106 protein-coding genes, 1 tRNA gene and 2 pseudogenes (1 of these 109 cut by a window edge) are annotated in these 114,739 nt (G+C 72.4%); 60 read left to right on the top strand and 49 right to left on the bottom strand.

The genetic code is table 11. The features are described from left to right. Nucleotides 1-220 precede the first annotated feature (220 nt). Nucleotides 221-1,075: a DUF4253 domain-containing protein gene (locus ACY34I_RS21090; protein ID WP_462756707.1), complete on the top strand. Its 855-nt coding sequence runs from the start codon at nt 221-223 to the stop codon at nt 1,073-1,075. Between the two features lie 89 nt (nt 1,076-1,164). Here the strand turns inward: ACY34I_RS21090 and ACY34I_RS21095 are convergent, their stop codons facing one another. The 7 genes and pseudogenes from ACY34I_RS21095 to ACY34I_RS21125 form a co-directional block, all read right to left on the bottom strand. Continuing rightward, on the bottom strand, nt 1,165-2,169 hold the full coding sequence (locus tag ACY34I_RS21095; protein ID WP_462756708.1) for a hypothetical protein: 1,005 nt from the start codon (nt 2,167-2,169) through the stop codon (nt 1,165-1,167). 192 nt (nt 2,170-2,361) lie between these two features. Further along, nucleotides 2,362-3,042 carry a hypothetical protein gene (locus tag ACY34I_RS21100; RefSeq protein WP_462756709.1) on the bottom strand — a complete coding sequence of 227 codons (681 nt, stop codon included), beginning with the start codon at nt 3,040-3,042 and terminating at the stop codon, nt 2,362-2,364. A gap of 105 nt (nt 3,043-3,147) precedes the next feature. After that, entirely contained in the window at nt 3,148-4,326 is a 1,179-nt protein-coding gene (locus ACY34I_RS21105) for an SMI1/KNR4 family protein (RefSeq protein ID WP_462756710.1), read from the bottom strand. A gap of 39 nt (nt 4,327-4,365) precedes the next feature. Further along, a complete protein-coding gene (locus tag ACY34I_RS21110; RefSeq protein WP_462756711.1) occupies nt 4,366-6,453 on the bottom strand; it encodes an AfsR/SARP family transcriptional regulator in 2,088 nt (695 codons plus the stop codon). Nucleotide 6,454: 1 nt separating this feature from the next. After that, nucleotides 6,455-8,266, bottom strand: a complete 1,812-nt coding sequence (locus tag ACY34I_RS21115; RefSeq protein ID WP_462756712.1) for an Hsp70 family protein — start codon at nt 8,264-8,266, stop codon at nt 6,455-6,457. A 376-nt stretch (nt 8,267-8,642) separates the two neighbouring features. Continuing rightward, nucleotides 8,643-8,987 (bottom strand): hypothetical protein, encoded by a 345-nt coding sequence (locus ACY34I_RS21120; RefSeq protein ID WP_462756714.1) that lies wholly within the window; start codon nt 8,985-8,987, stop codon nt 8,643-8,645. Nucleotides 8,988-9,141: 154 nt separating this feature from the next. Continuing rightward, nucleotides 9,142-9,777, bottom strand: a pseudogene (locus ACY34I_RS21125) (hypothetical protein); the annotation flags it as partial. Nucleotides 9,778-10,621: 844 nt separating this feature from the next. Here ACY34I_RS21125 and ACY34I_RS21130 point away from each other — a divergent pair. From ACY34I_RS21130 to ACY34I_RS21140, 3 genes are all read left to right on the top strand, one after another. Next, the gene (locus ACY34I_RS21130; RefSeq protein WP_462756715.1) at nt 10,622-13,423 is read left to right on the top strand and encodes a LamG domain-containing protein; all 2,802 of its coding nucleotides are present in this window, start codon (nt 10,622-10,624) and stop codon (nt 13,421-13,423) included. A 148-nt stretch (nt 13,424-13,571) separates the two neighbouring features. Continuing rightward, nucleotides 13,572-19,949 carry an RHS repeat domain-containing protein gene (locus ACY34I_RS21135; RefSeq protein ID WP_462756716.1) on the top strand — a complete coding sequence of 2,126 codons (6,378 nt, stop codon included), beginning with the start codon at nt 13,572-13,574 and terminating at the stop codon, nt 19,947-19,949. 1,057 nt (nt 19,950-21,006) lie between these two features. Continuing rightward, nucleotides 21,007-22,299, top strand: a complete 1,293-nt coding sequence (locus tag ACY34I_RS21140; RefSeq protein ID WP_462756717.1) for a low temperature requirement protein A — start codon at nt 21,007-21,009, stop codon at nt 22,297-22,299. A gap of 186 nt (nt 22,300-22,485) precedes the next feature. Here ACY34I_RS21140 and ACY34I_RS21145 read toward each other — a convergent pair whose 3' ends face one another. Further along, the gene (locus tag ACY34I_RS21145) at nt 22,486-22,935 is read right to left on the bottom strand and encodes a nuclear transport factor 2 family protein (RefSeq protein WP_462756718.1); all 450 of its coding nucleotides are present in this window, start codon (nt 22,933-22,935) and stop codon (nt 22,486-22,488) included. 238 nt (nt 22,936-23,173) lie between these two features. On the opposite strand from ACY34I_RS21145, the gene ACY34I_RS21150 reads away from it, so the two are divergent. The 3 genes from ACY34I_RS21150 (at nt 23,174) to ACY34I_RS21160 (ending at nt 25,928) form a co-directional block, all read left to right on the top strand. After that, entirely contained in the window at nt 23,174-23,380 is a 207-nt protein-coding gene (locus ACY34I_RS21150) for a hypothetical protein (RefSeq protein WP_462756719.1), read from the top strand. A 589-nt stretch (nt 23,381-23,969) separates the two neighbouring features. Then, nucleotides 23,970-24,593: a hypothetical protein gene (locus ACY34I_RS21155; RefSeq protein WP_462756720.1), complete on the top strand. Its 624-nt coding sequence runs from the start codon at nt 23,970-23,972 to the stop codon at nt 24,591-24,593. A gap of 342 nt (nt 24,594-24,935) precedes the next feature. Further along, the gene (locus tag ACY34I_RS21160) at nt 24,936-25,928 is read left to right on the top strand and encodes a PIN domain-containing protein (RefSeq protein ID WP_462756721.1); all 993 of its coding nucleotides are present in this window, start codon (nt 24,936-24,938) and stop codon (nt 25,926-25,928) included. A 128-nt stretch (nt 25,929-26,056) separates the two neighbouring features. Here the strand turns inward: ACY34I_RS21160 and ACY34I_RS21165 are convergent, their stop codons facing one another. Beyond that, nucleotides 26,057-26,512, bottom strand: coding sequence for a VOC family protein (locus ACY34I_RS21165; RefSeq protein ID WP_148796865.1), 456 nt, complete (start codon nt 26,510-26,512; stop codon nt 26,057-26,059). Between the two features lie 281 nt (nt 26,513-26,793). On the opposite strand from ACY34I_RS21165, the gene ACY34I_RS21170 reads away from it, so the two are divergent. Continuing rightward, a complete protein-coding gene (locus ACY34I_RS21170) occupies nt 26,794-27,570 on the top strand; it encodes an HAD-IIB family hydrolase (RefSeq protein WP_148796863.1) in 777 nt (258 codons plus the stop codon). A 56-nt stretch (nt 27,571-27,626) separates the two neighbouring features. On the opposite strand, the gene ACY34I_RS21175 is transcribed toward ACY34I_RS21170, so the two are convergent. Then, a complete protein-coding gene (locus ACY34I_RS21175) occupies nt 27,627-28,472 on the bottom strand; it encodes an SDR family oxidoreductase (protein WP_462756722.1) in 846 nt (281 codons plus the stop codon). A 121-nt stretch (nt 28,473-28,593) separates the two neighbouring features. On the opposite strand from ACY34I_RS21175, the gene ACY34I_RS21180 reads away from it, so the two are divergent. Both ACY34I_RS21180 and ACY34I_RS21185 read left to right on the top strand, forming a co-directional pair. Further along, nucleotides 28,594-28,947 (top strand): winged helix-turn-helix transcriptional regulator, encoded by a 354-nt coding sequence (locus tag ACY34I_RS21180; protein ID WP_148796860.1) that lies wholly within the window; start codon nt 28,594-28,596, stop codon nt 28,945-28,947. Between the two features lie 126 nt (nt 28,948-29,073). After that, complete coding sequence (locus ACY34I_RS21185; protein WP_462756723.1) at nt 29,074-30,864, top strand: adenylyl cyclase; 1,791 nt, start codon at nt 29,074-29,076, stop codon at nt 30,862-30,864. Between the two features lie 214 nt (nt 30,865-31,078). On the opposite strand, the gene ACY34I_RS21190 is transcribed toward ACY34I_RS21185, so the two are convergent. Together ACY34I_RS21190 and ACY34I_RS21195 are read right to left on the bottom strand one after the other, a co-directional pair. Continuing rightward, a complete protein-coding gene (locus tag ACY34I_RS21190) occupies nt 31,079-31,672 on the bottom strand; it encodes an ATP-dependent Clp protease proteolytic subunit (RefSeq protein WP_462756724.1) in 594 nt (197 codons plus the stop codon). 137 nt (nt 31,673-31,809) lie between these two features. Further along, a complete protein-coding gene (locus ACY34I_RS21195; RefSeq protein ID WP_462756725.1) occupies nt 31,810-32,391 on the bottom strand; it encodes a helix-turn-helix domain-containing protein in 582 nt (193 codons plus the stop codon). 159 nt (nt 32,392-32,550) lie between these two features. On the opposite strand from ACY34I_RS21195, the gene ACY34I_RS21200 reads away from it, so the two are divergent. Together ACY34I_RS21200 and ACY34I_RS21205 are read left to right on the top strand one after the other, a co-directional pair. Further along, on the top strand, nt 32,551-33,567 hold the full coding sequence (locus tag ACY34I_RS21200; protein WP_462756727.1) for a potassium channel family protein: 1,017 nt from the start codon (nt 32,551-32,553) through the stop codon (nt 33,565-33,567). A gap of 260 nt (nt 33,568-33,827) precedes the next feature. Next, complete coding sequence (locus tag ACY34I_RS21205) at nt 33,828-35,645, top strand: trypsin-like serine protease (RefSeq protein ID WP_462756728.1); 1,818 nt, start codon at nt 33,828-33,830, stop codon at nt 35,643-35,645. An 81-nt stretch (nt 35,646-35,726) separates the two neighbouring features. Here the strand turns inward: ACY34I_RS21205 and ACY34I_RS21210 are convergent, their stop codons facing one another. From ACY34I_RS21210 to ACY34I_RS21220, 3 genes are all read right to left on the bottom strand, one after another. Further along, complete coding sequence (locus ACY34I_RS21210) at nt 35,727-36,761, bottom strand: 2-oxoacid:ferredoxin oxidoreductase subunit beta (RefSeq protein WP_462756729.1); 1,035 nt, start codon at nt 36,759-36,761, stop codon at nt 35,727-35,729. Continuing rightward, nucleotides 36,754-38,601 carry a 2-oxoacid:acceptor oxidoreductase subunit alpha gene (locus ACY34I_RS21215; RefSeq protein ID WP_148796850.1) on the bottom strand — a complete coding sequence of 616 codons (1,848 nt, stop codon included), beginning with the start codon at nt 38,599-38,601 and terminating at the stop codon, nt 36,754-36,756. The genes ACY34I_RS21210 and ACY34I_RS21215 overlap by 8 nt, the downstream gene beginning before the upstream one ends. 286 nt (nt 38,602-38,887) lie before the next feature. Next, a complete protein-coding gene (locus tag ACY34I_RS21220) occupies nt 38,888-40,279 on the bottom strand; it encodes a hypothetical protein (protein WP_462756730.1) in 1,392 nt (463 codons plus the stop codon). A 122-nt stretch (nt 40,280-40,401) separates the two neighbouring features. Here ACY34I_RS21220 and ndhC point away from each other — a divergent pair, with 122 nt between their 5' ends. Continuing rightward, nucleotides 40,402-40,779 (top strand): NADH-quinone oxidoreductase subunit A, encoded by a 378-nt coding sequence (gene ndhC / locus ACY34I_RS21225; RefSeq protein WP_357437244.1) that lies wholly within the window; start codon nt 40,402-40,404, stop codon nt 40,777-40,779. Nucleotides 40,780-40,837: 58 nt separating this feature from the next. Here the strand turns inward: ndhC and folP are convergent, their stop codons facing one another. After that, nucleotides 40,838-41,707 carry a dihydropteroate synthase gene (gene folP / locus ACY34I_RS21230; RefSeq protein WP_462756731.1) on the bottom strand — a complete coding sequence of 290 codons (870 nt, stop codon included), beginning with the start codon at nt 41,705-41,707 and terminating at the stop codon, nt 40,838-40,840. 161 nt (nt 41,708-41,868) lie between these two features. On the opposite strand from folP, the gene ACY34I_RS21235 reads away from it, so the two are divergent. The 4 genes from ACY34I_RS21235 to ACY34I_RS21250 all read left to right on the top strand — a co-directional run bounded on the left by ACY34I_RS21235 (nt 41,869) and on the right by ACY34I_RS21250 (nt 44,420). Next, complete coding sequence (locus ACY34I_RS21235; RefSeq protein WP_462756732.1) at nt 41,869-42,612, top strand: DivIVA domain-containing protein; 744 nt, start codon at nt 41,869-41,871, stop codon at nt 42,610-42,612. Beyond that, nucleotides 42,609-43,103, top strand: a complete 495-nt coding sequence (locus ACY34I_RS21240) for an SRPBCC family protein (protein WP_462756733.1) — start codon at nt 42,609-42,611, stop codon at nt 43,101-43,103. Before ACY34I_RS21235 ends, ACY34I_RS21240 begins: the two co-directional genes overlap by 4 nt. Before the next feature lie 46 nt (nt 43,104-43,149). Then, a complete protein-coding gene (locus ACY34I_RS21245; protein WP_462756734.1) occupies nt 43,150-43,734 on the top strand; it encodes a DNA-3-methyladenine glycosylase I in 585 nt (194 codons plus the stop codon). A 62-nt stretch (nt 43,735-43,796) separates the two neighbouring features. Continuing rightward, nucleotides 43,797-44,420 carry a hypothetical protein gene (locus ACY34I_RS21250; RefSeq protein ID WP_462756735.1) on the top strand — a complete coding sequence of 208 codons (624 nt, stop codon included), beginning with the start codon at nt 43,797-43,799 and terminating at the stop codon, nt 44,418-44,420. Between the two features lie 34 nt (nt 44,421-44,454). Here the strand turns inward: ACY34I_RS21250 and ACY34I_RS21255 are convergent, their stop codons facing one another. After that, nucleotides 44,455-45,246 carry an enoyl-CoA hydratase-related protein gene (locus ACY34I_RS21255; RefSeq protein ID WP_462756736.1) on the bottom strand — a complete coding sequence of 264 codons (792 nt, stop codon included), beginning with the start codon at nt 45,244-45,246 and terminating at the stop codon, nt 44,455-44,457. 3 nt (nt 45,247-45,249) lie between these two features. Beyond that, nucleotides 45,250-46,068 carry a PaaX family transcriptional regulator gene (locus tag ACY34I_RS21260; RefSeq protein ID WP_462756737.1) on the bottom strand — a complete coding sequence of 273 codons (819 nt, stop codon included), beginning with the start codon at nt 46,066-46,068 and terminating at the stop codon, nt 45,250-45,252. Between the two features lie 190 nt (nt 46,069-46,258). Between ACY34I_RS21260 and ACY34I_RS21265 the strand changes: the two genes are divergently transcribed. After that, complete coding sequence (locus ACY34I_RS21265) at nt 46,259-46,426, top strand: DUF3117 domain-containing protein (RefSeq protein WP_013283866.1); 168 nt, start codon at nt 46,259-46,261, stop codon at nt 46,424-46,426. A 145-nt stretch (nt 46,427-46,571) separates the two neighbouring features. Continuing rightward, nucleotides 46,572-48,032 (top strand): leucyl aminopeptidase family protein, encoded by a 1,461-nt coding sequence (locus ACY34I_RS21270; protein ID WP_462756738.1) that lies wholly within the window; start codon nt 46,572-46,574, stop codon nt 48,030-48,032. A 58-nt stretch (nt 48,033-48,090) separates the two neighbouring features. On the opposite strand, the gene ACY34I_RS21275 is transcribed toward ACY34I_RS21270, so the two are convergent. Then, nucleotides 48,091-48,663 carry an O-methyltransferase gene (locus ACY34I_RS21275; RefSeq protein ID WP_148796828.1) on the bottom strand — a complete coding sequence of 191 codons (573 nt, stop codon included), beginning with the start codon at nt 48,661-48,663 and terminating at the stop codon, nt 48,091-48,093. A 582-nt stretch (nt 48,664-49,245) separates the two neighbouring features. On the opposite strand from ACY34I_RS21275, the gene ACY34I_RS21280 reads away from it, so the two are divergent. Continuing rightward, nucleotides 49,246-50,496, top strand: coding sequence for a S1C family serine protease (locus ACY34I_RS21280; RefSeq protein ID WP_462756739.1), 1,251 nt, complete (start codon nt 49,246-49,248; stop codon nt 50,494-50,496). A gap of 73 nt (nt 50,497-50,569) precedes the next feature. Beyond that, entirely contained in the window at nt 50,570-50,995 is a 426-nt protein-coding gene (locus ACY34I_RS21285; protein ID WP_462756851.1) for a Sec-independent protein translocase family protein, read from the top strand. Between the two features lie 144 nt (nt 50,996-51,139). Here the strand turns inward: ACY34I_RS21285 and ACY34I_RS21290 are convergent, their stop codons facing one another. From ACY34I_RS21290 to ACY34I_RS21300, 3 genes are all read right to left on the bottom strand, one after another. Then, complete coding sequence (locus ACY34I_RS21290) at nt 51,140-52,285, bottom strand: Mrp/NBP35 family ATP-binding protein (protein ID WP_462756740.1); 1,146 nt, start codon at nt 52,283-52,285, stop codon at nt 51,140-51,142. A gap of 176 nt (nt 52,286-52,461) precedes the next feature. Continuing rightward, complete coding sequence (locus ACY34I_RS21295; protein WP_462756741.1) at nt 52,462-53,073, bottom strand: DUF1003 domain-containing protein; 612 nt, start codon at nt 53,071-53,073, stop codon at nt 52,462-52,464. Next, complete coding sequence (locus ACY34I_RS21300; protein ID WP_462756742.1) at nt 53,066-54,349, bottom strand: magnesium transporter MgtE N-terminal domain-containing protein; 1,284 nt, start codon at nt 54,347-54,349, stop codon at nt 53,066-53,068. Before ACY34I_RS21300 ends, ACY34I_RS21295 begins: the two co-directional genes overlap by 8 nt. A gap of 33 nt (nt 54,350-54,382) precedes the next feature. Between ACY34I_RS21300 and ACY34I_RS21305 the strand changes: the two genes are divergently transcribed. After that, the gene (locus ACY34I_RS21305) at nt 54,383-55,252 is read left to right on the top strand and encodes a PhzF family phenazine biosynthesis protein (RefSeq protein ID WP_462756744.1); all 870 of its coding nucleotides are present in this window, start codon (nt 54,383-54,385) and stop codon (nt 55,250-55,252) included. A gap of 34 nt (nt 55,253-55,286) precedes the next feature. Next, nucleotides 55,287-55,802 (top strand): hypothetical protein, encoded by a 516-nt coding sequence (locus ACY34I_RS21310; RefSeq protein WP_462756746.1) that lies wholly within the window; start codon nt 55,287-55,289, stop codon nt 55,800-55,802. A gap of 3 nt (nt 55,803-55,805) precedes the next feature. Here ACY34I_RS21310 and ACY34I_RS21315 read toward each other — a convergent pair whose 3' ends face one another. After that, nucleotides 55,806-56,510 (bottom strand): HAD family hydrolase, encoded by a 705-nt coding sequence (locus ACY34I_RS21315; protein ID WP_462756748.1) that lies wholly within the window; start codon nt 56,508-56,510, stop codon nt 55,806-55,808. Between the two features lie 97 nt (nt 56,511-56,607). Here ACY34I_RS21315 and ACY34I_RS21320 point away from each other — a divergent pair, with 97 nt between their 5' ends. Further along, complete coding sequence (locus tag ACY34I_RS21320) at nt 56,608-57,573, top strand: DMT family transporter (RefSeq protein ID WP_462756750.1); 966 nt, start codon at nt 56,608-56,610, stop codon at nt 57,571-57,573. A 91-nt stretch (nt 57,574-57,664) separates the two neighbouring features. Then, nucleotides 57,665-59,845: an APC family permease gene (locus ACY34I_RS21325; protein ID WP_462756751.1), complete on the top strand. Its 2,181-nt coding sequence runs from the start codon at nt 57,665-57,667 to the stop codon at nt 59,843-59,845. 3 nt (nt 59,846-59,848) lie between these two features. Here ACY34I_RS21325 and ACY34I_RS21330 read toward each other — a convergent pair whose 3' ends face one another. Together ACY34I_RS21330 and ACY34I_RS21335 are read right to left on the bottom strand one after the other, a co-directional pair. Beyond that, complete coding sequence (locus ACY34I_RS21330) at nt 59,849-60,598, bottom strand: GNAT family N-acetyltransferase (RefSeq protein WP_462756753.1); 750 nt, start codon at nt 60,596-60,598, stop codon at nt 59,849-59,851. Between the two features lie 92 nt (nt 60,599-60,690). Beyond that, a complete protein-coding gene (locus ACY34I_RS21335; protein ID WP_462756755.1) occupies nt 60,691-61,515 on the bottom strand; it encodes an SDR family NAD(P)-dependent oxidoreductase in 825 nt (274 codons plus the stop codon). 127 nt (nt 61,516-61,642) lie between these two features. Here ACY34I_RS21335 and ACY34I_RS21340 point away from each other — a divergent pair, with 127 nt between their 5' ends. Continuing rightward, nucleotides 61,643-62,599 carry an HpcH/HpaI aldolase/citrate lyase family protein gene (locus ACY34I_RS21340; protein WP_462756757.1) on the top strand — a complete coding sequence of 319 codons (957 nt, stop codon included), beginning with the start codon at nt 61,643-61,645 and terminating at the stop codon, nt 62,597-62,599. Between the two features lie 43 nt (nt 62,600-62,642). On the opposite strand, the gene ACY34I_RS21345 is transcribed toward ACY34I_RS21340, so the two are convergent. Continuing rightward, a complete protein-coding gene (locus tag ACY34I_RS21345; RefSeq protein WP_462756759.1) occupies nt 62,643-63,218 on the bottom strand; it encodes a DUF4190 domain-containing protein in 576 nt (191 codons plus the stop codon). Nucleotides 63,219-63,333: 115 nt separating this feature from the next. Here ACY34I_RS21345 and ACY34I_RS21350 point away from each other — a divergent pair, with 115 nt between their 5' ends. Continuing rightward, complete coding sequence (locus ACY34I_RS21350) at nt 63,334-64,224, top strand: SDR family NAD(P)-dependent oxidoreductase (protein WP_462756761.1); 891 nt, start codon at nt 63,334-63,336, stop codon at nt 64,222-64,224. A 3-nt stretch (nt 64,225-64,227) separates the two neighbouring features. Here ACY34I_RS21350 and ACY34I_RS21355 read toward each other — a convergent pair whose 3' ends face one another. Further along, complete coding sequence (locus ACY34I_RS21355) at nt 64,228-64,644, bottom strand: DUF4190 domain-containing protein (protein ID WP_462756763.1); 417 nt, start codon at nt 64,642-64,644, stop codon at nt 64,228-64,230. A gap of 181 nt (nt 64,645-64,825) precedes the next feature. Between ACY34I_RS21355 and ACY34I_RS21360 the strand changes: the two genes are divergently transcribed. Then, entirely contained in the window at nt 64,826-66,022 is a 1,197-nt protein-coding gene (locus ACY34I_RS21360) for an acyl-CoA dehydrogenase family protein (protein ID WP_148796797.1), read from the top strand. Between the two features lie 12 nt (nt 66,023-66,034). Here ACY34I_RS21360 and ACY34I_RS21365 read toward each other — a convergent pair whose 3' ends face one another. Next, nucleotides 66,035-66,775 (bottom strand): hypothetical protein, encoded by a 741-nt coding sequence (locus ACY34I_RS21365; protein ID WP_462756765.1) that lies wholly within the window; start codon nt 66,773-66,775, stop codon nt 66,035-66,037. 97 nt (nt 66,776-66,872) lie between these two features. Here ACY34I_RS21365 and ACY34I_RS21370 point away from each other — a divergent pair, with 97 nt between their 5' ends. Both ACY34I_RS21370 and ACY34I_RS21375 read left to right on the top strand, forming a co-directional pair. After that, complete coding sequence (locus ACY34I_RS21370) at nt 66,873-68,069, top strand: hypothetical protein (protein WP_462756767.1); 1,197 nt, start codon at nt 66,873-66,875, stop codon at nt 68,067-68,069. Between the two features lie 96 nt (nt 68,070-68,165). After that, nucleotides 68,166-68,726 (top strand): hypothetical protein, encoded by a 561-nt coding sequence (locus ACY34I_RS21375; RefSeq protein WP_462756768.1) that lies wholly within the window; start codon nt 68,166-68,168, stop codon nt 68,724-68,726. A gap of 18 nt (nt 68,727-68,744) precedes the next feature. Here ACY34I_RS21375 and ACY34I_RS21380 read toward each other — a convergent pair whose 3' ends face one another. Beyond that, the gene (locus ACY34I_RS21380; RefSeq protein WP_462756769.1) at nt 68,745-69,422 is read right to left on the bottom strand and encodes a PH domain-containing protein; all 678 of its coding nucleotides are present in this window, start codon (nt 69,420-69,422) and stop codon (nt 68,745-68,747) included. Nucleotides 69,423-69,515: 93 nt separating this feature from the next. Here ACY34I_RS21380 and ACY34I_RS21385 point away from each other — a divergent pair, with 93 nt between their 5' ends. Beyond that, entirely contained in the window at nt 69,516-70,169 is a 654-nt protein-coding gene (locus ACY34I_RS21385; protein WP_462756771.1) for a TetR/AcrR family transcriptional regulator, read from the top strand. A 9-nt stretch (nt 70,170-70,178) separates the two neighbouring features. Here the strand turns inward: ACY34I_RS21385 and ACY34I_RS21390 are convergent, their stop codons facing one another. Continuing rightward, a complete protein-coding gene (locus ACY34I_RS21390; protein WP_462756773.1) occupies nt 70,179-70,586 on the bottom strand; it encodes a CoA-binding protein in 408 nt (135 codons plus the stop codon). Nucleotides 70,587-70,622: 36 nt separating this feature from the next. Beyond that, nucleotides 70,623-72,692, bottom strand: coding sequence for an intein-containing Rv2578c family radical SAM protein (locus ACY34I_RS21395; RefSeq protein ID WP_462756775.1), 2,070 nt, complete (start codon nt 72,690-72,692; stop codon nt 70,623-70,625). 86 nt (nt 72,693-72,778) lie between these two features. On the opposite strand from ACY34I_RS21395, the gene ACY34I_RS21400 reads away from it, so the two are divergent. Further along, nucleotides 72,779-73,159: a thiol-disulfide oxidoreductase DCC family protein gene (locus ACY34I_RS21400; RefSeq protein WP_462756777.1), complete on the top strand. Its 381-nt coding sequence runs from the start codon at nt 72,779-72,781 to the stop codon at nt 73,157-73,159. Nucleotides 73,160-73,246: 87 nt separating this feature from the next. Here ACY34I_RS21400 and ACY34I_RS21405 read toward each other — a convergent pair whose 3' ends face one another. The 6 genes from ACY34I_RS21405 to ACY34I_RS21430 all read right to left on the bottom strand — a co-directional run bounded on the left by ACY34I_RS21405 (nt 73,247) and on the right by ACY34I_RS21430 (nt 80,710). Beyond that, a complete protein-coding gene (locus ACY34I_RS21405) occupies nt 73,247-73,987 on the bottom strand; it encodes a cellulose binding domain-containing protein (protein WP_462756779.1) in 741 nt (246 codons plus the stop codon). A gap of 62 nt (nt 73,988-74,049) precedes the next feature. Beyond that, the gene (locus tag ACY34I_RS21410; protein ID WP_462756781.1) at nt 74,050-74,430 is read right to left on the bottom strand and encodes a DUF742 domain-containing protein; all 381 of its coding nucleotides are present in this window, start codon (nt 74,428-74,430) and stop codon (nt 74,050-74,052) included. After that, nucleotides 74,408-74,851, bottom strand: a complete 444-nt coding sequence (locus tag ACY34I_RS21415) for a roadblock/LC7 domain-containing protein (protein ID WP_462756783.1) — start codon at nt 74,849-74,851, stop codon at nt 74,408-74,410. The genes ACY34I_RS21410 and ACY34I_RS21415 overlap by 23 nt, the downstream gene beginning before the upstream one ends. Next, complete coding sequence (locus ACY34I_RS21420) at nt 74,848-76,869, bottom strand: sensor histidine kinase (RefSeq protein ID WP_462756785.1); 2,022 nt, start codon at nt 76,867-76,869, stop codon at nt 74,848-74,850. Before ACY34I_RS21420 ends, ACY34I_RS21415 begins: the two co-directional genes overlap by 4 nt. Continuing rightward, a complete protein-coding gene (locus ACY34I_RS21425) occupies nt 76,866-79,442 on the bottom strand; it encodes a helix-turn-helix transcriptional regulator (protein ID WP_462756787.1) in 2,577 nt (858 codons plus the stop codon). The genes ACY34I_RS21420 and ACY34I_RS21425 overlap by 4 nt, the downstream gene beginning before the upstream one ends. A 5-nt stretch (nt 79,443-79,447) precedes the next feature. After that, nucleotides 79,448-80,710, bottom strand: a complete 1,263-nt coding sequence (locus ACY34I_RS21430) for an Hsp70 family protein (protein WP_462756789.1) — start codon at nt 80,708-80,710, stop codon at nt 79,448-79,450. 289 nt (nt 80,711-80,999) lie between these two features. Between ACY34I_RS21430 and ACY34I_RS21435 the strand changes: the two genes are divergently transcribed. The 3 genes from ACY34I_RS21435 to ACY34I_RS21445 all read left to right on the top strand — a co-directional run bounded on the left by ACY34I_RS21435 (nt 81,000) and on the right by ACY34I_RS21445 (nt 85,394). Then, nucleotides 81,000-81,968, top strand: coding sequence for an IniB N-terminal domain-containing protein (locus ACY34I_RS21435; protein ID WP_462756791.1), 969 nt, complete (start codon nt 81,000-81,002; stop codon nt 81,966-81,968). Nucleotides 81,969-82,071: 103 nt separating this feature from the next. Next, nucleotides 82,072-83,931: a dynamin family protein gene (locus tag ACY34I_RS21440; RefSeq protein ID WP_462756792.1), complete on the top strand. Its 1,860-nt coding sequence runs from the start codon at nt 82,072-82,074 to the stop codon at nt 83,929-83,931. After that, on the top strand, nt 83,928-85,394 hold the full coding sequence (locus ACY34I_RS21445) for a dynamin family protein (protein ID WP_462756794.1): 1,467 nt from the start codon (nt 83,928-83,930) through the stop codon (nt 85,392-85,394). Before ACY34I_RS21440 ends, ACY34I_RS21445 begins: the two co-directional genes overlap by 4 nt. Here the strand turns inward: ACY34I_RS21445 and ACY34I_RS21450 are convergent. The 3 genes from ACY34I_RS21450 to trxA form a co-directional block, all read right to left on the bottom strand. After that, complete coding sequence (locus tag ACY34I_RS21450) at nt 85,308-86,210, bottom strand: MFS transporter permease (RefSeq protein WP_462756796.1); 903 nt, start codon at nt 86,208-86,210, stop codon at nt 85,308-85,310. The two genes, ACY34I_RS21445 and ACY34I_RS21450, sit on opposite strands and share 87 nt — an antisense overlap. Continuing rightward, on the bottom strand, nt 86,207-86,647 hold the full coding sequence (locus tag ACY34I_RS21455) for a hypothetical protein (protein ID WP_148796772.1): 441 nt from the start codon (nt 86,645-86,647) through the stop codon (nt 86,207-86,209). The genes ACY34I_RS21450 and ACY34I_RS21455 overlap by 4 nt, the downstream gene beginning before the upstream one ends. Nucleotides 86,648-86,868: 221 nt before the next feature. Continuing rightward, nucleotides 86,869-87,231, bottom strand: a complete 363-nt coding sequence (gene trxA / locus ACY34I_RS21460) for a thioredoxin (RefSeq protein WP_148796770.1) — start codon at nt 87,229-87,231, stop codon at nt 86,869-86,871. Between the two features lie 546 nt (nt 87,232-87,777). Here trxA and ACY34I_RS21465 point away from each other — a divergent pair. Both ACY34I_RS21465 and ACY34I_RS21470 read left to right on the top strand, forming a co-directional pair. Next, entirely contained in the window at nt 87,778-88,293 is a 516-nt protein-coding gene (locus ACY34I_RS21465) for a MaoC family dehydratase (protein WP_462756799.1), read from the top strand. 175 nt (nt 88,294-88,468) lie between these two features. Further along, the gene (locus tag ACY34I_RS21470) at nt 88,469-88,960 is read left to right on the top strand and encodes a hypothetical protein (RefSeq protein ID WP_462756801.1); all 492 of its coding nucleotides are present in this window, start codon (nt 88,469-88,471) and stop codon (nt 88,958-88,960) included. 37 nt (nt 88,961-88,997) lie between these two features. Here ACY34I_RS21470 and ACY34I_RS21475 read toward each other — a convergent pair whose 3' ends face one another. Beyond that, on the bottom strand, nt 88,998-89,657 hold the full coding sequence (locus ACY34I_RS21475; protein ID WP_462756803.1) for a hypothetical protein: 660 nt from the start codon (nt 89,655-89,657) through the stop codon (nt 88,998-89,000). Between the two features lie 137 nt (nt 89,658-89,794). Here ACY34I_RS21475 and ACY34I_RS21480 point away from each other — a divergent pair, with 137 nt between their 5' ends. The 9 genes from ACY34I_RS21480 (at nt 89,795) to ACY34I_RS21520 (ending at nt 97,049) form a co-directional block, all read left to right on the top strand. Next, nucleotides 89,795-90,418 (top strand): TrmH family RNA methyltransferase, encoded by a 624-nt coding sequence (locus tag ACY34I_RS21480; RefSeq protein ID WP_462756805.1) that lies wholly within the window; start codon nt 89,795-89,797, stop codon nt 90,416-90,418. A gap of 62 nt (nt 90,419-90,480) precedes the next feature. Further along, on the top strand, nt 90,481-91,179 hold the full coding sequence (locus ACY34I_RS21485; protein ID WP_462756807.1) for a DUF6758 family protein: 699 nt from the start codon (nt 90,481-90,483) through the stop codon (nt 91,177-91,179). A gap of 114 nt (nt 91,180-91,293) precedes the next feature. Then, complete coding sequence (locus ACY34I_RS21490) at nt 91,294-91,452, top strand: hypothetical protein (RefSeq protein WP_007455302.1); 159 nt, start codon at nt 91,294-91,296, stop codon at nt 91,450-91,452. Between the two features lie 6 nt (nt 91,453-91,458). Further along, a complete protein-coding gene (locus tag ACY34I_RS21495; protein ID WP_462756809.1) occupies nt 91,459-92,334 on the top strand; it encodes a PH domain-containing protein in 876 nt (291 codons plus the stop codon). 103 nt (nt 92,335-92,437) lie between these two features. Next, nucleotides 92,438-93,121, top strand: a complete 684-nt coding sequence (locus ACY34I_RS21500) for a SigE family RNA polymerase sigma factor (protein ID WP_462756811.1) — start codon at nt 92,438-92,440, stop codon at nt 93,119-93,121. A gap of 137 nt (nt 93,122-93,258) precedes the next feature. Further along, nucleotides 93,259-94,467, top strand: coding sequence for a hypothetical protein (locus ACY34I_RS21505; RefSeq protein ID WP_462756813.1), 1,209 nt, complete (start codon nt 93,259-93,261; stop codon nt 94,465-94,467). 54 nt (nt 94,468-94,521) lie between these two features. Beyond that, entirely contained in the window at nt 94,522-95,388 is an 867-nt protein-coding gene (locus tag ACY34I_RS21510; RefSeq protein ID WP_462756815.1) for a PHP domain-containing protein, read from the top strand. Between the two features lie 31 nt (nt 95,389-95,419). After that, nucleotides 95,420-96,034, top strand: coding sequence for a MarC family protein (locus ACY34I_RS21515; RefSeq protein WP_148796757.1), 615 nt, complete (start codon nt 95,420-95,422; stop codon nt 96,032-96,034). Nucleotides 96,035-96,203: 169 nt separating this feature from the next. Continuing rightward, nucleotides 96,204-97,049 carry a RecB family exonuclease gene (locus ACY34I_RS21520; protein ID WP_462756853.1) on the top strand — a complete coding sequence of 282 codons (846 nt, stop codon included), beginning with the start codon at nt 96,204-96,206 and terminating at the stop codon, nt 97,047-97,049. Nucleotides 97,050-97,229: 180 nt separating this feature from the next. Here the strand turns inward: ACY34I_RS21520 and ACY34I_RS21525 are convergent, their stop codons facing one another. After that, on the bottom strand, nt 97,230-98,084 hold the full coding sequence (locus ACY34I_RS21525) for an oxygenase MpaB family protein (protein ID WP_462756817.1): 855 nt from the start codon (nt 98,082-98,084) through the stop codon (nt 97,230-97,232). Nucleotides 98,085-98,209: 125 nt separating this feature from the next. Next, nucleotides 98,210-98,638 carry a Fur family transcriptional regulator gene (locus tag ACY34I_RS21530; protein WP_148796754.1) on the bottom strand — a complete coding sequence of 143 codons (429 nt, stop codon included), beginning with the start codon at nt 98,636-98,638 and terminating at the stop codon, nt 98,210-98,212. A gap of 204 nt (nt 98,639-98,842) precedes the next feature. Between ACY34I_RS21530 and ACY34I_RS21535 the strand changes: the two genes are divergently transcribed. Next, the gene (locus ACY34I_RS21535) at nt 98,843-99,325 is read left to right on the top strand and encodes a DUF2231 domain-containing protein (protein ID WP_462756819.1); all 483 of its coding nucleotides are present in this window, start codon (nt 98,843-98,845) and stop codon (nt 99,323-99,325) included. A 15-nt stretch (nt 99,326-99,340) separates the two neighbouring features. On the opposite strand, the gene ACY34I_RS21540 is transcribed toward ACY34I_RS21535, so the two are convergent. Then, nucleotides 99,341-99,970 (bottom strand): hypothetical protein, encoded by a 630-nt coding sequence (locus ACY34I_RS21540; RefSeq protein WP_462756821.1) that lies wholly within the window; start codon nt 99,968-99,970, stop codon nt 99,341-99,343. Nucleotides 99,971-100,088: 118 nt separating this feature from the next. On the opposite strand from ACY34I_RS21540, the gene ACY34I_RS21545 reads away from it, so the two are divergent. Further along, nucleotides 100,089-100,268 carry a hypothetical protein gene (locus ACY34I_RS21545; RefSeq protein ID WP_462756859.1) on the top strand — a complete coding sequence of 60 codons (180 nt, stop codon included), beginning with the start codon at nt 100,089-100,091 and terminating at the stop codon, nt 100,266-100,268. Between the two features lie 39 nt (nt 100,269-100,307). Here ACY34I_RS21545 and ACY34I_RS21550 read toward each other — a convergent pair whose 3' ends face one another. Beyond that, a complete protein-coding gene (locus tag ACY34I_RS21550) occupies nt 100,308-100,802 on the bottom strand; it encodes a flagellar biosynthesis protein FlgA (protein WP_462756823.1) in 495 nt (164 codons plus the stop codon). A gap of 491 nt (nt 100,803-101,293) precedes the next feature. Here ACY34I_RS21550 and ACY34I_RS21555 point away from each other — a divergent pair, with 491 nt between their 5' ends. From ACY34I_RS21555 to ACY34I_RS21565, 3 genes are all read left to right on the top strand, one after another. Next, nucleotides 101,294-102,046, top strand: coding sequence for a hypothetical protein (locus ACY34I_RS21555; RefSeq protein WP_462756825.1), 753 nt, complete (start codon nt 101,294-101,296; stop codon nt 102,044-102,046). Then, nucleotides 102,043-103,266: a S8 family serine peptidase gene (locus tag ACY34I_RS21560; protein ID WP_462756827.1), complete on the top strand. Its 1,224-nt coding sequence runs from the start codon at nt 102,043-102,045 to the stop codon at nt 103,264-103,266. Before ACY34I_RS21555 ends, ACY34I_RS21560 begins: the two co-directional genes overlap by 4 nt. Before the next feature lie 77 nt (nt 103,267-103,343). After that, nucleotides 103,344-103,511, top strand: a complete 168-nt coding sequence (locus ACY34I_RS21565; RefSeq protein ID WP_462756861.1) for a hypothetical protein — start codon at nt 103,344-103,346, stop codon at nt 103,509-103,511. 14 nt (nt 103,512-103,525) lie between these two features. On the opposite strand, the pseudogene ACY34I_RS21570 reads toward ACY34I_RS21565, so the two are convergent. Both ACY34I_RS21570 and ACY34I_RS21575 read right to left on the bottom strand, forming a co-directional pair. Then, nucleotides 103,526-103,732: pseudogene (locus ACY34I_RS21570) on the bottom strand (FmdB family zinc ribbon protein); the annotation flags it as partial. A gap of 31 nt (nt 103,733-103,763) precedes the next feature. Further along, nucleotides 103,764-104,393 (bottom strand): 5-formyltetrahydrofolate cyclo-ligase, encoded by a 630-nt coding sequence (locus ACY34I_RS21575; protein ID WP_462756829.1) that lies wholly within the window; start codon nt 104,391-104,393, stop codon nt 103,764-103,766. A gap of 83 nt (nt 104,394-104,476) precedes the next feature. Between ACY34I_RS21575 and ACY34I_RS21580 the strand changes: the two genes are divergently transcribed. From ACY34I_RS21580 to ACY34I_RS21615, 8 genes are all read left to right on the top strand, one after another. Further along, a complete protein-coding gene (locus tag ACY34I_RS21580) occupies nt 104,477-106,681 on the top strand; it encodes a GGDEF domain-containing protein (RefSeq protein ID WP_462756831.1) in 2,205 nt (734 codons plus the stop codon). A 9-nt stretch (nt 106,682-106,690) separates the two neighbouring features. Continuing rightward, nucleotides 106,691-107,686, top strand: coding sequence for a UTP--glucose-1-phosphate uridylyltransferase (locus ACY34I_RS21585; RefSeq protein WP_148796744.1), 996 nt, complete (start codon nt 106,691-106,693; stop codon nt 107,684-107,686). Continuing rightward, nucleotides 107,683-108,996 carry a molybdopterin molybdotransferase MoeA gene (locus tag ACY34I_RS21590; RefSeq protein WP_462756833.1) on the top strand — a complete coding sequence of 438 codons (1,314 nt, stop codon included), beginning with the start codon at nt 107,683-107,685 and terminating at the stop codon, nt 108,994-108,996. The genes ACY34I_RS21585 and ACY34I_RS21590 overlap by 4 nt, the downstream gene beginning before the upstream one ends. A gap of 139 nt (nt 108,997-109,135) precedes the next feature. Continuing rightward, the gene (locus ACY34I_RS21595; protein WP_462756855.1) at nt 109,136-109,744 is read left to right on the top strand and encodes a GNAT family N-acetyltransferase; all 609 of its coding nucleotides are present in this window, start codon (nt 109,136-109,138) and stop codon (nt 109,742-109,744) included. A gap of 180 nt (nt 109,745-109,924) precedes the next feature. Further along, entirely contained in the window at nt 109,925-110,719 is a 795-nt protein-coding gene (gene sepX, locus ACY34I_RS21600) for a divisome protein SepX/GlpR (RefSeq protein ID WP_462756857.1), read from the top strand. 239 nt (nt 110,720-110,958) lie between these two features. Then, nucleotides 110,959-111,516 carry a dihydrofolate reductase family protein gene (locus ACY34I_RS21605; RefSeq protein ID WP_462756835.1) on the top strand — a complete coding sequence of 186 codons (558 nt, stop codon included), beginning with the start codon at nt 110,959-110,961 and terminating at the stop codon, nt 111,514-111,516. Between the two features lie 187 nt (nt 111,517-111,703). Beyond that, nucleotides 111,704-111,777, top strand: a tRNA-Ala gene (locus tag ACY34I_RS21610). 442 nt (nt 111,778-112,219) lie between these two features. Continuing rightward, entirely contained in the window at nt 112,220-112,762 is a 543-nt protein-coding gene (locus tag ACY34I_RS21615; RefSeq protein ID WP_462756837.1) for a DUF4396 domain-containing protein, read from the top strand. Between the two features lie 60 nt (nt 112,763-112,822). Here ACY34I_RS21615 and ACY34I_RS21620 read toward each other — a convergent pair whose 3' ends face one another. Then, on the bottom strand, nt 112,823-113,458 hold the full coding sequence (locus tag ACY34I_RS21620) for a TMEM175 family protein (RefSeq protein ID WP_462756839.1): 636 nt from the start codon (nt 113,456-113,458) through the stop codon (nt 112,823-112,825). 135 nt (nt 113,459-113,593) lie between these two features. Beyond that, the gene (locus ACY34I_RS21625; protein WP_462756841.1) at nt 113,594-114,580 is read right to left on the bottom strand and encodes a phosphotransferase family protein; all 987 of its coding nucleotides are present in this window, start codon (nt 114,578-114,580) and stop codon (nt 113,594-113,596) included. Nucleotide 114,581: 1 nt separating this feature from the next. On the opposite strand from ACY34I_RS21625, the gene ACY34I_RS21630 reads away from it, so the two are divergent. Further along, on the top strand, nt 114,582-114,739 hold the 5' portion of the coding sequence (locus ACY34I_RS21630) for a hypothetical protein (RefSeq protein WP_462756843.1). Its footprint extends 49 nt past the window's final position; 158 of the gene's 207 nt are visible here — the first part of the coding sequence; the start codon lies at nt 114,582-114,584; its stop codon lies off the right edge, out of view.

Here is a 114,739-nt window from a genome sequence, read left to right on the forward strand (position 1 = left end):
GGCTCCGCGCCTTATGAAACACGCGCTAGATGTGCACGCTGCAGTCAGTCGTCCGTCGGCTGGTTGGTGTGTCGTAGGATCATCGAGCTTCACGGGTCACGGATCCGGTCAAGGTGGGAGCGATCCGGTCACGGCGAGCAATCTCTCGATCGGACCTGGGCGGCGCTGCATGCACCCATCTCTACGCGGCGTCGGGTCGATGATCGGAGACACTTTCACCGTGCGAAACGACCTCGACCAGATCGAAGCGGCTTTCGTCGGCACGCCACTGGCCGGCCTGCCGATCGGGCACGGCCCGTCAGGCACCGTCCTCGTCACCGACGTCGACCCCAATCGCCTGCAGGAGACCTGGCAAGCTGCCGACGCACTGGTGCCGGTCATCGGACGTCGGCCCGTCATGGTCACCGACGACTTCGACGACACGCTGAGGATCCGGCCCGAGCCCGAGCCGGGTCCGTCGGAGTCGGAGCTGCGCGCGTTCGCCGAGGCCGCGGAGTCTTCCGAACCCTGGCTGGCCTACCGCCACTACAGCGAGGACGACGAGGTCGACGAGGGTGAGGTCGAGTACTATGCCCGTGGCATCGCCGGCGTCGACCTGACGGCCCTGGTGTCGGATGTGGCGCTGCCGACTCCGCGCCCGGCGCTGGAGCGGGCGCTGTACGACCGGCTGCTCGCCGACGCCGACCTGCACGCCCGGGTGCTTAGCAGCGTGCGTTTCATGACGCAGACCGACTACTGGTACACGCCTAACAGCGTCCTGCTCATGCTGCTGCCCACCAGTGACGTCCGCAGCTCGGGGTACTGGGTGGACTTCTACGGTGCGCTCACACGGGAGTACCAGCAGACGCTCGCCGAGGTGCTGGCGCAGTGGCGTCACCGATGGGACGCCCGCCTGGTCGCGTCGTGGGGCACCATGCTGCAGTTCCAGGTGGGTCGTCGCCCGGAGCCGGGTGACGAGGCGTGGACCGCGGCCGGCCAGCTCAAGGCGCTCGCCCCGAACCTCGACCTGAGCCGGTGGGAGGTCGCCGTCGCCTTGCCCGCCGGTGACGCGTGGTTCGTGCACAACCGACCCTGACAACTCGCGCGCGGAGCCTCCGTCAAGGTCTATCACGTTGGCTAGCGCTCGGTCGGCGGCAGATCAGGATGCCTGATCTTGAGCGGCCGTCACGCGGCGAGCCGGCGGCAGGCACGTTGGCTGCGTGGTAGTCCGGCTTTTGTGAACACGTATCCGCAGCTGCCGTTCTTCGGATCCCAGAGCTGGTCGTTGGCGACCAGAGCCCGAAGCAGCGCACGCTGAGCGTCGGTCAAGGGCCGGCCTTCGCAATACGGCTCGGCGAAAGCGAAGCCCACCAAGGCGCCCCAGCCGGTGTCGAAGCCGGTCCAACTGTCCCGCCTGGCCACCTGGCAAGCGGCCGTGGCGATCACGTCGAAGTGCGGGGCTGCGCGGATCGCCGCTGCGACGATTTCCGACTGATGCAGGCCGGCGGGCGTCGGCTCCGCCAAAGCAGCCAGGATCAGTTCCTGGCTGCGCGGATCATCCTCATGGGCCAGCGCGGCACGGAGGCGGACGGCCGGGTCCGGGTCGAAAAGCAGGCTGCGGAGGTTCACGCCGAGAAGGCCGAGGCAGTACACCCACGGGGCCTTTGGCCCGGGATCCCGATCCGCCAGCGCCTGGACGAGGACCGCGACTTCCTCCCGCCTATCCGCCAGGATCGTCTGCTGGGTGAGCGCCACGAGTTGCTGCGCGTGGAACAGGACTCGGTCTGGCGGACAAGACTCCAGCAGCCCACGCACCACCGGGAATGCCGCCGCCGTGGCGTCGGCGAGGTCAGGCAGTTCCTCGGCGAAGTCCCCATCGCCGGCCAACGCTGTCACACTTACGGCTGCGTCACCCAGAAACTCCAGCAGCGGTTCAACCGTGTCAGGGTGCGCCCGTCCCGCGGCGAGCAGCGCCGTCACGGCCCGAACCGCCGGCGCGGTCGCTGTGTCGGGAAAACCTTGGTGCAGCACGGCGATGTTGAGGTGGTCCACCGCCGCCTCGCGAGCCTCGGCATCCCCGAACTCCAAGTCGTGCAGATGCACCGGCGTGTCGGTCGCCCGGCCGTAGGCGTGCCTCAGCTGCCACCACCCAACCGCCATCATGATTCTCCGCTTCAGCCAGGCAGACACCGATGATCGCAGAGCCCGACTCAACCACCTTCGGGCGGCCGACACGCGCTCATCGGCAGATCCGGAAGCCGTGACGCGCGGGCATCCGTCGAACAGCCCGTACAGACCGCGGCGCCCACAGGCGGCCCGCACGGTCGGCAGCCAGATCCGGATCTTTGGCGGGCCGCCGTAGCTGTGGGCATCGTGGTCTGTTCATCGGGGTTGGGTGTCGTCATGCAAACTGGCCGCTCGCCGCCAGCGGGTGACTTCGGCTTCGTGTGAACCGGTAGCGGTCGCGGCCGCGACGGCCGCCGGATCCGCTCGGCCGGTCAGTAGGGTTAGGGGCCAGGTCGGCACGCCCTCCTCGCGGTCGTAAGCGGTCCAGGTCCATGGGCCGTCGAAGTGCCATGCACGACCGTCGGCGTCGGCAACGTCGTCGCCGGCCTCGAGGAAGGCGTACGGCCTGAAGACCAGTTCGAGCGTGAACGGAACTCCGCCGCCGGGCTCGATGCTTGTGCCTTGGAATTCCGATGCCGCGTCTGGAGCCTCACCGGCGTGCAAGACAACCAGGCTCAGGCTTGGGCGGGGCAGCCAGCCCGTCTCTTGCGGCGGGTCGTACTCGTGGACCTCGATGATGTGGACGATCCGCGCCGGGATACCGACCTGGCAGGTATCGCCGGGTGCGAGGTGGGGTGCGGGCGGGCCGGTTGCGTACAACTCGTCCGGATCGGCGCGGGCCAGGGCCACCTCGCCGTTCCAGCGCACGCCCTCGGCGTCCGGGTCGATCTCCCACCAGGGCCAGCGGACGCTGACGTACGCCTCGTTGACTCTGGTGACGACCGTTGGCGTGAATGGACAGGAGATACGCAGCACGTCCCCGACGCGGTAGACCATGCGCGGCAGGTTAGCGCGCGGCACGACGGGCAGGGCCGGTCGTGGAGGGCGCCAGTGATCGGTAGCCGGCGGGGATCCGATCTGGGCAGACGTGACAGTGGACGTTCACCGGTACGCCGTGTCGGTCCAGGGTTGGAAGTCGGCGAACTCCAGCGGATCGTCGAGCGGATCGAGACGGGGGAACTCGCGGGCGGCTGGTTGGCCGCGCAGCCAGCTGAGCAGGAGGTCGGTGAGCGTACACGGCAGCGGCGGGCCTTGCTCGTGATGGCGGGGATCGACGATGAGTGGCCAACGGTCGGGGTCGCCGTCGGTCAGCCAGCCGAGGCTGTCGCCGTCGATGGAGTCCGCGAACGGCAGGAACCCGCCGGGTTCCGGCCAGATCGGCAGCGGATGGAATTCGGGGAACTCGTCTCGCAGGTCCCGATACCACCCGAGCCGCTCCCGCGCATAGTCGGCGAGGGTTGCGCCTGAGCGCAGCGGTGTGGGGAACCGCAGCCAGTTCGACCAGATGCCGGCACCGTAGAGGCCCATGAGGGCGACGTACTCGGTCGGCAGGCGGGTGCCGAGCTCGGCGAACAGGCCGTCCCATCTGCCGTCGCCGAGGCAGGGCGCCTCGGGTGGGGGCACGAGGAGGCGCAGTGTGTCCAGTCCGCTGCCTGCGGTGAGTGCCTTGCGTTGCACCTGCTCAGGCACCAGGCGCGGTTTGGGTACCGGTGGAGCCCAGGCGTGGGCGTCGGGTAGGAAGGCGGTCCGGCGTGCGCTCGCCGGCAGTGGGCCCAGGCGGCCACCGCCGGGCAGGTCCAGGCCGGTGTGTACCAGCGTGGTCAGCGTGTCCAGCAGCGGCACCCCAAAGTTCCGCCATGGATTGACGCCAGCATGCACCGCGTCGGCGTGGAATATCACCACGGGCCACTCGTCTGGGTTGTCGGAGGCGGAGGTGTCCCACAGAAGCAGGTCTGATCGTCGGGTCGTGCCCCAGGCGAGGAGGCCGCCGGCGGCCGGGTGGAACGCGGGCGGCTCGTGCGGCGGGACCAGCCGGGAAGAGATCCGGGCCCATCGGTGGTTTTTGCGGAGCCAGGTGCCGTAGTCGAACCGATCCGCTTGGACGCAGGGGACGTGGAGCCAGACGTACTCGCCGATGTCCAGCGGCCCGTAGGCCGACGCGATTGCCTTGTAGTCGGCGGGCAGCCGCAGGCCGAGCCACGACTCCACCACCGTCCAGTCGATGGGGATCGGCGGGCGCTGCGGCGGGCCGAACTGGTCAGCGAAGGGTGAGCTGTCCACAGCCAGGGATCATGCCAGGCCCCGCCGACGCAGCGTGGGTCAGCGGTGCGGCACCGCGGCGCTGCTGAGCCGTGCGGCCGTGTCGCCGATTTCGTCGCTGGGGTCGATGCCGGCTTCGGTGAGGCGGCGGAGGTAGGCGTGGTGTATTTCGGCGACGGCGTCGTGGTCGCCGAGGGCGGCGAGGATGTTCATCGCCCGTACGTGTAGGTCGGCGTTGTAGGGGTCGACGCGGATGCCGTGCTGCAGCACGGCCAGGGCGTGGTGCGGGTCGTGTGCGGTGGCGGCGAGGGCGACGTGGGCGTCGATGACATGCCGGCGGGTGGCTTCGCGGATCGGGTCCGCCCAGGGCCACGCGCGGCCGGCGGCGAGGTCGCCGTGGTAGGCGTCGATGACCGCCTGCCAGGCGATCGTGGTGTTGGTGACGGCGGTGGCGGCGTGCTGGACCGCAACGTGGAAGCGCCACAGGTCCACGTCCAGGTGGTCGGGGTTGAGGCGGTAGCGGTCATCGGTGTGGTCGACGATGCTCAGCCCGGACGCGGCTCTGACGGTTCCGCGTAGGTCGCTGAGCGTCGTGTAGAGCCGGCCGGTGAGCGAGTGCCGGGGCAGGCCCGGCCAGAGGGCGTCGACCAGTTGCCGGCTGTCCGCCCCGTCAGGGTGAGCGGCGAGGAACACCAGGGCCTGCATGGCCGCGGTACGGCGGATGGCCAACGGCTCACCATCGACGGCCAGGATCGGCTCTCCCAGGATCCGCAGCTCCAGTCGATGCCCCAGGGTGTCGACCTGCGGGCGCGGGTAGTGTCGGGCCGTCTGGCGTGGCACCCGCCGCCCGGACACCCGCACGGCGTGCGGGGAGGTAATCGGCGGATCGGGGTCGGTGTGGGCGATCACGGTGAGCAGGTCGGTTGCCGCCATCGCGTCGAGGACGCACAACCGCGGCCCGGCCCACCCGGGTCGGCGGCGGTCGTGGGTGTGACCCGCGGCGTCAACCTGCCAGGTCACGCCGGCCGGCCATCCGCTCAACGCCACGACGGTCGCGCCGGCGGCTGACACGGCGGCCAACCGCTCGACGACGGCGCCTGATGGTGGTTCGTCGATGATCACAACGACGGCAGCGGCCGGCGGATCCTCGGGCCACTGCGGCTCGTCCCCACGGCAGTCATGGCCGATTGTCCGAGACTCCGCAGCCCGCATCGCCTCGTCGACGCCGTCCGCGACCGCTAGCCGTGGCAGGCGTTGCCGCAGCTCGTCGGCGGCGGTGCCGAGCAGCCTGGCCAGGGCGGCGCGGGTGACGACAAGCGACACCGCGGGATGCCGGCGCCCGGCCAGCAGGGCGGTGACCAGCAGGCCCCTCGCTGCAGCCATAGCGCCCGGGCCGGTGAGCCCCACCCCTGCGGTGGGAAGACCGGAGACGAGGGCCGGCATCGCACCGGACGATCCGTCGCCGGCAGGGGCCAGGTCGGCTGGCTGCGGTGTCGGGGGGTGGTCGGCGAGGGCGGCTTGCACGACAGTGGCAGTCGCGGGCAGCGGGCCCAGGTCCGCGTCCTCGCGCCCGGGGCCGCCGGGTCGGCGGGGCCGGTAGGCGAGGCGGCGGCGTAGCCAGACAAGGGCTCCGGCCGCGGCGATCTGGTCAGCGACCTCGCGGGGCAGCCATCCGCCGGACACCACCACCCCGTCATCACGCACGGCGCCGTCGTATGCCTCCGGGTGGGGGGTGTCGCCTGGGTGGTCGAGCGTGCCGGCGGCGACCGGGAGAGCAGGTGCCAGCGGGGTGGTGGTCGCCGTGTTGGCGGTGACGGTGAACACCGCCGCTCCGGCCATTCCGCTTGCCGTTGCCTGCAGCGGTGTGGGCAGCGGCATACGGCGAAGCCACGCGGCGCCGGTCCGGAGGCGGGTCAGGGCCCTGACGGTGACCGTGTAGGCCAGCACCAGCCACACGAGCCACGCCCCGACGGTCAACGCCGCCACCAAGGTCTGCTCAGTCAGGGGCTGCTCCACCCATGCCCGCACCTGCTGCCCGTCCGGCCACCCGTCCACGGGCGGGCCGACAACGAAGAGCAACACCATCGGCGGGCCGATCAGGAGCAGGAGGACGAACAGCAGCGACACAATCTGCCGCGGCCACCGCACCTCACCCACCCCCACCCGGCGGCACAGCACCACCCCGCATCACCGCTGCGGGCTGGCCGGCGGGCGTGGGCGGGGCGGGGCGGACGACGCGGGTCCACAACCGGGACGCCCACCACACCGCCACCGCGATGGCGTAGAAGACACCGAGAACGCCGGAGGCCCGCCAACTGACGATCGCCGCGGCGATCACCGCCAGCGGCGCGGCGAGGATCAGCCGGAACACCAACGGTGCCACCAGCGCCATGACCACGCCCACGCCGAGCAGCAGGCCACCGACGCGGCCGGCGATGTCGATCCACAGCACCATGTGCGGCCACCGGTCGGCGGTCAGCGAGTACTGGATCAGCAACATCCCAGTCGCGGCGGTGATCACCGAACCGGCCGGCACCGCCAGCAGCGCCGACCAGCCACCGTGCGGCACCCGCCACTGCCGGGCGGCGACCACTGCCATGGCCACCGCCATCACCACGATCGGCGTGATCGGCCACAACGCCCAGCGCAGGAACCCACTCACCGGCAGCCCGAAGTACTGGCTGGCGACCACCGCGTACAGGCCGGCGATCGCGACCCCGAGGGACACCGCGGCGAGGATCCCGACACTGACCTTCCCACCCTCGGACCTGATATCCGCGGTGGGGCTGCGGGCGGCGATCAGGGAACCGAGGACGGTGCCCGCCGCCAGGCACGCCAGGAGGGCGAACACGGCCGCCATGGCCAGCTCACCCCAGTTCAAGATCACCCAGTAGTGCAGGCCCGGCAGCGTTCGGCTGCCATTGTGGTAGTCCGCGGTGAGGAAGTACTGCCAGATCAGGGCAAGGGACGCCAGTCCCGGCACCGCGATAGCCACCGCCCGCCGTACCGGCGGCACCGGCACCTCCACATGGCTGCCGGTGCCGGGACTCGCGGCGCCGGCGTCCGCCGCGCCCAACGCGGCGGCGAGCGCCCGTTCCGTCACCACCGTCGCGGCGACACCCGTCCGCTCGGCGATCAGCTTGTCCAGTTGTGGCAACTGTGCGCTGCCGCCAACGCAGAAGATCCCGGCCAGATCAGCGGGGCTGATCTCAGCGGCGGCGATTGCCTCGCCGGTCAGCTGCGCGACGCGCTCCACGACAGGGCGGGCGGCCTCCTCCAGCATGCCGCTGTTGACGATCACCGGCGGCCGGTCGGGAAGCGGCATCGTCACCGCCGGGTGCTGCGACAGAGCCTCCTTCGCGGTCTGGACACTGGCCGTCACCGCCCACCAGCCCCCACCATCTGTCGACGTGTGGTCGCCTGTGAGGGAGGCGGCGAGAGCGCGGTCAACTGTGCCGCCGCCGGCGGCCGGATCCGCGAGGGTCGCGAGAACCTCGAAACCGGCAGGCCCGCGGCGCAGAACGGTGACCTCGGCACCCGCACCCACATCGCATACGACGATGAATGACCCCACCGGGGGTTGTAGACCGGTGGCGATGAGATGTTCGGCCACCGCCACCGGGGCCTCCACCAGACGAGGTTGCGCAAGACCAGCCCGGTGAGCGACCTGCCGCATCCACGTCCGCCGCCGCGGCCCCCAGCCCGCCGGCACCACCAGGCGCACATCCCGAACCGGGCCGCCAGCCATCCGCTCCGCCTCACCGGCGACCCGGCGCAGCGTCGCGGCCATCGCCTCCACCGCATCGACCTGGGCGCCGTCGACGGTGAGCTGGTCATCGGCCGGGCGACGCGGATTCGGAATGAACCGGCCCGGCTGGTCCGCGGCCGCCTGCCACGCCCGCCGCCCCGTCCACACCTCCCCGTCCGCAGACAGGTAGACACCGGTGGGCAGGTGCGGCATCCCGTCGAAGGACAGCGGAGACCACCTGCCATCAGGCCAGGCCAGAACGGCACCAGTGCTAGCCGTGCCGCAGTCGATCGCCAGCCGTGCCTCCCCCGCCCGCATGCATATAGTCAAACATGAGGATCACATTCACGTCACCCTTGAATTACCCACAGCAAGCATGACCGGTGGCGGAACCCACCCGTCCCGTCGCCAGTGGCAGCAGATCAAATCGCCGCATCGATGGGACCGACGCTGCTTCGCGCAGTGAGCGACAACCCGCCAACACGACCCGCACGAGCGTGTGCGGCCCGTTAGCTGACGTCGATCACGGCGCACCCGCGCGCGACCCGCCTACGGTCTGGTGCAGACCGTCGGTGCTGCGCTCGGCGGCTCACCTACCGAACCGCCATTGGGTGTCTTCGAGGTAGCCGGCATGCTGGGCCTCCTCCCACTCCCGCATGCTCGGATACCGGTCACCGCAGTACCGCCGCCGCACATGCTCGACAAACTGGGCCCGTTCGGCATCGCCCGCCAGCCACAGCCCACGATCACCGGTCCCCGCCCGCAACACCACACCACCGTCGGGCTCGATTGTCATGACGATCTCATCATTGCGCGGCTCACCCGCGAGTGCGGCCAGGTACGCGAAGTAGATGTAGCGGTAGTCGAACTCGTCGTGGCGATCGTGCACCCAGTCAAGCCACTGGTCCACCTGCCCTAAGGTCCACCGATCCATGCGTTCCTCCCCAGGTCGTCACTTAGATCAACGATCGCTCCCGCACGCCACAGACCCCAAGACCCATGGCGGGGACGACAGAAACCTTCGCGTGCCGGCGCTTGCGTTGGAACTCCAGGGCGTCCTCGAGCCCAAGGCACCAGGGGCTCCAGCAAGAGCTCACGCGGTTCAGCATGCTCTGCAGGGCGGACTTCTCTGACGGCTGCAGGCTCAGCCCCCAGCTGTATTTCACGGTGATTCACATCTTGCTGTAGGTGCACCGGTAGGACGACAGCGGCGGCTGCCAGGTCGACGGGTCCTGGTCGCCCTTGGCCTGGTTGACGTTGTCGGTGACGGCGATCGGCTGCGGGTGGCTGAGGTCGTTGGCGCCGGACCGCCATGCCTCGGCGAGGGGCACGACGTGGTCGATGTCGACGTCGGAGGCGGCGTACCAGGTCGCATCGTCGTACGGGCTGTACCAGCGGCCCGACACTGCGGCGCAGCTGCTGTCGGTCACGACGGACGTGCCGTCCCGCTTGAGGACCGTCTCCCGGGTGTTGCAGGTCCCGCTGATTGGGATCCAGTGCGGGGACAAGTCGCGGGAGTACCCGCTGATCGAGCCTTCGGTCTTGACGGTCAGGGCGTTGAGTTGCGACTGCGCGGTCGCCTTGGACGGAATTCCCGGGGGCGTGGCCAGGGCCGTCTGGGCGTTCACCGCAACCGGACCGATACTGGCCGTGACGAGCGCAGCTGCTACGGCTACCTGTCGCCGCCAAGTTGAAGTTCGGGTGGGGAGTCGGCTTGCTCGCATCAGGGCCTCCGAAGGTCGTGTGGACAGCGGCCATTTCCAACGGGCATCTCCATCGACAGCCGTGTTTGTGAAGAGGTGGAGAACCATCGCAAAGATTTGCCTCCATGCGCCGCAACCGGACTTACCGCCGACGAGGGTCCCTTCCTTGAGGGCGGGCTGCCGCGTCAAGAATCCGGCACCTTCGCGGACGTCCTGAGCTCCTCGAAACCGCCGAGGCGGCAGCAGCATGCCGCCCGCAGCCACTCCAAACCTCCCCATGGCTCGCGGTTGGAGACCAATCGATCGCCGAGTTCTCGCGCTCATCGCAAGCCAACTCGGCCTCAGTAGCCGCGCTTGGACGTTTAAGCCCTCGGCCGTCTGTGCGACGCACCGCCGTCGTCTCATCGACCACCACATGCCAGCCGGTTGATCAAGTCTGGCAGCTCAGCGCAAGGCGGATGCGGGCCACGGGTTGGAGCGACTGCCCCGGGATGGCCTGGTGCGCGAGGCTTGAACGTGACCGCCGCTTCGCTGCTGCGGCTTGACCTCCGACATGTGCGTCAACCACCTCTCACGCCGAAGCTGTCACACATGTCTATGACCCACATCACATCACGTGATGCTCGAAGGATGTGCGGTGCGTTGCGGCGCGGTGACCAGGAGTTCGGTCCTGCTCGGATGTCCACTGTCGACTGTGTCGGGGCCCTCGGCCGGTCGTCGCGTCCTGGGTGAGGCCTTCACGGCCGATCTTGGGTCTACCGCACCTGCGTTGATTGATCTACGTTCTCGCTACCTATCGATCTACGGGGGCGTCAAGGTGATGAGAAGGTCCGCACGGCAGGGAATGTGGGGCCGCCCTGCGGGCGTGCATGCACTCGTCGTAACGCTGGTGGCGACCGCCGCCTCAGCGGTGGCGGCGCCGCCGTCCGCGGCCGCCGCGGAGGATTGTTCAGTTTCGGTGGTGGCTGACGCGCAGGCCGCTAAGCGGGTCGCGGCTAGCTGCGGCAAGACCGTGGAGGTGCTGAGCGAGCGGTCGGAGACGACGCAGGTGTTCGTCGACGCCTCCGGCGTGGGCAGGTTGGAGTCGTCGGTGGTGCCGCAGCGGGTGCACCGCCAGAATGGCAGCTGGGCCGACATCGACACCACCCTGCAACCTGTGGGCAGTGGCTTCGCGCCGATCGCTTCCACGGCTGACATCATCTTCTCCGCTGGCGGCACCGGGCCATTGGTGACGTGGCGTGAAGCCGGATCAACCTTCGAGTTGAGCTGGCCGGGTGTGCTGCCGGCACCGCGTGTCGAGGGTGACACCGCGATCTACGACAGTGTCCTGCCGGATGTGAACCTGCACGTCATCGCGGGCAGGGCGGGCTTCCGTCACGTGCTGGAGGTGCTCACGCCCGAGGCTGCCGCGAATCCGGCGTTGCACGAAATTCGCTACGGACTCGGCGGAGACATGCGGGTGACGCGTACCGCAGAGGGTGGGCTGGACCTCGCCAGCGCGGACGCTGAGCCGCTACTGCAGGCGTCGCCAGCCGTCATGTGGGACTCGTCGATCTCTGCCGACGCGATTCAGCCCGCCGCGGCCACTGAACCAGCGGCACGCACTGCGGATAGTGCCGATGCCAGCGGCTCCCCAGATTCCGCGGATCTGATCTCTACAGCGAAGGGGCCGAGTGAGCTGGCCTCCTCCGCTGCAGTTGCGGTGGCGGTCTCCGCGGGCGATCTGGTGTTGACGCCGGACTCGGACATGCTCACCTCGCCAGCGTCGGCGTTTCCGTTGTTCATCGACCCGGCCTTCAGCAGGCAGAGTTCGAAGTGGGCCTACGCGACGAGCAACGGGGAGAACAACGACACCACGGCGGCCCGTGTTGGCCTGAACCCAGAGACGGGTGCGTTGTACCGGTCGTACTTCAGCTTCGATACGTCGGCGATGAGCAATACCACGGTGCTGACGGCGGAGATTCAGATGAAGCTGGATCACTCGTACTCGTGTGACTCGACGTATGTGTATTTGTATCGAACGGCCAGTTGGTCGACGGCCAGTGGCGACCGGATGGGTTGGACCGCACGCCCGTTGGGATCAGCAGCTGTCTACCTGGATGCGTGGGCGGGACACGCTAACGAGGCAGGCGGGTGCGGGTCGATCCAGCCGGACGCGGACGCGGTGTTCGAGGGCGCGACGCTGCTCAGTGACCTGCAGGCGCAGGTGAATAACACGAGCTCATACTGGGTGGGCTTGTGTGCCTGTTACACCGGTGATCAGTACGAGTCGGACCAGCAGCGGTGGAAGAGGTTTTACACCGACAAGACCTACCTGGTGGCGACCTTCGACGTGAAGCCGGTGCCGCCGGTGGGTCTGTCGTTCACGACCACCTTGGACTGCTACAAGCAGTGCTCGTCCCCGGCGGTGGTCCGCAATTTGACACCAACCCTGCGGGCGCAGGTACAGGACCCCTACGGCGGCGCACTGCAGACAGCATTCGAGATTCGGACGGCGGCGGACCTGTCAGCGCCGATCGTGGTGAGCAGCACGGCAATGCCTCGGTCGTTCGTCACGACGGTCGGCAACGCGACCGGCATCGCCACATCACAGGTGCCGGCGGGAAAGTTGACGGCGAACACCACCTACTACTGGCACGCCACCACTGCGGACGAGGCCGGCCTGTGGAGCGGCTGGGGTCCTTGGTACAGCTTTACCATCGACACCACCCCACCCACTCTCTATAGCGTGTCCTCGACGCAGTATCCGTCGAAGGCATGGGGTGCCACGGTGGGCACGGCGGGCCGCTTTACGTTGGTTGCCTCCGGCGCGAGCGAGTACACGTGGGACGTCGATGGCGGTAGCGCGACCACGACAGCCGCAGCGGACCCGCCAATGATGACGTACGCCAATTACACGCCTGCCACCGACATGGTCCACACCATGCACGTGAAGGCCAAGGACACGGCCGGAAACACGAGCAACACCTACGACTACCAGTTCTGGGTCTCGCCCGTTCCGAACGCCTACTCGCTGTGGACCTTCGACGAGTCCGACCCGGTGAAGACTGCGGCAGATAGGGGCAGCGGATTCAGTACCTCGAATCCGGGCACTCTCGGCGGCACCGCGCATTTCGTGGCCGGCAAGCTGAACAACGCCGTGCACCTGTCCGGTGCGACCGGGGACGGGGTAACGACAAGCGGGCCTGTGCTGGACACCACGAAAAGCTTCACGGTAATGGCGTGGGCACGGCCGTCCGATCTCGCAGGCGGGTCTATCCAGACATTCCTTCACCAGGACGGCGTCTCGATGTCGAATTTCCAGTTGCAGTATCGCCAAGACGCCAACGGCGCGCGGGGTGGCTGGTGCTTCACCATGGCCAGCGAAGACACCCCTGGCGCGACGAAGGTAATCGCCTGCGCCGGGCAGAACGTGGGCAAGCCGACCAACAACGAGTGGGTGCACGTGGCCGGCCGCTACGACCAGGCCACCGGCAAGATGCGCGTCTACGTGATGGGTGACCCGCAGTCCTGCGCAGGCGAAGTCGCCGAAGCCACGGCACCCACGAAGTGGTCGGCCACCAGGCCATTCGTTATCGGGCACACCTGGCGCGGCGACATCGACGACGCACGCGCCTACCAGCGAGTCTTGTCGGACTCCGAAATCTGCCAGCAGGCATCGCAATGACACAACAGCCGCCGCAGCCGGGGACAGCGCCCCGGCTGCGGCGGCAACGCCGGCCTGACGACCGGCGGTGCACGAGACGGGTGATGCCCACCCGGTACCTGGACTTCGCAACACACCGGCAACGCCGGCCAAGTCTTCGTCTGTACGCATGGGGAGCGTCGTGGTGAGTGGAACAGCTTCCGGCCGCAGCCGGGTCAGTGTCTTTCATCATCGAGTATGGCGGTCAGCGCTGCTGGCCGGCGGTCTGTCGGTCGTGCTGACAGCGACCGCGCTGGGCCAGCAGGTGCAGCGAGCGGAAGCGGCACCGAACTGGACGCCGCCCAAGCCAAAAGAGGCCGCCGGGGTGCTGGTGCGTGACGCCAAGCCCGGCACCAGCCGCTCCTACCACGCCTCCTCCAGCGTGATGACCGGCACCAAGAAGATCGCGTGGCCTGCGGGCACCAGCACTGCCGATCTCGCCCAGGTGATCGCTGCCGGCGCCACCGCCCAAAGCACGCGGGCGGGCCTGACCGGGCCCGTACGGGCACGTGCCGGAACGCTTCCCGTCACCATCTCGGCGCCGTCCGGTGGCAGTGCCAGGTCTGCCGCCGATGCGATCGACTCCGTGAAGGTGACGGTGCACGACCGGGCCGCGACGGCGAAGGCCGGGGTGCGGGGCCTGCTCATGTCGGTCAGCCGCGCCGACGGCAAGGCCAGCGCCGCGCGAACCGGACTGCAGGTGGACTATGCCGGGTTCGCGGACGCCTTCGGTGGTGACTGGGGCTCCCGGCTGCGACTGGTGGCTCTCCCGGCCTGTGCGCTGACCACCCCGCAGGTGCCGTCCTGCCAGAAGCGCACCCCCTTGGCAACGGTCAACGACACCCCCGACAGCCTCCTGTCCACGGACATCTCCCTCGCTGGCAGCACCCCCATGCTGCTGGCGGCCGAGGCCGCGGCGTCCGGGGACAGCGGTGACTACACTGCGACCAGCCTGTCGCCGGCCGGGCAGTGGCAGGTGTCGACCCAGACCGGTGACTTCTCCTGGTCCTACCCGCTGCGTGTGCCGCCCTCGCTCGGCGGTCCCGCCCCCGACATCAGCTTCGCCTACTCCTCGGGCAGCATCGACGGGAAGACCGCCCTGACCAACAACCAGGGCTCCTGGATCGGTGACGGCTGGGACTCCTGGCCCGGCTTTATCGAACGCAAGTACCAGTCCTGCGCCGATGACAACCCGGATCACAAGACCGGTGACCAGTGCTGGTTCAGCGACAACGCCACCCTCTCGCTCAACGGTCACGCCGGGGAGCTGATCAAGGACGGGTCGGTGTGGCGGCTGCGCAACGACGACGGCACCAAGATCGAGAAGCTGACCAGCTCGGTGCGGGACAACGGCGACAACGACAACGAGTACTGGAAGGTCACCACCACCGACGGAGTCCAGTACTACTTCGGCTACCACAAGCTGCCCGGCTGGACTAGCGGCAACCCGGTCACCGACTCGGTGTGGACCGTGCCGGTCTTCGGCAACAACTCCGGCGAGCCCTGCTACGACTCGACGTTCTCCAACGCCTACTGCACTCAGGCGTGGCGGTGGAACCTCGACTACGTCGTGGACCCGAACTCCAACAGCATGGCCTACTTCTACGGCAAGGAAACCGGCGCCTACGCCCGCGACAACGACCCCGCCAAGCGCACCACCTACGACCGCGGCGGCTACCTGCAGCGCATCGAGTACGGCATGCGCCAGGACGCCGAATACACCCAGGCCGCACCGCTGCGGCTCGTCTTCACCACCGCCGAACGATGCCTGGCCAGCTGCTGGACCGGCGCGGCGTGGACCTCAGATCCGGTGACTGCGAACTGGTTCGACACCCCGTGGGACCAGTTCTGCAAGGCCGGCGATCAGTGCACCGAACAGGGCTCTCCGACCTTCTGGACGGCCCGCCGGTTGACGAAGGTCACCGCGCAGACCCGCAACGGCACCTCCACCTACGCTGATGTGGAGTCGTGGTCGCTGCGGCAGGAGTTCATCAACGCCGGCACCGGCGAGTCCACCCCGATGTGGCTGCGCGGCATCACCCGCACCGGCCACGTCACCACCGCCGGCGGCACGGCCGTCTCCGACCCGGAAATCACTTTCGACACCGGCTCTCAGCCGCTGCCCAACCGCGTCGACGGCCCCGCCGACTCGCGATCGTCCCTAAACCGTTGGCGGATCAAGGCCGTGCACACCGAATCCGGCGGAGACATCATCATCAGCTACTCCGGGCCGGACTGCACCAGCTCCACCTTGCCCTCGCCGGCGAGCAACACGAAGCGGTGCATGCCCTCCTTCTACGCTCCCGGGGGCCAAGAGCTGAGCGAGGATTGGTTCCACAAGTATGTCGTCACCCGCATTGACCTCGACGACACCGTCACCGACCAGCCCACCGAGGTCACGCAGTACGACTACGACACCCCGGCCTGGGCGTACAACACGGACGAGCTGACCAAGGACAAGTACCGCACCTGGAGCGCTTGGCGCGGCTACGGCAAGGTCACCGTCCGCCACGGCGACCCCGCCGGGCAGCAAACCGCCGTCGAGCACCGATACCTGCGTGGCCTCGACGGCGACAAGGCCGCCAGCGGCGTCAAGGACGTCTGGGTCGCCGACTCCTGGGGCGGCACCATCGAAGACCACGAAGCCCTGCAGGGTTTCGAGCTGCAAACCATCACCTACAACGGGTCCGGCGGCGCCGAGGTGTCCTCCACCCGCAACGACCCGTGGATCAACGGGCCGACCGCCACCCGCAGCCGTAACGGCATCACCGCCCGGGCCTGGATGACCAACACCGACATCGCTCGCACCCGCACCGCCCTCGCCGCAGGTGGCTACCGCTACACCAAGACCATCACCAACTTTGATCCCGACGGTGGCCTGCCCATCACCGTCGAAGACCAGGGCGATGAATCCATCACCACCGACGACACCTGCACCCGCACCACCTACGCCCGCAACGACAGCATCTGGATGATCGACAGGGCCTCCCAAACCGAAACCCTGTCAGTGCGGTGCGCTGGCGCCCCAACCCCGGCCGATCCGGCCACGGTGCTGAACCGGTCCCGGGCGTTCTACGACACCTACGTCGACGACACGTCCTTCGGGAAGGCACCCACCGACGGCAACGTCGTCCGCACAGAGGAACTCGAAAAGTTCAACGGCAGCACCCCCGTCTACACCCGCACCGCCACCACTACTTACGACGCGTACGGCCGGGTCAAGTCGGTTACTGATCCGCGGGGCTACACGACCACCACGGACTACACGACCGCCAACGGCGGCCTGATCACCCAGACTGCGGTGACCAATGCGAAGGGCCACACGGTCAAAACGCTGATCGAGCCAGCGTGGGGGTCCCCGACGAAGGCCACCGACGCCAACAACGCCGTCACCGACCTCACCTACGACGGGCTCGGCCGGCTCACCAACACCTGGATCCCCGGCCGCGACAGGGCCACCCAGACACCGAGCATGAAGTTCACCTACCAGGTGCGCAAGAGCGGCGGACCGTCCGCGGTCACCACAGAAACCCTGCTGCCGACCGGGACGGCATACCGGAAATCGGTGAACCTCTACGACGGGTTCCTGCGCCTGCGGCAGAACCAACTCCAAGCCACCGGCGGCGGACGAACCATCACCGAATCCCTGACCAACAGCCTCGGCGCCACCGCCTGGACCTCCGCCCCCTACTACGACGAGACCAACGCCGCCGCTGACGACAAGGCCCTGGCACAACCGCAGGGTCAAATCCCCTCCATCACCCAATACGCCTACGACGGCGCAGGACGACAGACCGCGCAGATCCTGCTCGCCAACGGTGCGGAAAAGTGGCGCACCACCACCACCTACGGCGGCGACCGCGTCCACACCACCCCACCGCTCGGCGGCACCGCCACCACCACCATCACCGACGCCCAAGGCCGCACCGTCACTCTGCGGCAGTACAAGAACCGCGCCGACGTCGGCAGTGACGACACCACCAAGTTCGACAAGACCACCTACACGCACACCCTGCTCGGACAGCTCAAGACCGTCACCGACGTCACCGGCGCAAACGTCTGGTCCTACAGCTACGACCTACGCGGCCGCCAAACCCAATCTGTCGACCCGGACAAGGGCACCACCGATACCACCTACGACGCCGCCGGCAACGTCGAAACCACCACCAGCCCCCTCGGCAGCGGCACCGCCACCGTCGGCTACATCTACGACGAGCTCGGCCGCAAGACCGCCATGCGCGACAACAGCACCACCGGTCCTCTCCGCGCCCAGTGGGTGTACGACACGTTGCCCAACGGGAAGGGCAAGCTCACCTCCACCGTCCGCTGGGTCAGCGGCAACCTATACATCTCCCGGGTCGACGCCTACGACACGTACGGCCGGCCCACCTCCAACTCCATCGTGCTGCCGACCACCGAGTCGAACCTGTGCGCGGCCGCCAGCCCCAACACGTGCACCTACACCACCACGACCAGCTACCGGGCCAACGGCCAGCCCTACCAGGTCACCATGCCCGCGGCCGCCGACCTCCCCTCCGAGAAGCTCACCATCGGCTACACCGACGTCGGTGACCCGGGCAGCTTGCTGTCGGCATCCCAGATCTACGTCGACACCGCCACCTACGACAAGCTCGGCCAGCTCACCCAACGCCTCCTCGGCCAATACGGCTCACGGGTCGCCATCACCTCGAACATTGACGAACCCACCCGCAGACTTACCAGCACCAATATCGTCCCCGAACTCAAAGCCGAAGCAGCCAACTACAACTACGCCTACGACCCTGCCGGCAACATCACCGAAATCCACGACACCCCCAAGAGCGGCGTCGCCGACCACCAGTGCTACACCGTGGACTACCTGCGCCGCATGACCGAAGCCTGGACCCCGGAAACCGGCAGCTGCACCACGAAGCCGGCCGCCTGGACCCAGATTGACGGCTCCGCGTACCCGTACTGGCACACCTGGACCCTCAACCCGGACGGCAACCGCAAAACCGAACTCCGCCACGGTGCCACGAACACCACCTACACCTACACCTACCCTGCGGCGGGCGCAGCCAGGCCGCATGCCGCCACGAACGTGACCGCCAGCGGTGGTGCCACCTGGTCCCGCAACTACACCTACGACAACGCTGGCAACACCAAAACCCGACCCACCAACACCGGCGCCACCCAAACCCTCACCTGGGACCGCGAAGGAAAGGTTCTCAGCTCCACCGACTCCGCCACCACCAGCTACATCTACGACGCCGACGGCAACCGACTCATCCGCACCGATCCCACCGGCAAAACCCTCTACCTCCCCGGCGGCACCGAAGTCCGCTACACCACCAGCACCACCGCCAAGACCGCCACCCGCTACTACACCCACGCCGGCCAACCCATCGCCATTCGGACCGCAGCTAGCCTCAGCTGGATCACCAGCGACCACCACGGCACCGCCGAACTCACCATCAACGCCACCACCCTCGCCATCGCCAAACGCCGTATGCTCCCCTACGGTGAACAACGCGGCACCACCACGGGCACCTGGGCCACCGGTATGGACAAGGGCTTCGTCGGCGGAACCCAAGACCCCACTGGCCTCACGCACCTCGGCGCCCGCGAGTACGATCCCTTCATCGGACGATTCCTCAGCATCGACCCTGTCATGGATATGGCTGACCCCCAACAATGGAACGGTTACACGTATTCGAACAGCAACACGGCCACATTCAGTGATCCCAGTGGCCTCATCGACACCGACTGCCTAACCGTCGCGAGCTGCCCGGACTATCAGGTCGGAAACGAGGAGGGCAACCGCGAGAACAAGGCCCAAAACCCGACGTGCTGGCCCCGGTGCTCTGGCTCTAGGGATCTGACCAAGCCGCGCCACCTGACGCGCCCAGCGCCGAACAAACTGCATTGCTATAACTGCAATACGACCCTCTGGGAGCCAAATCCTATTCTGTTTCCCGTGCCGGCTGATCCTCGGCAGTGTCTGGGTCCCACGGTCGCTTTGGGTTGCCCCGTCAGTGGTGGATACCGAAACGACTGCGGCCAACTGCTGCCTGACTTCAACTCTGCCACGGCGCCGTGTCACAACTCGGCTCCAGAACCTGAGTCGATAGACGAACCTTTTGGAACGATCAATATCTGCCTCGGTGTCGGGGCCATCATGGGGGGCGCCGCCTCGTTGGAGGGATGCCTGGAATTCGACGACGTTGGCTGGGGACTCGGTGGCGGGTACAAGCTCGGTGCGGGGCCGAGTGCCGGCGCTGATGTCACGCTCGGAGTCAACTACTCGAATCAGCGAATTGGGCAGAAGGGTGGCTGCAATCCGTATGCCCAAGTCGCGGCCGGTGAGGGCCTCGTGGGTTCCATAAGCGGGGAGAGTGACTTCAAGGGGAACTACCAGGGCGGAGCCGCATTAGGCGTCGGTGCGGAGTTCACGCCTGTGCCACCCTTCGCTTACGCGGTTAGTGGCGGTATGTCATGCTCGGACGCATTCTACCTTTACCACTACTAATAAGGGGTGACCTGCAGTGAATCATCGAGCGGCACAATCAGAGATCCGACAGAGCGGGAGGTGGCGGGCCGCTGTTCTCGGACTCCGAATCGGATTGCTGACCCTTCCGCTCCTGGTCGCGTTGATGCTGCTCGTGCGACTGGGAGGGGAAGAGGTGATCGAACCGCTCGTCCTCGTGCTCCTTCCGCTCGCTGTCATGTCAATCCTTGTGGGATGGGTGGGTACCCTGCTCCTCGTTCGCAGCACCAGCCGTTATACAGGGGCGAGTACGGGACGTGTCGATCCTGCTCGTGCCTGGGAGCTAGTGCAGGCGGTGATGTCCGACCTCTTCAACCTCCGCAAGTGGTAGGGGATTAGGGGCTCGCCTTCAAGGCGATGACATCGCCGTGTATCTCCCTACGACGTGCACTTTCCATGGAATTTCTAGGCGAGGACCTCTTGGGCATGTGGCGCTGCCGAATTCTCCACCGTGCCCCGGAGGTCCTCGGGCACAGACTCTCGCCTCCTGCAGATCCGGTAGGCCGTGTCACCTACCTGATGGCCGATCAGAAGATTGCGAGACACCGTCACACCCCCAGGCCACCCGCCGTGACGGTCGAAGCGGGCTTTATGCCCAACGTGCTGATCTACGGCTGACGAGCACAGCGTTTGTCGGTTCCGACCGGCGCACCCCAGGCAGGCTCCAGGGGAGATGCAGGTCGTCAGCCTGCGAACGCGGATCGAGCAGCGTCTTAGGAAACCGTTGCTCTATCCCCTGAGCTACGAGGGCGCGAGCGCTCAGTCTAGCGACCTGCCCGTCGAGCCGGGATGTCAGGGAGTGGCCCGCGTTGACCTGCGTCGTCCCGCTCGGCCGGGCCTGGGCAATGACCACAGCTGGCCCACCCGAGGCGCCTACGGCCCGGCTGTCAGGTCCGGATGGTCACCTCACCCGACCACTCCCACCAGCGCAGGCCCGGTCAACAAGCCAGCCGAAGCTTGAGTCGCATTGGGGGACAAATCTCGATATTTTTCGCGGCTCGCTTGCCAGACTGGCCGTGTGCCGAGGCAGGTAGATCCGATGCGACCGGACCGGATGCCGCGAGGGGTGTGGCGGGTACGGGAAGGCACCCGCGTCTCCACCACCGAACTCATCTTCGACCTCGTCTTCGTCTTCGCGTTCATTCAGGTCACGACGCTGATGGCCAACAACTTCACCGGCCGAGGTGTGGTCCGCGGGGTGCTCGTGCTGGCCGTGCTGTGGTCTGCCTGGTCGGTGTCTGCCTGGCTCACCACCCGGGTGCGAGCCGACTTCGGCGTGGTGCGGGTCGGCTTTCTCACGGTGATGGCGGTGTTGTTCCTGCTCGCGGTGACTGCCGCCGAGGCGTTCACCGACCTTCCCGGCGGCCTGAACGGGCCGCCGGTGTTCGCCGTGTGCTATCTCATCGTGCGCTCGCTGCTGCTGGCGTTGCGCTGGTACTGCCTGCCAACGACGCGCGGCCTGCAGATGGCGGTGCTCGGGGCGTCGATGCTGGCCGGGCCTGGTCTCATTCTGGCCGCCGCGTTCGTACCGCAGTGGATCTTCGACCGCGCCGAGCAGATCAACCTGGCCCAGATCGGGCTGTGGGTGCTCGCCGTCGTGATCGACTACCTGATCGGAATCGGTCTGCCACTACCGCAACGCCGAATCTTCTCCGCCTCCCATTGGGCCGAGCGGCACTCACTGATCATCATCATCGCCCTCGGCGAGTCGGTCATCTCGGTCGGTCTGGCCGGCTCCCGCCTGCCCGCGTCCTGGCCGCTGTTGTTGTCCTCCCTGCTCGGCGTCGCTCTCGCCGCGGCCCTTGCCTGGATCTACTTCGACGTCGTGGCTCTCGCCGGTGAGCAGTCCCTGCAACACTGCCCGCCCGAGCAGCGGCCCAAGCTCGCCCGCGACGCCTACACCTACCTGCACCTGCCGATGATCGTCGGCATCATCATCCTCGCCCTTGGGCTGAAGAAGGAGCTGGGCTACGGGTCACCCGAGAGCTACCGCCCGGAAACGGCGCTGCCCGGCGTCGCCCTCTACGCCCTCTACGGTGGCGTTGTGCTCTTCCTGCTCGCCCAGGTCGGCTTCCAATTGCGAGTGGCGCGCCTGGTGACCACGATCATCTGGCCTCGCGTCTCCGCCGCGGCGTTGCTCGTCGGGCTGACCCTGATCGTCAGACGGATGCCGGCGCTGGACGTACTGGCCATCCTCGCCGCGATCTGCCTCACGGTGATCATCGTCGAGGTCGCGGTTGCGGGTGGGCAGCGCCGCCGGCTACGCGAGGTCGCCCTCCTGGAGGTGCCGGAGGCCACCCGACAGCAGCTTGCCGGGCCGAGCACGTCCTGACAGCGCCAGCATCTGCTCGATCGCCCCAGCCGGGTGGGCGCGCCCCGATCAAGCAACGGCGACAGCACTGGGCCAGGGCGGGAGGCGCCCGCGATGAACGGGCTGTGCCACGATCGGCCTTCGTGCCCGCACGGTCGCGCCTCCCGTCTTCACCGCCCCTTGGTGCGTGCCAGCACGGCACGACGGTCAGCGGTCGGCCTGGCTGGGCGGCGAGCCCGCCAGCGGTGTGCTGTCCTCGTACCGGACCTCGTAGACGCGCTCGGCGAACTTCCAGCCGTCGCCGGTGCGCTGGTAGCGGTCGTGGTAGATGGCGTAGTTCAGCCCTTGGCGGCCGTCGCGGGTGCGCCCGAGCTCCGACATGTACGCGCGGCCGGATGCGGTGTCGCCGTCAAGAGCGATCGTGCCCGGGTGTGTGTTCTGCACCAGGAAGTCAACGAAATCCGGTACCCGCTCGCCCCAGGCGCGGATCTCCGCCTGGCCGATGAGCTCGGCCGGGATGTTGGGCATCCGCAGCGCGCCGTCCGGGGTGAACAGCGACGCGAGGCGGTCGTAGTCGCGCATCATCACCGCGTCGGTGAACTCTCCGCGCAGCGCCTCGATCTCGACGCGATCCGCGATGGTCTGAAAGTCACTCATTGGTTTCTCCTTTGTCACATCGAACAGGTCACGGCTGCACGGACCGGCTTGTTGGTCGAGCCATGCCAGCAGCGGCGGTCAGACGGCGCGCCGGGTCAGCCGGTGAAGGACTCGGGGCCGAAACGGCCCCATGCGAGGAAGGCGGCCAGGGCGAGATAGACCAGGTCGGGCACTCTCGCCACGGCGGAGGCGCACGGCCGCCGCGCCGACGAACAGCAACGCCACACAGGTAGCGGTCATGGGCACCAGGACCGGCGCGATGTCGAGTACGGAACTGCTCGGCGGTCGCGCGGCCGATCCCCTTGTTCGCTCCCGTGATCAGCGCGATCTTCCGGTGTGTGGTGTGCGCATCCATACCAGCCTCCCGCTCGTGGAGTTTCGCCGCGTGCATCGTTCGCGCGGCCTCCTGTCGAACATGGAGATGCCGGCGACCCGATCCGTGTGACAGCGCGGTCATGTGGCGCGCGCCACCGATCGCGGGGCGTCAGCTCGTCGTGTTGACCGACAGGGCGGCCCGGCCTCGTGCCAGCCGCTTTCCTTCTCGCGCTTCGTTGAGTATCGATTCGTCGGTGTGTCGGCGGGTGTCCGTGCGGCCACAAAGGCAGAATTGAGGCCTTGGCGTAAGGATGAGGTGTTCCGCTCGGAGGTGTCCGTTGTCGTGGTGTCGAGGCCGACTGGCTCGGTGGACGCTGCACGGGGCATTCCTGGTTGGCGGCGCGTTTGTCATGTGGGGCGTGCACGAAGCGGTGGTGGAGGACGCGGCTCATGCTGTCGAGCCGGCCCAGCCTTGCTCGCTCGGTCAGCTGCTCGACGCCGGCGGATCGATTCTCGGCGGTCCCGTGATCACGACGCCTTCCGCCGCACCCGCTGGTTCGCCCACCGACGGTCAACCAGCCCTCGCCGGCGCTGAGGTGACGGTTGCGAACCTGGGCCAGGCGCTGACAGCCGTGGCGACACCGGCACGAACACCTACCGGCAAGCCGTTGGCGGGGGCGGAGGCACACCAAGCGGAGGATGCCGCGGCAGCTTCGGGCGTGGCGAGGGACGCCGAGGCGCTCATCCCGGTGACGCGTCCGGTCGTGGACCTGACGTCGCCGCTGGTGGAAAAGATCGCCGAGACGCGGCTGTTGGAGCCGGTCGGGGAGGTCGTCTGGCCGGTGGCGGAGCCGATCGTTGACGTGCTGCCTCCCGCCTTGGCCCCGGTGCTCGAACTGACCCAGCCGATCATCGGCGCACCCGCTGCGACTCCGGCTTCTCCCGGCGCTCCGGTCGACGGCGCGCCGACTCCGGTCCGGGACGCGTCGACGGCCGCCACCCCTGCCGCGATCGCCCGCCCTACGCTGCCGGTCGTCGTTGTCGACCCGCAAGCCCCGTCACCGGAAGTTCCGTCCAAGCTGGCAGGCCGCGATGAGGTGCCAGCGGGCATCGGCGAGGTGGTGCAGGCGCCCTGGCCGGGCGAGCCGAGGGGAACCGCCGGTGAGACGCCTGCCGCCCCGGCCAGCACCGCCGGAACCGGCTCCGCCGTCGCCGGGACGGGCATCCCCGCGGACGCGTCACCTCGTTCCTGGTCTCCAGACCTGCACCTCGTCGGCTCCCGCCTCGGCCAGTGCGACAAGCTGGCGCACCGGTCGAGCCAACCGGACACCAGACCCGCCTGAGAATCCCGGCCGCCCGGGCGAACGGCGGAACGGCACGGCTGGTGTGCACGGCGCGGCCTGCCCGGGCAGGTCCGGTGCCGGTTTCCCACCCGCCGGATGAGCACAGCCGCGATGCCCGGTGATGCCGCTGGCAGGAGGCGCAATCGTCGCTGCCGTCTGCGGCCCGGTACCCGCCCGCATGGCCACGCCTGACCCTGGCTGGCGCCGTCCCTGGCCACCCGTCCGCGGTTGCCAGCGGGGCCGGCCGAAGAGCAAGGACGTACCCGCCCGAGCCAGAGCGCGCATGAAACCCGCAACGACCGCCGTCCGGTGACCGGTCACGCCCACTATCAGGAGAGGTCCGTGAGCAACACGCCGCCCGTTTGCCGTGCCCGATGGGGAGACATCCCCGAGATCGTCGATCTTGTCGTCGGCCCCTTCGCCGAGAGCGCCGTCGGCGCGTGGCTCGTACCCGAGGGACGACGCCGACGTGACGTGCTCGCCGCGGTCATCCGCGTCTGGACCGAGCACGCTCTGCTCTTCGGCGAGGCCTACCTCCTGCAGGATCATTCCGCCGCCGCCGTGTGGCTGCACCGGTACGGTCCCGTCCCACCGCCGAAGGGCTATGGGGAGCGGCTCGCCGTCGCCTGCGGCGACTACCTGGACCGATTCCTTCACCTCGACGACGTCCTGCGCGCCCACCGGCCCGCCGATCCCCACAACCACCTGGCGTTCTTCAGCGTGGCATCCGTTCCCCACCGGACCAGGCGCGCCGCCACCCTGCTCGCCACCAGCAACGTCCGCATGGGCCACGCTCTGCTCCCCACCTACGCCGAGGCGACAACCACTGCCGAGCTGGACCTGTACACCCGGCACGGCTACGTCCCCCACGAACCATTCAGCCTCCCCGGCGGCACCACCACCTACCCCATGTGGCGCTTCCCGGGACAGCGGAAACCCGGGCGCCGTTCATCCGCCAGAGCCAGGCATCCGGACCAGCCCGTCCGCACCCGCCCGCTGAATGAGCGCTCCATCCGGGTCATCCTCGACACATCCGCGATGCTCGCGTTCGCCAACGGCTCGATCGCCGTGGGCGAAGCGATCGCGGCGGTTGCCGACGAGGGCTGCCTCTTCGGGCTACCCGTGATGTGCCTGGCTGAGGCATCCAGGTCCGGGGCTGACCTCACCCGGCTGGACCTCCTGGTCAACCATCCGGCTGCGGCGGTGCTGACCGTTGATCCGTTCAACTGGAGGGCGCTCGCCGTCAGCTGCCGCGAGACCGGCCAGCTCGACACAGCGGCCGCGCTGCTCGCCGCCGCCGACCACGACTGCGCCATCCTGAGCGCACACACCTGATCCCGAGCACAGCAACTGGCCATGGCGACCGGCGAGCGCCGAGGATTCCGGTCCCGTGTCCACCGCTGCTCGCCGGCGGGCCGAAGCACGGCGGACGCCGATCGGCTTCCGCGCGGGTGGGAACGGGTTCAGCTCGAACTGGCGGGCTGGTCGGCGTAGACGCCCTGCAGCATTCCGGTGGCCTGCCCGATCTCGATGAGATAGCCGTCGGGGTCGCGCAGGTAGCAGCGGAGCTCGGCCTTGCGGTCGAGCGGTTCGGTCAGGAACTGCGCGCCCCTGGCTCGGGCGTCGGCGTAGAAGGCGCCGATGTCGGCCACCCGGACGTTGAGGAACGCGGACACCGGGTCGCCCGGCTCGGGTGGGGTCAGCGTGATGTCGGGCTTGTCCGGGGTGGGTCCACCGCCGGGGTTCATGATGAGCCAGCTGTTGGCGATCTTGACGATTGTCGGGTTCTCGGCCAGGACCACCTGCCCACCGAAGATGTCGGCGTAGAACTTCCGCGAGACCGCGATGTCCCGGACGGTCAGGAAGTGCGTGACAACCAGCCCTTGCCGTGGCGCGGGAAGGTCGTCGCGATCCACCATCGGTGTCTCCTCACGGTTGCCGGCCTGCCGGCCCGGTGCTCTCCGCCAGCCTTCCAGCTTCGCCGCGGCCACGTGGGCGCTCTCCGGAACTTCGACCAGATTCGACCGCGTGACGCCGATCGGCTGCTGACCCGTCGTCCGGGCCCCCGGCCACTCGATCGCTGTTACGCTCCGCGAGGGAGGACTGCGTAGCGTCACGTTCCGGACTCGCGGCTCGCGGAGGGTGTCACCGTCGGTACCCTGCTAGTCCTGGCCTGCCCGCGACGACATGGTGGTTGTTGATGAACGATCTTCGAGTGGTGGCGTTCGATCTGGACGACACGCTGGCGGTATCCAAGTCGCAGATCGATCGTCGGATGGCGGAACTCCTCGGCCACCTGCTCACCGAGGTGGACGTCCTGATCATCTCCGGTGGCCGGTTCGAGCAGTTCGAGGCGCAGGTGCTGGCCCACCTCGAGCTGACCGAGGAGCAGTTGGTCCGGTTGCACCTGATGCCGACCTGCGGCACCCGTTACTACCGGTGGCAGGACGGTGACTGGCGGCTGGTCTACGCCGAGGACCTCAGCGAGGCGGACAAGGCCCGGATCGTCGCGGCGCTCACCGAGTCGGCGCAGGCGCTCGGCCTCTGGGAGGACCGGACCTGGGGCGACATCATCGAGGACCGGGGCAGCCAGATCACGTTCTCCGCGCTCGGCCAGTCCGCCCCGCCGGCCGAGAAGTACGGCTGGGACCCGGACGGCAGCAAGAAGAAGCGGCTCCGGGACGCGGTCGCCGAGCAGCTGCCCGACCTGGAGGTACGCGGCGGCGGCTCCACCTCGATCGACGTCACCCGCAAGGGCGTGGACAAGGCGTACGGCATGCGCAAGCTGCTGGAGTGCCTGGACCTGAAGCACGACAACGTGCTCTTCGTCGGTGACCGGCTGGACCACGGCGGCAACGACTACCCGGTCAAGGCGATGGGCATCCAGTGCCACGCCGTCACCTGCTGGCAGGAGACGGCCGACTACGTGCAGGTGCTCGTCGACGACCTGGTCCGGCGGCACGCCCAGCGGGCGTAACCGCCGAGCCCGGAAGCGGGGCCCAGCGTGTGCTGAGACCCCGCTTCCCGGGCACCTCAGAGCGCGGCGCGGATCGCCTCGGCGAGGGTGGTCGGGGTGCGGCCGAGCAGCTTCGCCAGGTCGTCACCGACCTGCAGGTCGCCCTGGCCGAGACCGCGGTCGCCGTCGGCGAGCACGGCCGCGTACCCCTCGGGCATGCCGGCCGCGACCAGCAGTTCGGTCAGCTTGTCGACCGGCAGGTCGAGGTACGACACGGTGTTGCCGCTCTGCCGGGAGACCTCGGCGGCCAGCTCGGTCATGGTGAACGGCGCGCCGCCCAGTTCGTACACCCGGTTGGTGTGTCCCTCGGTGGTGAGGACGATCGCGGCGGCCTCGGCGTAGTCGGCGCGGGTGGCGGCGCTGACCCGGCCGTCGCCCGCCGCGCCCGCGACCCCGTGCTGGAGGTACGTGGGGAGCTGGCCGGTGTAGTTCTCCAGGTACCAGCTGTTGCGCAGGAAGACGTGGGGCAGGCCGGAGTCCAGGATCAGCTGCTCGGTCGCCTTGTGCTCGGCGGCGAGCACCAGGCTGGAGGTGTCCGCCTTGGCGATGCTGGTGTAGACGACCAGCCCGACACCGGCCGCCTTGGCGGCGGTGATGACGTTGCCGTGTTGCAGCACCCGGCGGCCGACCTCGCTGCCGGAGACGAACATCAGCTTCTCCGCGCCGGCGAAGGCGGCCTGCATCGACTCGGCGTCGTCGTAGTCGGCGCGCTGGGTGACCACGCCGCGCTCGGCGAGGCCGGCCAGCCGGTCGACGTCGCGGCCGAGGGCCACGATCTGGTCGGCCGGTACGCCCCGGTCGAGCAGCGACTGGACGATCAGGCGGCCGAGGTGGCCGGTGGCGCCGGTGACGACGATGGACATGGGAACCCCCTGTGTGTGCTGAGAACACTGTCTTCGCACAGCAACGGGAACATCGCAGCCTTACTTCCCGTTGGAGAGTAGGCACCTTGAAGTTCGGTACGCACTGAGAGAGAGTGAAGCCGTGCAGGCGGACCCGTTCAACCGGAACTGCGGCAGTCGGAAGGTCCTCGACCGGATCGGCGATCGCTGGAGCGTGCTGATCGTGCTCACCCTCGCCGGCGGGGAGCGGCGCTACGGCGAGCTGGCCGAGCGGATCGACGGGATCAGCCAGAAGATGCTCACCCAGACCCTGCGCGGGCTGGAGCGCGACGGCATCGTCACCCGTACCGTGCAGGCCAGCGTGCCGCCTCGGGTCGACTACGCGCTCACCGACCTCGGTCGCAGCCTGCTCGACCTGGTTGCCGGCCTGGAGGCGTGGGCCACCACCCACCTCGACGAGGTGGAGGCCGCCCGGGCCCGCTACGACGCCCGCTGAGAGTTCCGGAACCGGCGCACCCTGGCGCGATCGACGTCGATGGGATAGGAACAGGACCGTCCGACGGGAGAGCGCTCTCACGGCTCTCCCGGTCGATCCCCACCCCACCACCGACAGGGCAGGCAGATGAGACCACTCGATCCCTCCCGCCGCCGCTTCCTCACCCTCACCGCCGCGTCGGCCGCGTCGCTCACCGCCCTCGGGCTCCCGGCGCTGCCGGCCGCCGCGGCGCCCGACCATCCCGACCACGCCGAGCCCGATTTCGGACCGAACGTCTTCGTGTACGACCCGACCACCCCGACCGCCGAGATCCAGTCCACCCTGGACCGCCTCTTCGCCGTGCAGGAACGCAACGAGATGGGCGCCGACCGGTACGCCGTGCTGTTCAAGCCCGGCCGGTACGAGGTGACCGCGACGCTCGGCTACTACACGACCGTCGCCGGCCTCGGTGCCCACCCCGACGACGTGGAGGTCCACGGCGCGGTACGCGTGATCGGCCAGCCCGACCCGAACTCGCCGGCCGGGATCTCCGCCCTCACCAACTTCTGGCGCTCGGTGGAGAACCTCGCCGTCACCCCGACCGACTGGTCGAACCAATGGGCGGTCTCCCAGGCGTCCCCGATGCGCCGCGTGCACATCAAGGGCATCCTCTGGCTGGAGCCGGGCAACGGCGGCTACTCCAGCGGCGGGTACATCGCCGACTCCAAGATCGACGGCATCACCATCAACGGCTCCCAGCAGCAGTGGCTGACCCGGGACAGCGAACTCGGCGGCGACTGGACCAACGGGGTCTGGAACCAGGTCTTCTCCGGCGTGCTCGGCGCGCCCGCGCAGGGCTTCCCGAACCCGCCGTACACCACCCTGCCCACCAGCCCGGTGACCCGGGAGAAGCCGTACCTCTTCGTCGACCGCGCGGGCCGCTGGCGGATGGCCGTACCCGGGCTCCGGCACGACACCGCCGGCACCACCTGGGGCGCGGGCGCCGGGCCGGTGCCGTCGCTGCCGCTGTCCGCCTTCTTCATCGCCAAGCCCACCGACTCCGCGCGGCGGATCAACCAGGAGCTGTCCCGGGGCCGCCACCTGCTGCTCACCCCGGGCGTCTACCAACTCGACCGGGCGCTGCGGGTCACGCACCCGGACACCGTCGTGCTCGGCCTCGGCATGCCCAGCCTCGCCCCGACCACCGGCGACGCGGCCCTGCGCATCGAGGACGTGGACGGCGTACGCGTCGCCGGGGTGCTGGTCGACGCCGGGCCGGTCGAGTCGGCGGTGCTGGTCGAGGTGGGCAGGCGGAACAGCGACCGGTCGCACGCCACCAACCCGATCTCACTCCAGGACGTCTTCTTCCGGATCGGCGGTCCCTCGGCCGGCAAGGCGGCCACCAGCCTGGTGGTGAACAGCCGGCACACCCTGATCGACAACATCTGGGCCTGGCGCGGCGACCACGGGAAGGCGGGCACCATCGGCTGGAGCGTCAACACCGCCGGCACCGGCGTGGTGGTCAACGGCGACGACGTGACCGCGTACGGGCTCTTCGTGGAGCACTACCAGCGGTGGCAGACCGTCTGGAACGGCGAGCGCGGCCGAACCGTGTTCTACCAGAGCGAACTGCCGTACGACCCGCCGAGCCAGGCCGCCTGGCACAGCCCGACCGGCAACGGCTGGGCGTCGTATCACGTCGCCGACCACGTCCGCGCGCACGAGGCCTGGGGGCTGGGCGTCTACTCCTACTTCAACCAGGACGTGGACATCCGCTGCGACAGGGCGATCGAGGCGCCGCGCCGGGCCGGCGTGCGGTTCCACGACGCGATCACCGTCTTCCTCGACGGCAGCGGCGGCATCGAGCGCACCGTCAACGAGGCCGGCACCCCGGTCGTCGGCTCGTACGGCACCAGCCCGGTGGTCAGTTACCCGTGAGCCGGGCGCGGGCGCGGCGCACCCGGTGATGTAACAAAATTTCGCCGGAAGGCGCGGCGCCCGCTCCACCGTGCGTGGACGCCGTACCGCCCATAGGCTCCGATGAGTATCGAGGACTGGCACGTCGCGGCCACCCACGACGGGTGTCGGACGCGATCGAGGGGGCGTGTCCGACGCCGGCCGTGGCCGGTCGTCCAGTGCCGGCCGGCGGGCGTCAAGCGGTGAGCTGCTCGGCGCTGCTGACGACCTGGTCGATCAGGCCATACTCGCGGGCCTCCTCGGCGGTGAACCAGCGGTCCCGGTCCCAGTCGCGCTGGATCTCCGTCAACGTGCGCCCGCTGTGCCGGCCGATCAACTCCTGCATGGTCCGCTTCACGTGCAGCATGTTCTCCGCCTGGATGGTGATGTCGGCGACCGTGCCGCCGAACCCGCCGGACGGCTGGTGCATCATGATCCGCGAGTGGGGCAGGGCGAACCGCTTCCCGGCCGCGCCGGCGCAGAGCAGGAACTGCCCCATCGAGCCGGCCATCCCGAGCGCCAGCGTCGCCACGTCGTTCTTGACGTACTGCATCGTGTCGTAGACGGCCATCCCGGCGCTGACCGAGCCGCCCGGCGAGTTGATGTAGAGGAAGATGTCCCGTTCCGGGTCCTCGGCGGCGAGCAGCAGGATCTGCGCCGAGATCTGGTTGGCCGAGGCGTCGGTGACCTCGGTGCCGAGGAAGATGATGCGCTCCTTGAGCAGCCGCTCGAAGACCCGGTCGCCGAAGGACGGTTGTCCCTCGTCAAGCATCCAGATGCCGTACCCCATGACCTGACCACCCTCCGTGCCACCGGCGGGCGACGAACCGCCCCGGGAACCGGCGGCCTCCAGCGTCCAGCGGACGGTGGCCGGAGGCCCAGGGTTTCTGCCCCCGGCAGATCCGCCGTGGGCAGAACCGGCCGAAGCTAGGCGGCGGTCAGCCGCCGCCGGCCGGACCGGACCCGCCGCCTGGCCAGCGTCGCCGAGGTACGCGGACGACGGCGGGCCTCGGCCGGGGTGGGGATCAGCCAGATCCGGGTGCCGGACCCGACGGTCATCGGCGCCGGGTGGCCGAGGCCCGCGCCGTTGAGCGGGAGCGCGGTCTCGGGCAGCCCCAGCGACCCGCCGAGGAGCGGCGCCGCCAGGGCGGGACGCCGGGCGTGCAGCCGGGGCCCACCCCCCACGCGCAGGTGGGGGCCGGTGCGGGGGCCGTGCGCGGCCGGCACCCGGTCCAGCCGGGCCAGCGCCACACCCGAGGTCACCGGCGTCCGCCGCTCGACCCGCCGCAGCTCGTCGCGGGCCTCCTCGAGCAGGTCGGAGAGGTGGATCCCGAGGGCCCGGCAGATGGCCGCCAGCACCTCCGAGGAGGCCTCCTTGCGGCCGCGCTCCACCTCCGAGAGGTACGGCAGCGACACCCCGGCCGCCTGGGCGACCTCGCGCAGCGTGCGGCCCTGCCGCAGCCGTACCCGGCGGAGCACCCCGCCGATCACCCGTCGCAGCAACGACATGCGGGCCTCCTCGCGGTCGTCGTACCGGGACGTCCCCATCATGCCCCGTCCGGCGGCCCGCCAGCGCACGTGGGCGTCCACGGCGACCCGAGAGGCCGGGACGCGCCGCAACCGATATCTTGTGCTCGTGCAGGCGACGGTGGCGGGGCGGGACCGACGGTGATCCATTTTCCCGCGCAACGGCGGGGGCCGCTGAGCGCGCTCAGTCTGCGCCTGCTCGCCGCCCTAGGCCTGGTCTTCGCCGTGGTGGCCGCGGTCTGGCTGGACCGCGACGGCTACCGCGACGTCAACGAGGACGGGCTCAGCCTCCTCGACTGCTTCTACTACGCGGTGGTCTCGCTCTCCACCACCGGCTACGGCGACATCACCCCGGGCACCCCCTCGGCGCGCCTGGTCAACGTCCTGTTCGTCACCCCCGCCCGGGTGCTCTTCCTGATCATCCTGGTCGGCACCACCCTGGAAGTCCTGACCGAGCAGTACCGGACCGGCCGTCGCCTGTCGCGGTGGAGGAGGACCGTGAAGGACCACGTGATCATCTGCGGCTACGGCACCAAGGGCCGGAGCGCCGTGTCCGCGCTGCTGGAGAACGGCACGGACAGGTCCCGGATCGTGGTGGTGGAGCGGAACGCCGCCGCGCTGCGGCAGGCCACCTCGGCGGGCCTGGTCGCCATCGAGGGTTCGGCGACCCGTTCGTCCGTGCTGGAGGAGGCGCACATCCGGACGGCCCGAGCGGTGATCATCGCGACCGACAGCGACGACGCCTCGGTGCTGGTGGCCCTGACCGTCCGGCAGCTCACCGCCGGCCAGGTCCGGATCATCGCGGCGGTGCGCGAGGCGGAGAACGCGCCGCTGCTCAAGCAGAGCGGCGCGCACCACGTGATCGTCTCCTCGGCGACCGCCGGCCGGCTGCTCGGCCTCTCCACCTCCGCCCCGCCGCTGATCGACGTGGTGGAGGACCTGCTCACCCCGGGGCAGGGCATGGCGCTGGCCATGCGCTCGGCGGAGCGCGACGAGGTGGGCAGGTCGCCGCGCGAGCTGGACTCGCTGGTGATCGCGCTGGTCCGGCGGGGCCGGGTGGTAACGCTCACCGATCGGGCCGGCGCGGAGATCGAGACCGGCGACATGGTCGTGTACGTCCGCGACGACCGCCCGCAGGCGACGGCCGCCACCCACTGATCAGGTGAACGGTCGGACATCCACGAACAACCACTTGGATCTTTATCTTTCCGTGGTTGCTTGCTAGCGTTTGGCCGCTTGGAACTGCCAACGGAGGCGCGGCAACCAATCGGGTCGCCGGCGCCACTTCCTTGGCCCGGGCACGGGGGATTCACTGTCACGCGAGCTCATTGACCTCGTGTGTCTCGTTCGCGACCTCCCAGGTGCCGTGCCAGGACGGCAGTTTCGAGTGCCTCGGTAACCAAACGACGGGATAACTAGTGGCTCAAGAGGCAGAAACTGCAGGAACCCGACGGCGGCGAGCGGCCGGAATCCTGGCCGGCATCGCACTCGGCGGCGCGGCGGTCGTCGCGCCGGGCACCGCCGTCCAGGCGGCCCCGGCCGGCGGAGCGTCCGACGCGCGCACCGTCCAAGCCGAACGGCCGACGAAGCTGCCGCACTTCCGGGAGGGGAAGTTCACCCCGCCCGCCCCGGGCGCGTACGGCCCCCGGTTCCAGTCGAAGGGCACGGGCGCGACTCCGCGGATCGTCGGTGGCACCACCGTCAGCGCGGCGGACCACCCCTACATCGTCGGTGTCGTCACCTACCTCGACACCGGCATCGGCTGGTGCACCGGCACCGTCGTCGCCCCCAACAAGGTGCTGACGGCGGCGCACTGCACCGCTGACGGAGCGGGCACGACCCGGGTCATCGCCGGGCACGACCAGCTTCTCGACGCCAACGGCAACATCATCACCACCGCCGGCTACGTCGCGGAGGTCGGTTCCACCTGGACCCACCAGGGCTGGAACATCGCCGCGCAGTACGACCAGACAGCTGACACGATCCTCGACGACGTCTCGGTCCTCACCCTCAAGAAGGACCTGCCGGTCGAGTACACGCCGATCACCTTCAGCGCGCAGGGCGAGACGGCGTACACGGCCGGCGACATGGCGGACATCGTCGGGTACGGCGTCACCAGCTCGGACGAGAACGTCGACCCGGGCGACACCCGGCTGCGCAGGGCGTCGGTGCCGATCCAGACCGACACCTACTGTGCCGCCGACGCCAACCAGGCCGGCATCGGGTACGACGCCAACCGGATGCTCTGCGCCGGGAACGGCACGCCCACCACGCCGTCCGCCGACACCTGCGGCGGCGACTCCGGCGGCCCGCTGCTGGTGAACGGCAAGCAGGTCGGCCTCACTGACTGGGGCTACGGCAACTGCGGTGAGCACCCGGGCTTCTACGAGGAGCTGGGCTACTACTCCGACTCGATCAAGGCGGACTTCACCCGGCCGCCGCTGGTCAACGCCGACTGGACCGGCGACGGCCACACCGACCTGATCGCCCGGGACTCGGCCGGCAAGCTGCGGCTCTTCGTGGGCAGCGGGTTCGGCAACGACGGGTACGGCGGCTTCTGGTCGAACGACCGGATCCTCGGCACCGGTTGGGGCAGCTTCAAGCGGGTCTTCCGGGTCTACAACTGGAACGGCGACAACAAGCCGTCGATCATGGTGGTGAACACGGCCAACGAGCTGTGGATCTACAACACCGACGGCGCCGGCAACTTCGCCGGTTCCCCGAAGCTGATCGGCACCGGCTGGGGCAGCTTCACCGCCCTGATGGTGACGAACAACTGGCTGGGCAACAACCGCCCGAGCCTGATGGTCCGCCGGGACAACGGTGACCTCGTCCGCTACACCAGCAACGGCGCGGGCGGCTGGGACAACCCGAAGGGCACCCTGATCGGCACCGGGTACAACTCGTTCAACCTGTTCCTCACCCCCGGCGCCTGGAAGGGTGACGGCCTTGAGGTGCTGATCTGCCGCACCACCACCGGCGACCTGAAGCTTTACCAGTCGGACGGCCAGGGCGGTTGGACCAACCCGAAGGGCACGGTCATCGGCACCGGCTGGGGCGGGTTCAAGAACATCCTCACCCCGGGCGACTGGAACGGCGACAACATGGTGGACATGCTGGGCGTCAACAGCGTCGACGACATGCGCATGTACACCACCGACGGGTACGGCAACTGGATCGACGCCCGCGGCAAGACGATCATGGGCGGCTGGGGCGCCTACAACCTGGTCTTCTGATCGGGATCGCGCCACTGCGTGAACGAAAGGGCCCGCGACCTGTGGTCGCGGGCCCTTTCCGTGGTCGCCGAAGCGTCGACGTCAGCCGATCGTCCAGGTGTCACCGCTGGCCAGGAGTCCGGCGAGCTGCTGCTCCGGGGTCTCGTCGACGCTGGCCTTCGCCGTGGTGACCTGCTCCTGCACCACGCTGTCGTACGACGGGCGGGTCACCGAGCGGAACACGCCGATCGGGGTGTTGCGCAGGTCCGCACCCGGCAGCCGGGACAGCGCGAAGGCGTACGCGGGGTCGGTGACGCCGGCGTCGTGCACCACGATCTCCTCGGCCGGGGTGGCCGCGGTGTCCCGGACCTCCAGCCCGAAGCCGCCCGGCGGGTGGACGACGCAGAACTGCCCGTCCTTGCCGAACGTGATCGGCTGCCCGTGCTCCAGCCGGATCAGGTAGTCGTCCCGGGTGGCCGGCTCCTTGAGCTGGTCGAACGCGCCGTCGTTGAAGATGTTGCAGTTCTGGTAGATCTCCACGAACGCGGAGCCCTGGTGCTCGGCGGCGGCCCGCAGCACCGACTGGAGGTGCTTCCGGTCGGAGTCGATGGTCCGGGCGACGAAGGTGGCCTCCGCGCCGAGCGCCAGCGACAGCGGGTTGAACGGGGCGTCCGCGGAACCGACCGGGGTCGACTTGGTGATCTTGCCGACCTCCGAGGTCGGCGAGTACTGCCCCTTGGTCAGGCCGTAGATCCGGTTGTTGAAGAGCAGGATCTTGAGGTTGACGTTGCGGCGCAGCGCGTGGATCAGGTGGTTGCCGCCGATGGAGAGCGCGTCGCCGTCACCGGTGACCACCCAGACCGACAGGTCCGGTCGGGTCACCGACAGGCCGGTGGCGATCGCCGGGGCGCGGCCGTGGATCGAGTGCATCCCGTAGGTGTTCATGTAGTACGGGAAGCGGGACGAGCAGCCGATGCCCGAGATGAAGACGATGTTCTCCCGGGGGATGTTCAGCTCCGGCATGAAGCCCTGCACGGCCGCCAGGATGGCGTAGTCGCCGCAGCCGGGGCACCAGCGTACCTCCTGGTCGGACTTGAAGTCCTTGGCGGTGAGCTTGAGGGCGATGGGCTCAGACATTCTTCAGGACCTCTTCCAGCATCGTCTCCAGCTCGGCGGCCGTGAACGGCAGGCCGCGGACCTGGTTGTAGCCGATCGCGTCGACCAGGTACTTCGCCCGGATCACGTGGGCGAGCTGGCCGAGGTTCATCTCGGGGATGACCACCCGGTCGTACGCGCGCAGCACCTCGCCGAGGTTGGCCGGCATCGGGGCCAGGTGGCGCAGGTGCGCCTGGGCGATGGAGAGCCCGCGCTGCCGCAGGCCCCGGCAGGCCGCCCCGATCGGGCCGTACGTCGAGCCCCAGCCGAGCACCAGCACCCGGGCGTCGCCGTCCGGGTCCTCCACCTCGACGTCCGGCACCGGGATGGTCTCGATCCGGGCCGCCCGGGTCCGCACCATGAAGTCGTGGTTCGCCGGGTCGTACGAGATGTCGCCGGTCTTGTCGGCCTTCTCCAGGCCGCCGATCCGGTGCTCCAGCCCCGGGGTGCCCGGGATGGCCCACGGCCGGGCCAGGGTCTCCGGGTCCCGCAGGTACGGCAGGAAGGTGGTGCCGTCCTCGCCGTTGGGCCGGGAGGCGAAGTCGACCCGCAGGTCGGGCAGGCTCGCCACGTCCGGCAGCAGCCACGGCTCGGAGCCGTTGGCCACGTAGTTGTCGGACAGCAGGATCACCGGGGTGCGGTAGGTCAGCGCGATCCGGGCCGCCTCCAGGGCGGCGTGGAAGCAGTCCGCCGGGGACTTGGGCGCGATCACCGCGACCGGGGCCTCGCCGTGCCGGCCGTACAGCGCCAGGTTGAGGTCGGCCTGCTCGGTCTTGGTCGGCATGCCGGTGGACGGCCCGGCGCGCTGCACGTCGACGATGACCAGCGGCAGCTCCAGCGCCACGGCCAGGGAGATGGTCTCGCTCTTCAGCGCCACGCCGGGGCCGCTGGTGGTGGTGACCCCGAGCGAGCCGCCGTACGACGCGCCCAGCGCCGCGCCGACCGCGGCGATCTCGTCCTCGGCCTGCATGGTGACCACGCCGAACCGCTTGTGCTTGCTCAGCTCGTGCAGGATGTCCGAGGCCGGGGTGATCGGGTACGCCCCGAGGAAGACCGGCAGCCCGGAGCGGACGCCGGCGGCCACCAGGCCCAGCGACAGCGCCGCGTTGCCGGTGATGTTCCGGTAGGTGCCCGGCACCATGCTGGCCGGCTTGACCTCGTAGCGGACGGAGAAGTCCTCGGTGGTCTCGCCGAAGTTCCACCCGGCCCGGAAGGCGGCCACGTTCGCCGCGACCAGCTCCGGACGGGCCGCGAACTTGCGCTCCAGGAACCGCAGCGTCGACTCGTACGGGCGCGAGTACATCCAGCTCAGCAGGCCGAGCGCGAACATGTTCTTGGCCCGCTCGGCGTCCTTCTTGGACACGTCGTGCGCGGCCAGCGCGCCGATCGTCATCGAGGTCAGCGCGACCGGGTGCACCACGTACCCGGTGAGCGAGCCGTCCTCCAGCGGGCTGGTCGTGTAGCCGACCTTGGCCAGGTTGCGCTTGGTGAACTCGTCGGTGTTGACGATGATGTCCGCGCCGCGCGGAAGCTCGGCCAGGTTGGCCTTGAGCGCCGCCGGGTTCATCGCCACCAGCACGTTGGGCGCGTCGCCGGGGGTCAGGATGTCGTAGTCGGCGAAGTGCACCTGGAAGCTCGACACACCCGGCAGGGTGCCTGCGGGGGCCCGGATCTCGGCCGGGAAGTTGGGCAACGTGGAGATGTCGTTGCCCAGCTGAGCCGTCTCCGAGGTGAACCGGTCACCGGTGAGCTGCATGCCGTCGCCGGAGTCGCCGGCGAACCGGATGACCACCCGGTCCAGTTGACGGATCTGCTTGGTCACGCCCGCACCTCGCTTCGCTCAGCGCCGTCACACGGGCGGCTGAACATGATGGTGACCCCGCCTTGCCCGGCCACGTGCCCTCCTTGACGCGCTGCTGCCGGGAGCCGTCCGTAGCCCGGCCCGGCCCGCTCCATTTCTCACGTCAGAGCCTACGTCGGGCCCTTAGGGCCACCTTGGTGGAGGTCCGACGTATGGGACCCGATCCGCCCGCCGTATGCCCGGTTTTGCGGCGTTTAGTACCGTCACCGTAACTCAGATCACCGCAGGCTCGAAGGGGTCCGGCGGATCACTCCCGGGTGGGGCCGGCGGCCGGACCGACGCCCGTCCGGCGGCGCAGCGAGGTGGTCGCCAGGACCAGCGCGAGCACCACCACGAGGCCGGAGGCGGCGATCAGCACGACGGCGGTCCGAACCGGGCCGAAGCCGTCCTCGTCGGCGGCCCGCCCCGCGTGGGCCAGCACGCCCTCGGAGTCGGCCGCCACGGGCAGGGCCAGCGCGGCGGCGGAGGTGATCCGGAAGCTCATCTGCACCTGCCGGTCCCGCCCGCTGCGCGGCTCCAGCCGGCCGGCGACCGCGCCGGACAGCGGGGCCCGGCGCTGGGCCTCCGGCGTGGCGGCCACCGGCAGCCGCAGGGTGGCGCTGCGCCCCGCCGGCACCGTGCCCAGGTCGCACCGGGTACGGGTCGGGGCGACGGCGGTGCAGCCGGCCGGCGGGTCGGTGGGGGTCACCCCGGCGGGGAGGACCACCTCGACCCGCCCGGCGGCGTCGACCTTGCCGGTGTTGCCCAGGCGTACGGCCAGGGTGGTCGGGTCACCGCCGACGCCGAACAGCACCTCCTCGGCGCGGAGCGCGATCCCGGGCGCCGGCGGTCCGGGCGGGAAGAGGACGGCGAAGCCCTCGTCGTCGGTGGCCGCCCCGCTGACCCCGGGTGCGGTGGCGGTGACCCGGACCGAGCCGCTCAGCGGCATGGACCGCCAGGCGGTGCCCGCGACCCGGATCCGGATCGAGCTGCGGAACCGGGTGCCCGGCGCGGTGGTCCACCCGCCGCATCGGTAGGTGCCGCCACCGGCGGGCGCGCAGCCGGCGGTCCCCGCGTCGGTCAGGCCGGCCGGCAGCGTGTAACCGAGCCGAACCCGCGCCGTGGTGCCGCCGGTGTTGGTCACGGTCACCCGCAGCGTGGTCACCGTGCGGTCCGCGTTCCAGTAGGCCGGGGTGAGCGTGACGTCCTCGGTGGTGACCCGCACGCCGAGCCGGCCGCCGGCTGACTGGCCGGGCGCCGCGGGCGGGGCGGCCGGCGGGGGAGCCGGGGCGGTGGTGGTCGGCGCGGTCGTGGTGGGCCGGGGTTTGCCCGGGGTGGTGGTCGTCGGGGCCGGCGCGGTCGTCGTCGGGGCCGGCGGCGTGCTCGTCGGGGGCGCGCTCTCGGTCGGCGGCGCGGTGGTCGGCGCCGGCTCGGTCGTGGTGGGGCCCCCGGTGGGCGTGCCGTCGGTCGGGTCGCCGCCGGGGTCGGTCGCCGGATCGGTGGCCGCGCGAGCCACGCCGGTCAGTGTGGGCGACGCCGTGGCCCACCCGGGCGCCACCCCGACCGCCGCCGCGAGGCCGGCGGCCAGCGCCGACGCGAGCAGCACGGAGGTACGTCGGTGCCCGGCCCGGCGAGCGGGCCGTACGCGGGGGCGCGTCATCTGTCCTCCGTGAGGCTCACTGGGTTTCATTCTTTCGGCCATAGTTGTCATCGGGCGTTAGGTCAAAAACGAAACAAAGTCGCGCGGACCGCCTGGACGGGCGGAGCGGTAGGCTCCCGACCGTGACCGGTTATCTCGGCTCGTACGCCACCCTCGGTCTCCTGCTGCTCGCCGCCGTGCTCTTCTTCGTCACGGCGTTCTCAGCCAATCGGGTGTTACGTCCTAGCCGTCCGGCTGACCCCTGGGGAAAACGGGCCAGCTACGAGTGCGGCCTCGACCCGGTCGGCGGCGACTGGGCGCAGATGCAGATCAGGTACTACGTCTACGCGTACCTGTACGTGCTCTTCGCGGTCGAGGCGGTCTTCCTCTTCCCCTGGGCGCTGGTCTTCGACCGGCCCGGGTTCGGCGCGACCACGGTGGTGGAGATGGCCGTCTTCGTCGCCGTGGTGGCGCTCGGCATCCTCTACGCCTGGCGGAAGAACATCCTCCGCTGGACCTGACCGACGGCTCCAGGGCGCTGCGCGGCGTCAGACGCGCCGCGCTGGAGTTGTCGTAGGCTCAGGCCAGCCCGCGACGGGTCAGGGTCGGCGGCCGGTCTCCCTTGATCGAGGCGACCATGTCCAGCACCCGGCGGGTCTCGCGCACCTGATGGGCGCGGAACACCCGGGCGCCGAGCCAGGCCGAGACGGCGGTGGCGGCCAGCGTGCCCTCCAACCGGTCGGGCACCGGCAGGTCCAGCGTCTCGCCGATGAAGTCCTTGTTCGACAGGGCCACCAGCAGCGGCCACCCCGTGTCGGTGAGCTCGGCGAGCCGCCGGGTGATCTCCAGGGAGTGGCGGGTGTTCTTGCCGAAGTCGTGCGCCGGGTCGATCAGGATCCCGTCCGGGCGTACGCCGAGGGCCACCGCCCGCTTGGCGAGCCCGGTCACCGTCGCGGCCACGTCGGCCACCACGTCGTCGAACGCGGCCCGGTGCGGCCGGGTGCGCGGGGTGAGCCCGCCCGCGTGCGAGCAGACCAGCCCGGCGCCGGTCTCCGCCGCGACCCGGGCCAGCGCCGGATCCGCCCCCGACCAGGTGTCGTTGAGCAGGTCGGCGCCGGCCGCCACCGCCTCCACGGCCACCTCGGCCCGCCAGGTGTCGATCGAGATGACCACGTCGGGGAAGGCGGCCCGGACCGCCGCGATGGTGTCCACCGTCCGGCGGATCTCCTCGGCCACGTCCACCTCGTCGCCCGGACCGGCCTTCACCCCGCCGATGTCGATGATGCCGGCGCCCTCGGCCACCGCCCGGTCCACCGCCCGCAGCGCGCTGTCCTGGGCGAAGGTGGCGCCCCGGTCGAAGAACGAGTCCGGGGTGCGGTTGACGATCGCCATCACCACCAGCTCACCCGGGGAGAAGGTCCGCCCACCGAGCCGTAGCGCCCCGGCCATGCCCGCCTCCTGATCTCCGCCCCGGCCCCGGTCGTCCGCCGGCCGCCCCCGACGCTATCCGGTCGATCGCCGATCGGCCCGCCCGGTACGCGGGGTTTCGAATCATGGTCGGAGCGGGTGGAGGGCTCGCCCGAGGCGCGCCCGCATGCCACGATCTCCCCATGGGTGAGGTTCTGCTCCTCTTGGTCGTCGCGCTGACCGTCGCGGCGGTGGTGTTCGGGGTGACGGTGCTGGTCTCCGGGCGGGACCCGGGCCTGGTGCCGGCCGAGCCGGACGGGCGGGCCGTACCCCTGCCGGGCAGCCGTCCCCTGGACGAGTCGGACGTCGCCGAGGTGCGCTTCGACACCGCGCTGCGCGGCTACCGGATGGCCCAGGTCGACCAGGCGCTGCGCCGGGCCGCGTACGACATCGGCTACAAGTCGGAGCTGATCGGCGTGCTCGAGGCCGAGGTCGCCGCGCTCCGGGCGGGGCGGACCGAGGAGGCCGACGCGCTGCGCCGGACCCGCGAGGAGGCCGCCGGCGCGAACCCGGCCGACGCCCCGGGCGATGAGAGCACCGGTTCCTCGGCCGACGCCCCGGCTGCCGACACCTCGGCCGCGGAGGCGACCGACCCGCCGGCCGCCGAGTCGGCTGCCCCGCTGACCGCCGACGCGGGCCTGGCCGCTGCGCCGGCCGCCGCCGCGGTGGAGGACGAGGCGACGCTCCCCTCGGACACCCCGACGCCCCCCGGCCCGGCGGCCCCGGTCGCGGCGCCCGCCGACGAGGCGGCAGCCGACCGGGCGGCCGCGGGTCGGGCAGCGGCCGAGCCCACCCCCGCCCCGGCCGACGACTCCACCGGGACGGGCGCCCCGGCTGACGACGGCGAGCGGAAGCGCGGTGCGGTGGTCCGCTCGGAGTCGGCGTGACCGGCCCGGAGGGCGACGGACTCGACGATGCCGCCCAGCCCGGCGCCGCCGAGGTCACCGCGACGGTGATCGTCGACGCGCCGGCCGAACGGGTCTTCGCCGCGCTGACCGCGTGGGAGCGGCAGTCCGACTGGATCCCGCTCACCACGGTCCGCGTGGTGGAGGGCGACGGCGGCGAGGGGAGCCTGGTGGAGGCGGTCACCGCGTTCGGCCCTGCCGTGGTGCGGGACGAGATGCGGGTGGTCCGGGTGGACGCCCCGTACGAGGTCGGGGTGGTGCACTGCGGCAAGCTGCTGCGCGGGCCCGGGGTGCTGCGCTGTACCCCGGTGGAACGGGACCGTACGCAGGTGGTCTGGCACGAGTGGTTCCATCTGCCCGGCGGGACCGCCGGCCGGGTGGCCTGGCCGGTGCTCTGGCCGGGCTCGAAGTTCGGCCTCACCCAGGCGCTGAAGAAGTTCGCCCGGCTGGTGGAGCAGGGCCGGCTGCCCTGAGCCCGGTCGTGGTCGGTTGTCGGTGGGCTGGCCTACCGTTTACGCCGTGACTGACCTGGTGACCGGCGCCGACGGCCTGCCCCGCTGCGCCTGGGGAGCGAGCACCCCGGACTACGCCGTCTACCACGACCGGGAGTGGGGCCGGCCGCTCCGTGGCGACGACGCGCTCTACGAGCGGCTGACCCTGGAGGCGTTCCAGTCCGGCCTGTCCTGGCTGACCATCCTGCGCAAGCGGCCGGCGTTCCGGCTCGCCTTCGACGAGTTCCGGATCGAGAAGGTCGCCGGCTACGGCGAGGCCGACGTGGCCCGGCTGCTGGCCGACGCCGGGATCGTCCGCAACCGGGCCAAGGTCGAGGCGGCCATCGCCAACGCCCGGGCCGCGCTGGAGTTGCCCGACGGCCTCTCCGCGCTGCTCTGGTCCTACGCGCCGCCGCCCCGCCCGGCCCGGCCCGGGTCGTTTGCCGACGTACCGGCGCTCACCCCGGAGTCGACCGCGCTGGCCAAGGCGCTCAAGAAGCGCGGCTTCCGCTTCGTCGGCCCCACCACCGCCTACGCGCTGATGCAGGCCACCGGCATGGTGGACGACCACCTCGCCGGCTGCCACGTCGCCCTCGACCCGGCCGGGACGTGACGCCGGTGGCGCCCGGCCGACGTGCCGGGACCGGCACCGGCGCGGCGTGGTGGGATTGACCCATGACCGACACCGAGCTCCGCACGAGTGGGACGAGCGAGACCACCGCGTCCGGCGCCTGGGCGGTGCTGCTGCCCGCCGAACGGTACGAGGCCGAGCGGCTGGTGCACCACGACACCCTGGAGCTGACCGGGCTGGAGAGCGTCGTCCGGGCCCGGCCGGGTGACCCGGTCGCGGTGCTGGTCGACGAGCCGCTGCGGCTGGTGGCGCTCGGCCGGGTCGCCCTGGCCACCGCCGAGAACCGGGAGGACCCGGACGACCCCCAGTCCGAGGCCGGTCCGGGGGAGCTCGTGGTGACGTACACCCGGCGGGTGCTCGACGAGCCGGTGCGGGTGGACGACCTCCTGGCCCTCGACGGGCCGGTGACCGGGTTGGACCTGGCAGCCTGGCGGGAGCTGGGGGCCCGGCTCGGCCCGCCGCCCGCCCGGCGGTCCTGGCTGGTCAGCCTCGACCTGCCGATCGAGGCGGCCTCGCCCGCCGAGGCGGTCCGGCTCTTCTGGTCGTACGTGCAGGAGCTGGGCCCCCGGGAGCTGCCCGCCTTCGTCTCGCCCAGCGGGGACGAGCTGGCCATGCAGGCCTACGTGCTCGGCGTGGTGGCCAACCAGGATCCCGAAGAGGACGACTGACGCCTGCCGGCCGTCCCGGAGCCGCGGGGCCGGCTCAGCGGCCCTCGAAGACCGGCTTCTGCTTGTTGACGAACGCCATGGTCGCCGCCCGGTGGTCGGCGGTGGTGCCGCAGATCGACTGAGCCTGCGCCTCGGCGGCGAGGGCGTCGGCGAGAGTCCCGGCGTCGGCGATGGAGAGCTGGCGCTTGATCGCCCCGTACGCGACGGTCGGGCCGGCGGCGAGCCGGGCGGCCAGCTCCTGCGCGGCCGGCAGCACCTGCTCGTCGTCGTCCACCAGGCGGGTGAGCAGGCCCAGCCGGCCGGCCTCGTCGGCGCCCACCGGCTCGGCGAGCATCAGCAGCTCGACGGCCTTGGCGTGGCCGACCAGCCGGGGCAGCGTCCAGGAGGCGCCGGTGTCGGCGGCGAGCCCGACCCCGGCGAAGGCCATCAGGAACTTCGTCTTCGGGCCGCCGATCCGGAAGTCGGCGAGGAACGCCAGCGAGGCGCCGGCCCCGGCGGCCATGCCCCGGACCGCGGCGACCACCGGCTTGGGCAGGTTGGCCAGCCGGGCGGCGATCGGGTTGTAGTGGGCCCGCACGGTGCCCAGCGGGTCGGTGTCGGCGGATTCGAGGGTCTGCACGTGCTCCCGCAGGTCCTGCCCGGCGCAGAACGAGCCGCCCGCCCCGGCCAGCACGACCGCCCGGCAGGACCGGTCGGTCTCCAACTCCGCGAGGGCGTCGCGGAGCGCCTCCTTGAGCGCCAGGTCCAGCGAGTTCATCGCGTTCGGGCGGTTCAGCGTCAAGGTGACGACGGCGTCGGTGCGGTCGACGAGCAGCGGCTCGGTCACGTTCTAACGACCCTTCTGTCGGGCGAGGCGGTTGCTGGCGTCGAGGCACTGCTCGACGTACCGGTCGGCGGCCGGCCGGAGCCGGGCCGCGTGCCGGTCGAAGAAACCGGCCGCGCTGGTGCCCGGCCAGCGCTCGGGGAGCAGCGCCGGGGGCAGCTGCGGATCCTGGAAGAGGAAGGTACGCCACGCGTGCACGAGCCGGAACCGGGCCGCGTACGCCTCCTCGTCGGTGCTGCGCACGGTGACGCCGGACAGCAGGGGCTTCTGCTCGGCGACGAACCGTTCGTACGCCCGGCCGATCTCGGCCAGGTCCCAGGCCCGGCGGACCACCCCCATGGCGCCGGGGTTGCCGGCGGCGTGGGCGGCGGTGAACCGCTCGTAGCGCACGCCCGCCTCGGCGAGCAGGACGTCGACGTCCTCTCCCGGGCGGGTGGCCACCCAGGTGCAGTCGTCGAGCGTGCCGTAGCCGAGGAAGGTCAGGTTGGCGGCGAGCCGCTGCCGGTCGCGCCGGGAGGCCGGGGCCTCCAGCACCAGCATGTCGAACCGCCCGTCCCAGCTGTGCCGCCCCGTCCGGTAGATCCGGGAGGCTGCCTCGTCGAGTCGGCGCCCCGCTTTCGGCGTGATCGAATAACCGGGTCCGGTGGCGAGCCGGAGCGGTTCGAGCCAGCCCTGGCGGACCATCCGGGAGACCGCGGTGCGGACGGCCGGAGGGGCGATCCCGAGCGGCGCCAGCAGCTTGACCAGGGCGGCCACGGGTGCGCGCCCACCCCTCGCCCGGAGGTGGTCGCCGTACAGGTCGAAGAGTGCCGACCGTGCCTGCATGACCGCACATTGTGACAGGCCTACCCAAGATAAGCTAGATGCTGTTACATCAATGCTGCTTCGGTTTGGGTCCGGCGGTGTTCATCAGGGAAAATCGTTGGTCGACGCCCCCGCGATGGTTGCGGGTGGTTATGGCGAAGTGGCTGTGGGGCAACCCACCGACCCTGGTGTAGGTCTGAGGGGAGACAACATGGCGGCGATGAAGCCGCGGACGGGCGACGGTCCGCTGGAAGTCACCAAGGAGGGCCGGGGCATCGTCATGCGGGTCCCGCTGGAGGGTGGTGGCCGGCTCGTCGTCGAGATGACTCCCGACGAGGCCACCGCGCTGGGTGACGCGCTGAAGGCGGCCGCCGGCTGAGTTGAGGAGCGGTCCGCGTGACGGCTGTCGCGCGAACGGTTCGTCCTACCCTGAGCCACCGGCACCAGCCGGTGGCTCAGGGCCTTCGTCGACTCGATCCGGCGAAGTATCCCGCTTTGAGAATTTTCCGGAGGTACGGTCCAGCGTGCTGGCCATTCGTCTGGTGCGCGAGCCCGAGCGGCTCGACACCCTCGTCCTGCCCGTTCGTCCCGAGGGGCCGGACAGCCCGCCCGCGCTGGTCCCCACCGCCTCGCCGCCCGCCGACGACGTCCAGGCCGAGGCGGCCTCGCTGCTGCCCGCCGCCCGGCTGACCGGTGCCGCCGGAGAGGTCCGGGAGCACCTGCGCCCGGGCGGCACGCCCGCGCGGCTGGTGCTGCTCGGCGTCGGCGACGGCGACGAGCACGGCTGGCGGGGCGCCGGCGCGGCGCTCGCCCGTGCCGTCAAGAATGAGACGTACGTCACGGTCGCCCTCCCGGCGGACGCCGCGGTGGCCCTGCGTGGCCTGGTCGAGGGGCTGCTGCTCGGCTCCTACCGGTTCCGGCTGACCGAGGCCGGCGGGACGCCCGCGCTGGCCGAGGTGGACGTCGTGGTGAGCGATCCGGACGGGCTCGCCCCGACCCTGGCGACGGCCCGCACCACCGCCGAGATGACCCGGCTGGCCCGCGACCTGACCAACACCCCCTCGTCGACGAAGAACCCGGGCTGGTTCGCCGCCCAGGTGGCGGCTGCGGCGGCCGACCGCCCCGACCTGCACCTGCGGGTACGCGGGCCGGAGGAGTTGGCGGCCGAGGGCTTCGGCGGGATCCTCGCCGTCGGCGGCGGCTCGGCCAGCGGCCCCCGCCTGGTCGAGCTGGACTGGCGGCCGGCGGACGCGCGTACCCACGTGGTGCTGGTCGGCAAGGGGATCACCTTCGACGCCGGTGGCATCTCGATCAAGCCGGTGCCGGCCATGAAGCTGATGCGCAAGGACATGGCGGGCGCCGCCGCGGTGGTCGCCGCGACCCTGGGCGCCGCCGCGCTCCGGCTGCCGGTGCGGGTCACCACGCTCGCGCCGCTCGCCGAGAACATGGTCAGCGGCTCGGCCTTCCGCCCCGGCGACGTCATCCGCCACTACGGCGGCGTGACCAGCGAGAGCACCAACTCCGACGCCGAGGGCCGGCTGGTGCTGGCCGACGCGATGGCGTACGCGGAGCGCGAACTCCGCCCCGACCTGCTGGTCGACCTGGCCACCCTGACCGGCGCGAACGCGGTGGCGCTGGGCAAGCGGCACGGCGCGCTGTACAGCGAGAACGACGAACTCGCCGCCGACCTGCTGGCCGCGATCGAGGCGGCCGGCGAGCGCGCCTGGCGGATGCCGCTGGCCACCGACTACCTGGACTACCTGGGCAGCGACGTGGCCGACCTGCACAGCTCCCCGGCCCGGGGCGCCGGCTCGATCGTGGCCGCGCTGTTCCTCCGCGAGTTCACCGGCGACCTGCGGGACCGCTGGGTGCACGTGGACATGTCCGCCCCCTCCTGGTCCGAGGACGAGCAGGCCGAGCTGACCCGGGGCGCCACCGGCTGGGGCGTACGCGGGCTGCTGCGCTGGCTGGCGACGCTGGGCTGACGGCGCGAGCCGGCCCCGCCGGGGCGCCGTCGCACCCGCGGCGGCGCCGGTGCGGCGGTCAGGCCTTCACGGCGACGAGCAGGCCGTGCCCGACCGGCAGCAGCGCGGGGATCCAGTGCTCCGACTCCCGGATCGCCTTGATGGTCTCCCGGACGGTGACCGTCTCCACGTCCCGGGCGGCGGGGTCGCCGATCCGGCCGCCCGCCAGGGTGCCGTTGAGCGCCAGCACCCCGCCGGGCCGCAGCAGCCGCAGCGCGGCGTCCACGCAGGCGGTGAAGCCGGCCGCCTCGGCGTCGACGAAGATCAGGTCGTAGGCGCCGTCCGCGAGCCGCGGCAGCACGTCGAGGGCCCGGCCGGTGATGATCCGGGTACGTCCCGACGGAAAGCCCGCCTCCACGAAGAGCCGCCGGGCGATCCGCTGGTGCTCCACTTCCACGTCGATGGTGGTGAGCACGCCGTCGGGCCGCATGCCGCGCAGCAGCCAGACGCCGCTGACCCCGGTGCCGGTGCCGATCTCGACCACCGCCCGGGCGTTGCCGGCGGCGGCGAGCAGGCGCAGCGCGGCCCCGGCTCCCGGCGTCACCGCCTCCACGCCCACCTCCTGGGCGAGACTGCGGGCGGTCCGCAGCACGAGGTCCTCGGTGACGTACGACTCGGCGAACTGGAGCGCCTGGGCCGTCGAGTTGCCGGAACCGGCGACCGTGGCGATGGGACACCTCCGGGCGGTGGGAATGGTGCGAGGGGTCGGTTGGCGGTACGAGCCTAGAGGCGAGATCCGACGCGCGCAGCCGCGAGTGTGCTCCGCAACGATCACGGCCGGGCAACCCCTGACTCCGTTCGGGGCATTCGTGCAATCCTGGACGGTGTCCCCGTGCGGCACGGCCGGCTCCGTCGGCCCCAGGCGCGGGACGTGCGGGACGGACTGGGAGGCACCGACGTGACCGACGGCTGGGACTGGCGCCAGCCCGGCGGGACCCCGACACCGGCGGGAGGGCCGGCGGCCGGGAGCCCGCCCCAGGGCACACCGGGTGGCGGGGGCGGCGCGTTCCCCGGGAGCCCGCCGCTGGGCCTCCAGGGCGCACCGGGCGGCGGGGGCGGCCCGTTCCCCGGGAGCCCGCCGCTGGGCCCCCAGAGCACACCGGGCGGCGGAGGCGGCACGATCCCCGGGAGCCCGCCGCTGGGCCACCCGGGCGCACCGGGCGCCGGGGGCGGCATGACCTTCAGGAGCCCGACCCAGGGCCCTCAGGGCAGCCAGGGCGCTGGGGGCGGCGCGACGTCGCCCTGGTGGTCCGACGCGCTCGCCGACCCGTGGCGCGACCCCTACGCGCCCGCCGCGGTGGTGGTCCCCGCGCCTCCCGTCGGCGCCGGCGAACCGGAGCCGGTGACCGACCCGGACGCGCCCGACCGGCCGAAGCTGCGGCAGGTGGTGCTGATCTCGCTCATCACGGCCCTGCTGGCCGGCTCGCTCGGTAGCGCCCTCACGTACGCCTTCCTGCGCGGCCACGCCGTGACCACCTTGGGCGCGCCGTCCCCGTCGACCCCGGCGCTCGCCCAGCGCAAGCCCGAGTCCCTGGCCGGGGTCGCCGAGAAGGTGCTTCCCAGCGTGGTGACCATCCGGGTGGCCAGCCTGGGCGGCACCAGCGAGGGTTCGGGCTTCGTGGTCAGCGCCGAGGGGCACATCGTCACCAACGACCACGTGGTCGCGGGCGGCCCCGGCAAGGCCACGGTGATCTTCAACGACGGCAGCTCGGCCCCGGCCACGGTCGTCGGGCAGGACCCGGAGTCGGACCTCGCGGTGATCAAGGTGACGCGTACCGGGCTGCGGCCGGTGGAGTTCGGCGACTCGGACGCGCTCGCCGTCGGGGACCCGGTGCTCGCCATCGGCTCGCCGCTCTCACTGGCCAACACGGTCACCGCCGGCATCGTCAGCGCGGTGGACCGGACCATGCAGGCCGGTGAGCCGGGCGGCCCGACGCGCTACTACGCGGCGATCCAGACCGACGCGGCGGTCAACCACGGCAACTCCGGCGGCCCGTTGGTCGACTCCGGCGGCCGGGTGGTCGGGGTGAACTCGACGATCAAGTCGCTGGTGGCCGACGGGCAGGAGGCCGGCAACATCGGGCTCGCCTTCGCCATTCCGATGAACCAGGCGAAGCGGATCACCCAGGACATCATCGGCACCGGCAAGGCCCGGCGTACGGTGATCGGCGCCCAGGTGGGCGGCACCGGCGTGACCGGCGGGGGCGTACGCCTCAACGCCGTCGAGCCGTCCGGGCCGGCGTCGGCCGCCGGGCTGCGCACCGGGGACGTGGTGCTCCGGCTCAACGGGCACCCGATGACCGATCCGGCGGACCTGGTGGCGCTGGTCCGCAAGTACGCCCCCGGCTCGGTGGTGACGGTGGAGTACCGGCGGGGGTCGACCCGGCAGAACGCCTCGGTGACGCTCGCCGCAGACGCGAAGTGAGCATCCCTCTCCCCCTCCCGGACTGCCCGGTGACGTGCGTAGTCTTGCCGTGGACACGGACGAGGAGGCCGGAGTGTTCGAGAACCTGAACTGGTGGGAGATCGGCGCCCTGCTGCTCCTGGCGCTGCTGATCTTCGGCGACCGGCTGCCCGCCGTGATCAACGACGGGCTGCGAATGGTCCGCAACCTGCGCAACATGGCCCGGAACGCCACCGGCGACCTGAGCCGTGAGCTGGGCACCGACATCCAGCTGGAGGACCTGCACCCGAAGGCGTTCATCCGGAAGCACCTGCTCAGCGAGGAGGACGAGCAGGCCATCCGGAAGCCGCTGCAGAGCATGTACGACAACATCCGCAGCGACGTCAGCGGCGTGCGCGACGACCTGAAGGACGTCGCGAAGGCGGCCGACCTGCGGGACACCGCCCGCCCGATCACCGCCACCGGCGGCACCCCGAGCTCCGCCCCGGCCCCCCGCCGCAGCTACGACGACGCCACCTGACCCCGCCCCCGGGCACCGTCGATCATGCGGTTGGCGGCGTCCGGCCGGCGTGTCGCACCGCCAACCGCATGGTTGACGAGGCGGGGCCGGGACGGGACGACCCTCCCGGCCGGGGCCGGGAGGGTCGGTGAGGGGCCGCTGTGGTCAGCGGCCGGCGGGCTTGAGGCCCAGCGGCTTGCCGAGCAGGGACTCGCGGCGGACGGCCAGCCGGTCGGCGACCTGCATGAGCGCCCTGGCGGCCGGCGCGTCCGGCTGGGCCAGCACGATCGGGGTGCCGGCGTCGCCGCCCTCGCGGACCCGGGTGTCCAGCGGGATCTGCCCCAGCACCGGCACCTGCGCGCCGATGGTCCGGGTCAGCGACTCGGCGACCGCCTCGCCGCCGCCGGCCCCGAAGACCTCCATCCGGGAGCCGTCCGGCAGCTCCAGCCAGGACATGTTCTCGATGACGCCGACCACCCGCTGATGGGTCTGCAGCGCGATCGCGCCGGCCCGCTCGGCCACCTCGGCGGCGGCGGTCTGCGGGGTGGTGACGACCAGGATCTCCGCGTTCGGCAGGAGCTGGGCCACCGAGATGGCGATGTCGCCGGTGCCCGGGGGCAGGTCCAGCAGGAGCACGTCCAGGTCGCCCCAGTAGACGTCGGCGAGGAACTGCTGCAGCGCCCGGTGCAGCATCGGACCGCGCCAGACGACGGCCGCGTTGCCCGGGGTGAACATGCCGATCGAGATGACCTTCACGCCGTGCGCCTGCGGCGGCATGATCATGTCCTCGACCCGGGTCGGGGCGCCCTCGGCGCCGAGCATCCGGGGCACCGAGTGGCCGTAGATGTCGGCGTCCACCACGCCGACCGAGAGGCCGCGGGCGGCCAGCGCGGCGGCCAGGTTGACCGTGACGCTGGACTTGCCGACGCCGCCCTTGCCGCTGGCGACCGCGTAGACCCGGGTGCGGGAGCCGGGCTGGGCGAACGGGATCACCGGCTCCTGGCCGCCGCCCCCGCGCAGCTTGGACTGGAGCTCCTGGCGCTGCTCCGGGCTCATCACGCCGAACTCGATCTCGACGCCGGTCACGCCGGGCACCGCGCCGACGGCGGCGGTGATGTCGGTACGCAGCTTGTCCTTCAACGGGCAGCCGGCCACGGTGAGCAGCAGCTCGACCCGGACGACGCCGTCGTCGCCCACCTCGGCGGAGCGGACCATGCCGAGCTCGGTGATGGGCCGACGGATCTCCGGGTCGTTGACGGTGGCCAGGGCGGCCTGGATCGCGTCGGAGACGGTGCTGACGGGTGCTGACATGCCCGCAATGCTACGTCGCTGGTCATCGGCGTCCGCCGTTGGCGGGGGCCGGTGTGAGCGAATCGATGGCGCGACCGAGGGGTGGACGGGTCGTGCCGCGAAGTGGGACGATCGAGACGAACGCCGCTCGCCTGGCCCCTTGAGGCGCGCGGCGTTCAAAGCTTTCTCTGCCCGGTTCAGCCCTCCGGGCGCCGGTCCCGGGCGTAGTCGCCGTCCAGGTCGTCGTGCGGTTCGTCGAGCGGCTCGCCGCCGCCGTGCCGCCGGACCTCCCGCCCCTCCTGCTGCCGGCGCTCCAGCCGCAGCCGCCGCTGCGCCGCCTCGTCCAGCTCCTCGGCCAGCCGGGTCAGCTCCGAGCGGACGAAGTCCCGGGTGGCCACCTCGCCGAGGGCGATCCGCAGCGCGGCGATCTCCCGGGCCAGGTACTCCGTCTCGGCCTTCTGCATGGTGGCCCGCCGCCGGTCCTCCTCCAGCGCGATCCGGTCCCGGTCCGACTGCCGGTTCTGCGCGAGCAGGATCAGCGGGGCCGCGTACGAGGCCTGGATGGAGAGGATCAGCGTGAGGAACGTGAAGGTGTACGGGTCGAAGCGCCAACTCGTCGGGGCGAGGGTGTTCCAGGCGAACCACGCGCCGATGACCAGCGTCATGTAGACGATGAAGTTCGCCGTGCCCATGCCGCGGGCGATCCCCTCGGACCACCGGCCGAAGGTCTCCTGGTCGACCCGGGGCAGCCGGACGCCCCGGGGCTCGCGCGGCTGGTCCAGCCGCTCGGCCCGTCGCTGGTCAGCCATCGCCACCACCCAGGGTCTCCGCCTCTGCGGCGACCGGGACCGGCACGTCCCGGTTCCGCCAGTCCCGGGGCAGCGAGTGGTCCAGCACGTCGTCCACGGTCACCGCCCCGACGAGGCGGTTGTTGCGGTCCACCACCGGCATGGCGACCAGGTCGTAGGTGGCCATCCGGCGGGTGATCTCGGGCAGCGGGGTGGTCGGCCGCAGCGGGTCGATGTCGTTGACCACCACCCCGCCGAGCAGGTCGGCCGGCGGCTCCCGGAGCAGCCGTTGGAAGTGGACCATGCCCAGGTAGCGGCCGGTGGGGGTGGTCATCGGGGCGCGGGTCACGAAGACCTGGGCGGCCACGGCGGGGGAGAGCTGCGGCTCCCGGATCCGGGCGAGCGCCTCAGCCACCGTGGCGTCCGGGGGCAGGATGACCGGCTCGGAGGTCATCACGCTGCCCGCGGTGCCGGAGGCGTAGCGCAGCAGCTGGCGTACCGGATTGGCCTCGTCCGGCTCCATCAGGTCCAGCAGCACGTCCTGCTCCGGCGGCGGCAGCTCGTTGAGCAGGTCGGCGGCGTCGTCCGGATCCATCTCCTCCAGCACGTCGGCGGCGCGCTCCCGGTCCAGCGCGGCCAGGATCTCCACCTGGTCCCGCTCGGGGAGCTCGCTGAGCACGTCCGCGAGGCGCTCGTCGTCCAGCGCCGCCGCCACCTCGTTGCGCCGGGCGTCGGGCAGGTCCTGCAACGCGTTGGCCAGGTCGGCCGGGCGCATGTCCTCCAGGACGGCGAGCAGGTTGGCCGTACCCCGGGTGTCGCCGACCCCGCCGAGGCCGCGTACCCGGTCCCACTCGACCTGCTGCAGGTGGCCGCGGCGGGTGAGCCGGCCGGTCTGCTCGCGGACGGCCACCCGGCTCAGCGACCACTCGCCGCCACGGCTGCGTTCCATCGCCACGTCGACCACCGTGCCGGGCTGCCCGTTCTCCAACTGCACCCGCCGGTCCAGCAGTTCCTGGAGCACCAGCAGCTCGTTGGGGCGCTTCTCGAAGCGGCGCAGGTTGAGGGTGCCGCTGCCCAGGACGACGGCGTCCGCGTCGATGGAGGTGATCCGGTTGATGGAGAGGAAGATGCGCCGGCGCATCGGCATCTCGGCGACCAGCCCCACCACCTCGGGCGACTGCGGGCTCGGCCGCATCCGGGCGACCGCGTCACGGACCCGGCCCACCTGGTCGCCGTTCGGGTCGAAGACGGCGACTCCGGCGAGTCGAGCGAGGTAGACCCGGTTCGGCGTGCTCACAGGCACCAGCCTAAGGGCCTAGTGTCTATCAACATGTCGACCTTGGCCTACGAGATCGTGGACGTCTTCACCGACCGCCCGTTCGCCGGCAACCCGCTGGCCGTGGTGTTCGGCGCGGAAGGGCTCGCCACCGAACAGATGCAGGCGCTCGCGCTGGAGTTCAACCTGTCGGAGACGGTGTTCGTGCTGCCGCCGACCCAGGTCGGTGCGACGTACCGGGCGCGGATCTTCACCCCGGCCGCGGAGCTGCCGTTCGCCGGCCATCCCAGCGTGGGCGCGGCGGTGACTGCCAGTCGACGGGGCATGTTCGAGCCGGGCCGGGTCAGCCAGGAGTGCGGTGCCGGGGTGCTGCCGATCGAGGTGACCGGGACGGGCGCGACCCTCACCGGCGGCACGCCCACCCTCAGCCCCGAGCTCGACCCGGAGCCGCTGCTGGAGATGGTCGGCCTCACCGCCGCCGACCACGCCGGCCCGGCACCGCGGGTGGCCGGCTGCGGCCTGGAGTTCCCCTACCTTCCGGTACGCCCCGACGCGGTGGCCCGGGCCAAGGTGAATCCGGCGGCGGCGGAGCGGTACGGCGTGGAGCACGTGAGCGTCTTCTCCTGGGACCCGGCCACGCAAACCGCGCACGCCCGGGTTTTCGTGCCCGGCCTCGGCGTGCCGGAGGACCCGGCGACCGGCTCGGCCGCCCTGGGCCTGGGGGTCTGGCTGGTCGCCAGCGGGCTGCTGCCCGGGGAGGGACGCTCGACGTACGCGGTCCGCCAGGGCATCGAGATCAACCGGCCGTCCTCGCTGGCCTGCACGGTGACCGCGGCCGGCGGGGTGGCCGTGGGCGCGACGGTCTCCGGCCAGGTGATGCCGGTGGCCCGCGGCGAGATCGCCGTCCCGCCCTTCGTGGGCTGACCCCAGACGCGTGCGCGTACGAGAGGATGCCGGTGTGACGGACGAGTTGGACAGCCGCGAGGTGCCGGCGCTGGTCGACGAGGCGGTGAAGAAGGCGGCCGTCTGCTGGGTGAGCGTCGGGAACGGGCCGGCGGTGGCGCTCTGGTGCCTGCCGGTGGAGGGGGCGCTGGTCGTGGTCAGCGGGCCCGGCGAGCAGTCCGCCCCCGGCCTGGCCGACGCCGACGCGGCGCAGGTGACCCTGCGCGGCGACCACGGTGGCCGGATCGTCACCTGGCCGGCCCGGGTGACCCGGCTGCGACCGGGCACCGAGGAGTGGGACGCCGTCGCGCCGCTGGTCGCGGCGAAGCGGCTCAACGCCACCGGGCCCACCGCCGATCTGGTGGGACGCTGGGCCACCGGGGGCTGCGCGCTGAACCGGCTGGCCCCGGCGGGCACCCCGGTCGCCGGCGTCGACCTGCCGGCCGACTCGCTGGCCGAGCCGCCCCGGGGGGCCCCCGTGGTCCGGGCCACCCGTAAGCCGTTCCGGCTGCACAAGGTGCGCCGCCGCTGAGCCTCAGACCGGGACGGCGCAGGGGACCGGATCGAGCAGGTCGAGCACCTCGGTCAGCGAGGTCAGCACCCGGCCGTCCCAGCACCGGTCGGCGTTGAAGACCATGTGCCCGGCCAGGTCCGGAGCGGCCAGCCGGACCGCGGTCATGCCGGCCCGCTCCGCGCCGGTGAGTTCCTGGCTGCCCCCGTCGCCCACGTAGAGGCAGTCGGCCGGGGCGAGGTCGAGCCGGCGGCACGCGGCCAGGTAGAGCGCCGGGTGCGGCTTGCAGCACCCGACCTGCACCGAGAAGACCCGTACGTCGAGCAGCGGCGCGACCGCGAGCTGGGGCAGGAACGCGGGCAGCTCGTGGGTGCAGTCACTGATCAGCCCGGTGCGTACGCCCCGCTGGCGCAGCGCGGCCAGCACCGGGACCGCCTCGTCCCGCAGCCGAGTGTCGGCGCGGACCGCCCGGTGGCGGGAGGCGACGGCGGAGCGTACCGCCCCGTCGGAGGGGTGGACGCCGACCTGGTCGCAGACCCAGCGCAGAGTCGCCTCGGCGTTGCCGAGCCGCCCGCTGGCGCGCTCGTAGTAGGTGCGGTCGAGCACCTCGGTCAGGGTGTCGGGCGGGCAGCCGAGCAACTCGGCGGTGGCCTGGTGGGCGGAACCACGCTGGACGCAGCGGGTCAGGGTGCCGAAGAAGTCGAACAGCACCGCCTGGTAGCTGGGCACGGGGGAGCGCCTCCGGACGTCGAGGGGGGAGTCGCCGGGACGCCCATGATCGTAACGGAGTGTTGACCGTCCGTGGTGTCCCCTGTTCGTGTGAGGATTGCTCTCCGTGTCGCCTGCTCCGTACCGCCCCCCGGTTGACGCGCTGACCCTCAGCGCGCTCGTGCTGGCGGTCACCGCCGTCTCGTCGTCGGCCCCGCTGGTCGCGTTCGCCGCCGCGCCGGCTCTCGCCGTCGCGTTGTGGCGGAACCTGCTCTCGGTGGCCGTGCTCGGCCCGTTCTCGCTGGCACGACGGCGGGCCGAGTTCCGCGCGCTGACCGTGGGCGCCGGCCGGCGCGAGGGGCTGTACTGCGTACTCTCCGGGGTGGCGCTGGCCGCCCACTTCGCCACCTGGATGCCGAGCGTGCAGCTCACCACGGTCGCCGCGGCCACCGCGCTGGTCGCCACCCAGCCGGTGTGGCAGGGGCTGATCGCCCGCTGGCAGGGCCGCCGCCTCCCGCCGGCGGTCTGGGCCGGGATCGCGGTGGCGGTGCTCGGCGCGGTGCTGGCCACCGGCGCCGACTTCGCCGTCTCCGGCCGGGCCTTCGCCGGTGACCTGCTCGCCGTCGCGGGCGGCCTGTTCGTCGCGATCTACACCGCCCTCGGCGAGCGCGCCCGGGCCACCATCAGCACCACCACCTACACCACCATCTGCTACGGGGTCTGCGCGGCCGTCCTGCTGGTCGTCTGCCTGCTCGGCGGGATCCGCCTGCACGGCTACCCGGCGGGCACCTGGCTGGCAATCCTCGGCCTGGTGGCCGGCGCCCAGCTGCTCGGCCACTCGATGTTCAACTACGCCCTGCACCGGGTCTCCGCCACCACGGTCAGCGTGCTGATCCTGCTGGAGGCGCCCGGCGCGGCCCTGATCGCCTGGGTCTGGCTCGGCCAACTCCCCCGCCCGCTCGCCCTGCCGGGGCTCGCCCTGCTGCTGGCCGGCGTGGCCGTGGTCGTGCTCGGCGGGGCCCGCGCCGGCCGCCGCACCGAGCCGGTCCCGGTCCCCGCCGACCCCGCCCCGCTCGCCGACTGACCCCGACCGCCCGTGGCGTGGCGGCCACACTTTCCCGGGGAGTGTGGCCATTCCGCCTCCCGAGCCGCCGCTTTCGATGAAAGTGCGGGGGGTGGGGGCGCAGACGGAGCGGCAGGGCGACGAGCCCGATCGGGGCACGCTCGTCACGCCCTCGGCTGAGTTCCCGCCACTGGGCCCCGAGGAGCGGGCGGCGCTGGGCCGGATCGGGGAGCGCTGGCACACCCCGCGGCACGCCGACGAACTACCCGTCGACCCGGCCCTGGGCCGCAACCGCCCCGGCCCGACACCGAGCCGGTTCGGGCGGCTGACCCCGATCGACATGTTCACCGTCGAGGAGCCGGGCGAGCTGTGCGCCACCGGGCCGGCCCACGAGCCCGGATCCCGGACCGGGCGGGCGCTCAGCCGGCTGCGCCGGACGCTGTTCGGCCCGCCGCTGTCCAGCTCCGCCGTGCTCTACGAGCGGATGCGGAAGCTGGTCGCCCTGCCGATCCTCTCCTCCGACCTGCTCAGCTCGGTGGCGTACGGGCCGGAGGCGCTGCTCGCCGTGCTGGTGCTGGCCGGCAGCGGCGCGCTCGGGCTCTCCCTGCCGCTGGCCGCAGTGCTGGTGGTGCTGATGATCGCGGTGGGGCTGTCCTACCGGCAGACCATCCCCGCGTACCCGCATGGCGCCGGGTCGTACATCGTGGCCGGTGACAACCTGGGCACGACGGCGGGACTCGCCGCGGCGGCCGGGCTGATGCTCGACTACGTGCTCACCGTGTCGGTGTCGATCGCGGCGGGGGTGAGCGCGATCACCTCGGCAATGGCCGGGCTCACGCCGGTCACCGTGCCGCTCGGGGTGCTGGTGATCGCCGTGCTGCTCGCTGGGAACCTGCGCGGGGTGCGTACCGCCGGCAACATCTTCGTGCTGCCCACGTACGCCTTCGTGGCCGCTGTCCTGCTCGTGCTGGTGGTCGGCTACGCGCGGGCGGCGGGCCGGGGCTTCGCGCCGGCGTCGCCACCGCCCGTGCCGGCGGCCGAGGGGCTGGGCCTGCTGCTGGTGCTGCGCGCGTTCTCCTCCGGCGCGGTGTCGATGACCGGCATCGAGGCGGTGTCGAACGCGATTCCGGCGTTCCGCCCCCGGGAGTGGCGCAACGCCCGCACCACGCTCGGCTGGATGGTCGGCATGCTGGTGGTGCTCTTCGCCGGGCTGATCGGCCTGATCCACCTGAACGGCCTGGTGCCCCGGCCGGACCAGACGATCCTGTCCCAGCTCGGCCGGCTCACCTTCCCCACCGGGCCCTGGTACGCGTTCCTCCAGGCCACCACCGCGCTGATCCTGCTGCTGGCCGCCAACACCGCCTTCAACGACTTTCCCCGGCTGCTCTTCTTCATGGCCCGCAACGGCCACGCCCCCCGCCGGTTCCTGCACCTGGGCGACCGGCTGTCGTTCAACAACGGCCTGGTCGCGCTCGCCGTCGCCGCGGCGGTCATCTTCGTCGCGTTCGGCGGGCACACCCAGTCGCTGATCCCGCTCTACGCCGTCGGCGTGTTCCTCGCCTTCACGCTGTCGCAGGCCGGCATGGTGGTGCACTGGCGTCGGCACCGGGACCGGGGCTGGCGACACCGGCTGGTGCTCAACGCGGTCGGTGCCACCCTCTCCGGGCTGGTGCTGGTGACCGCCGCGATCGGCAAGTTCGTCGAGGGCGCCTGGCTGGTGGTGATCGCGGTGCCGGCGCTGGTGCTGCTCGCCCGTGGGATCCAGCGCCACTACGCCCGGCTGCACGAGGCCCTGGCGCTGCACCCACCGCCGTCCCCCGGGCCCGCGCCCGGTGTCGCGCCCGGGGGACGCGGCGGGTCCACCGAGGGCGAGGAACTGCCCCAGGAGGTACGCCACCTGGTGGTCGTGCCGGTGGCTCGGCTGAACCGGGCGTCGCTGCGCGCCCTGGCGTACGCGGCGTCGCTGGGCCAGCCGACGCTGGCCGTGCACATCGCCCCCGAGGACGCCGAGGCGGACCGGTTCCGCGACCAGTGGCGGGCCTGGGGCGACCACCTGCGGCTGGAGACGATCGTGTCGCCGTACCGGGCGGTGATCGGGCCGCTGGCGCACTACCTGGAGGCGCTGCACGCCAGCCGGCCGGAGCTGACGCTGACCGTGATCGTGCCGGAGGTGGTGCTGCGCCACCGCCGGCACCGGCTGCTGCACAGCCGCGCCGAGCAGCGGCTGCGCGCCGCCCTGCGGGCCCTGCCCGGCGTGGTGGTCACCAGCGTCCCGATCCACGTCGCCGAGTGAGGGTCAGACGTCCTGGACCTCCAGCGCCTGGGCGGTCGGGACGGCGTCGCCGAACTCGGCGCGGAGCGCGGCCCGGTCCGGGTCGGCCAGGAACGCGTCGTAACCCGCCCGGGCGGCGAACCGGATCACGTGCACCTCGGTCCGCCCGTCCCCCGTCCGCAGCCGCCGTTCCAGCCGTCCGCCGTGCCGCCCGAGCAGGGCGAGCACGCCGTCCTCGTACCGCCGGCCGGCCTCGGCGTCGGGGCCCAGGTCGACCAGGGCGACCACCCGGAGCACGTCCGCCGGGTCGTCGACCAGCGGCTTCCAGAACTGGTGGTCGACGTGGCCGCCCGGGATGCCGTCCCGGATCCCGGTGTCGGTGTAGCCGTGCCGCCGGTAGAACGCCGGCGCCTGGAACGAGAACGACGCCACCGAGATCTCGGTGCAGCCGCGCTGGCGGGCCTCCTCCTCGGCGGCCCGCAGCAGCCGGCCGCCCCAGCCCTGGTGGCGGCGGTCCGCCCGCACCCACACGGTGTTGATGCCGGCGCGGCCGCCCCAGGTCCAGCCGGTCAGCCCGCCGACCAGTTCGCCGTCCGGGTCGACCACCCGTACCGACAGGCCGGCCTCGTCGTCCGCGCCGGTGGCCGCGTTGTTGAACACGGTCAGCTCCCGCCCGATCCGGGCCTCCAGGTCCGCGTCCTCGCCACCGACCTGGAGGGTCGCGCCCTCGGCAGGGTCGGTGTCGCTGATGCCCGTGTCATTCGCCGTGGTCATGGCGCGGAGTGTGGCAGCACGCCGCCGTCCCACGCCACCCGAATGCGCGGTGGTGTCGCCTGAGCCCGTCGGGGCGTCCCCGTTCGCGCCGCTCAGTCCGGGAGGCCGACGGCCTGCGCGCTGGCGGCCCAGAGCCGGGTGGCGAGCGCCGGGTCGGCCGCCTTCGGCAGCGGCCGGCGGAGCCGCCGGTCGTGGTAGTAGCCGCCGTCGACCAGCCGGGACGGGTCCTGGTTGGCCAGCCAGACCAGCGTCTCCGCGCCCCGCTCCGGGCTGCGGAACGGCAATAGCCGCATGCCGAGGGCGACCAGCGGGCTCTCGTTGCCGAACCGGGTGCGCACCACCCCCGGGTGGAACGAGTACGCCGGCACCTCCGGCCAGCGCCGGGCCGCCTCGGCGGCGAAGAGGATGTTCGCCTGCTTGCTGGTGCCGTAGGCGCGCATGGGCCGGTAGCGGCGCAGCGCCACGTTGAGGTCGTCCGGGTCGAGGACGCCGCTGCGGTGGGCGCCGGAGGCGGTCACCACCATCCGGCCGATCCGGTCCCGCAGCAGGTTGCTGAGCAGGAACGGGGCGAGGTGGTTGGCCTGCACGGTCAGCTCGAAGCCGTCGACGGTGGTGACCGGCTGGAGCACGATCGCGCCGGCGTTGTTGGCGAGCACGTCGATCCGGTCGTACGCGGCGCGCAGCTGCTCGGCGAGCCGGCGTACGTCGTCCAGCACGGCGAAGTCGGCGCGGAAGAGCTCGGGCGGCTCGCCGCAGCACTCGCGTACCCGGTCCCCGGCGGCCCGGAGTCGCGCCGGGTCCCGGCCGACCAGCACGACCTGGTCACCGCGGCGCGCCAGGTCCACGGCCGCGGCCAGTCCGATGCCCGAGCTGGCGCCCGTCACCACCACGGTCCGACGCTCAGTGAGATCTTCCACAGGTCCATTCACCCCGGTCACGGCACGAGGTTACCGTGGCGTCACTACGCCCTTTGGGATCGTTAAGTTCGCCGTTTTCCGTCTGGTCGCGTCGGCGCGTCCGCCGCACGCTGGAAGGAGCACATCCATGGCCGCTGTCGGTCGCCCCCGCCGGTCCTGCCTCGCCGTGCCGGGTTCCAGCGTCAAGATGCTCGGCAAGGCTCAGGGCCTGCCGGCGGACCAGGTCTTCCTCGACCTGGAGGACGCGGTCGCCCCGCTGGCCAAGCCGGACGCCCGGAAGAACATCGTCGCCGCGCTGAACGAGGGCGACTGGGCGGGCAAGACCCGGGTGGTCCGGGTGAACGACCTGACCACGCCGTGGACCTACCGGGACGTCATCGAGGTCGTCGAGGGAGCCGGCGCCAACCTGGAGTGCATCATGCTGCCGAAGGTGCAGGACGCGGCCCAGGTGCAGTGGCTGGACCTGACCCTCACCCAGATCGAGAAGACCCTCGGCCTGGAGGTCGGCCGGATCGGCATCGAGGCGCAGATCGAGAACGCCGCCGGGCTGGTCAACGTGGACGCCATCGCGGCCGCCTCGCCCCGGGTCGAGACGATCATCTTCGGCCCGGCCGACTTCATGGCCTCGATCAACATGAAGTCGCTGGCGGTCGGCGCGCTCATCCCGGACTACCCGGGCGACCCCTACCACTACATCCTCATGCGCATCCTGATGGCCGCCCGGATGCACGACAAGCAGGCCATCGACGGCCCGTTCCTGCAGATCCGGGACGTGGACGGGTTCCGCGAGGTGGCCAAGCGCTCGGCCGCGCTGGGCTTCGACGGCAAGTGGGTGCTGCACCCGGGCCAGATCGACGCGGCCAACGAGGTCTACTCGCCGGCGCAGGCCGACTACGACCACGCCGAGCTGATCCTCGACGCGTACGACTGGTACACCTCGGAGGCGGGCGGCAAGCTCGGCGCGGTGATGCTCGGCGACGAGATGATCGACGAGGCGTCCCGGAAGATGGCCCTGGTGATCGCCGCCAAGGGGCGCGCGGCCGGCATGGCCCGTACCTCGTCCTTCACCCCGCCCGCGGCCTGACCGCCGGTGTGCCGCCCCGGGGAGCGGGGCGGCACCGCGTCGGTCAGAAGGTGGGCGTGCTGCCGCCCGTGTCGGCGTTGGAGATCGCGAAGATGATCGCCCCGACGTACACCACGATCAGCACCAGCATCAGGGCGGTGAGGATCCACCCGACGATGATCGCGGCCTTCGCCATGCCCTCGCCCTGCTCACCGGTCTCCCGGATCTGCTTGCGGGCCACGTGCCCCATGATCGCGCCGATCGGGGCGGTGATGCAGGAGGCGAAGCCGACCAGCGACAGCACCAGCGCCACGATGGCCAGGGTGTTGGTCTTGCTCGACGGTGGGCCGTACGGGGGGTAGGCCGGCGGCGGGTAGCCGGCCGCCGCGTACGGGTCGCCCCCGGGGGGCGGGTAGCCGGGCGCGGCGTATGGGTCGCCCCCGGCGGGCGGGTAGCCGGGTGCGGCGTACGGGTTGCCCCCGGCGGGCGGGTAACCGGGCGCCGCGTAGGGGTCGGCCGGGCTCGGCTGGCTCGGGATCGGGCTACCGGCCATCGGCATCGTCGGGTCGGCCGGCGGGCTCGACTGCGGACCCGGCCGGGACGGGTCGTGCCAACCACCGGACGGTGGGGGATAGCTCATCTGGATCATCTCCGTAGACGTGGTGTGGTCAGGGTAGTCAGTGGCCCGCCGCACCGAGGACCCCCTTTCCGGGTGCCGCGTTGCCCGCAACGTCCACAACGGGCAGGATCTCGGCATGGCACTTGACGCGCGCGGCGGTCGGTCGCGACGGGACGTGAGCCGTCCAGGGCTGGTACGGCGGCAGCGCGGCAGCGCCCCGGCCGGGCCCGCCGACCAGGATCAGCCGGCACCGCTCGCCGAGCCGGCCACCATGCGCCTGGACGGCCGGGTCGCCCTGGTCACCGGCGCCGGCAGCCCGGACGGCATCGGGTACGCGACCGCACACCGCCTCGCCGACCTGGGCGCCCGGGTGGCGATCGTCTCCACCACCCGGCGGATCCACGAGCGCGCCGGCGAGTTGGGCGTGACCGGGTTCGTCGCCGACCTCACCGACGAGGCCGAGGTGGGTGCGCTCGCCGACGCGGTGGCCGAGCAGCTCGGCGACGTCGAGGTGCTGGTCAACAACGCGGGCCTGGCCAGCCGGGCCAGCCCGGAGGTGCTGCGGCCGGTGGCCCAGCTCAGCTACGACGAGTGGCGCGGCGAGATCGACCGCAACCTGACCACCGCGTTCCTGTGCAGCCGCGCGTTCATCGGCGGGATGGCCGAGCGGGGCTGGGGGCGGATCGTCAACCTCGCCGCCACCGCCGGCCCGGTCAACGCGCTGCCCACCGAGGCCGGGTACGCGGCGGCGAAGGCGGGCGTGGTGGGGCTGACCAGGGCGCTGGCCATGGAGATGATCGCCGACGGGGTGACGGTGAACGCGGTCGCGCCCGGCATCATCCACACCGCGGCGTCCACCATGGCCGAGATCAAGCAGGGGCTGGGCACCCCGGTCGGTCGCCCCGGCACGCCGGACGAGGTGGCCGCCGCCATCGCCTTCCTCTGCTCGCCGGCCGCCTCGTACATCACCGGGCAGATGCTGGTGGTCGACGGCGGCAACAGCGTCCGGGAGGCGCAGTTCCGCTGACCGTCAGCGATAGCTGTGGTTGTCGGAGTTCGCCCAGATGGCCAGGCCGATCCAGCCGCAGCAGGCGAGCACCCCGAGCGCGGTGAAGACGTAACTGAGGATCAGCCCCCAGGTGGCGAGCTGGTCGCCCTCCTCGCCGGTCTGCCGGATCTGCCGCTTGGCCAGGTGACCGAGGACGATGCCGGCCGGCGCGAAGACGAAGGCGAAGACCAGCGACAGGATGGCGAGCACGTTGGGCCCGCCGCCGCGCGGTCGCGTTGGTCCCTGCCCGGGCGGCCCGTACTGCCCGTACGGGGGCTGCGGAGCGTACGGCGGCTGTTGGCCCCACGGTGGCTGCTGCGGGTGCCCGTACGGCTGCCCGTAGGACGGCGGCTCATACGGCGACGGCGGCTGGTCCGGCTCGCCGGGTGGTTGGCTCACGCCCGCTCGCCCCCTCCGTCGCAGGTGAACTGCCCTCTCTCTTGCGGACGCTACCCGCAGCGGTGAACCTTTTCACAGCGGTTGTGTGGACTGGTCACCTTGGCTCCCGCCGGTCGCGGGACCGATACTGACCGAGCGTTCAGTTACCCACGAGTAATGCGCCGATCCCCCGGAGGCTGAGATGGCCCGACTCGCCCAGACGCCCGGCCTGACCGATGTGCAGCGGTCGATCCTCGAGACCGTCCGGGAGTTCGCCGACAAGGAGATCATCCCGCACGCCCAGCGGCTGGAGCACGCCGACGAGTACCCCACCGACATCCTCGACGGGATGCGCGAGATGGGGCTGTTCGGCCTCACCATCGCCGAGGAGTACGGCGGCCTGGGCGAGTCCCTGCTCACCTACGCCCTGGTGGTCGAGGAGCTGTCCCGGGGGTGGATGTCGATCTCCGGCATCGTCAACACCCACTTCATCGTCGCGTACCTGATCTCCCAGCACGGCTCGGCGGAGCAGCAGGCCCGGCTGCTGCCGCGGATGGCCACCGGCGAGGTGCGCGGCGCCTTCTCGATGTCGGAGCCGGAGTGCGGCTCCGACGTGTCGGCGATCAAGTCCAAGGCGGTCCGCGACGGCGACAACTTCGTCCTCAACGGCCAGAAGATGTGGCTGACCAACGGGGCGTACTCGTCGGTGGTGGCCACCCTGGTCAAGACCGACACCGGGGCCGACTCGGTCTACGGCAACATGAGCACCTTCCTCCTGGAGAAGGAACCCGGCTTCGGCGAGACGGCGCCCGGCCTGACCATCCCCGGCAAGATCGACAAGATGGGCTACAAGGGCGTCGAGACCACCGAGATGGTGCTCGACGGCGTCACGGTCCCCGCCTCCGCCGTCCTCGGCGGCGAGGAGAAGGTCGGCCGGGGCTTCTACCAGATGATGGACGGCATCGAGGTCGGCCGGGTCAACGTGGCCGCCCGCGCCTGCGGCATCTCCATCCGGGCCTTCGAGTTGGCCGTCGCGTACGCCCAGCAGCGCCGCACCTTCGGCCAGCCCCTCGCCAAGCACCAGGCCATCGCCTTCAAGCTCGCCGAGATGGGTACGAAGATCGAGGCCGCGCACGCCCTCATGGTCAACGCCGCCCGACTCAAGGACGCCGGCCAGCGCAACGACGTCGAGGCCGGCATGGCCAAGCTGCTCGCCTCGGAATACTGCGCCGAGGTCGTCCAGGAGGCGTTCCGTATCCACGGCGGCTACGGCTACTCCAAGGAGTACGAGATCGAGCGGCTGATGCGGGAGGCCCCGTTCCTGCTCATCGGCGAGGGCACCTCCGAGATCCAGAAGACGATCATCTCCCGCGGCCTGCTCAAGGAGTACAAGCTCTGATCGGTGCGCCGGTCACCCGCCGGCCGGTTCCGGCGCGGTGACCGGCAGGCCCACCGCCAGCATCTCCGGCCGCGACCGGAAGTGCTCGATCGCGGCGACCAGCCGTTCCTCGGGCACCGCCGTGTCCCGGCCACCCGCCACCGGCGCCGGCTCCAGCGAAACCCACCTCGCCGGACGCAGCCGCACCCCGTCCACCCGGCCGTCCCGCTTGTGCGGGACGACCAGGTCGATGTTCGTCCAGCCGAACGTCCGGCGGCCGTGCCGGATCCCGGTCGCGGTGAGCGCCAGCCGCCCGGTGAACCGGACCTCCTCGTAGACCACCCGCCCGATGCCGGCGGCGACGCCGACCGCGAGCAGCGGCCGCAGCAGCCCGGCCCACCCCGACTCGTCGGGAAGGGTGCCGATCAGTCCCGACCCGATCGCGGCCATCGCCACCGTTTCGGCCGTCAGGTCGGCCCAGCCGGCGAGGGACCGCCGTGCCACCAGGCCGGGTTCGACCGACTTTCGGCCCGCCACCTGCGGCATCCACACCAGGCGGCCGTCGCGTCGGGGCCGCCAGCGTTTCGTCAGCCACCGCGCCCCGGCCGGCAGCCAGATGGCACAACTCGCCGCGAGGGTGTCGACCGGCGGCAGCCGGAACAGCCCGGCGGCCACCGGCATCGCCACGCCCGCGGCGGCCGCGGCGGCGAGCAACCGGCGCGCCCAGAGGCCGTCGCCGGGCGAGGGCCGCCGGCCGGGCAGGGGGAGGGGCATCTGCGCAGGGTACGGTCCCGCCGCCACCCCTGTGGAGCGCCGTCAAGCGGCGAGCACGGCTGCCGACGGGGTGGCACCGACGCCGTACCGTACGCCCGTGCCCATCCCGCCCCGCCGGTCCCCGCTGCCGCCCATCCTGCTGGTGCTCGTGCCGTTGGCGCTGCTCCAGTTCCTCTGGCGGTCGCTCCCGATGCCCGACACCGACGCGCCGAGACTGGTCAACGGAGTGCTCGTCCTCTCGCCGCCCGGCTGGCTGGAAGTCGCGGTTGTCGCCGTGGCGTGGACCTGGGCCGTGACCGCCGGAGTAGCCGCTCTGGCCGGCGCCGACCGTCCGCTGCGGCGGGCCCTGCGGCTGCTCCCCACCGTCGGTGCCGCGCTCGCCGCCGGCGTCGCTACGGTGCTCGCCGCCCTCTTCCTGCTCGGGCAGGTACTGCCGGCGGACGTCGAGCTGGTCTGGTTCGTCGGCGTTCTGCTCGCCGTGCCGGTCGTCCTGCTCCTGATCCGACAGGCCCTCGTGCTACCCCTGGCCGTGTTCGAGGACCTGCGCTGGGCGGCCGCCCGCCGAAGGGCGTTCTCCGGCGTGGGTAGCCACCTGGTGCACATCGCGATCCTGCTGCTGGTCGGCGTGCTCGCCCCGGCGGTGCTCACCGCCTGGGCGGTGGTCCAGGGTGAGGCGCTGGTGGCGGGACGCTTGCCGGGCCTCGCGTTCTGGCTGGGTCGGGATGCTCTTCTGGTGCTGCTGGCCGTCCTTCAGGCGGCGACCTTCGTCGGGGTGTACCGCAACCTTCCGCAGCCCCGATTGGCGCTGGCCCACGCGGTATCGCGCCGTGTCGGGCCTGGCTGGCACCGGGCGGTCCGGGCGCTCGCGCCACTGCCCCTGTTGCTGCCGACGCTGTTCGCCGGCGGCCTGGCAGCGGCGGGGCAACTCCCCGAGGTCTCCGTGCAAACCCGGCCGGAGTACGGCACGTTGGTCGCGCTGGCCTGGCCAGCCGGGCGCCACCCCGTTCTGGTCACCCAGGCCGCCGTGGAGGACTGCCTCGACGACCAGTGCCGTACGACGAGGCGGACAAAGCTGCCGGTCATGCTCTCCGGAACGGAAAGAGCTGCGGTCGCGGCGGACGGTTCCGTCTACCTGCTGACCGACGACCGGCTGGCATACTGCGACCCGCAGCGCGTCTGCCAGCGGGCCCCGAGTCCGCTCGACGCCATCCCGTGGCCGCCGAGGGGTGCGATCGCCCTGGCCCCCGACGGCCAGATCCTCATCGCGGTCGCCGTACCCGGGTCCGGCGCGTAGAAACAGCACGGCACGGTGCGGGAGGACAGCGAGTTGCGGCTTGTCCGCTGTCGTGACGTTCGGTGCACAGACCCGACCGTCACCCGGCTCGGAACGGTGCAGGAGGATCTTGCTCGCCCCTCCTCCCCTTACTACCGGGAGCTGCTGGTGGGCGTGGACCGGAGTGGCCGGCCGGTCGTGGCGTACCGCCCCACGGGCGGCTCGATGGTGTGGATCGCCAGCTGCGACTCGCCGGCCTGCACCAGCGCCCGCCTTGGCCCTCAGGGGGAGCCGGCCACGCCGAGCGAGGAGGAGTTGGCTGCCCTGCACTTCGACCGGCTGGTCCATCCCTGCCAGCAGTGCACCAGCGCGGTCACCGCCACCGCCGCTCGCCCCGGCGGGGGCAGCTACGCCGTGGCGGTCCTGCCCGGCCCGCCCGGCGCCCGGCTTCAGGTGGGATCCCAGGTGTCCGGGCCGCGCCGTGCCGCGCTCTGGGTCTGCGCGGACTTTCGGTGCGTGGCACCCCGCGAGATCCCGCTGACCGCAGTGGAGCCGTGGGCCGGCGGGGTTTCTCCGCTGTCCCCCAGGGACGTCTTCCTCCTCGCGGCCAACCCGGACGGCCGAGTGGTCGCGGCCCGACGGCTGTGGTCGGACCGGATCGTCACCGTCCGGCCCTGACCCGGGCCGGCGCCGACCTCAGCCCACCAGGCTGCCCGGCTCGCGATCAGCCGTCCGAGCCGGGCAGCCGTGCCGCCAGGTGCTCGCGGGCCCGGGCGACCAGGGCGGCGGGTCGTCGGCGTAGAGACGGATCTCGTGCACCGGCCCGCTCGGCCCGTTGGGTAACCGGACCGACAGCGGCTCGCGCAGCACGATGTCGACGCTGGTCTGCTTGCCGGTGGCGACGTTCAGCACCACGCCCGCCTCGTCCGGTTCGAGCTGCACGCTCCGGCCAGAGGGCAGCGAGCGGTAGCGGGCGTCGACCCGGGCGACGGCCGTCCACGGCAGCCGGAAGTCCACCGAGAAGCCGTTGCGGACACGCAGTCCCTCGACGTCGGCGGCGTGCGGGTGGATCCGCAGCGCGGCGAAGAGACCGATCATCCAGAGCAGACCCCAGATGCCGAGCGCGAGCACGGTGTGCCGCACCGACGGCCACGGCAGGGTGTGCCGGAGGATCAGGTCGAAGATCGGGATCTCGATCGCGGAGAGCGCGATGAAGGCGATGAGGATCGGCTTCACCACGCCGACGTAGCTGAACGCCGCCGCCCCGGGCTCCAGCGCCGGGGGCCGGCGGAGCAGCCACCGGCCCAGGCTGACCCACATCCCCACCTCGTACGCGATCACGCGACGCAGCATCGCGACGGCCTGCTTCGGCACGGGTCACCTCACCTTCCCGTTTGCATTGCAGTTGCAACGTAAACGCTGGGCCAGGGAAGTGTCAATGCAGTCGTATTGTGAAAGCATGGGGGCATGCCGAAGCGGGTCGATCACGGAGAGCGGCGCAAACTGATCGCCGACGCGCTGATGCGGGTGGCCGCCGAACGCGGGCTGGAGGCGGTCAGCCTGCGTCACGTGGCGGCGGAGGCCGGGGTCTCCTCCGGGATGGTGCAGCACTACTTCCGCACCAAGGACGAGATGATGACCTTCGCGCTGTCCGTGGTACGCGAGCGCAGCGAGGCTCGGGTAACCAGTGCCCTCGCGGCGCTGGGGGCCGACCCGCCCCCGCGTACGCTGCTGCGGACCATGCTGGCCGAGTTGCTGCCGCTCGACGAGGCACGCCAGGCGGACGGGCGGGTGGCGCTGGCGTTCCTCGCCTACACGGCGGTACGCCCCGCCGTCGCCGCCGGGCTGCACCGGGAGACCGCCGAGCTGCTGGCCTTCATCGCCGGGCAGATCCGGGCCGCCCAGGCGGCCGGTGCGGCGCAGGCCCGCGTCGACCCCGACCGGGCCGCGGTGGCGCTGCTCGCCGTCATGGAAGGGCTGGGCGTCTACCTGCTCGGCGGCCACTACCCACCGGAGACGGCGCTCGGCGCGCTGGACGCCCAGTTGGACCTCCTGCTCGGCACTGCACCGCCGGCCCAGCGCGGTCGCGCGGTGCCGCCCCGGCGCCCGCCGAAGCCCTGACCGGGCAGGTCAGCCGAGCCGGGTCAGCCCCGCCGCGGCCCGCTCCACGATGAGGCAGCGGTCCTCGACGTAGTCGATGCCGGCCTCCTCGGCGATCCGCCGCGCCTCCGCCGAGACGATCCCGAGCTGCAACCAGACCGCCGGCGCGCCGATCGCCACCGCCTGCCGGACCACCTCGACCGCGTCCTCGGCGGGACGGAACACGTCGACCAGGTCGACCGGGTGCGGGATGTCGGCCAGCGACGGGTACGCACGCTCGCCGAAGAGCTCCTCCACCGTCGGGTTCACCGGGATGATCCGCCAGCCGTACCGCTGCATCTCGGCCGGTACGCGGTGCGCGGCCTTGCGCGGGTCACGGGATGCGCCCACGACGGCGATCACGGCGGAGTCGGCGAGGAGTTGCTGGGCTGTGCGCACGCTGCGAGCCTAGCCCGGTCGTTCTCCGGCCGCCGCTCAGAGCAGCGTCAACTGTTCCGCCGCGGCCGGCGGCGGCTCGGGCAGCCTGCGGTTGTCGCCACGCTCGCCCCGGTGCAGCCCGTGCCGGCGGGCCGCGATCCGCACCCGCGCGGTCAGCTCTCGCTGGTACGCCTGCGGCGCGTACGCGCCCGCCCGGTAGAGCTGGCGGTAGCGGGGGACCAGCTGGGGAAACTCCCGGGCCAGCCAGTGCGCATACCACTCGCGGGCGCCGGGGCGCAGGTGCAGCGCGAGCGGCGTCACGCTGGCCGCCCCGGCCGCGGCGATCGCCGAAACGGTCGCCTCGATCGACTGATCGTCGTCGCTGAGCCCCGGCAGGATCGGCGCCATCAGCACCCCCACCTCGAACCCGGCGTCGGTGAGCTGCCGGACGGCGTCCAGGCGGCGGCGGGGGCTGGGAGTGCCCGGCTCGACCGCGCGCCACAGCGCCTCGTCGACGAAGCCCACCGAGTAGGAGAGCCCGACCCGGGTGACCTCGGCGGCCTGGCGGAGCAGCGGCAGGTCCCGCAGGATCAGCGTGCCCTTGGTCAGGATCGAGAACGGGTTCGCGAAGTCGCGTAGCGCCTCGATGATCGGCGGCATCAGCCGGTAGCGCCCCTCGGCCCGCTGGTAGCAGTCCACATTGGTGCCCATGGCGACGTGCGCGCAGCGCCAGCGTGGGGCGGCCAGCTCGCGGCGGACCAGCTCGCCGGCGTTGACCTTGACGATCACCTTCCGGTCGAAGTCCGCTCCGGCATCGAGGTCGAGGTAGGTGTGGGTGTTGCGGGCGAAGCAGTTGTGGCTGACCACGCCGTTGGCGATGAAGTCGCCGGTGCCCGTGGTGATGTCCCACAGCGGCAGGTCCAGCCCGAGGTCCTCGATGCTCACCACCCGCAGCGCTGCCTGGCACTTGAGCGCCGCCCCCTCGATGGAACGCTTGCGGGTGATGGCCGGGTCGGTCAGGTGGAAGAAGCGCAGCCTCTCGGGCAAGCCGCCCGTCAACCGGATCTGCCGCACTCGGTTCGGCAGGCCAGGATCCTCGAGCACCCAGGTGAGCCCGAAGTGGTTCATGGCGGCGCCGGTCTCCTCGAGGATCCGGTCGTCGCCGTTGCTGATCCGGAAGATGCCCCGGCTGCAACTGCCCTCCGCGTCGAAGATGCCGGCGAGGAAGCCCAGCCGCCAGTCGTCACCGGGAGCGTCCGGCCACCGGATCAGCTCCGTGATGGCCTCGATGTCGCGCTGCTCCGACGTCCGGATGGCGGTTACCGCCCGCCGGGTTGCGCTGGCGGGGGCGAAGGAGAAGCGCTCGGTCTCGACGCCCGCGTCCGTCAGGAATCGCTGCGTGCGGTCCAGCGCCTCGCCGTCGACGAGGGTCAACCGGAATTGGTGCACCGTCCCATGGGCGTACGAGCGGGCACCGAGGTGGGCGTCACCCCGCACCATTCCGCACAGGTAGCCCCGGCGGTAGTCGGCCGAGTGCTTCGGCGGGGTCGCGAAGCGGCCGGTGCCGATCAGGCGGTTGTTGGTGGTCAGGTAGGGGCGTCGTCCAGCACCGTTCATCGCGCCGGTCACGTACTTCCAGCCCCGGTCGGACAGGAAACGGTGATCGCCGCTGGCGACCAGTGTGGTGCCGTCCTCCAAGGTCACCCGGTAGGCCCGCTTCACCGTCGACCACTTGTCGAGAACCGTCGTAACGACGTACCGCCGGTAGGCGCCCCGCCGCTCGGTGCCGTAGATCCGGTCGCCCGGCTCCAGCTCGCTGATCGGCTTCGTCCGCCCGTCCGCCATCAGAATCGGGGTGTCGCCGGAGATGCAGTAAACACACGCATGGCTGCAGCCACGGTATGGGTTGATCGTCCACTCGAACGGCACGCGGGACGTGCCGGGCACCCGGTTGATGATCGACTTCGCCTGCACCTCGTAGAAGGTCATCCCGGCGAAGCCGGGGGTGTCGAAGGTGCGGACCGTCGCGCCGGGCAGCGCCAGCGGCAGGGGTGGAGTCGCTGGCGCTGCCCGACCAGGGACCCCCTCATCCGGGGGAGCGGAAAGGTTGTCCCAGCGCACGGGCATTATTCGAACACGTGTACGAGGAGAGTGCAAGTGACTCGCCGGACACCCGGGTCCGAACGCGGGGCGGCGGGTGCAGGATGGGGGGCATGGAGACGTCGACCTTCGTCTACGACGGCGACTGCGCGTTCTGCACCCGCTGCGCCGAGTTCATCGAGCGCCGGATCCCGACCCGGGCCCGGGTGCTGCCCTGGCAGTTCGCCGACCTCGACGCGCTCGGCCTGACCGAGGCGGAGTGCGAGGAGGCGGTCCAGTGGGTCGGCGCCGACGGCGTACGCGCCGCGGGGCCGGACGCCATCGCCCGGCTGCTCGGCGACAGCGGCCCGCTGTGGCGGATCGCCGGGGCCGGTCTGCGGTTCCCTCCGGTCCGGGCCGCCGCCTGGCCGGCGTACCGCTGGGTGGCCCGCAACCGCCACCGCCTGCCCGGCGGCACCGCGGCCTGCGCCGTGCCGTCCGCCAACCGGCCCTGACCACGTCGCCGAGCCCGCCGCCGACCGGGACCGCCGGTCGTGCGCCCGCCGCCGGGCGGACCTGCCAGGCGGTGCCGGGCCGGCCGGTCAGTTCGGCAGGCCGGTGCAGGCGACGCCGTCGATGGTGCACGACCTGGGCGTGGCGCTGATCGCCGCGCCGTTCACCCGGAACGTCACCCGGGCCGCGCCGCGGCCGGGCACCGCCCCGGCGCTCCCCTCCGGCACGAAGGTCCACGTCGCGCCGTCCCGGCTGGCCCGGGCCCCGGTGACCGAGCTGACCTCGAGCGACTCCCGGGGCAGCACGATGACCAGTTGCCAATCCGTCGCCCCGGCCGGGCCCGGGTTGGTGATCGTCACCGCGGCGCCGTAGCTGAGCAGGGCGGTGTTCTCGACGGCGAAGTCGGCGCGCAGTGCGACCGGCGTGGGCGGGGCGGCGCTGGTCGCCGACGGGGCGCTGCCCGACGGCCGGCCGACCGGCGGTGCGGCGGGCGGAGCGGTGGTCGTGGCGTGTGCGGACGCCCGGGGCGTGGCGCTGGTCGGTTCGGGCTGCTCGCCGGGCGTTCCGGTGGCCGGCGCGTCGGCCACCGCCAGGTCCGGTGGCGGCTCGACGGCCACCGGGGTCAGCCGTTCCGGCGTACGCAGCACCGTGACGACCGAGTACGCCGTCGCCAGCAGCACGCCCAGCGAGGCGAGGATGGCCACCTGGGCGAGGCGCGAGCCCCCGCCCCGGCCGGCGAGGGCGCGCCGGGCGGCCCGGGCCGCGGCGACGATCCCGTCCAACAGGATGATCGCCACGGTCCGCCGTGGCTGGGACGGTGGTGCCGGCACTGCGCCCTCCCCCTTTGAGATCGTCCGTCGGACCGGCGTCCGCGTCCTCCGGTCCCGCTGGCTCAGAGCGCGCGGAGCCCGGCGAGGATCGCCTCGAGCAGTTCCCGCGACGGCCTCCCGGACAGCGTCGGCGGCTCGTGCATCTCGATCAGCCCGGCCCCCAACAGATCGCCGAGCAGTACCCGGACGGTACCCAACGGCAGGTCCAGTCCGGCAGCTACCTCCGCCACCGACAGTGGACGCCGGCACCGCTCGACGATCCGGGCCTGTTCGGGAAACAGTTGCGCGGAGTCGGGCACCGCCCGTCGGGCGACCACCAGGGCGATGACGTCCAGTTGGCCGTGGTCGGACGCGGTCCGCCCGCGCGTCATCGTGTACGGGCGGGCCACCGGTCCGGCGTCGTCGTCGTACCAGGCCTCGTCATGGCCGCCAGTGGTCCGCACCGCTGTCCCCGCCTGTCGCCGCCCGAGCCGGAAGGTACACCGGCAGGTCCCGCTCGGCCTGCGCCGCGAAGAGCGCCACCTCGTACGCCATGTCGCCGACGTCGGCGTCACCGCCCATCCGGACGGTGAGGATTGCCCCGCCCCGGGTGGTGGCGACGAACACGAACGCGCGCGACATCTGCATGACCACCTGCCGCAGCGCGCCGGTGGCGCACACCCGGGTGGCGGCCAGACCCAACGAGTACAGGCCGCTGACCACGCTGGAGATCTGCTCGGCCACGTCATCCGTCACCTGTCGGGACCGGGCGAGCAGCAGGCCGTCGGGGGAGAGGATCACGGCGAACTCGGCCCCGGGCACCCGGTCGACCAGGCCGTCCAGGGCGGCGGTCAGGCTGTCCACGGTGGCCACTGGAGGTGTCATCTCGTCCTCTCGCTGCGTTCCCCGAGCGGGATCCCGGCGGTGTCGGGGCCGGTGGTGCCGGGTGCGGGCCGGCCGACCTCGGGGCGGCGCACCCGGGTGGGCAGCCCGCCCCCGTGGACATCCTCGGCCGACGTCCGCGGGCGCGGTACGCCGGCCGGCACCCGAGGCCGCGTCCCGGCAAGAGTGCCATCCTCGGGCCCGGTCCCGGTGACCAGGCCGACCGGAAGCAGCACGACGGCCGCGGTCCCGCCGCGGGGGCCCGGACGCAGCGAGACCCGGGCGCCGCAGCGGGCGGCGAGCAGGGCGGCGACGTACAGCCCGGCCCGGCCGGCGGGCGGGCCGTCCGGTGGCGGGTGGGCCAGCAGGTCGTTCGCCTCGGCCAGCGCGGCGTCGGTCAGGCCGGGCCCGTCGTCGGCGATCACCACGGAGCAGCCGGGCGGCCCCGGCTCACCGGCGACCCGTACGCTGGTGTGCTCCGGCGAGCAGGTCAGCCCGTTCTCGATCAGCTCGGCCAGCAGGTGGACGACGTCCGTGACGGCGCTCCCGGCGAGCGACCACGGCCAGTGCGGTGCGACCAGGACGCGGTGGTAGTCCGGCACCTCGGCGACCGCCCCGCGTACCACGTCGAGCAGCGGCACCGGCCGTCGCCAGCGGCGGGCCGGTGTCGCGCCGGCGAGGGTGACCAGCTTCTCGACGTTGCGCCGGATCCGGGTGGCAAGGTGGTCGAGCCGGAACAGGTCGGCGGTCTCCTCCGCCGCGCGATCGCGCCGCTCCATGGCGTCGAGCAGGTTGAGCTGGTCGTGCAGCAGGGCCTGGTTGCGCTGGGTGAGCCGCAGGAACAGCTCGCGGGTGGCCGCCTCGGACGCCGGGTCGCGCTGGCCGGCGGCATCGGGACCCGGCAGGTCGCCGGGGCCGGCCGGTGGAGCGCCGGCGGGCCCGGCTTCGACCGGCCGCATCCGGATCGTCGGGGCCTCGGTGAAGGGGAGCGAGGCCGGTTGGTCCGACCCACCGGCCAGCCGGCGCACGGTGCGGGACCAGCCGAACAGCACGACGAGCACCGCGACCAGCCCGAGCCCCACCACCGTGCCGGTCCGCGCGACCACCAGGGCGGCCCCCGGTGCGGCCCGCTCGACGCTGGTGCGCGCGGTGGTGATCACCAGTTCGCGCAGTCCGCTCAGCGCCGGGTCGACGGCGGCCCGCCAGCTCTGCGCGCTGATCCCGGTCGTGGCGCCGGCACCGGCCGTCCCGAGCAGTCGGTCCTCCAGTTCGCGCAGACGGGCGAACCGGGGACCCTCCACCAGCCGCCGGTGCTGGTCCTGGCCGGCGGCTGGCAGCTGCGCGGCCGCGGTGGTCCGGGCGTAGCGCTGGTTGGCCACCAGCTCGGCCAGCCGATGGCGCTCGTCGGCGCTGATCCGGCCGCCGATCAGGGCGGCGGTGAGCAGCGTGTCCTCCCGGGCGAGCAGTTCCCGCGCGCGGGCCAGCGCGATCACCGCGCCGGTCTCGCCGGCCAGCGTGGTCTCGCGCCCGCCCCACTCCGGGCCGTACACGGCGAAGGCGGCGTCGATTAGGTGGTCGTACCCGGCCACCGCGCCGGCCCGGTCGAGCCGCCGGTCGTCCACCGCGGCCCGGAGGGTGGCCAGCCCGGTCAACCGGCGGACGAGTTCGCCGGCCCGGTCCCGGACCGCGCCGGCGGTGAGCAGCCGCAGGTCGCGGCCCTCGGTGAACGCGCGCACCGGGTCGGCCGCCCGGTCGGTCCGGTCGCGCGCCGCGGCCAGTTCGGTGCGGGCCCGGCCGGCCCCGGCCAGCGCCTCGGCGGTGAGCCAGCGCTCCGCCTGCAGGTTGAGGATCAGCAGGTCGGTGGGCTGGCCGAGGGTGTCCGCCAGGGCCCGGACCCGGACCAGATCGGCGGCGTCCCGACCGGTCAGGACCGCCGCGTACGCCCAGAGGGTCAGCAGCACGGTCGCCAGCGTGGCGAGCTTCAGCCGGATCCGCCGGTCCGCCGGCGCCGGCTGGCTCACCGTGCGGCCCGTTCCGGCCACGGCTGCCGGCCCGCGCTGCTCGAGCGGTCGGCGACGACGGTGCGCAGCAGCGCCAGCAGCTCCGCCCGGTTGGCGCAGTTCAGCCGGGTCCGCATCCGCGCCACGTGGTGCTCCACCGTCTTGGCCGAGATGAAGAGCCGGTCGCCGATCTCCCGGTAGGTCAGTCCGGCCAGCACCAGCTCGGCCACCTCGTGCTCGCGTTCGCTGAGCCGGTGCTGCGCGGGGTCGGTGACGGCGTCGGCAACCCGTGCCGTCCCGTCGCCCGCCGTGGGCGGCTGCCCGCCCCGGGCGGTGGCGGGCCGGCCCTGGAGCACCCGCGCGCACTCCAGCAGGCTGGTCATCGCCCGTCGGTCGGAGGTGCGGATCGCGGCCTGCCCGGCGAGGCGGGCGGCGTCCCAGTAGAGCCCGGCGTCGTGGAGTCCGCGGGCGGCGGCCTCCACCCGGACCGGGTCGACCACGCCGCGCAGCACCTCGACCCAGTTCGCGGCGGCCGCGGAGACCACCGCGGCGTACCGGCTGTGGTCGGCGGCGGCGAGCAGGGCGGCGACGTGTTCGTCGGCGACCGCCGGTTCCTCGGCCAGGATCGCGGCGTGCAGCCCGGTCCAGTGCAGCGGCGCGCTCCACAGTGCCGGGCCGCCGAGCCGGTCCAGCAGCAGCCAGGCCTCCCGCAGGTACGGCTCCAGCCGGCCCAGGTCGCCCAGCCGGGCGCCGACGACCGCGAGTTCGCCCAGCGGCAGCAACGTGAACAGGTCGACGGGGTGCCGGACCACCGCCTCCAGCGCCGGTCCCCAGCCCTGGTGCAGCGCCCCGAGGTCGCTGTTGCGCCGGGCGATGCCCAGCCGGAGCGCACTGGCCAGAAGCAGGTCGCGGGACTCCAGCGGGCGCTGGTCGGCGGCCACCGCGGCGAGCCCCTCGGCCGCGGCGGCCGTGTGGCCCCGGACCATCAGGATCCAGGCCTGCAGCAGCCGGTGTCGGCGGGCCATCAGCGGCCCGCCGATGCCGGTCGAGACGGCCCGGTCCAGCACCCCCTCGGCGATGTCCAGCTCGGCACAGTGGATCGCGGTCAACGCGGCGAGCGCGGCCGGACTGTCCGGCAGGAGCACCGCCCGCCCGTCCGGCTCCAGCAGCGCGGCAGCCTGCACGAGCGTGGAGAGGGCGGTGGTCGGCGGGCCGGTGAGGCTCTCCCGTACGCCCTCGGCCATCAGCCGGGCGGCGCTGGCGTGCAGGGTGGGCGGTCCCCCGGCCCGGTCGTCGCCGGGCATGTCCGCGGCGGCGGCCGGGCGGCCGACGGCGAGCGCGCCGACGGCGGCGAACGCCGCGGCGGAGGGGCTGCCCGACCACCGGTACAGCTCGACGCTGCGGCTCACCTGGCCGCGGTGCGCGAGCGCCGTGGCGGCCACCGTCGCCGCCTCCACCCGGTCCTCCGGGTCGGCGGCGGCGAGCAGCCGGTCCGCCAGCCGCAGAGCGGCGTCCAGGTCGCCGGCGAGCGCCGCGGCGACCGCCTGGCGGGCGCCGGCCGGCAGTCCCGCCGCCGTGGCCGCGGCGAGCAGTTCGGCCGCGAGGGTGGGCTCGCCGCTCAGCGCCTCCTCGGCCGCCGCCTGCAGCGCGGGGGCGGGGCAGTCGCCCAGCACGCCGGCCGCGCGCAACGACAGGACCAGCGGGAGCACCGCGGCGCCGCGGCCGAGCTGCAGCTCGGTGAGCCGGCGCCAGACCGCGGTGCGTTCGGTGGCCGGGCTGAGCGCGATGACGGCCCGTCGCACGATCGGCGAGAGCCGGCCGTCGGCGCCTAGCAGGCCGGCCGCCCGGGTGGCGGTGACCAGCTCCTCCACCGCGTGGGGCGTCCGGTCGAGCAGCACGCCGAGCAGGTCCGCCGGCAGCGGCACGCCCGCGGCGACGGCCAGCAGCAGCCGCCGGACGCCGGATGCCAGCTCATCCAGGTCCGGCCCGAACTGGAGGACGGCCGGCCGGGGCGGTTCGGTCGAGACGGTGACCGGCTCCTCCTGCCCGCGCAGCCCGCGGACCAGCCGCTCGACGTCGCGCGGGACGCCGCCGGTCTGCGCGTGGACGAAGGCGACCAGGTCGTTCCGCCGGCCCAGTTCGGGCACGCCGGCGAGGTACGCGCCGGTCTGCTCGGGGGTGAACGGGGTGAGCACCACCTGCTGCCCGTCCCGCTTCAACGCGTCGGTCAGCTCGGCCAGCGCCGCCGACCGGGGCCACGGGCGGTAGCCGACGAGCAGCCGGTACCGGCGGGCGTCCACCAGCCGGCGCAGCGTCTCCAGCCGCGCGTCGTCGAGCAGGTGCGCGTCGTCGACCAGCAGCACCGCCTCGGGGTCGACCTGGCCTGCCGGGCTCGGGACACCCTCCAGCACGGTTGCCCCGGCTCGCTGGTGGGCCCGCGCCAGCTCGGTGAGCAGGGCCGTCTTGCCGTGGCCGCCGGGACCCGTCACGCCGACGGCGAGGGGCGTACCGGGGTCGGCCGCGACCGCCCCGAGCAGGGCCGTCGACCGCTTGCCCAGCACGAGCCGGGCCTCCGCCACGCTACTCATGATCATGGTGGTCATCCTTCGCGCCCGCGCCCCCGGGCCAACGCCAGGCGGGACGCCTTCGGCAGGTTCAGCGGACTGATCCGGACCGGGGGACGGGGTGGTGGCTCGCCGTGGCGGGCGTGGTGGTGCTCGTGGTGCCGCGCCGGGACGGCCGGTGCCGCCCCGGCGCCGCTGACCGGCGTGGCCGGGGGCGCCGACACCGGCCGGCGGGGGCGCGGGGACACCACCTGGCCGGCGGCGAGCGCCGCCCCGGTGGCGGCGGTCAGTTGGGGATCCGGCTCCACCTCGACGGGGACGGGGAAGGCCGCGGCGACCAACTCGGTGACCAGCGGGATCCGGGCGGAGCCGCCGGCGAGCAGGACGCCGTCGAGCTCCGCCGGTGTCAGGCCGGCGGAGTGCACGGTCCGCACCAGCAGGTCGACGGTCGCCCGCACGGCTGGCCGGATCAGGTCCTCGAACTGCGTCCGGGCCAGCGGCACCCGGACCGGCCCCGTCGGCAGGGTCAGCATGACGTCGGTCTCCGTGACGACGGTCAGCTCGCGTTTGACCCGGTCGCACTCCCGCAGCAGCCCGCGCAGCGGGTACGTCTCCGGTCGTGCGGTGCCGGTGAGCTCCCGCCCCAGCAGGGTACGGACGTGCTCGGCGAGCGCCTCGTCGAAGTCGGTCCCGCCGAGCGGGTCCAGGCCCTGCGGCAGGCCGAACGCCTCGTACGTGCCCCGCGGGGTGCGGCGGACCAGCGCCGCCTCGAAGGTGCTGCCGCCCAGCGCGTAGACGGCGGCCGTGGTGCCCGGGAAGCCGCGCGCCGCGTGGCTCTCGGCGACGGTGACCGGGCGGGGCAGCAGCGTCACGTTGCGCAGGTCGAGGTGCCACAGTGCCCGGTGCAGCAGATCGCGTCGGTGTGCGCCCCACGCGGCCGGGTGGCTGAGCACGATGGCCTCGGCGAACTCGCCCTCCCGGGCGGAGACCCGCTCCACCACCCACGCCGCCAGTTCGGCGACCAGGTTCTCCGGCGGGCACGGCTCGCCGCCGAGCAGCAGGGGCACGTCGTCGCCGACCCGGCGGACGAAGTCGCGGGTGGTGCGGCCGGGGTCGTCGGTGGTGGGCTCGCCAACCGTGAGCGACCCGTCGGGCAGCAGGTGCAGCACCGACGGTACGGCGGGCGACCCGGAGTCCAGCGCGACGACCTCGGGGCGGGCCCAGGTCTCGCCCCGCCGCCGGGCGATGGCTGCGACCGTGCTGGTGCTTCCGATGTCCATTCCCAGGACGTACGGCATGTGTTTCTTCCTCCACCGAGAGTGGCCCTGGCGACGGTGTCGACACCGTGGCGACCCACCCCGGCGAGCCCCGTGAGCTCCTACTTTCGTACCAGAGATGACTCCCGTCCCGGTACCCTAACTCTAGCCGGACCGGCTCCCCCTCTCCCCCTAACGCACGAGGGGGAGAAGGCCCTAATCCGTTCCCGGTCGTTGCGGGTCGCTCCCCGATGACCACAGCGGCCCCCCGGCCATAGCTTCAGTGTCGAAGCACGACGGTGCTGACGCTACGTTCGAGGAGAACCGGCCCATGGATTCGCAACAGAGCCTGCATGTCAACTCGCAGCAGTCGGTGGATTCGTCCCAGACGCTGCACGACTTCGTGCTCAACCTGCTCACCGACCCCGACGCGCGGTCGGCCTTCGACCTCGACCCCGAGGGCGCGCTGCAGGCCGCGGGGCTCACCGACGTCACGGCTGCCGACGTGCAGGACGTGGTGCCGCTGGTGGTCGACTACGCCGCCCCCGGGGCGGGGCTCGCGCCGCTTGCTCCGGTGGCCGGGCAGCTCGGGCTCGACCCGCTGGCGAGCGACACCAGCGACGTGGTCGGCCAGCTCGCCGCCGTGCCGCAGCAGATCAGCGTCAACAGCTCCCACGCCGGGGTGGACGCCTCGGCCGGCGCGCTGGGCGCCATCGCGGTCGACCCCGCCGGCCTGTACGCCGGGGCGGCCGTGCTGCCGGGCATCGGCCTGGGTATCGGGCCGGGTGGCCTCGCGACCGACCTGACCGGGGCGCACGACGTCGCGCACACCCTCGACTCCGACGTGGTGGGCACGGTGGACAACGCCGTCGACCCGATCGTCGGGGACCTCGCCGGTACGGCCGGCGACCCGCTCGGCACCACCACCGACGCCGGCGCCGGCCTGCTGCACGGCGACGGTGCCCTCGGCGGTGACCTGGGCCTCCTCTCCGGCACCCAGGCCCAGGTCAACGGCGTGGTCGGTTCGCTCGGCGTCGACCACACCCTGGGCGGGCTCGGCCTGGGTGACGGCGCCGCCGGCGTGGTGCCGCCGGTCCACGTGCCGGCCACCGTGGACGGCGTCACGCAGCACGTGAACGGCGCCGTGTCCGGCGTCACCGGCACGGTCGACGGGGTGACCGGCACGGTGGGCGGCCTCACCGCCGGGGTGACCGGCGACTCCGGGGTCCACGGCAGCGCCTCGGTCGACGGCGACGTGCACGCCTCCACCGACGGCGGCCTGCTGGGCGGCCTGCTCTGACGGAGTTCCAGACAGGAGCGGGAGGCCGGCTCGACGGCCTCCCGCTCCTGTTCCGCTTCGGGGCCCACTTGATAATTGAGCCGAAATCCGCACACTTGGTGCAGTGATCGCGGCGATCTGGCTGGACGTGCTCGACGAGATCGCCCGTACGTGCAGCGCACACGGGCGAGGTGACCTGCTTCAAACGGTGCGCCGGAAGCGGGTCCAACTGCTGGACCCCAGGTTGCGGGTGCTGGTCATCGGCGAGTCGCACCAGGGCAAGAGCCAACTGATCAACGCCATCATCAACGCCCCGGCCTGCCCGGTCGGCGACGGCCACACGACGATGCTGCCGACCGTGGTGCAGCACGCCGAGGTGCCGTCGGCCGCCGTGGTGCAGACTCCGCCGGCGACGCCGGCCCGGTCCGCCGGCAGCGCGGTCCCGGTGACCACCGAGCGCATCCCGGTACCGCTGGACCGGGTCGCCGCAGGGGTGGCCGGCGCGCTCGGCCGCCGGGCCGGCGGTGGCCCCGCCCATGTCGAGATCGGACTGCCCCGCGGCCTGCTCGGCGCCGGACTGGTGCTGGTGGACACCCCGGGCACCGACGAGGTCGCCGCGCTCGGCGCGGCCGGCCCGACCGCCGCGCCGGCCTGGGCGGACACCGTGCTGCTGGTCTCCGACTCCACCCGGGAGCTCTCGGCCGGCGAGCTGACCATGCTGCTGCACGTGGCGCGGTCGCACCCGAACGTGGTGGTGGTGCAGACCAAGACGGATCTCGTACCGGACTGGCGCGCGGTCGCCGAACGCAACCGGCAGCACCTGGCCGACGCGGGCGTGCCCGCCCCGGTCATCCCGGTCTCGGCGGTCCTGCGGCTGCGCGCGGCCGTCGCCGACGACCGTGAGCTCAACGCCGAATCCGGCTTCCCCGTGCTGATCGCCCGGTTGCAGCAGGACCTCGCCGGCAAGTCCGACCGCCTGGCCCGGGCCGCGGTCGGCGTGATCGCGCGGACCGTGGTGGAGCAGCTCGCCGCGCCGCTGCGCGCCGAGTTGGCGAGCCAGGAGGCCGAGGAGCAGTCCGGGCCGATCTCCCGGTTGCACGCGGCCCAGCGCGAGGTCGACGAGCTGCGTCGCTGCTCCACCCGGTGGCAGAACACGCTGGCCGACGAGATGGGCGACCTGCTCTCCGACATCGAGTACGACCTGCGCGACCGGACCCGGCAGATCCTGCGCCAGGTCGAGGAGGCGTTCGACGAGGCGGACCCGCTGGTCAGCTGGGACGCCTTCCAGGAGTGGCTGGAGCGCAGCCTCCTGGAGGCGGCGGCGGCGAACCACGAGTGGCTGGCCCAGCGCTGCGACTGGGCCGCCCGCCGGGTGGCCGACACCTTCGCCCGGTACGGCGATGACGTGCTGCCGCCGTGGTCGCTGACGACACCGCCGGATCTCGACGACCGGCTGCCGGAGATCGAACGGCCGCAGATCGACCGCTTCACCCCGAGCCAGAAGCTGATCACCGGCATGCGTGGCTCGTACGGCGGCCTGCTGATGGTCGGTCTGGCGACGACGCTGGCCGGGATGCCGATGATCAATCCGCTTTCGATCGGCGTGGGCGCCCTGTTCGGCGGCAAGAGCATCCACGACGAGAGCAGGCAGCTGCTGCGCCGCCGGCAGGCGGCCGTCAAGACGGCGATCCAGCGGCACGTCGACGACTTCTTCGTCCGGATGACCAAGGAGCGCCGGGACACTGCCCGGCAAGTGCAGCGGATGCTCCGCGACCACTTCACCGCGCTCACCGAGGAGCTGCAGGAGGCCATCATCCGGTCGTTCCGCAGCGCCAAGCAGGCCGCCGACACCGACGCGGCCGTCCGCGACCAGCGGCAGCGCGAGATCCGGCTGAAGATGACCCGGCTGGCGGCGCTCTTCGAGCAGGCTCAGCAGCTGACCGGCGGGCGGGCCGCCCCGGCGTCGCTGGGGCCCCGGGCATGACCGTCGGGCTGCGGCTGGACGAGGCGGTGTGGGGGTTGCTGCACCAGGCCCTCCAGCTCTACCGGGACAATCCGCGGGCCACCGACCGTCTCCGGCACCAGTTGGCCCGGCTGGAGCAACCGCTGCGGATCGCGGTCGCCGGCCCGTGGCGGTCCGGCAAGTCGACCCTGCTGAACGCGATCATGGGCGAGGAGGTCGCGCCGGTCGACGGGGTGGACGGCAGCAGCGTCTTCACCTGGTACGAGGACGGGCCGCAGCCGAGTGCCACGGCGTACTCGACCAGTCATCCGCCGCAGGAGCTGGCGATCGCCAAGTCGGCGACCGGGATGCGGGTGGACCTGGTCGGCTGGCGGGCGGGCGAGCTGCGGGACATCGTGGTGCAGTGGCCGACCCGCACGCTGCGCCAGGTGACGCTGATCGACACGCCGGCCACCAACCTCGACGAGCAGGGCCGGGCGCCGGTGATGGAACGGGTGCTGCGGGACGCGGACGCGGTGCTCTACCTGACCCGCGACGGCCGCGACAGCGACCTGCGGGTGCTGGAGACCAGCCGGGAGAGCGCCGTCGGGCAGGCCGCCGCGGTGAACGTGGTCATGGTGCTGTCCCGGGTGGACGAGACCGGCGGCGGACGGATCGACGGTCTGCTCACCGCCCGCCAGCTCGCCCGGCGACTGCAGCGCGACCCTCGGGTGAACGCGCTCAGCGTGCTCGTCGTCCCGTGCACCGGCCAGCTCGGCCTGGCCGGCAGGATCCTCAGCGAGTCGGACTACGCCGTGCTCGCGGAGCTGGCCCGGGTGCCCCGCCCGGAGCTGGAGCCGCACCTGCTCTCCGCCGACCGCTTCGTCCGCGGCGAGTTGCCGGTCCGGCTGGACGCCGGGGTACGCGCCGCGCTGCTGGACCGGCTCGGGCTCTTCGGGCTGCGGCTGGCCACCACGCTGATCCGTACCGGCTGTGACAGCCGGGCGAAGCTCTCCGCCGAGCTGATCCGGCGCAGCGGCCTGACCGAGCTGCGCGAGTCGATGGCCCGTTGCCTGATCGACCGCCGGGACACGCTGAAGGCGCGGTCGGCGCTGGCCGCCGTGGAGGCGCTGCTGCGGGCCGAGCCCGGCCGGGGTACGGACGAGCTGCTCGGCCGGGTCGAGCAGATCCTCGCCGGGGCGCACGAGTTCCGCGAGCTGCGCCTGCTCGCCGCGCTGCGTACCAGCCGGCTCGGGTTCGACGCGGAGTTGGCGGCCGAGGCGCAGCGGCTGGTCGGTGGCGACGGGGTCGGCCTGGCGGCCCGGCTCGGCGTCGAACACGACGCGACCGTGCAGCGGCTCTGGGAGGTCGCCGCCGAGGCGCAGTGGCGGTGGCGGAACCGCGCGGAGGACCCGCTGCTACGGCTGGCCCAGCGGCGCGGCGCCCAGGTCGTCGCCCGCAGCTGCGAGGGGATGATCGCCGAGCTGGCCGAGGGCGGCCGGTGACCGCCGGCGGCGGAGCAGGCTGATCGGGCGGACCCGCTCCAGCGGCAGGAAGCTGGTCATCGCCACCAGGTGCGGCGCGAACGAGATGGTGATCGTCGCGATGGTCACCAGGTGGAAGGAGTAGAAGAAGCCGACCGCGGCCAGTCGCCACCGCTCCGGGAGCACGAAGACCAGCGGGCTGAACAGCTCGAAGGCGAGGATGCCGAACTGGGCGACGATCAGCAGGTGCGGCACCTGGGCGACCAGGTCGGCCAGGTCGGTGCCGCGCCGGATGATCGCCCGGGCCAGCACCGAGCCGGTGGCCCAGTCGAGGCCGCCGAAGCGGAACTTGGCCCAGGCGGCCAGAAAGTAGGTGCAGATCACCGCGATCTGGGTGACCCGCAGTGCCCAGCCGCCCGCCTCGGTACGCGTCGGGTCGCCGTGCCGGGCACGGCCGGCGGTGGGCAGGGCGGCCAGCGCGACGAGGAGCCCGAACCGGTCGTGGTCGACCTTGCCGTAGCTCATCGCCACGATCATCCACTCGAAGTAGAGGGCGAAGACCGCCCAGCCGAGCAGTCGGGGTGCCCGCCCGGTCGCGGCGAGCAGGGAGAGCGCCAGCAGCACCCAGAAGATCACGCCGACCAGGGCCGGGGTGGGGGTGGGCAGCGGGAGCAGCCGGCCGACCAGCAGCGGCTGGTAGAGGTCGCCGGGCACGTCGACCCGGGTGCGTACCCAGGGGGTGAAGACGACCAGGTCGGCGGCGACGAAGAGGTAGACGAGGGTACGGAAGGCGGCCACCCGGCCGCGCGGGATCGCCTCGGTCAGCCAGCGGGTCACGGGGTGGCCTGCCAGCGCACGGCGGTCCGGTCGGTCCAGCGCCCGGTCGGGCGGCCGCCCTGGATGTCGTACCAGCGGACCACGATGCGGACCTCGACCAGCGCGGGGGCGGCGGGGTGCCGTTCGGCGTACGCGTCGGCGACCCGGCGCAGCAGGCTCGGGTCGGCGGTGTAGCGGTCCTGCTGGCCCTCGATCTCGGCGCGGCGGATGCCGGTGGCGTCCTGGCCGAGCGGGACGAGCGCACCGGTGCGGTCGACACCCTCGACCCGGGTGTCCGGCGCGGGCGCGTCCGGCGGGTCGGAGGTGGAGTACATCCGGAACGGACCGAACGGAAAGTCGTCGTCGGTGCCCCGGACGGTGCCGGCGAGGAGCAGCGCCAACCCGAGCACGGTGGCGCCCAGCCGGACGCGGCGCCCGCGGGTGGTCAAGGTCTCCATCGGCTGGTCACGATACGGGATCGGGACCTGCCCACGGCCTCCTTCCGTCGTCCAGTCCTCGCTGGCCGTGTCGCTTGGTCCCGCCGGCCGGCCGGCAGCCGACGCGGCCCGCGGGCGAGCCCGGCCGGGCGGCGGAGGTGGGCGCGGCCCGGTGCCCGGGAGACGACGACGGCCGGGCCCCCGGGAGCGGGGACCCGGCCGTCACCGGAGTCGTCAGTGGGTCAGTGCTTGTGCTCGGCCAGCTGCTTGCGGACCTCGTCCATGTCCAGCTTCTCGACCTGCTCGATCAGGTTCTCCAGCGCGGACTCCGGCAGGGCGCCCGGCTGGGCGAAGACGATCACGCCGTCCCTGATCGCCATGATCGTCGGGATCGAGCGGATGTCGAACTTGGCACCCAGCTCCGGCTGCGCCTCGGTGTCGACCTTGCCGAAGACGATGCCCGGGTGTTTGTCGGACGAGCGCTCGTAGACCGGGGCGAAGCGCTTGCACGGGCCGCACCAGTCGGCCCAGAAGTCGACCAGGACGATGCCGTCCTTCTCGGTCACCTCGTCGAAGTTGGCCGTGGTCAGCTCAACCGTTGCCATTGCTCTCTCCGATCAGCGCGGATTGCCTACGTCCGATGGAACCAGGGCGGACGTCCTTCCATTCCCGTGACGTACGCGACGAAACGCAGCGCAGCGCTGCGGTGACGCTGGGAGGTATCGAGCGAAATCTGTCTCATCAGGCATGCGGATCGCAAGTGCACGTCGCATTTGCGTGACCGCCCGTGATGGGAGCGCTTCCAGAGAGATCGACGCGATCGAGTCCGGTGAATCAGCAATCTGACGCTTGACAAGGAGGTATCCGACGTGCAGAGATCGCTTCCTACGCGGGCATCCGTCACGCACCGTATTGTTACAAAAGGATAAATGTGATGTCCGTCTCTGTTGGTATGGCGTTGCCGTGCGGCAGAATCTTGGGCATCAGAGCGTGGGCGGCGGGTGCCGGGGAGGGCCCCGCCGCTCATTGCGTCTCCACCCGGATCGACCCCGGTGTGACATTTCCGCATCGCCAGCGCCCCTGTCGCCGCCTTAACAAGCGGTAAGGCATGCTGTGCCGAACTCCATCGCCGTCCGTCGAAGGGGACAAGGATGCAGTTCGGCCGCTACTACGAGGAGTTCGAGGTCGGCGCGGTCTACCGGCACTGGCCGGGCAAGACGGTCACCGAGTACGACGACCACCTCTTCTGCCTACTCACCATGAACCACCATCCCCTGCACCTGGACGCGCACTACGCGGAATCGGCGACCCAGTTCAAGCGGAACGTGGTGGTCGGCAACTACATCTACTCGCTGCTGCTGGGCATGTCGGTGCCGGACGTCAGCGGCAAGGCGATCGCCAACCTGGAGATCGAGTCGCTGCGGCATGTCGCCCCGACCTTCCACGGCGACACCATCTACGGCGAGACCACGGTGCTGGACAAGCGGGAGTCCTCCTCGAAGCCGGACCGCGGCGTGGTCGCGGTGGAGACCCGGGGCTACAACCAGGACGGCACGCTGGTCTGCGTGTTCCGCCGCAAGGTCATGGTCCCCAAGAAGGAGTACGCGGCCGCAGCCGCACCCGAGGGCGTCGACCCGGAGCGGCCCAGCTTCCCCGAGCCGCGCTGACCTGCCAACGTAGGGCGCGAAGGACCCCTTTCCGATCCGTGGGGAAGGGGTCCTTTTTCCGTTCCTCGGCATATGCTGACGCCGGAGGTCCCGCGATGAGCGAGCGGAGCGAGCGAATCATCAGGCTCAGCGCGTCGATGCCTCATGCCACCCCCGAGCGAAGCGGGGCGGCGGCATGAAACCCTCCGTCGCTGGGGAGCCGCCCTCTGCCGGACGCCGCGTCGCGCCCCTGACCACCGCCGTCTACTCCACGGCGGAGTGGGATCTGTTGACCGACCTGCCGGGTCGGGTCCTTGTCGCCGCCGCCTCGCCCGGGCCCGGACGCCCGCCGCGCGGGGTCGCCGCCGGGCTGGCCGGCCTGGATGCCGTGGCCGCCGGCCGGGCCTTCGACAGCGACCTGGTCCGGGCCGTGGTCTCGGCGATCTACGCCCGCCACGACGGCGCCACCGACCGGGACGAACGCCTCACCGACCTGGTCGACCTGCTCGCCGCCTGCCGGGCCGCGGTCCGGGTGCTCCGGCGGCGGGCCGACCCCGCCGACGCCGCCGCCTACCGGCAGTGGGTGGAGTCGGTCGCGGCCCGGGTCTGCCGGGCCGGGGAGGCCGGGGCGAGCCCGGCCGACCGGCGCTTCCTCGACCGGCTCGCCGGCGCGCTCGACCTGCGCTGACCGCCAGCTTTGCGGCCCGGCCGGCCGGTCGCCGTGGTCAGCCGCCCTTCTGCACGCCCTGCGCCTCGGCGAGCACCAGCCGGGCGATCACCTTTCCGGACTGGTCATAGAGGGTGCAGACCCCGCGCCGCCCGCCGGGCAGGTCCGCGGTCAGGGGCCAGCCCGCCCGTGCGGTCCAGAACAGCGTGTCGCCGGAGCCGCCGCCCCAGGGCGCCAGGGTGAGGGTGGCGGTCGGGTAGCCCGGCTGGGCGATGGTCGCCCGGGCCACCCGGGCCGAGGCGAATCCGTACGTGATCAGCCGGCCGTCCGGGGCGGGGCGCTCGCGTACCTCGAAGAAGGGCAGGGCCTGGGTGTCGCCGTAGGCCGAACGGAAGTCCTCGTCCTCGGGCATGCGGGGCAGATAGTGGCCGGTGCGCGTGTCGAACCAGGCGATGTCGATGAAGCGGCCGCTGGCGGCGGGGCTGAGCACCAACTCGTCGTCGCCGATCCGGATGCCGGTGCGCAGCACCCGGTCCGCCGGCTGGGCACTGGGATTCGGCCACGGTCCCGGAGTCGGCCCGGCGGTGCCCGAGCCTGACGAGGGGGCTGTCGGCGTCGCGCCGCCCGGCGCGGCCGTCCCGCTGGTCGGGCCGCAGCCCGCCGTCGCCAAGCCGGCGAGCAGCAGCGCCGTCGCGGTCCGCCGTACCCGTGTCCTCATCCCGCACCCCCGTCGATGGCCGAGAAGCGTAGGCGACCGGAGACCGCTTCGGAGGCCGTGCGGTGACGGACACCGGACACCGGCCCGCCGAACCCTCGCCGCGGGCGGCGCGGACCAGGCCGTACGCTCTGGAAACCGTGACCGACGACCAGCTCGACGTGGGTGTGGGGCCGTGGCCCGGCGACCCGCCGGACGACCCGCGGTACGACCCGGAGCTGCTCGCCGCGGGCGACCGGCGCAACGTGGTCGACCGCTACCGCTACTGGCGCCGGGAGGCCGTGGTGGCCGACCTGGACCGGCGCCGGCACGACTTCCACGTGGCCATCGAGAACTGGCAGCACGACTTCAACATCGGCACGGTGGTCCGCAACGCCAACGCCTTCCTCGCCGCCGAGGTGCACATCGTCGGGCGGCGGCGGTGGAACCGGCGCGGGGCCATGGTGACCGACCGCTACCAGCACGTCCGGCACCACCCGACGATCGAGGAGTTCGTGGCCTGGGCGGCGGCGCAGCGCCTGCCGGTGGTCGGCATCGACAACCTGCCCGGCTCGAAGCCGCTGGAGACCAGCACCCTGCCGCGCCGCTGCGTCCTCCTCTTCGGCCAGGAGGGACCGGGGCTGTCCGACGCCGCCCGCGCCGCCTGTGAGCAGCTCTTCTCCATCGCCCAGTACGGCTCGACCCGGTCGATCAATGCCGGGGTGGCCAGCGGCATCGCCATGCACGCTTGGATCCGGTCGTACGCCGGGCCGCCGCCGGACTGACCGGTTTCCCGGATCCCGCCGCTCCGCTTGACGCCCCGCCGCGCCGGGGCGACGGTGGAAACGTGAGCGTCGCGGTGAGTTGTCCGAGGTGCGCGGGCCCGGTCCGGGAGCCGGACCTGATGCACGGTGAGTCCCGATGCCTGCGCTGCGGTCCCGTGCCGCCGCTGCACGTTCCCGAGCGCATCGGTGCCGGGATCCTGACCAGCGTGGTGGAGCGGGTGGCCGCCGACGCCGAGCCGCCCGACCGGCGGGGCGTGCCGCTGTGGTGCCCGTGGCCGCTGCCCGCCGGGTGGACGCTGACCGGGGTGGCCTGGGCGGGCGACGACCGGAGCGGGGTACGCGCCACCGCGGTTGCCTGCGCCGGACCGGCCCCCCTCGACGGTGGACCGGCCGACCTGCTCTTCGTGGCCGAGGAGCCGGGCGTCGGGCTCGGGTCGCGCTTCGCCGGGCTGCCCGGTCCCGACCCGGGACCGCAGGTCGCGGAGGCGCTCGCGGACCCCGGCCCGGGTCACCCCGAACGGGTGCCGCACGCCAAGATCCGGGTGGGCGGCCACCCCACTCCACTGTGGCTCGTGAATTCACCAACGGATCGAAGTGCGTACGCTGGCGAGGCTCGGGGAATGTGGCTGCATGCGATAGCCTGGCCGGCGAGTGCGGGTCACCTCCTCGCGGAAGAAGTCGTGCTGCACGACCTCACCGAGTGGACTCCGCCCGAACTCGTGTACGGCGCACCATCCCCGTACCTGCACGGGCGGGCCTGACCGGCCCGCACGGACGGGTCGGGGAACGTACGCAGATATTCACTGTACGACACCATACTGATACTCTGGGTGCCACTGCGGTAAACCCGGCGCCGCGCGAGAGGATGGCCCGCTATGGTCAAGAAGGTCCTCACCTGGGCCGGCATCGCATTCTTGATCTTCTTCGTTGCGTACCGGCCGAACTCCGCCGCCGACGTGTTCAAGTCCCTCGGCGGCGGCATCATGGACATCGCGCAGGGCTTCGGCGACTTCTTCACCAGCCTGGTCGCCTAGCCGCCGATGGGAAGCCCCTCCGGTCCACCGTTCGACCCCGACGACCCCGATCGCGAGCGCCGGGAGCGCGACACCGAGCCCATCCCCCGGATCGAGCCCGACGAGGGTCCCGGCTTCGCCGCCGGAGCCGGCTACGGCGACGGCCCCTCCCTTTCGGACGACGCCGCCTTCGGTGACGGCCCCGGCTACGCCGGCGAGGGCCGCTCCGGCCGCGCCTGGATCCGCGACCCCGAGGGCGGCTACCAGCCGCCGCCGATCAGCGAGGAGGAGCTGGCCGGCCTGCGGGCCGACGCCAGCGGCGGGACGCCCCGTCGGGTGCTGCCGCTCGAGGACGAGCCGAGCCCATTGGCCGCGCGCTACCTGTTCCCCACCGAGCGGTTCCGCGGCGAGTGGAAGCGGCACTGGGTCTACATCGCCAAACCGCTGATCATCGGCATCCTGGCGACGTTCATTCTCGGCTACCTCTCCGGCTTCCTCGCCGGACGGCAGACCGGCGCGCTGACCACCGTCGCCGTGCTGCTGTGGTTCCTGGTGATGGGCTGGGTCGCCTGGCAGGTCGCCGAATGGTGGTACAACCGCTTCATCCTCACCAACAAACGGGTGATGGTGGTGGACGGCATCGTCACCCGACGGGTGGCCATGATGCCGCTCGTCCGGGTGACCGACATGAAATACGAGCAGTCGCCGGCCGGCCGGGCGCTCAACTACGGCACCTTCGTGCTGGAGTCGGCCGGTCAGGAGCAGGCGCTCCGTGAGATCAAGAGCCTGCCCAACCCGAACGAGCTCTACCTGCGCGTCGTCGAGGAGATGTACGAGCCGCAGGCCGTCGAGGCCCGGTTGGGCAAGGAGGCGGACGAGGCCAAGGCCGACGACGGCGCCTGAAGGTTTTCGTCCGAACATCGGAGAAACTGCACACCATTTGCCGTCGACCCGGCACCCCGGCACGTGGCAACCTGCGAGGCAGGACGGGGCGCGGAGGTGAGCGGTGGCGAGCAGGGACCCGCTGGAGGAGGAGTTCCGCGAGTTCGTCGCGGCCCGCTCCGGGGCCCTGCTGCGCACCGCGTACCTGCTGACCGGGGACTGGGCGACGGCCGAGGACCTGCTTCAGACCGCGCTGACCAAGACGTACCTGGCCTGGAAGCGGCTCGGCGGGATCGAGGCCATCGAGCCGTACGCCCGCCGGGTCATGGTCAACACCTCGACGAGCTGGTGGCGGCGGCGGTGGCACGGTGAGCGCCCGACCGAGGTGCTGCCCGAACGGGCCGGGGTCGACGAGATCGAGCAGCAGCTCGACCGGGACGCGCTCTGGCGACACCTGCAGGCGCTGCCGGCCCGGCAACGGGCCGTGCTGGTGCTCCGGTTCTACGAGGACATGTCCGAGGCGCAGACCGCCGCGCTGCTGGAGATCTCGCCCGGCACCGTGAAGAGCCAGACCTCCCGCGCGTTGAACACCCTGCGCCGCCGGCTGGGCTCCGAGGCCGCCCTCGGCCTGCCCACCGAGCCGGCGGCGGCCGCGCCGGCCCGGCCCGCGCGGCCTGCCGCCGCCCCGCCGGCACCACCCGCCGAACCGCCGGCGGCCAGCCGACCGCCGGTGGTCCGGCCGACCGCCCTCTCCGGCGGCCCAGCCGCCGTCCGCCGCGCCACCACCGTCCCGGTGGAGACCCGATGAGCGAGCGGAGCGAGCGGATCATCAGGCTCAATGCGTTGGTGCCTCATGGCGGTCCCGAGCACAGCGAGGGGGCCGCCATGAGCCGCACGCCGAATACCTGCGACAACCAGACGGGCGACCCGGAGCGTTCATTCCCTGTGACCGAGGACGAGCTGGAGCGGGCGCTGCGGGAGACGTTCACCCGTCGTGCCGAGACGCCACGCCCGCTCGCCGCCGACCCGGCCGGGGTGGCCCTCCGGCGGGCCCGGCGGACCGGCCGGCGCCGGGCGCTGACCGGCCTCGCCCTGGCCGGGATGGCCACGGCGCTGGTCACCACCGGCGTGGCCCAGCTCGGCGGGCCGGCCGGCCAGGGGCGCACCCCCACCGTGGTGCTCGGCGATCCGCGCGGCTTCACGCCCTCCCCGCTGCCCACCGCGTCCACCGCCCCGTCGCCGATGCCGGACCCGGTCCGCGCCGAACTGGACCTGGTCATCGGCTCCTGGCTGCACACCAGTGGGGGCGAGCGCCGGGAGCTGGCCGGTGCGGGCCCGATCGAACGAGCGCAGCGCGTCCCCGACTACGGCGGCTGGCTGATCACCTCGGCGGCCACCACGGCCGGCCGTACCCTCTGGTGGGTGCCGCCCAACGGCAGCCCGCCCCAGGTGCTGCTGGCCGGCGCGGACGCCGTCGCGGTCGCGGTGGACGGGCGGCAGGTGGCGTGGCGCGACGGGCCGGAACTCCACGCCGCCGGCCTGGTCGGCGGCCAGCTCGTCGCGACCACCCGGGCCGCGGCCCCGCAGGGGGCGGTGCCGGTCGGCTTCGCCGGCGACGCGGTCCTGATCCGGCAGCCCGGCCGGGGCGGGTTCAGCGTCTGGCGTCGGTCGGCGGGCGGCTTGCCGGGCGCCGCGAACCGGGACGTGCTCAACGTCTACGGCGAGCTGCCCGACGGCCGGGTGGTCGGCCAGGTCTCCGCCGGCACGCCCCGGCGCCCCTGCCTGGCCCTGCTCGACCCGGCCCGCGCCCTCGCCACCGTCCGCACCGGCTGCGGGCCGCAACTCGCCACCGACGGCCTCGGCGGGGTCTCCGGCGACGGGCGGTGGCTGCTGGTGAACGGCACGCGGAAGAACGCCCTCCTGGTCGACCTCGGCACCCTGGGCGCGACCGTCGCGGCCCGAGCGGCCGGACCGGCGGTGACCGGTGTGGTGGCGTGGAGCCGCGGCGGGGTCGCCCTGCACGTCGACGCCGCCGGCCAACTGGTCCGGGTCCGCCCGGACCGGGTGCTGGCCGGCGAACGTCCCACCGGGTCGCCGGTCGACGGGGTCGACCCGGGCGAGCGCCCGGTGGTGGTGGCCGACATCCGCTCCTGACCGGCGTGCCGCCCGCGGCGGCGTGGGGCGTGGCCGGGCGGTAGCGTCGGCGGGGTGACCTCGGCCGCCCGGATCGACCTGCACGCCCACTCCACCGCCAGTGACGGCACCCTCAGCCCGGCCGAGCTGGTCCGGGCCGCCGCCGAGGCCGGTCTCGACGTCGTGGCGATCACCGATCACGACACCACGGCCGGCTGGGACGCCGCGGTCCGCGCGCTGCCGTCCGGGCTCACCCTGGTCCGGGGCGCGGAGCTCTCCTGCCGGTGGCACGGCGTCGAGCCGGCGCTGCCGCTGCACCTGCTCGCGTACCTCTTCGACCCGGCGGAGCCGGAGCTGGTCGCGGAGCTGGCCCGGGTCCGGCGCGCCCGGGAGGAGCGCGGCGAGCGGATCGTCCGGCTGCTGCAGGCCGACGGGATCAAGGTGAGCTGGCGGGAGATCCTGGCCGGCGCGGCCGGCGGGTCGGTCGGCCGCCCGCACATCGCGCAGGCACTGATCCGGGCCGGGCTGGTCGCCACCACCAGCGAGGCGTTCGGGCCGGACTGGCTGGGGGAGCGGTACCGGCTGCCCAAGGAGGACATCGACGTGTTCCGGGCGGTGGCGCTGGTCCGGGCGGCCGGCGGAGTCCCGGTCTTCGCCCACCCCCGGGCCAGCCGGCGCGGCCGGATCGTGCCGGACGAGCTGATCGCCGACCTGGCGGCGGCCGGCCTGGCCGGCCTGGAGGCCGACCACGAGGACCACACGCCGGCCGAGCGCGCGCACGTCCGCGGGCTCGCCGCCGAGCTGGGCCTGCTGGTCACCGGGTCGTCGGACTTCCACGGGACGCACAAGACGGTCCGGCTCGGCGCGCACACCACCGACCCCGGGGCATACGAGCGGATCGTGGCCGCGGCTAGCGGGGTGACCCCAGTCGCTTCAGGCTGAAGCCTCCGGGCGGCGCGGCTACCGTGTCCGGGTGGATCTCAAGCTCTTCGGCGAGGTCTTCGTGACCCTGCTGGTGATCGTCGACCCGCCCGGCATGTTGCCGATCTTCCTGGCGCTTACCGGCCCGCTCCCCGCCCGGGACCGGAACCGGGCCGCCTGGCAGGCCGTGGCGCTGGCGCTCGGGGTGATCGTGGTGTTCGCCGTGGCCGGGCAGACGCTCCTGGCCTACCTGCACGTCTCCCTGCCGGCGTTGCAGGCCGCCGGCGGGCTGCTGCTGGTGCTGGTCGCGTTGGAGCTGTTGACCGGCAAGGCCGACGACCCGAGCCAGCCGACCACGTCCAACATCGCCCTGGTGCCGCTGGGCACCCCGCTGCTGGCCGGGCCGGGTGCCATCGTCGCCACCATGCTCTTCGTGCAGCGGGCCGGCGGGCCCACCGACTACCTCGCGATCGCCCTCGCGATCGTCGCGGTGATGGTCACGGTCTGGCTGGCGCTGCGCTTCTCCGGCGTGATCGTCAAGATCCTGCGGCCCGGCGGCATCGAGGTGCTCACCCGGATCGCCGGGCTGCTGCTGGCCGCCATCGCGGTGCAGCTCATCGCCGACGCGATCGCCGCATTCGTGACCCACTTCATCACCATGCGCTGACCCGCCGGCGCCTCGCTGCCGGCCGCGTCGTCGGCCCGCCGGCGGCGGTCTGTCGTACCGGGGTGGCAGGATCGCAGGCGTGCGACGACCCTCCTCGACCGGACGACCGACCGGTGGCCGCCCGCCCCGACCTCGCGCCGAGCAGGCCGAGCAGCTCGGCTTCGAGGGCATGCCGGAACGCCTCTTCGTCTGCACCCCCAGCAAACTCGGGGCGTATGTGGACTGCCCCCGGCGCTACCGCTACGCGTACGTCGACCGGCCCGCGCCGCCCAAGGGTCCGCCGTGGGCGCACAACTCGCTGGGCGCCAGCGTCCACACCGCCCTGAAGAACTGGTACGCGCTCGCGCCGGACCGTCGCCGCCCCGAGGCGCTGGCCACCCTGCTCAAGGGCACCTGGGTGCGCGAGGGCTACCGCGACGAGGAGCAGGAGCGGGACGCCTTCCGCCGGGCGCTGGCCTGGCTGGAGTCGTACGTCGCTGGCCTCGACCCGGCCGACGAGCCGGTCGGGGTGGAACGGGTCGTCGCCGTGAAGACCGCGGTGCTCGCCCTGAACGGCCGCGCCGACCGGATCGACTCCCGCCCGGGCCCCGACGGGCGGCCCGAGCTGGTCATCGTCGACTACAAGACCGGCCGCGCCGGGCTGGACGCCGACGACGCCCGCGGCTCGCAGGCCCTGGCCCTCTACGCGTACGCGGCCGAGCGGGTGTTCCGCCGGCCGTGTCGCCGGGTCGAGCTGCACCACCTGCCCACCGGCACGGTCGCCGCGCACGAGCACACGCCCGAGTCGCTGCAGCGGCAGCTGACCCGGGCCGAGGAGACCGCCCGGGACATCGTGGCCGCCGAGCGGGCGGTCGCCGACGGCGCCGACCCGGACGAGGAGTTCCCCGCCACCCCGGGGCCGCGCTGCGGCTGGTGCGACTACCGGCGCAGCTGCCCGGCGGGTGCGCAGACCCCCGGCAAGGACCCGTGGGCGGCCATGGATCGGCCCGCCGAACCCGCCTCCGACCTGGGCTGACTCCTCCTCGCCCCCGTTTCCTGGCCCACCCCGGCGCGTCGCCGGTGGCACGCACGCTGAGCTGCCAAGATCCGTGCACGCGCGGTTCTTGGACGGGTGCCCCGGCCAGGCTGCGGGACGCGGTATCTGGCGCTGTCCGGGCGGCCGGATGGCGCGGTTCGCCGTAGCCGGACCAGCGGTCTAGGCGGCGATGCCGAGACGGGCGGCGCGCTCCTTCGCGGCCTGCTGCAACGGCCCCTCCCGGTAGCGGCGCGGCACCGCCGTTAGCGCGAGCCGCAGTGCCCGGACGCTGAGGTCCGCGGAGAGCGCGGTGGTGGGTAGGCCCAGGCCGCCGTACAGCCGCCGGGCCCACGCCGGCAGCAGCGCCAGCGCGGTGCCGGCGATCCCCAGGTACGCCCAGCGTGGCGGGCCGAGATGCAGGCCGAGCTTCACCGGCAGGCTGAGCTTCCACGGGATCGGCGGGGCGGTCAGGAACAGGGCGGTCTCCGCCGCCTCCTTGGTCATCCGCAGGTCAGCACGGATGCGCCGGTAGTAGTCGGCCACCTCGGCGGCGGTGCCCGGCACGTCGGCCGGGTCCAGCCCGACCAGGGCCGCCGTCCGGCGCTGCTCGGTGTAGTAGCCGTCGATCTCGGCGTCGGTCAGGGCGAGCCCGGCCCGGCGGGCGGTGCTCACGAAGGACTCGACCTCGGCGACGTGCACCCAGCGCAGCAGCTCCGGGTCGTCGATCCGGAACTCCTCCCCGGTCACCGGGTCGGTGGCCCGCATCCGGGCGTGCAGCGTACGCAGCCGGCGGCCGGCGGCTTCCGCCTGGGCCGTGGTGCCGTAGACCGTCGTCGCCACGTAGGTGGCGGTCCGCACCAGCCGGCCCCACGCGTCGGTGCGGTAGTTGCTGTTCTGGGCGACCCCGGCCATCGCCCGGGGGTGCAGCGCCTGGAGGTAGAGCGAGCGGAGGCCGGCGACGATCAGGACCGGCTCCTCGTGCACCTTCCACGTGACCGATCCGGGACCGAAGAGGCCGAGGTCATCCGAGTCCACCGCCCAAGAGTGCCACGCCTCCGGCCGCCCTCGCGTGCCCTGGTGGCAGCCGCGGGCGGGCTGGTCGGGCGTGGGCGTGGCGCGCCGAGGCGACGGGTCTGGCGTTCCCCGACTCCGCCGAGCAGTCAGTCGTCGGCGGAGCGGCGGGTCTGGCAGGCGGGGCAGAGACCCCAGAAGGTCACTTCCGCCTCGTCCACCTCGAAGCCGTGCGCGGTGTTCGGGTCCAGGCAGGGCGCGTCGCCGGTCGCGCAGTCGACGTCGGCGATCTCGCCGCAGCCCCGGCACACCACGTGGTGGTGGTTGTCCCCGGCGCGCGCCTCGTACCGGGCGGGACTGCCGGCCGGCTCGATGCGGCGGGAGAGCCCGGCTCGGGAGAGCGCGCCGAGCACGTCGTACACCGCCTGGGTGGAGACCGAGTCGAGGCGCTCACGGACGCGACGGGTGATCTCGTCGACCTCCAGGTGGCCGCCGGCGGCGAGCACGTCCAGCACGGCGAGCCGCGGTCGGGTGACCCGCAGGCCCTTCGACCGGAGCAGTTCCTCACCGCTTGACATGCAGCAATGACAGCACGGGCGCCGTTGACCGACAAGTGACGCCTGGTAAGGGTGGCCCCGACCACAGGCCGGGCGGGGCGTGGCCGGGGCGGACTGAACCGGCCGGACATGTTGCGCGTGGTACTGGTTCGTCAGCTGCGTCGTGGGCCTGCCATCGACGTACCCTGACTGCCGCGGAAGGCGCATCCACTGCCGGAGGTGTCGGTGTTCAAGGAAATCAACGGTCTACCGGGCCACGTCCTGATCGTGCACGCCGTCGTGGTGTTCGTACCGCTGCTGGCGCTGCTGGCCTCCGCCTACGGGCTGCTGCCACGATGGCGGTCCCGCTTCGGCTGGGCGGTCGCCGTGCTCGCCGTGGTAACCCCGATCGCGACCTGGTTGGCCACCGAATCAGGCGAGGCGTTCGAGGAGGTCCAGCGGGAGAGGGGCGCCGGCGGCGAGTTTCTCGACAAGATCCACCAGCACTCCGAGTACGGCGACAACCTGCTCTGGTTCGTCCTCGGACTGGCCGTGGCGGCGCTCCTGCTCCTGCTGGTGACCGGTGGCTACCCTCGGGCCCGCAGCCTGCCCCGGTGGCTGGCCCCCGTCCTCACCGGCGTGGTGGTCGTCCTCGCCGTGTTCGCGCTGCTGTACGTCTACCTGACCGGTGACAGCGGCGCCCAGCTGGTGTGGAGCGGTCAGGTCTGACACCGGACGGCCGGCTCAGAAGATCACCCGCGAGCAGAGCAGGCACGTCAGGATCACCAGCACCACCCCGGCGACCGCCCCGATGCCGTAGGTGAGTCGCTGGGCCTGCTGCTCCGCCTGGTCCATGGCGGCCATGTCCTGGGGAGGCAACCGCCGGGGCGGCGCGGGCTGCAGGTGCACCGGAGGTCGCCAGCCGGGCGGGGGAGGGGTGGTCGGCGGCGGCCCCGGGTAGCCGCTGGCCGGCGCGTTGCTCGCCGGCCAGGCACCCGCGCCGGGCTGGCCGCCTGCGCCCGGCCAGCCGCCCGCGTCCGGCTGGCCGCTGCTGTCGGCCGGTGCCGGGCCGGCTCCGGGTGCGCTGGTCGGCTCCGGCCGGGCCCACGGACTCTCCGACGCGCCGGACCAGTAGCGGTCGGCCTGGCTCATGCCGGACCGGGAATCGGGCGATGCGTCGGCCCGGGGACTGCCGGACTCGGACGGGTCGGCCGCGGCGGGCTGCCCGGAACTCGACGCCGGGCCGCCGGACTCGGCCGCGGCGGCGACTACCTCGGCCGCCCGCCCGCCGCCGTTGACGTGGCCGGTCGCCTGGTCCGGCGTCGGGCGTCGCCAGAACTCGTCCTCGGGGCTGCCATCGCTCGACGTCGTCACGCCGTCCGACGCTACCAACGCCCCGGCCGCACGGCCCGCCGGACGCGGCGGGCGAGCCACGCCGAGCCGGCGCGTGGGCTGGTCGAGCTGGTGCCGTTCGCCGGTATCCTTGCCTCTCGTGGACGATCCCGGGATGCGTGGCGCGCGCGGCGACGACGACCGCGTGGTCGACCTCAGCGACGACTTCGCGGTGCTGCCCGAGCAGACCAGCGACGACACGGACCATGGCTGGGGTGAGCGACCCAGCGGCAACAACGACGACTGGCTGCTCGCCGAGCGCCCGCCACACTGGGGCTGACCGCCCACGGGTCGCGTCATCTGGCGTGACTGCTGCCGGTCATCCGCGTACCACCACCGCGAAGCGGCTGCCCTCGGGCACGCCGACGGCCTGCTGCGCCTGCTCGGGCCGGAGCGCCAGGTAGAGCGCGGAGGAGCCGTCGACCGCCCCGCCGCCGACCACGTCGAGCACCAGCGCCCGCGGCGCGAGCAGCTTCGCCTCCTTGCCGGCCGCACCGGCCGGTACGACCAGCAGGTCGACCCGGGCGCCCGGGCGGAGCACGGCGAGCGCGGCCGGCTCGGCCAGCCGGACCGGCACGCCGACCGAGCCGCTGGGCAGGGGCAGCGCGGCGGTCGACTGCCCGGGGCCAGGGCTCGCCGGACTCGTGGCCGGGGTGGGGCCGGCCGGGGCCCTGCTCGGCGGACAGCCGGCGGGTGTCTGGAGGACGGCGGCGGTTAGGCCGAGCAGCACGGCGACCACCGCCACCCGGAGCAGGGTCCCGCCGCGCGGCAGCCCGCGCCAGCGCACCGGCTGCAGTGATCCCTCGCCCGCCACCCGCGTCCCTCCCGCCCGACACCCGCTCAGACGGGTAGCAGGCTAGGAATCCGGGGTGAAGTGGCGCTGCCCCGGCAGGCCGCCCTGTGGAAAACCAGCCCGCCTGTGGACAACCTCCGGCCGCCGCCGGCCCGTGGTAGCTGCTGATCACGGATGGGCAGCGGGGTGTGCTGCTCGGCGGTGGGTCTGAGCCGGTCGGCCGGTGTGGGGCGTTCCCAGGGTCTGCGACAGCCGGGCGGGCCGGACGAAACGGGAAATCGGCGCTTGCCATGATCTTGCCCAAACGCCCGCGCCAGGTATCAGGTTGAGCTAGCCGGCCGGGCGCCCGGCGTACGCCGGCCGGTGCAGGAAGGACCGCGTTGTCATACCCTCAGCCACCCCAGTCGTTTCCGGGGCCGCCGCCCCCACCGGGTTATCCCGCGATGCCACCCCCACCGGGTTATCCCGCGATGCCACCCCCACCAGCACCGGCCGGAGCGCCCCTGTACGGGATGCCGCCCGGTCGCCTGCCGGTGCCGCCGGTCAAGCGGAAGGGGACGAAGCGCAAGGTCTTCGGCATCGTGTTCGCGGCGCTCAGTATCTTTCCCCTGCTGCTCGGCGGTGTCGTCGTCCTGCAGGCCTACAAGAACCACCAGATCCAGGTCTCGAACGATGCCTTCGCCCCGGTGGCCTGGCACAACCTGAAGGCCGACCAGATCTTCCCCGACTACCTCGGCTGGCCACGCGGCGACGAGGAGACCCGCGCGTGGTCGCGACAGGGGATCGCCAAGGAGGCGTCCTGCAACGAGGCGCTCCGGAAGGATTTCGCGAAAGCCGTCGCGGCGAAGGGCTGCAAGACGGCACTGCGTGCGACGTACGTGCACATCGGCGGGGACGTAGCGGCGACCATCGCGCTCGTCGTGCTCGATTCCTCCGGCGGGGCCGAGGCCGTCGCTGAGGAGTTCTCCTGGGCCAAAGACCCCGGACCGCTGGTCTTTCCCGTAGCGGTTCCCGGCACGCTCGCCGCGAAGTGGGTCAAGGAGCGGGCCCTCGCCGGCGGCGCGAGCGGGGTCGGGGGTGACCTGCCCTACGTGGCGGCGATCTCGGTCGGCCCGGCCGACGGCACCCGGGACATCGGGGTCCTGCCGAAGGAGTGGCGGCTGGACGGCGAGGAAGAGACGCACGGCTACGCGAGCACGTCCGACATCCTGCTGCGCGGGTTCGCCCACGAGCTGGACAGCACGATCATGGGGCGGGGTCAGTGAGCAAGCTTTCGTCACGGGTCCGCCAGTTGGTCGCCGTCCCGGCCGTGCTCGCCGCGACCGCCGGCGTCGTCGCCGTCACTCCGAGCCCGGCCCTCGCGGCGTCGAACGGGTGGGAACTGGCGGCGCTCTCCGTACCGGCCGCGCACAAGATCAGCAAGGGCGAAGGGGTCACGGTCGCCGTCATCGACACCGGGATCCGCACGGACCACAAGGCGCTGCGCGGCCGAGCCACCGAGGGCACCGACTTCCTCGCCGAAACGGACCAGAAGGAGTCGTGGTACGGCCGCCACGGCACCTCCATGGCATCCAGCGTGCTGGATGTCGCACCGGCCGCCAAGGTGCTGGGCTTCCGCGCCATCCGCGACCGGGAGGATCCGGACTACAAGACCTGGCTGGAGGGGATCGAGCACTACGGCGAGAACCCGGAGCAGGAGGCGCGCGAAGGGGTGGCGGTGGAGCGGGCGATCCGTGCCGCAGCCGACCAGGGCGTGCAGGTGATCTCCTTGTCGCTCGGCAGTGAGACATCTCTCGGGGCCTACGTTCACCGCGAAGCCGAGGCGATCGCGTACGCCCTGTCGAAGGGCGTGGTGGTGATCGCCGGTGCCGGCAACGCGGGTGACGAGCTCAACGAGTTGTCCTACCCGGCGGCGTACCCGGGGGTGATCGCCGTCGGCGCGGCCACCCCACGGGGCACGCGGGCGGAGTTCTCCCAGGTCCACAACTACGTCGACGTCGTCACGCCCGGGGTGGAGATCTACTCCGCCAAGATCGGCGGCGGGCGCAAGAAGGTCCAGGGCACCTCGTCGGCCACTGCGCTCGCCGCGGGCGTCGCGGCGCTGATCGTGGCGAAGTATCCCGATCTGTCGCCGCGCCAGGTCGAACAGCTCCTCGAGCAGACCGCCTCGACCTACCGGAAGGGGCACAACCCGCAGACCGGGTACGGCGTGGTCGACGCCGAAGCCGCGCTCAAGGCGGCCGCCCGCCTCAAGCCCGGCAGCGCCGCCCTGCCGGTCGGCAAGGAGGGCGTGGGCGGCCACTTCGGCCCCGGCGACGACGGCACCCCACTGCGCATCGGGCAGCCGTGGGACACGTCGTACCTGGTCGTCGGCGGCATCGGCGGCGGGCTCGGACTGCTCGGTCTGGCCCTCGGCCTGATCCTGTTCCTCGCCGGCCGCCGGGCCGCGGCGCGCAGCGGGCCACCGGTCCCCGCGCCACGCTAGTCACCAGCACGGCAGAGGGGTGGGCCCGCGCTCGCGGTGCCCACCCCTCTGCCGTGTGAGGCCTGGTTCAGGAGGAGGTGCTGGCGGCCGGGGCCTTGGTGGACGAGCCGCTGCTCGAGCTGGTCGAGCCGTTCGACGAACCGGACGTGCTCGACGAGCTGCTGGACGACGACTCGGACTTCGCCGGCGTGCTCGTGGTGCTCGTGGCGGTGTCGGAACCGGACGAGCGGGAGTCGGTGCGGTAGAAGCCGGAGCCCTTGAACACGATGCCGACCGAGTTGAAGAGCTTGCGCAGCTGCCCCTCACACGCCGGGCACTCGGTCAGCGGCTCGTCAGAGAAAGACTGCACCGCCTCGAGCTGGTGGCCGCACGCGGTGCAGGCGTACTGGTACGTGGGCACGTTCTCCTCCGGATCTTGGCACGGCCGGTTGGCACTCGACGCTTCCGAGTGCCAATGGTGCGTCATCGGCGAGGATTCGTCCAGCGGAAGTGTGCCGTCAGACAACCGTCGCCGGGGCCAGCGTACGCAGGCCGTCGGTGGGGGTGATCACGGCGCGGACCGGTCGGTCGTGCGGCTGCGCGGGCACCACCTCGACCAGCTCACCGTCGTGCAGCAGCGCTACGGTCAGGGTCGCCGCCGGCACCCGGGCCAGCGCCCGGTCGTACGAGCCGCCGCCCCGGCCCAGCCGGATCCCCCGGCGGTCCACCGCCAGGGCCGGCACGATCACCAGGTCGGCCTCGGCCACGACGTCCGGGCCGCGAAGGGGGCCGGTCGGCTCGCGCAGGCCCCGACCGGCGGCTCGCAGCGACCCCGCGTCGGTGTACGCGGCCCAGTCCAGGTCCAGGTCGTCGCGGAGTACCGGCAGCAGCAGCTCTCCCGCGGGCGGCAGCGCGGCGCGCAGCACCGCCGGCAGGTCGCTCCCGCCCGGCTCCGAGCCGACCGGCACGTACGCGGTCATCCGGGCCGGGCGGAGCCGGCGTACCAGCGAGGTCAGCTCGGCCTGGACGCGCGCCACCGCTGCCGCCCGGGACGGCGCGGGCAGCGACCGGCGGTGAGCGAGCAGCGCGACCCGCAACTCCCGCTTCGCAGCATGTGTCGCATCCGCTTCATCCGTAAATTCCGGCACGCAACACTCCTGACGCAACGCTTGTCTCCCCGTCGCTCTGTGTCAGCATCGCAGCAAGGGGCGCAGAACTTCCAGGGGGAAGCTTGACGCTACGCGGGCGGTTGACGGCGGCCTTCCTCGCGGTGGTGCTCGGCCCCGTCCTGCTCGGCGCCTTCTTCGTCGGGTCCACGATGGCAGCGGTCGACCACAGCCGCTCCGCCGAGCGGCTGGGCCTGGCCGCCGCCGGGGTGCGTACCTCCGTGGACGCCCTCTGCCAGCAGTTGCGCGCGGCGGCCGACGCGGTCGCGCTGGTCACCGACCCCGCCGCCCGCCCCCGCGCGGCGGACCAGGTGGTGGGCCGCGGCCTGGCCGCCGCCGTGCTGGTCACCGACGCCGCCGGCCGGACCAGCTACGCCACTCCCGGCGGCCCGGGCCGGCCCTGGCAGGACTGCTCCGGCGCGCCGCCCGTCGCCGGCCCGGTCCGCGCCCTCGCCGCCCAGGTCCAGCTCCGCGACCCGGCCGGCGCCGACCTGGGCACGGTCGCCGCCGCGCAGCCCGTCGACCCGGCCTTCGTGGCGCGGCTCGCCGCGGTGACCGGGGTCGCGGTCACCCTCCTCGACGACCCCGCCGGCACCGACCGGATCACCCACACCACCGAGACCCGGCAGGTACGCGCCGCGGTGCTCGCCGCCGCCCGCACGGTCGACGGGGACCAGGTCACCGAGACCGTCGACGGTCGGTACGTGCGGCGGGTCGGCCCGTCCCCGGGGCAGCCGCTGCCGCTGGTGCTCTCGGTGCCGGGGGAACGCCCGCCCGGCCTGCACGTCGCGCTGGTCGGCGCGGTGCTGCTGGCCGCCCTGCTGGCCGTGCTGGCCGCCTGGCGGCTGGCCCGGGTGACCACGCGCCCCCTGGCCGAGCTGGCCGGCGCGGTGGACCGGGTGACGCACGGCGACCTGACCGCCCGGGTGCCGGTGCGCAGCCGGGACGAGATCGGGCGGCTGGCCGGTGCGTTCAACCGGATGACCCGGGAGACCGGCAGCTACGTGGCCGCCCTGACCAGCAGCCGGGACCAGTTGCGCGGGCATCTGGCGGTGCTCGGCGACACCCTGGCCAGCACCCACGACCTGCAACGCATCCTGCGGGTGATCCTGCACAGCGCGATCGCGGCGACCGGCGCACGGGCCGGTGCGGTGCTGCTGCTCGACGGCGAGGGGGTGCTCGTCGGCCAGTGCGTCGAGGGGCTGGACGACCGCTGGTCCGGCGACGACGCGGCGACGCTGCGGGTGCCGGCCGGGACCGGGGTGGTCGGCACGGTGGCCGCCACCGGGGAGCCGCTGTGCGGGCGGTGGGAGCCGACGGACGCCCCGACCGGGGAACCGGCCTGCGAGACGTACATCGCGGTGCCGTTCGCCGCGCCGAGGGCGGCGGAGCTGGCCGGGCGCGGCGAGCCGGACCGACCCGGGCACCCGCCGGCCGACGACGAGCCGGCGCCGGCGGGTTCCGGCACGCTGGGGGTGCTGGCCCTCTACGACCGGCTCGGCGCCGAGGAGTTCGACGACGACGACCTTTTCACCCTGCGGACGTTCGCCGCCCACGCGGCGGTGGCGGTGGAGAACGTCCGGGTGCACGAGGAGACCCAGCGGCTCTCGCTGACCGACCCGCTCACCGGGTTGTGGAACTACCGCTACCTGCGCGAGTCGATCCGACGGGAGGTGGAACGGGCCAACCGGTTCGGCCGGATGCTCAGCGTCCTCGCCCTCGACCTGGACCGGTTCAAGGACGTCAACGACACCTGGGGGCACGCCGCCGGGGACGCCGTGCTGGTCGAATTCGCCCGCCGGGTACGCGGCGAGATCCGCGAGGTGGACCTGGCGTTCCGGCAGGGCGGCGAGGAGTTCGTGGTGCTGCTGCCGGAGACCGACGCCCGGGGCGCGACCATCGTCGCCGAGCGGCTCGGTGCGGTGGTCCGGGACCAGCCGGTGCCGGTGGACGGGCACGGGGGCGAGCCGGTCCGGGTGGCGGTGACCGTCTCCATCGGCATCGCCGTCTACCCCGACCACGCCGCCGGCGGGCAGCAGGTGCTCGACGCCGCCGACGATGCCCTCTACGCGGCCAAGGCCGCCGGCCGGGACGGCTACCGGCTGGCCGAGCCGCCCGACCCGCCGCCCACCCGGGAGATCCCCGTGGCGGTCGCCACCGTCAGCCCGCCCGACGGGCTGCCCCGGGCCGGTGCCCCCGACGCCTCGGTCGGGGGTCAGGGCGGCGCGTCTTCCGGTCCTCACCCGCCGCGGCAGAGCCGTGGCCGATAGTCTCGCGACATGTCGGAGCACTCAGCGAACCCCTCAGCGGCCGCCGCGACCGGTCGCGCCCGTGCGGTCAAGGCCGTGATCCCGGCGGCCGGCCTGGCCACCCGGTTCCTGCCGGCCACCAAGGCGGTCCCGAAGGAGCTGCTGCCGGTCGTGGACCGGCCGGTACTGCAGTACATCGTCGAGGAGGCCGCCCAGGCCGGCCTCACCGACGTGCTGCTGGTCACCGGGCGCGGCAAGACGTCGATGGTGGACCACTTCGACCGCCGGCCCGACCTGGAGGCGCGGCTGGAGAGCAAGCCCGAGCTGCTGGAGGCGGTACGCCGCCCCGAAGAGCTGGCCGAGATCTACACCTGCCGGCAGCCCGAGCAGCTCGGCCTCGGCCACGCCGTCGGATACGCCGAGTCCCACGTCGGCGACCAGCCCTTCGCGGTGCTGCTCGGCGACGAGTTCGTCAAGATGGACGAGCCGCTGCTGCCGGCCATGCTGGAGCTGCAGGCCCGCACCGGCGGCATCGTGCTGGCGTTCTTCGAGGTCGACCCGGCCGACACCAAGCGGTACGGCATCGCCTCGGTCGAGCCGGCCGAGCCGGAGTTCAACGACATCGCCGACATCGTCAAGGTCACCGGCATGGTGGAGAAGCCGAAGCCGGAGGACGCCCCGAGCAACCTCGCCGTCCTCGGCCGGTACGTGCTCCCAGGGCGGATCTTCGACGCGATCCGGCGTACCGAGCCGGGCAGCGGCGGGGAGATCCAGCTGACCGACGCCATGGAGATCCTGCGCAACGAGGGGGTGCCGGTGCACGCCATCATCTACCGGGGCACCCGCTACGACACCGGCATGCCGCTCGGCTACCTCCAGACCGTCGTCCAGATCGCCGCCGAACGGGAAGACCTGGGCGCCGAGTTCCGCAAGTGGCTCGCCGAGTTCGTCAACCGGGGCGACGAGACGGTCACCTCGGCGATCCTGGAGGGCGTGCGCAACGCGTCGGGCGGTCCCAATACATGACCGCGACGGCCGACGCCGAGGCGGCCGCGAACGAGCTGACGCCGCTCGCCGACTACCTGGGCAGCGTGCTGCGCAGGTTACGCGCGCTGCCTCCGCTCGACCTCGACCTCACCCAGGCGTACGGCAACGTCCTCGCCGAGGACGTGGTCGCGCCGCACTCGTACCCCGCCTTCGACCAGGCGGCGGTGGACGGGTACGCCGCGCGCTGGGAGGACATCTCCGGAGGGAGCCGGGGGCCGGGATACGTCCCGGCCCCCTCCGGTACGCGCGGTGGGCGCAGCATCCGGCTGAACGTGGTCGGTGACCTGGGTGCGGCGAGCTGGCGCCCGGTCCGGCTCACCCCCGGCTCGTGTTTCTCGGTGGCGGCCGGCGCGCCGCTGCCCATCGGCGCCGACGTGGTGGTCCCGGTGGAGTGGACCGACCAGGGCATGGCGGCCGTGGAGATCTTCCGCGCCCCCAAGCGCGGGTACGGCGTCCGCCGCGCCGGTGAGGAACTACCAGCCGGCACCCTGCTCGCCCGCGCCGGCACGTACGTCTCGCCGGCTCTGGTGGCCGTCTTCGCCGCCACCGGCATCGGGCACGTGGTGGTCCGGCCCAGCCCGCGGGTGGTCATCGTGGCCACCGGCGACGAGCTGGTCGACGTCGGCCGGGGCAGCCAGCCCGGCCAGGTGGTGGACACCAACTCGCACGCGCTGACCGCCGCCGCCGCCGAGGCGGGCGCGCTCGCGTACCGGGTGGGGATCTGCGACGACGACCCGGAGGGGCTGCGCGGCCTGCTGGAGGACCAGACGCTGCGGGCCGACCTGATCATCACCACCGGCGGCACGGGCACCGGCCCCGGCGACATGGTCCGGCGGATCCTGTCCCGCCGGGAGGGCGGCCGCGCCGGACCGGTGACCTTCACAGAGGTGGCCCTCTATCCCGGAACGGCCCTCGGATTCGGTACGGTCGGCGCCGAGGAGGTGCCGGTGGTCTGTCTTCCCGGTGAGCCCGGCGCGGCGCTGATCGGCTTCGAGGTGCTGGCCCGCCCGGCCATCCAGCTGCTCGCCGGCGCCGAGCCGGTGTTCCGGCCCAGCGTCCGGGCCCACCTGCTGGAGACGGTCTCGTCCCCGGGTGGGCTGCGCGAGTTCCGCCCCGCGCACGTGGCCGAGCGGCGCGGCGGCGGCTACACGGTGCAGCCGCTGGCCGGCGGGCCGTTCACCCTCTCCGGCCTGGCCGAGGCGAACGGCCTGCTGGTCCTCGGCGAGCGGGTCACCACCGCCGCCGCCGGCTCCACGGTGGACGTGCTCCTGCTGGACAGGCGCAGGTGAGCGCGAGGAGCGAGCGTTCCTGGGCGGCTCGCGTGGGACGCGGCCGTGCAGGAATGCGAGGAGAGCTTGCGAGCCCCGCAGCCGCGAGCGGAAGGCCAGCCCGGTGAGCCTGTTTCGGCGGTCGCCCGGGTGGCCGGTGGTGCTGGTGGACGGTCCGGTGGTGCTGCGACCCTACCGGCGCTCCGACGCGGCCGCCTGGTCGGAGATCCGGCGCGCCAACCATGCCTGGCTGTCCCCCTGGGAGTCCCACCTGCCGGGCACGTGGGACGAGATGAACTCGCCGGCCGCGTTCCGCCTGGTCCACGCCGACCAGCGCCGCTCGGCGCGGATCGGCGAGGGGATGCCGTTCGCGGTCTGCCTGCGCGAGGAGGGGCAGGAGCGGCTGGTCGGCCACCTCAACGTGGGCAGCATCGTCCGGCGCGCGTTCTGCTCCGGCTACGTCGGCTACTGGGTGGACTCCCGGGTGGCCGGTCGCGGCGTGATCCCCACCGCGGTGGCGCTGGCCGTGGACCACGCGTTCGGGCCCGGCGGGCTGCACCGGATCGAGGTGAACATCCGGCCGGAGAACGCGCCGTCCCGGCGGGTGGTGGAGAAGCTGGGCTTCCGCGAGGAGGCGTACCACGTCCGCTACATGCACATCGACGGCGCCTGGCGGGACCACATCGGATACGCGATGACCAGCGAGGAAGTGGCCGCCGAGGGCGGGCTGCTGGCCCGCTGGCACCGCGTACGTGACAGCCGCGGGTGACGCGTCCGACCCGCCACGCCCGGCGCGGCGCACGGTCAACCCGGTCGGCGGCCCGTAACCTCAAGTAACTGCAAGCTGTGGGCAAGCGCGGCGGGCCTCGCACGATCTGCGTCGTGAACGACGTACGGCGGAACAAGGTGCGGTCGAGTGGCGCTCGCCCCGAATCTGGTGACGGGAGGGGTGAGGGTGCCGACCTCGGTGCTCCTCGCCGTCCTCGCCGCCGCCGGCCTGCTCGCTCTCGCGCCGGCGCTGGTCCGTCGGTACGACGCCACCGAGCGGCTGGTGGCGGAGCGGGCGCAGTCGACGGCGCGGGTGCTCCAGCGCCGCCGACGGAAGCGCACCGTGCCCGGACGGCGACCGGTGCGCCCGCCCCGTCACCTCGTGATTACGCTGAGTGAGTCTACGGACACGGATCGTTCCGCTTCCCCGACCTCGGCCCCGCCGGCCCCACGCCGGTCGAGCCGCCTCCGCTCGGTGCCGCCCGCCCCCGCGAAGTCCCGCCGGCGGCACCCCCCGAAGCGCCGCCGGCACACCCCGGCGATCTACCGCCGCCGCCGGGTGCTCGCCGCGCTGCTGCTGCTCAACTTCGTCGAGCTGATCGGCGTGGTGGCGGTCGGCCCCGGGTTCTGGATCAGCTTCTCGGTGACCGGCACCCTGCTCGTGACGTACGTCGTACACCTGCGGAAGCTGGCCCTGGCCGATCGGCGGCGGCGGCGCGCGGAGGCCCGGGAGGCGGCCTGGCTGGCCGCCCGCCAGGCCGAGGTACGCCGGGAGCAGGCGCGGCGCGCCGCGGCCCGCCGGGAGGCACAGCGGCGCCTGGCCGCCCAGCGCGAGGCGGTCCGGCGTACGGCGATGGGGCTGGACCGGCCGGCGGACCTGCCGCCGGCGGCCAGCGGCGGCTCGGTCTCCTACCGCCGGGCGGGCGGCCTCCGCGGCCGCGCCTACGAGGCCGGCCGCGGCTCACACTCGGCCTGACCCCGGCCGGCGGTTGGTCGTCGGCCGGCGCCGGTCGGCGCTCGTCGGCGTTGGTCGGCGTCGCGGTGTCCCGGCGCCACATCGGCGATGTTGCGGTGTCCGGGTGACCGGGACACCGCAACGTCCCCGATCTGGAGCGGAAAGTCTTGGACCGGGGTTGTCGGATCCGGCGGAGGCCGTGCGACGCGTTGATGAGGGCCGGCGCAGGGCCGGCCACGAGTGACGCACAGGAGCGCACCATGGCCAAGATCGTGTCGAACTTCTTCATCTCGCTGGACGGCGTCGTGGAGCGGCCCGACCAGTGGCACTTCCCCTACTTCGACGACGACATGGGCGCCGCCGTCAGCCGCGGAGTGGAGCAGACGAGGGCGTTCCTGATGGGACGGCGGCAGTACCAGGAGTGGGCCGAGTACTGGCCGAACCACACCGGCGACGGCTTCGACGCCGACTTCGCGACCTTCATCAACTCGGTGCCGAAGTACGTGCTGTCCAACACGCTCACCGAGGCGACCTGGCCGAACTCGACCCTGCTGTCGGGCGACTCGTCGCAGGTCGCAGCTCGCCTGCGGAAGATCAAGGACCAGACCGACGGGGAGATCGCCATGTCGGGCAGCGCCACCACGGTCCGGTGGCTGCTGGCCAACGGGCTGCTGGACGAATTGCGGCTGCTGGTCCACCCGATCGCCGTCGGGCGCGGGCAGCGGCTGTTCGAGGAGACGCCGACCCACCCGCTGCGGCTGCTGAGCCAGGAGACGTTCAAGAGCGGCGTACTGAACCTCGCATACGCGCCCGCCTAGTGCCGCTCCCGTCCTCACCTGCGGTGGCTCGGAGATCTTGGTAAGTTTCGGCCCTTCTGGGGGCCTTTTCCTGCCAAGATCTCCTCGTCCGGTGGGGCGATTCGCACCGGGGGCCGGTGACCTGTTAGCCTTGTCGCCGGCCCGCCCGGTGCAAGCCGGGTGGGACCGACGCTGGTACGCCAGCGGAGGGGCTGTGGCGCAGACCGGTAGCGCACCTCGTTCGCATCGAGGGGGTCAGGGGTTCAAATCCCCTCAGCTCCACCCAGCTCAAAGGCCGTTTCCGTCAGTCGGAGACGGCCTTTTTCGATCTTGTACGGCGGCGGAGTGCACCCTCGACGAACCCTCAGGCCGGCGTTTCCCGCAGGCCAGGGACCTGCTCCGGTGGCCATGCATGGGCCAATGCTCCCCTCCCGGCCTGCACTGGGTGCCCGCCGGTGCGCTGCACCGCCGCGTTCTCTGCTGGCTGCGATGAGCATCCTGCGGCCCGGGACGAGAAGTTCCACTACTGCGACGGCTCGCACCGCTCGATACGACCAGGAGGTCTGGGGCGAGCAGGTACGCCAGCACCAGCACCTGCGGAACGAACGCCCCAAGGTGCGCCTCCGACGCCTTTCTGACGGCGACAGCCCGATGAGTGGCGGCGCACACCTGGACACCCATACCCCCTAGGGGTATGGTGAGGTCGACGCAGGGAGGTGCGGACATGGATCTTCACAATCACCAGCAACACGACTCGGCAGCCGTGCACGCGGCGGGGCCAGCGGGCGACGCTCATGCCCACCACGGTCAGGCCGGGAAGCCGACGGCGACGTGGGCGATGGCTGCGGCGGCGACGCTGCACTGCCTCACCGGCTGCGCGATCGGTGAGGTGCTCGGCATGGTCATCGGCACCGGCATTGGCCTGCACAACGGCGCCACCGTGGTGCTGTCGATCGCGTTGGCGTTCGTGTTCGGCTACGGGCTGACCATGCGCGGGGTGCTGCGCGCCGGGGTCGACGTCCGTACCGCGCTGAAGGTTGCCCTGGCCGCCGACACGATCTCGATCGCCGTCATGGAGCTGCTGGACAACGGGTTCATGCTGGCCGTGCCCGGCGCGATGGATGCCGGCCTGACCAGCCTGCTGTTCTGGACCGCACTGGCGGCGTCGCTGCTGGTCGCGTTCCTGCTGACCACCCCGATCAACCGGTGGTTGATCTCGCGGGGCAAGGGCCACGCCGTCGTGCACCAGTACCACCACGCCCACTGACCGACACGCCGAAGGCGGCCGGACACCCTGGGTGCCCGGCCGCCTTCTCGACACCCGCGTTCACGCCGGACCGCCACCCTTGCCAGGGCGCTGCCTCGCCCTGGCGATCTCGCCCCGGATCGGCAGCCAGTAGAAGGGGATGAACGCGGCGATCACCGCCACGCCAAGAGCGGGAAGCAGGGCGCCCAGCAGGGTTCCGGTGGCGATCCAGGTGAGGGCGAGCCGGAAGCGCCGGCCGATGGCTCTCGCACCGGCGGCGTCGAGGGTGGTCACCAGCAGCCGGGGGTGACGGCGGGCGTACGCCCAGATGGCGTTGAACAGAATGGCTGCCAGTTCGAACGTGATGCCGTGGAGGACGACGGCAACCCGCTGCCCCTGTCCCTCACGAAGCGCCTCGGCCAGGACGGAGGCGGCGAACGGCAGGAACGCGATGTCCATCAGCAGCACCGTGTTCAAGAACAACACCGTCCGGTCAGCGGTGCGGATCTGGTCGAACATGACGTGGTGGTTGGCCCACACCTGCCCGATCAACATGAAGGTGACGGTGTAGGCCAGGTAGGACGGCCAGAGCGCGACGAGGCCGTGGAACAGGTGCCGGGCGTCCTGCGGCGGGCGGATCTCCAGGACGAGCAGAGTGACGGCGATGGCGATGACGGCATCGCTGAACGCGACGACCCGCGAAGGGTCGCGCTCCATGCCGAACGGTGTTGCCCTTCCCGATCCCCGAACAGGTCCTGTCACCATCCAAGCGTCAGGCACCAGACGATGCCGCACGCGGATCCGAGCGGCGTGTCAGTGAACCGTCACCGCTCGTGGTCCAGGGCGTCGGTGCTACGCCGCCCAGTCGGACCAGAGCGCCTCGGTGATGTCCGGCCGGTTGAGCGCCGTGGCACACCAGGCGAAGTGCCCGTCCTTCCCTTCCGCGTCGTAGGAGTTGCTGGTCAGCAGCGCGTAGACCGCGCGGTAGACGAGCAGTTGGTGGCGGGTGTGGCCGAGCAGCCGGCACAGGGTCTCGACCCATTCGTCGTCCAGGCTGCGGGCGGCCGGCCCGTACATGTCGAAGACGCCCGCGGCGATGCTCGCCTCGAAGGCCGGATCCGCCTCGGTGGACAGGAAACCCCAGTCGAGCAGGGCCGCCGGCTCGCCGGCCGGGGTGACCAGGACGTTCGCCGGTACCAGGTCTCCGTGCATGGTGACGGTCCGGCACGGGCGGAGGCCGTCGACCAGGTGGCGGACGCGGGTGACCTTCTCGTCGAACCTGTCCACCGCGTTTGCCAGGACCGGACCGAAGGCAGCGACCCGTCGGTCCACCAGGGCGCGTAGCGCGCCGGCCCAGGTGTCGCTGCCCTGCCACATCGGTGCGGGCTCGTCGAGCACGGTCAGTCGGCGGGCCGACTCGCTGCCCGTCGTCCGCGCGAGCGCCGTGACCACCGTGAGCATGCACGTGCCCGCCGTCTCGACCGAGATGTCACCCGCCGCCACCGCGTCGCGCAGGTTCCGGCCGGGCAGCTCGTGCTCGATCGTCACCCCACGGCCGCGCACCGCGTCCACGTCGACCATCCGGGGTACGGCGAAGGGGAGATCCTGCGACCCGAGGTGCTCGTAGAAGTCCTTGATGACTCGCAGCTCGGCCGGCTGCCGGCGGAACCAGAGCTTGCCGACGTGCCCGTCGCCGAGGGCGAAGACGACACCTTCCATCCCCTCGCCGAGCAGGTCGAACCGCCGGTAGCCCTGCCTCGCGAAGAGGTCCTTCAGCTGTTCAAGCGCCGACTCGCCGGACGAACCGGATACCTGCCGTCCGCCCGCCTCCCCACGCACGATGCGCACGCTACCGGTGTCCGGCGCTCTTCGCGGTCCCCGGTGCGTCACCGGGCTGGCCGCCCCGTCCGGCTCGGCCATGCTCACCACGCTCGCCGTGCTGCTGTACGGGCTGCTGCTCGCCGCCTGGGCGACGGTCGCGGCGCGTACCGTGCGGGG

It is taken from the genome of Micromonospora sp. RTBAU3-60 (assembly GCF_054963695.1).

Coding starts and splice junctions, on each gene's coding strand:
- ACY34I_RS21100 (WP_462756709.1), bottom strand. CDS start 3,042: ATGGTCTACCGCGTCGGGGACGTGCTGCGTATCTCCTGTCCATTCACG.
- ACY34I_RS21115 (WP_462756712.1), bottom strand. CDS start 8,266: ATGCCGCACCTGCCCACCGGTGTCTACCTGTCTGCGGACGGGGAGGTG.
- ACY34I_RS21120 (WP_462756714.1), bottom strand. CDS start 8,987: ATGGATCGGTGGACCTTAGGGCAGGTGGACCAGTGGCTTGACTGGGTG.
- ACY34I_RS21135 (WP_462756716.1), top strand. CDS start 13,572: ATGGGGAGCGTCGTGGTGAGTGGAACAGCTTCCGGCCGCAGCCGGGTC.
- ACY34I_RS21140 (WP_462756717.1), top strand. CDS start 21,007: ATGCGACCGGACCGGATGCCGCGAGGGGTGTGGCGGGTACGGGAAGGC.
- ACY34I_RS21145 (WP_462756718.1), bottom strand. CDS start 22,935: ATGAGTGACTTTCAGACCATCGCGGATCGCGTCGAGATCGAGGCGCTG.
- ACY34I_RS21150 (WP_462756719.1), top strand. CDS start 23,174: ATGGGCACCAGGACCGGCGCGATGTCGAGTACGGAACTGCTCGGCGGT.
- ACY34I_RS21165 (WP_148796865.1), bottom strand. CDS start 26,512: ATGGTGGATCGCGACGACCTTCCCGCGCCACGGCAAGGGCTGGTTGTC.
- ACY34I_RS21170 (WP_148796863.1), top strand. CDS start 26,794: ATGAACGATCTTCGAGTGGTGGCGTTCGATCTGGACGACACGCTGGCG.
- ACY34I_RS21175 (WP_462756722.1), bottom strand. CDS start 28,472: ATGTCCATCGTCGTCACCGGCGCCACCGGCCACCTCGGCCGCCTGATC.
- ACY34I_RS21185 (WP_462756723.1), top strand. CDS start 29,074: ATGAGACCACTCGATCCCTCCCGCCGCCGCTTCCTCACCCTCACCGCC.
- ACY34I_RS21190 (WP_462756724.1), bottom strand. CDS start 31,672: ATGGGGTACGGCATCTGGATGCTTGACGAGGGACAACCGTCCTTCGGC.
- ACY34I_RS21195 (WP_462756725.1), bottom strand. CDS start 32,391: ATGTCGTTGCTGCGACGGGTGATCGGCGGGGTGCTCCGCCGGGTACGG.
- ACY34I_RS21210 (WP_462756729.1), bottom strand. CDS start 36,761: ATGTCTGAGCCCATCGCCCTCAAGCTCACCGCCAAGGACTTCAAGTCC.
- ACY34I_RS21220 (WP_462756730.1), bottom strand. CDS start 40,279: ATGACGCGCCCCCGCGTACGGCCCGCTCGCCGGGCCGGGCACCGACGT.
- folP (WP_462756731.1), bottom strand. CDS start 41,707: ATGGCCGGGGCGCTACGGCTCGGTGGGCGGACCTTCTCCCCGGGTGAG.
- ACY34I_RS21235 (WP_462756732.1), top strand. CDS start 41,869: ATGGGTGAGGTTCTGCTCCTCTTGGTCGTCGCGCTGACCGTCGCGGCG.
- ACY34I_RS21250 (WP_462756735.1), top strand. CDS start 43,797: ATGACCGACACCGAGCTCCGCACGAGTGGGACGAGCGAGACCACCGCG.
- ACY34I_RS21260 (WP_462756737.1), bottom strand. CDS start 46,068: ATGCAGGCACGGTCGGCACTCTTCGACCTGTACGGCGACCACCTCCGG.
- ACY34I_RS21265 (WP_013283866.1), top strand. CDS start 46,259: ATGGCGGCGATGAAGCCGCGGACGGGCGACGGTCCGCTGGAAGTCACC.
- ACY34I_RS21280 (WP_462756739.1), top strand. CDS start 49,246: ATGACCTTCAGGAGCCCGACCCAGGGCCCTCAGGGCAGCCAGGGCGCT.
- ACY34I_RS21290 (WP_462756740.1), bottom strand. CDS start 52,285: ATGTCAGCACCCGTCAGCACCGTCTCCGACGCGATCCAGGCCGCCCTG.
- ACY34I_RS21295 (WP_462756741.1), bottom strand. CDS start 53,073: ATGGCTGACCAGCGACGGGCCGAGCGGCTGGACCAGCCGCGCGAGCCC.
- ACY34I_RS21305 (WP_462756744.1), top strand. CDS start 54,383: ATGTCGACCTTGGCCTACGAGATCGTGGACGTCTTCACCGACCGCCCG.
- ACY34I_RS21330 (WP_462756753.1), bottom strand. CDS start 60,598: ATGACCACGGCGAATGACACGGGCATCAGCGACACCGACCCTGCCGAG.
- ACY34I_RS21340 (WP_462756757.1), top strand. CDS start 61,643: ATGGCCGCTGTCGGTCGCCCCCGCCGGTCCTGCCTCGCCGTGCCGGGT.
- ACY34I_RS21345 (WP_462756759.1), bottom strand. CDS start 63,218: ATGAGCTATCCCCCACCGTCCGGTGGTTGGCACGACCCGTCCCGGCCG.
- ACY34I_RS21350 (WP_462756761.1), top strand. CDS start 63,334: ATGGCACTTGACGCGCGCGGCGGTCGGTCGCGACGGGACGTGAGCCGT.
- ACY34I_RS21360 (WP_148796797.1), top strand. CDS start 64,826: ATGGCCCGACTCGCCCAGACGCCCGGCCTGACCGATGTGCAGCGGTCG.
- ACY34I_RS21365 (WP_462756765.1), bottom strand. CDS start 66,775: ATGCCCCTCCCCCTGCCCGGCCGGCGGCCCTCGCCCGGCGACGGCCTC.
- ACY34I_RS21385 (WP_462756771.1), top strand. CDS start 69,516: ATGCCGAAGCGGGTCGATCACGGAGAGCGGCGCAAACTGATCGCCGAC.
- ACY34I_RS21395 (WP_462756775.1), bottom strand. CDS start 72,692: ATGCCCGTGCGCTGGGACAACCTTTCCGCTCCCCCGGATGAGGGGGTC.
- ACY34I_RS21400 (WP_462756777.1), top strand. CDS start 72,779: ATGGAGACGTCGACCTTCGTCTACGACGGCGACTGCGCGTTCTGCACC.
- ACY34I_RS21415 (WP_462756783.1), bottom strand. CDS start 74,851: ATGACACCTCCAGTGGCCACCGTGGACAGCCTGACCGCCGCCCTGGAC.
- ACY34I_RS21425 (WP_462756787.1), bottom strand. CDS start 79,442: ATGATCATGAGTAGCGTGGCGGAGGCCCGGCTCGTGCTGGGCAAGCGG.
- ACY34I_RS21430 (WP_462756789.1), bottom strand. CDS start 80,710: ATGCCGTACGTCCTGGGAATGGACATCGGAAGCACCAGCACGGTCGCA.
- ACY34I_RS21435 (WP_462756791.1), top strand. CDS start 81,000: ATGGATTCGCAACAGAGCCTGCATGTCAACTCGCAGCAGTCGGTGGAT.
- ACY34I_RS21445 (WP_462756794.1), top strand. CDS start 83,928: ATGACCGTCGGGCTGCGGCTGGACGAGGCGGTGTGGGGGTTGCTGCAC.
- ACY34I_RS21455 (WP_148796772.1), bottom strand. CDS start 86,647: ATGGAGACCTTGACCACCCGCGGGCGCCGCGTCCGGCTGGGCGCCACC.
- trxA (WP_148796770.1), bottom strand. CDS start 87,231: ATGGCAACGGTTGAGCTGACCACGGCCAACTTCGACGAGGTGACCGAG.
- ACY34I_RS21465 (WP_462756799.1), top strand. CDS start 87,778: ATGCAGTTCGGCCGCTACTACGAGGAGTTCGAGGTCGGCGCGGTCTAC.
- ACY34I_RS21470 (WP_462756801.1), top strand. CDS start 88,469: ATGAAACCCTCCGTCGCTGGGGAGCCGCCCTCTGCCGGACGCCGCGTC.
- ACY34I_RS21475 (WP_462756803.1), bottom strand. CDS start 89,657: ATGAGGACACGGGTACGGCGGACCGCGACGGCGCTGCTGCTCGCCGGC.
- ACY34I_RS21490 (WP_007455302.1), top strand. CDS start 91,294: ATGGTCAAGAAGGTCCTCACCTGGGCCGGCATCGCATTCTTGATCTTC.
- ACY34I_RS21495 (WP_462756809.1), top strand. CDS start 91,459: ATGGGAAGCCCCTCCGGTCCACCGTTCGACCCCGACGACCCCGATCGC.
- ACY34I_RS21520 (WP_462756853.1), top strand. CDS start 96,204: ATGCCGGAACGCCTCTTCGTCTGCACCCCCAGCAAACTCGGGGCGTAT.
- ACY34I_RS21530 (WP_148796754.1), bottom strand. CDS start 98,638: ATGTCAAGCGGTGAGGAACTGCTCCGGTCGAAGGGCCTGCGGGTCACC.
- ACY34I_RS21555 (WP_462756825.1), top strand. CDS start 101,294: ATGCCGCCCGGTCGCCTGCCGGTGCCGCCGGTCAAGCGGAAGGGGACG.
- ACY34I_RS21585 (WP_148796744.1), top strand. CDS start 106,691: ATGTCGGAGCACTCAGCGAACCCCTCAGCGGCCGCCGCGACCGGTCGC.
- ACY34I_RS21590 (WP_462756833.1), top strand. CDS start 107,683: ATGACCGCGACGGCCGACGCCGAGGCGGCCGCGAACGAGCTGACGCCG.
- ACY34I_RS21605 (WP_462756835.1), top strand. CDS start 110,959: ATGGCCAAGATCGTGTCGAACTTCTTCATCTCGCTGGACGGCGTCGTG.
- ACY34I_RS21615 (WP_462756837.1), top strand. CDS start 112,220: ATGGATCTTCACAATCACCAGCAACACGACTCGGCAGCCGTGCACGCG.
- ACY34I_RS21620 (WP_462756839.1), bottom strand. CDS start 113,458: ATGGAGCGCGACCCTTCGCGGGTCGTCGCGTTCAGCGATGCCGTCATC.